Annotated in this window: 81 protein-coding genes, 1 other RNA gene and 1 pseudogene; 37 read left to right on the top strand and 46 right to left on the bottom strand. The window is 60.2% G+C overall.

Features of this window, described 5'->3' with window-relative positions; translation table 11 throughout:
* A pseudogene (locus FFS64_RS20725) lies at window positions 1-1379 on the bottom strand (type IV secretion protein Rhs); the annotation flags it as partial.
* 245 nt (window positions 1380-1624) lie between these two features.
* Between FFS64_RS20725 and FFS64_RS20720 the strand changes: the two are divergent.
* Window positions 1625-2320, top strand: a complete 696-nt coding sequence (locus FFS64_RS20720) for an HAD-IA family hydrolase (RefSeq protein WP_095197267.1) — start codon at window positions 1625-1627, stop codon at window positions 2318-2320.
* Between the two features lie 65 nt (window positions 2321-2385).
* Here the strand turns inward: FFS64_RS20720 and FFS64_RS20715 are convergent, their stop codons facing one another.
* Window positions 2386-3132, bottom strand: a complete 747-nt coding sequence (locus tag FFS64_RS20715; protein WP_137806946.1) for a 3-oxoacyl-ACP reductase family protein — start codon at window positions 3130-3132, stop codon at window positions 2386-2388.
* A 125-nt stretch (window positions 3133-3257) separates the two neighbouring features.
* On the opposite strand from FFS64_RS20715, the gene FFS64_RS20710 reads away from it, so the two are divergent.
* Entirely contained in the window at window positions 3258-4181 is a 924-nt protein-coding gene (locus FFS64_RS20710) for a LysR family transcriptional regulator (protein WP_137806945.1), read from the top strand.
* Between the two features lie 132 nt (window positions 4182-4313).
* On the opposite strand, the gene FFS64_RS20705 is transcribed toward FFS64_RS20710, so the two are convergent.
* The 3 genes from FFS64_RS20705 to FFS64_RS20695 all read right to left on the bottom strand — a co-directional run bounded on the left by FFS64_RS20705 (window position 4314) and on the right by FFS64_RS20695 (window position 7953).
* A complete protein-coding gene (locus tag FFS64_RS20705; RefSeq protein ID WP_095197270.1) occupies window positions 4314-5042 on the bottom strand; it encodes an aspartate/glutamate racemase family protein in 729 nt (242 codons plus the stop codon).
* A 57-nt stretch (window positions 5043-5099) separates the two neighbouring features.
* Window positions 5100-6641: an NCS1 family nucleobase:cation symporter-1 gene (locus FFS64_RS20700; RefSeq protein WP_137806944.1), complete on the bottom strand. Its 1542-nt coding sequence runs from the start codon at window positions 6639-6641 to the stop codon at window positions 5100-5102.
* Window positions 6642-7212: 571 nt separating this feature from the next.
* On the bottom strand, window positions 7213-7953 hold the full coding sequence (locus tag FFS64_RS20695; protein ID WP_137806943.1) for a phosphoadenylyl-sulfate reductase: 741 nt from the start codon (window positions 7951-7953) through the stop codon (window positions 7213-7215).
* 163 nt (window positions 7954-8116) lie between these two features.
* Between FFS64_RS20695 and thrH the strand changes: the two genes are divergently transcribed.
* The gene (gene thrH, locus FFS64_RS20690; RefSeq protein ID WP_137806942.1) at window positions 8117-8734 is read left to right on the top strand and encodes a bifunctional phosphoserine phosphatase/homoserine phosphotransferase ThrH; all 618 of its coding nucleotides are present in this window, start codon (window positions 8117-8119) and stop codon (window positions 8732-8734) included.
* 85 nt (window positions 8735-8819) lie between these two features.
* Here thrH and pabB read toward each other — a convergent pair whose 3' ends face one another.
* The 4 genes from pabB to FFS64_RS20670 all read right to left on the bottom strand — a co-directional run bounded on the left by pabB (window position 8820) and on the right by FFS64_RS20670 (window position 13414).
* A complete protein-coding gene (gene pabB, locus FFS64_RS20685; protein ID WP_137806941.1) occupies window positions 8820-10163 on the bottom strand; it encodes an aminodeoxychorismate synthase component I in 1344 nt (447 codons plus the stop codon).
* A gap of 187 nt (window positions 10164-10350) precedes the next feature.
* Window positions 10351-11337, bottom strand: coding sequence for an alpha-L-glutamate ligase-like protein (locus tag FFS64_RS20680; protein WP_095197275.1), 987 nt, complete (start codon window positions 11335-11337; stop codon window positions 10351-10353).
* Window positions 11337-12872 (bottom strand): inactive transglutaminase family protein, encoded by a 1536-nt coding sequence (locus FFS64_RS20675; RefSeq protein WP_137806940.1) that lies wholly within the window; start codon window positions 12870-12872, stop codon window positions 11337-11339. Before FFS64_RS20675 ends, FFS64_RS20680 begins: the two co-directional genes overlap by 1 nt.
* Window positions 12873-12877: 5 nt before the next feature.
* Window positions 12878-13414 carry an ATP-dependent zinc protease gene (locus tag FFS64_RS20670; RefSeq protein ID WP_095197277.1) on the bottom strand — a complete coding sequence of 179 codons (537 nt, stop codon included), beginning with the start codon at window positions 13412-13414 and terminating at the stop codon, window positions 12878-12880.
* Between the two features lie 301 nt (window positions 13415-13715).
* On the opposite strand from FFS64_RS20670, the gene FFS64_RS20665 reads away from it, so the two are divergent.
* From FFS64_RS20665 to prpD, 6 genes are all read left to right on the top strand, one after another.
* Window positions 13716-14432 (top strand): GntR family transcriptional regulator, encoded by a 717-nt coding sequence (locus FFS64_RS20665; RefSeq protein WP_171017110.1) that lies wholly within the window; start codon window positions 13716-13718, stop codon window positions 14430-14432.
* Window positions 14429-15319, top strand: a complete 891-nt coding sequence (gene prpB, locus FFS64_RS20660) for a methylisocitrate lyase (protein WP_095197279.1) — start codon at window positions 14429-14431, stop codon at window positions 15317-15319. Before FFS64_RS20665 ends, prpB begins: the two co-directional genes overlap by 4 nt.
* A 40-nt stretch (window positions 15320-15359) precedes the next feature.
* The gene (gene prpC, locus FFS64_RS20655; protein ID WP_137806938.1) at window positions 15360-16487 is read left to right on the top strand and encodes a 2-methylcitrate synthase; all 1128 of its coding nucleotides are present in this window, start codon (window positions 15360-15362) and stop codon (window positions 16485-16487) included.
* Window positions 16488-16694: 207 nt separating this feature from the next.
* The gene (gene acnD / locus FFS64_RS20650) at window positions 16695-19289 is read left to right on the top strand and encodes a Fe/S-dependent 2-methylisocitrate dehydratase AcnD (RefSeq protein WP_137806937.1); all 2595 of its coding nucleotides are present in this window, start codon (window positions 16695-16697) and stop codon (window positions 19287-19289) included.
* A 56-nt stretch (window positions 19290-19345) separates the two neighbouring features.
* Window positions 19346-20536 (top strand): 2-methylaconitate cis-trans isomerase PrpF, encoded by a 1191-nt coding sequence (gene prpF / locus FFS64_RS20645; RefSeq protein WP_137806936.1) that lies wholly within the window; start codon window positions 19346-19348, stop codon window positions 20534-20536.
* Between the two features lie 125 nt (window positions 20537-20661).
* Entirely contained in the window at window positions 20662-22146 is a 1485-nt protein-coding gene (gene prpD, locus FFS64_RS20640; protein ID WP_137806935.1) for a 2-methylcitrate dehydratase, read from the top strand.
* A gap of 118 nt (window positions 22147-22264) precedes the next feature.
* Here the strand turns inward: prpD and FFS64_RS20635 are convergent, their stop codons facing one another.
* A complete protein-coding gene (locus tag FFS64_RS20635; RefSeq protein WP_095197284.1) occupies window positions 22265-23083 on the bottom strand; it encodes a pyruvate, water dikinase regulatory protein in 819 nt (272 codons plus the stop codon).
* Window positions 23084-23257: 174 nt separating this feature from the next.
* On the opposite strand from FFS64_RS20635, the gene ppsA reads away from it, so the two are divergent.
* From ppsA to FFS64_RS20590, 8 genes are all read left to right on the top strand, one after another.
* Window positions 23258-25633: a phosphoenolpyruvate synthase gene (gene ppsA, locus FFS64_RS20630; protein WP_137806934.1), complete on the top strand. Its 2376-nt coding sequence runs from the start codon at window positions 23258-23260 to the stop codon at window positions 25631-25633.
* A gap of 164 nt (window positions 25634-25797) precedes the next feature.
* The gene (locus FFS64_RS20620; protein ID WP_137806933.1) at window positions 25798-26787 is read left to right on the top strand and encodes an alpha/beta fold hydrolase; all 990 of its coding nucleotides are present in this window, start codon (window positions 25798-25800) and stop codon (window positions 26785-26787) included.
* Window positions 26788-26927: 140 nt separating this feature from the next.
* Window positions 26928-27416 carry a ribonuclease E activity regulator RraA gene (rraA, locus tag FFS64_RS20615; RefSeq protein WP_170948765.1) on the top strand — a complete coding sequence of 163 codons (489 nt, stop codon included), beginning with the start codon at window positions 26928-26930 and terminating at the stop codon, window positions 27414-27416.
* 34 nt (window positions 27417-27450) lie between these two features.
* Window positions 27451-28446, top strand: coding sequence for a zinc transporter ZntB (locus FFS64_RS20610; RefSeq protein ID WP_095197288.1), 996 nt, complete (start codon window positions 27451-27453; stop codon window positions 28444-28446).
* 63 nt (window positions 28447-28509) lie between these two features.
* Window positions 28510-28758, top strand: a complete 249-nt coding sequence (locus FFS64_RS20605) for a hypothetical protein (protein WP_020801096.1) — start codon at window positions 28510-28512, stop codon at window positions 28756-28758.
* Window positions 28759-28760: 2 nt separating this feature from the next.
* Window positions 28761-29585: a mechanosensitive ion channel domain-containing protein gene (locus FFS64_RS20600; RefSeq protein WP_008048604.1), complete on the top strand. Its 825-nt coding sequence runs from the start codon at window positions 28761-28763 to the stop codon at window positions 29583-29585.
* Window positions 29586-29675: 90 nt separating this feature from the next.
* Complete coding sequence (gene sigX / locus FFS64_RS20595) at window positions 29676-30266, top strand: RNA polymerase sigma factor SigX (protein WP_017337463.1); 591 nt, start codon at window positions 29676-29678, stop codon at window positions 30264-30266.
* A gap of 107 nt (window positions 30267-30373) precedes the next feature.
* Window positions 30374-31408, top strand: a complete 1035-nt coding sequence (locus tag FFS64_RS20590) for an OmpA family protein (RefSeq protein ID WP_137806932.1) — start codon at window positions 30374-30376, stop codon at window positions 31406-31408.
* Between the two features lie 85 nt (window positions 31409-31493).
* Here FFS64_RS20590 and cobA read toward each other — a convergent pair whose 3' ends face one another.
* The 5 genes from cobA to FFS64_RS20565 all read right to left on the bottom strand — a co-directional run bounded on the left by cobA (window position 31494) and on the right by FFS64_RS20565 (window position 37475).
* On the bottom strand, window positions 31494-32294 hold the full coding sequence (gene cobA, locus FFS64_RS20585; RefSeq protein ID WP_137806931.1) for a uroporphyrinogen-III C-methyltransferase: 801 nt from the start codon (window positions 32292-32294) through the stop codon (window positions 31494-31496).
* 159 nt (window positions 32295-32453) lie between these two features.
* Window positions 32454-34124, bottom strand: coding sequence for a bifunctional protein-serine/threonine kinase/phosphatase (locus FFS64_RS20580; RefSeq protein ID WP_137806930.1), 1671 nt, complete (start codon window positions 34122-34124; stop codon window positions 32454-32456).
* Window positions 34125-34131: 7 nt separating this feature from the next.
* On the bottom strand, window positions 34132-35343 hold the full coding sequence (locus FFS64_RS20575; RefSeq protein WP_137806929.1) for a NarK/NasA family nitrate transporter: 1212 nt from the start codon (window positions 35341-35343) through the stop codon (window positions 34132-34134).
* 329 nt (window positions 35344-35672) lie between these two features.
* Entirely contained in the window at window positions 35673-36248 is a 576-nt protein-coding gene (locus tag FFS64_RS20570; protein ID WP_137806928.1) for an ANTAR domain-containing response regulator, read from the bottom strand.
* A gap of 15 nt (window positions 36249-36263) precedes the next feature.
* Window positions 36264-37475 carry a CmpA/NrtA family ABC transporter substrate-binding protein gene (locus FFS64_RS20565; RefSeq protein WP_137806927.1) on the bottom strand — a complete coding sequence of 404 codons (1212 nt, stop codon included), beginning with the start codon at window positions 37473-37475 and terminating at the stop codon, window positions 36264-36266.
* 228 nt (window positions 37476-37703) lie between these two features.
* On the opposite strand from FFS64_RS20565, the gene FFS64_RS20560 reads away from it, so the two are divergent.
* On the top strand, window positions 37704-38723 hold the full coding sequence (locus FFS64_RS20560) for a quinone-dependent dihydroorotate dehydrogenase (protein ID WP_137806926.1): 1020 nt from the start codon (window positions 37704-37706) through the stop codon (window positions 38721-38723).
* 257 nt (window positions 38724-38980) lie between these two features.
* Here FFS64_RS20560 and rmf read toward each other — a convergent pair whose 3' ends face one another.
* Window positions 38981-39196, bottom strand: coding sequence for a ribosome modulation factor (rmf, locus tag FFS64_RS20555; RefSeq protein ID WP_003223300.1), 216 nt, complete (start codon window positions 39194-39196; stop codon window positions 38981-38983).
* 530 nt (window positions 39197-39726) lie between these two features.
* Between rmf and rlmKL the strand changes: the two genes are divergently transcribed.
* Together rlmKL and FFS64_RS20545 are read left to right on the top strand one after the other, a co-directional pair.
* Window positions 39727-41997 (top strand): bifunctional 23S rRNA (guanine(2069)-N(7))-methyltransferase RlmK/23S rRNA (guanine(2445)-N(2))-methyltransferase RlmL, encoded by a 2271-nt coding sequence (gene rlmKL / locus FFS64_RS20550; RefSeq protein ID WP_137806925.1) that lies wholly within the window; start codon window positions 39727-39729, stop codon window positions 41995-41997.
* A 197-nt stretch (window positions 41998-42194) separates the two neighbouring features.
* Window positions 42195-44594 carry a GGDEF domain-containing protein gene (locus FFS64_RS20545; RefSeq protein WP_137806924.1) on the top strand — a complete coding sequence of 800 codons (2400 nt, stop codon included), beginning with the start codon at window positions 42195-42197 and terminating at the stop codon, window positions 44592-44594.
* Between the two features lie 67 nt (window positions 44595-44661).
* Here the strand turns inward: FFS64_RS20545 and dacB are convergent, their stop codons facing one another.
* Window positions 44662-46122: a D-alanyl-D-alanine carboxypeptidase/D-alanyl-D-alanine-endopeptidase gene (gene dacB, locus FFS64_RS20540; protein WP_137806923.1), complete on the bottom strand. Its 1461-nt coding sequence runs from the start codon at window positions 46120-46122 to the stop codon at window positions 44662-44664.
* A 233-nt stretch (window positions 46123-46355) separates the two neighbouring features.
* Here dacB and FFS64_RS20535 point away from each other — a divergent pair, with 233 nt between their 5' ends.
* Window positions 46356-46697 carry a YggL family protein gene (locus FFS64_RS20535; RefSeq protein WP_046042876.1) on the top strand — a complete coding sequence of 114 codons (342 nt, stop codon included), beginning with the start codon at window positions 46356-46358 and terminating at the stop codon, window positions 46695-46697.
* Window positions 46698-46783: 86 nt separating this feature from the next.
* On the opposite strand, the gene FFS64_RS20530 is transcribed toward FFS64_RS20535, so the two are convergent.
* A complete protein-coding gene (locus FFS64_RS20530; RefSeq protein WP_137806922.1) occupies window positions 46784-47977 on the bottom strand; it encodes a benzoate/H(+) symporter BenE family transporter in 1194 nt (397 codons plus the stop codon).
* Window positions 47978-48283: 306 nt separating this feature from the next.
* Between FFS64_RS20530 and FFS64_RS20525 the strand changes: the two genes are divergently transcribed.
* Complete coding sequence (locus FFS64_RS20525) at window positions 48284-49048, top strand: GntR family transcriptional regulator (protein ID WP_095197301.1); 765 nt, start codon at window positions 48284-48286, stop codon at window positions 49046-49048.
* A 107-nt stretch (window positions 49049-49155) separates the two neighbouring features.
* Here the strand turns inward: FFS64_RS20525 and guaD are convergent, their stop codons facing one another.
* From guaD to xdhA, 4 genes are all read right to left on the bottom strand, one after another.
* Window positions 49156-50460 carry a guanine deaminase gene (gene guaD, locus FFS64_RS20520; RefSeq protein ID WP_137806921.1) on the bottom strand — a complete coding sequence of 435 codons (1305 nt, stop codon included), beginning with the start codon at window positions 50458-50460 and terminating at the stop codon, window positions 49156-49158.
* Between the two features lie 23 nt (window positions 50461-50483).
* Window positions 50484-51329, bottom strand: a complete 846-nt coding sequence (gene xdhC / locus FFS64_RS20515) for a xanthine dehydrogenase accessory protein XdhC (protein ID WP_137806920.1) — start codon at window positions 51327-51329, stop codon at window positions 50484-50486.
* 72 nt (window positions 51330-51401) lie between these two features.
* Window positions 51402-53801 carry a xanthine dehydrogenase molybdopterin binding subunit gene (xdhB, locus tag FFS64_RS20510; protein WP_137806919.1) on the bottom strand — a complete coding sequence of 800 codons (2400 nt, stop codon included), beginning with the start codon at window positions 53799-53801 and terminating at the stop codon, window positions 51402-51404.
* Window positions 53794-55248, bottom strand: coding sequence for a xanthine dehydrogenase small subunit (gene xdhA, locus FFS64_RS20505; protein ID WP_137806918.1), 1455 nt, complete (start codon window positions 55246-55248; stop codon window positions 53794-53796). Before xdhA ends, xdhB begins: the two co-directional genes overlap by 8 nt.
* A gap of 266 nt (window positions 55249-55514) precedes the next feature.
* On the opposite strand from xdhA, the gene FFS64_RS20500 reads away from it, so the two are divergent.
* The 6 genes from FFS64_RS20500 to ffs all read left to right on the top strand — a co-directional run bounded on the left by FFS64_RS20500 (window position 55515) and on the right by ffs (window position 64774).
* Entirely contained in the window at window positions 55515-56174 is a 660-nt protein-coding gene (locus tag FFS64_RS20500; protein ID WP_137806917.1) for a GntR family transcriptional regulator, read from the top strand.
* Window positions 56175-56176: 2 nt separating this feature from the next.
* Window positions 56177-59665 (top strand): chromosome segregation protein SMC, encoded by a 3489-nt coding sequence (gene smc, locus FFS64_RS20495; protein ID WP_137806916.1) that lies wholly within the window; start codon window positions 56177-56179, stop codon window positions 59663-59665.
* 257 nt (window positions 59666-59922) lie between these two features.
* Window positions 59923-60774, top strand: a complete 852-nt coding sequence (zipA, locus tag FFS64_RS20490) for a cell division protein ZipA (RefSeq protein WP_095197308.1) — start codon at window positions 59923-59925, stop codon at window positions 60772-60774.
* Window positions 60775-60866: 92 nt separating this feature from the next.
* On the top strand, window positions 60867-63224 hold the full coding sequence (gene ligA / locus FFS64_RS20485) for an NAD-dependent DNA ligase LigA (protein ID WP_137806915.1): 2358 nt from the start codon (window positions 60867-60869) through the stop codon (window positions 63222-63224).
* Window positions 63225-63365: 141 nt separating this feature from the next.
* Entirely contained in the window at window positions 63366-64532 is a 1167-nt protein-coding gene (locus FFS64_RS20480) for a putative zinc-binding metallopeptidase (RefSeq protein ID WP_137806914.1), read from the top strand.
* Between the two features lie 145 nt (window positions 64533-64677).
* An RNA gene (gene ffs / locus FFS64_RS20475) (signal recognition particle sRNA small type) lies at window positions 64678-64774 on the top strand.
* 176 nt (window positions 64775-64950) lie between these two features.
* On the opposite strand, the gene FFS64_RS20470 is transcribed toward ffs, so the two are convergent.
* Window positions 64951-65265: a helix-turn-helix domain-containing protein gene (locus FFS64_RS20470; RefSeq protein WP_095197311.1), complete on the bottom strand. Its 315-nt coding sequence runs from the start codon at window positions 65263-65265 to the stop codon at window positions 64951-64953.
* Between the two features lie 289 nt (window positions 65266-65554).
* Here FFS64_RS20470 and FFS64_RS20465 point away from each other — a divergent pair, with 289 nt between their 5' ends.
* Entirely contained in the window at window positions 65555-67243 is a 1689-nt protein-coding gene (locus tag FFS64_RS20465) for a bifunctional diguanylate cyclase/phosphodiesterase (protein ID WP_137806913.1), read from the top strand.
* A gap of 4 nt (window positions 67244-67247) precedes the next feature.
* Here FFS64_RS20465 and FFS64_RS20460 read toward each other — a convergent pair whose 3' ends face one another.
* Window positions 67248-67988 (bottom strand): ABC transporter substrate-binding protein, encoded by a 741-nt coding sequence (locus FFS64_RS20460; protein WP_137806912.1) that lies wholly within the window; start codon window positions 67986-67988, stop codon window positions 67248-67250.
* 136 nt (window positions 67989-68124) lie between these two features.
* On the opposite strand from FFS64_RS20460, the gene dnaX reads away from it, so the two are divergent.
* From dnaX to FFS64_RS20435, 5 genes are all read left to right on the top strand, one after another.
* Window positions 68125-70200, top strand: a complete 2076-nt coding sequence (dnaX, locus tag FFS64_RS20455; protein WP_137806911.1) for a DNA polymerase III subunit gamma/tau — start codon at window positions 68125-68127, stop codon at window positions 70198-70200.
* Window positions 70201-70267: 67 nt separating this feature from the next.
* Window positions 70268-70606: a YbaB/EbfC family nucleoid-associated protein gene (locus FFS64_RS20450; RefSeq protein ID WP_095197315.1), complete on the top strand. Its 339-nt coding sequence runs from the start codon at window positions 70268-70270 to the stop codon at window positions 70604-70606.
* A 204-nt stretch (window positions 70607-70810) separates the two neighbouring features.
* On the top strand, window positions 70811-71845 hold the full coding sequence (locus FFS64_RS20445) for an NADP-dependent oxidoreductase (RefSeq protein WP_137806910.1): 1035 nt from the start codon (window positions 70811-70813) through the stop codon (window positions 71843-71845).
* A gap of 75 nt (window positions 71846-71920) precedes the next feature.
* Entirely contained in the window at window positions 71921-72523 is a 603-nt protein-coding gene (gene recR / locus FFS64_RS20440) for a recombination mediator RecR (RefSeq protein WP_137806909.1), read from the top strand.
* Between the two features lie 139 nt (window positions 72524-72662).
* Window positions 72663-73811, top strand: a complete 1149-nt coding sequence (locus FFS64_RS20435; protein WP_137806908.1) for an acyl-CoA dehydrogenase family protein — start codon at window positions 72663-72665, stop codon at window positions 73809-73811.
* 65 nt (window positions 73812-73876) lie between these two features.
* On the opposite strand, the gene FFS64_RS20430 is transcribed toward FFS64_RS20435, so the two are convergent.
* From FFS64_RS20430 to ccoN (FFS64_RS20345), 18 genes are all read right to left on the bottom strand, one after another.
* Window positions 73877-74425: an adenine phosphoribosyltransferase gene (locus FFS64_RS20430; RefSeq protein ID WP_007985920.1), complete on the bottom strand. Its 549-nt coding sequence runs from the start codon at window positions 74423-74425 to the stop codon at window positions 73877-73879.
* A gap of 80 nt (window positions 74426-74505) precedes the next feature.
* Window positions 74506-75240 carry a fumarate/nitrate reduction transcriptional regulator Fnr gene (gene fnr / locus FFS64_RS20425; protein ID WP_095197320.1) on the bottom strand — a complete coding sequence of 245 codons (735 nt, stop codon included), beginning with the start codon at window positions 75238-75240 and terminating at the stop codon, window positions 74506-74508.
* 89 nt (window positions 75241-75329) lie between these two features.
* Window positions 75330-76712: an oxygen-independent coproporphyrinogen III oxidase gene (hemN, locus tag FFS64_RS20420; protein WP_137806948.1), complete on the bottom strand. Its 1383-nt coding sequence runs from the start codon at window positions 76710-76712 to the stop codon at window positions 75330-75332.
* A gap of 114 nt (window positions 76713-76826) precedes the next feature.
* A complete protein-coding gene (locus tag FFS64_RS20415; RefSeq protein ID WP_137806907.1) occupies window positions 76827-77510 on the bottom strand; it encodes a sulfite exporter TauE/SafE family protein in 684 nt (227 codons plus the stop codon).
* Window positions 77503-77721 carry a cbb3-type cytochrome oxidase assembly protein CcoS gene (ccoS, locus tag FFS64_RS20410; RefSeq protein WP_095197323.1) on the bottom strand — a complete coding sequence of 73 codons (219 nt, stop codon included), beginning with the start codon at window positions 77719-77721 and terminating at the stop codon, window positions 77503-77505. The genes FFS64_RS20415 and ccoS overlap by 8 nt, the downstream gene beginning before the upstream one ends.
* A gap of 22 nt (window positions 77722-77743) precedes the next feature.
* Window positions 77744-80194 carry a heavy metal translocating P-type ATPase gene (locus tag FFS64_RS20405; protein WP_137806906.1) on the bottom strand — a complete coding sequence of 817 codons (2451 nt, stop codon included), beginning with the start codon at window positions 80192-80194 and terminating at the stop codon, window positions 77744-77746.
* 157 nt (window positions 80195-80351) lie between these two features.
* The gene (locus FFS64_RS20400; protein ID WP_095197325.1) at window positions 80352-80891 is read right to left on the bottom strand and encodes a FixH family protein; all 540 of its coding nucleotides are present in this window, start codon (window positions 80889-80891) and stop codon (window positions 80352-80354) included.
* 11 nt (window positions 80892-80902) lie between these two features.
* Entirely contained in the window at window positions 80903-82318 is a 1416-nt protein-coding gene (gene ccoG, locus FFS64_RS20395) for a cytochrome c oxidase accessory protein CcoG (protein ID WP_137806905.1), read from the bottom strand.
* Window positions 82319-82608: 290 nt separating this feature from the next.
* Window positions 82609-82863: a type II toxin-antitoxin system Phd/YefM family antitoxin gene (locus tag FFS64_RS20390; protein WP_137806947.1), complete on the bottom strand. Its 255-nt coding sequence runs from the start codon at window positions 82861-82863 to the stop codon at window positions 82609-82611.
* A gap of 194 nt (window positions 82864-83057) precedes the next feature.
* Window positions 83058-83294 (bottom strand): hypothetical protein, encoded by a 237-nt coding sequence (locus FFS64_RS20385; protein WP_137806904.1) that lies wholly within the window; start codon window positions 83292-83294, stop codon window positions 83058-83060.
* A gap of 228 nt (window positions 83295-83522) precedes the next feature.
* On the bottom strand, window positions 83523-84506 hold the full coding sequence (ccoP, locus tag FFS64_RS20380; RefSeq protein WP_137806903.1) for a cytochrome-c oxidase, cbb3-type subunit III: 984 nt from the start codon (window positions 84504-84506) through the stop codon (window positions 83523-83525).
* A complete protein-coding gene (locus FFS64_RS20375; RefSeq protein ID WP_003175465.1) occupies window positions 84503-84688 on the bottom strand; it encodes a CcoQ/FixQ family Cbb3-type cytochrome c oxidase assembly chaperone in 186 nt (61 codons plus the stop codon). The genes ccoP (FFS64_RS20380) and FFS64_RS20375 overlap by 4 nt, the downstream gene beginning before the upstream one ends.
* A 5-nt stretch (window positions 84689-84693) precedes the next feature.
* Window positions 84694-85302: a cytochrome-c oxidase, cbb3-type subunit II gene (gene ccoO / locus FFS64_RS20370; protein ID WP_095197330.1), complete on the bottom strand. Its 609-nt coding sequence runs from the start codon at window positions 85300-85302 to the stop codon at window positions 84694-84696.
* Complete coding sequence (ccoN, locus tag FFS64_RS20365) at window positions 85302-86744, bottom strand: cytochrome-c oxidase, cbb3-type subunit I (RefSeq protein WP_095197331.1); 1443 nt, start codon at window positions 86742-86744, stop codon at window positions 85302-85304. Before ccoN (FFS64_RS20365) ends, ccoO (FFS64_RS20370) begins: the two co-directional genes overlap by 1 nt.
* 492 nt (window positions 86745-87236) lie before the next feature.
* A complete protein-coding gene (gene ccoP / locus FFS64_RS20360; protein WP_137806902.1) occupies window positions 87237-88193 on the bottom strand; it encodes a cytochrome-c oxidase, cbb3-type subunit III in 957 nt (318 codons plus the stop codon).
* Entirely contained in the window at window positions 88190-88393 is a 204-nt protein-coding gene (locus FFS64_RS20355) for a cbb3-type cytochrome c oxidase subunit 3 (protein ID WP_137806901.1), read from the bottom strand. Before FFS64_RS20355 ends, ccoP (FFS64_RS20360) begins: the two co-directional genes overlap by 4 nt.
* A gap of 3 nt (window positions 88394-88396) precedes the next feature.
* On the bottom strand, window positions 88397-89005 hold the full coding sequence (ccoO, locus tag FFS64_RS20350; protein WP_137806900.1) for a cytochrome-c oxidase, cbb3-type subunit II: 609 nt from the start codon (window positions 89003-89005) through the stop codon (window positions 88397-88399).
* 10 nt (window positions 89006-89015) lie between these two features.
* Complete coding sequence (ccoN, locus tag FFS64_RS20345; protein ID WP_137806899.1) at window positions 89016-90440, bottom strand: cytochrome-c oxidase, cbb3-type subunit I; 1425 nt, start codon at window positions 90438-90440, stop codon at window positions 89016-89018.
* Window positions 90441-90526: 86 nt separating this feature from the next.
* Between ccoN (FFS64_RS20345) and FFS64_RS20340 the strand changes: the two genes are divergently transcribed.
* A complete protein-coding gene (locus FFS64_RS20340) occupies window positions 90527-91210 on the top strand; it encodes an alpha/beta family hydrolase (protein WP_137806898.1) in 684 nt (227 codons plus the stop codon).
* Between the two features lie 204 nt (window positions 91211-91414).
* Here the strand turns inward: FFS64_RS20340 and FFS64_RS20335 are convergent, their stop codons facing one another.
* The 3 genes from FFS64_RS20335 to acnA all read right to left on the bottom strand — a co-directional run bounded on the left by FFS64_RS20335 (window position 91415) and on the right by acnA (window position 96842).
* Window positions 91415-92980: a PAS domain-containing methyl-accepting chemotaxis protein gene (locus tag FFS64_RS20335; RefSeq protein WP_137806897.1), complete on the bottom strand. Its 1566-nt coding sequence runs from the start codon at window positions 92978-92980 to the stop codon at window positions 91415-91417.
* A gap of 104 nt (window positions 92981-93084) precedes the next feature.
* A complete protein-coding gene (locus FFS64_RS20330; protein WP_137806896.1) occupies window positions 93085-93876 on the bottom strand; it encodes a CPBP family intramembrane glutamic endopeptidase in 792 nt (263 codons plus the stop codon).
* Between the two features lie 224 nt (window positions 93877-94100).
* Complete coding sequence (gene acnA / locus FFS64_RS20320; protein WP_137806895.1) at window positions 94101-96842, bottom strand: aconitate hydratase AcnA; 2742 nt, start codon at window positions 96840-96842, stop codon at window positions 94101-94103.
* 222 nt (window positions 96843-97064) lie between these two features.
* Between acnA and rlmM the strand changes: the two genes are divergently transcribed.
* The gene (gene rlmM / locus FFS64_RS20315; protein ID WP_137806894.1) at window positions 97065-98138 is read left to right on the top strand and encodes a 23S rRNA (cytidine(2498)-2'-O)-methyltransferase RlmM; all 1074 of its coding nucleotides are present in this window, start codon (window positions 97065-97067) and stop codon (window positions 98136-98138) included.
* A gap of 90 nt (window positions 98139-98228) precedes the next feature.
* Window positions 98229-98480, top strand: coding sequence for a sulfurtransferase TusA (tusA, locus tag FFS64_RS20310; RefSeq protein ID WP_095197341.1), 252 nt, complete (start codon window positions 98229-98231; stop codon window positions 98478-98480).
* A gap of 47 nt (window positions 98481-98527) precedes the next feature.
* Here tusA and FFS64_RS20305 read toward each other — a convergent pair.
* On the bottom strand, window positions 98528-99104 hold a 577-nt coding region (locus tag FFS64_RS20305; RefSeq protein ID WP_256660498.1), incomplete at its 5' end, for an MATE family efflux transporter.

Below are 99104 nucleotides of genomic sequence, written 5' to 3'. Positions count from 1 at the left end.
AGCAGTTCCTCGCCGCTGACCAGCGACACCGGGCAGCCGTGGGTGGCGGTGTGGGCGGCGGTGTCGGCGCTGTCGCCGTTGGGGTTTTTCGCCTGTTTCGGCGCGTCGTCGTGAGGTTCCTGCCGGCTCAAACGCGTCGTGGCAGCAGATTTGTTACGGGCAATGGCGACCGGATTATTGACCAAAAGATCGGTCGATCCCGCCGTGCTGATCTGCAATGGAATGGCGGGTGCAGGCTTTAACGGTGCCTTCCGGGCATTCACCGACAATGGCTTGAGTACGCCCGCGTGAGCGCTCAGATCGGAGCGACTCGTCAGCTCCGCCAGCCGCAAACCCGCCGCGGCCAGCCAGCGTCTGGCGCGCTCGGACTTCATTTTGTTGAGTACTTTGGCGCTGATGCCGAGCTTCAGGCCTGTAGGACCGGTCAAGCACACCAGCAGGAAACTGATCAGCAACTCTGTACGAACTTCCGCCACGACTTCGGCGATGTACTGCGGCGGCAAAAGCTTCAACCAACTGGTGAAGGCGGCCAGATGGATGAACATCAAGGGCTCGTCGCTCAGCACCAGCAACAGATTGGCGATGGACTCGGACGAAGCCGCCAGCAGCGCCTCAAGTTCCGCCTCGGTCAGGTATTCAAGGAGTTTTGCGCTGTTGGCCTGCAGGTCGGCGACCAGGGCGTAGAGCTGCTTCACGTCGTCCCATAAACCGTGCAACGCGTGCTCGACACCCCGCCAATCGGCCTGTCGCAGCAGGCCGTAGCGTTCAATGAAGTCAGCCTTGGAAAACCCGTCCCACAGCGGTTGAAACTCGCTCGCCCACTCATCGCGCAGCCAGCCTTCCAGCTCACTGACGACGCCTGCGTAAGAGGCATACAGGGCCTTGACGTGATCGGTGGTGACGTTGGGAAAAAAGGTGATGCGATAACGATTGCCACGCCAGCAATCGGAGATTTCGAGGATGCCGCTGGGGCCGATGGTTTCGTGTATCGGTGCGCCAAACACTGGCCCGTCCGGGCCTTCGGAAATCAGCGGTTCGAGCACGACGGGTGTATTGCCGATTGGTATGAAGCGTGCGGCTTCAAACAGATGCACCAGGGTCAGCGGTCCGCTGGCGGGGCACTGGGCGACGGTGGAACTGACGGGGGCGGTGGAATGCTTCGGTGCGCTGAGGCGAACGTCGTTGCCGACCTTGAACACCTGCTCGACATCCAGTGCGCCGCCGGTCCAGAAGCTCTCCGCCCAGGCTTCGTAGTTGTTGAGACAGAGGCGAAAATCACCGAACAGCGCTTCGACGTCCGGCTGCTCCGGGTTCATCGCGGCGACCACCAGCAAGCCGATGGTGTTGTTCAGGGCCAGCAGCTTGTCAGGATCGAACATGCGCAGTGTTTCGCTCGAATGAAGGAGCGCGAAACTCTGCAGCGGATCAATCAGGAAAGAAGTCGGGAAAGGAGGTGTTTCGTGTAGGGCGATTCGTTAAATCATCGGTACCGCATCGAGAGCGCTCGGGTTTTGCCCGTTGCTCTATGCCAACCGCGCTCGCTATGCTGCTGAAACCTTTAATCAGTCACTGAGCCGGCCGCACCCGAGCCGCCTGGGATGTCATTGAAAACGGATCAGATGCGATGAATGCAGCGCTCAATGAGTTCGGCCCGATCAAGGCCGTGATTTTCGATATGGACGGCTTGCTGCTGGACACCGAGGGCATTTACACCGAGGTCACGTCCATCATTGCGGGTCGTTACGGGCGGACATTCGACTGGAGCATCAAGCAGAACATCATCGGTCGTGGCGCCGGGGACCTGGCGCGTTACGTGGTCGAGGCGCTTGATCTGCCGATCAGCGCCGAAGAGTTTCTGGTGATCCGCGAACCGCTGATGCGCGAACGTTTTGCTACCGCACAGGCGATGCCTGGCGCACAGGAGCTGGTGCGGCATCTCAAGGCCAACAACATTCCCATCGCGGTGGGTACCAGTTCGTCGAGCCAGTCGTTTGGTCAGAAAACCACCTTGCATCGGGACTGGTTCGCGCTGTTCGACACCATCGTCACCGCTGACGATCCGGAAGTCGGCGCGGCCAAACCGGCACCGGATATCTTCCTGACGGCGGCGCGACGCCTGGGTGTCGCACCGCAGGATTGCCTGGTGTTCGAGGATTCGCCGTTTGGTGTCACGGCGGCGAAGGCGGCGGGGATGACGGCGATTGCCATTCCGGATGCGGCAATGGCTGATGAAAAGTACGCGCACGCCGATGGGATTCTTCGTACGCTCAAGGCGTTCAGGCCGAGTGCCTGTGGCTTGCCTGCGCTCGATTGGACCTGACATAAGTCCCCCCTGTGGGAGCGAGCAGGTTCGCTCCCACAGGGGTTGTGGTTGGCTGACCTTTATCAGGCGCCGAAGCCACCATCGATAGTCAGGCTCGCACCGGTGATGTAACCAGCCTCGGGACTGACGAGGTAGGCAACGAAACTGGCGATTTCTTCAACTTTGCCGTAACGCCCGACGGCCATCAGCGGGATCAGGCTGTCGGCGAAATCACCTTCGGCCGGGTTCATGTCGGTATCGACCGGACCGGGTTGCACATTGTTGATGGTGATGCCTTTCGGGCCGAGGTCGCGGGCCAGGCCCTTGGTCAGGCCGACCAGCGCCGACTTGCTCATGGCGTAGGGGCCGCCACCGGCGAAGGGCATGCGGTCGGCGTTGGTGCTGCCGATGTTGATGATTCGACCACCCTCGGTCATATGGCGGGCGGCGGCCTGGGTGGCGATGAACACGCTGCGGACGTTGATGGCCAGGGTCTGGTCGAAATCTTCGAGTTTGAAATCTTCCAGTGGGGCGACGGCCAGCACGCCGGCGTTGTTGACCAGGATGTCCAGTCGACCGAAGGTTTCCACCGTCGCGTTCACGGCGTTGCGGATGGCTTCGGCGTCGGCGCTGTCAGCCTTGACGGCCAGGGCTTTGCCGCCGTCGGCGATGATGCTGTTCTGCAGTGCTTCGGCCTTGGCCGTGGAGCTGACGTAGGTAAAGGCAACAGTCGCGCCTTCAGCGGCCAGACGTTTGACGATGGCAGCGCCGATACCGCGGGAGCCGCCTTGAATCAATGCCACTTTGCCGCTGAGGTTCTGAGTAGTCATATCGATCTCCAAAGTCCCGAGGCAGGATGTCCCGGTTGATGGAGCCTAGTATCGATATCCGATTGCATGCTGTGTAGACGGTAATTGCGATAGTCTGTGTAAACCAGAAGTTTATAGTGGCGCCTATGGAAACCTTCAGCAGTATCGAATGCTTTGTTCGCAGCGCCGAGGTCGGCAGCTTCGCCGAAGCCGCCCGGCGCTTGAGCCTGACCCCGGCGGCGGTGGGCAAAAGCGTTGCCAAGCTTGAGGCGCGACTGGGGGTACGGTTGTTCCAGCGCAGCACCCGCAGCCTGACGTTGACGGAGGCCGGCCAGGTGTTTCTCGGCGAAGTCAGTGCCAGTTTGCACACGATCCAGAATGCCGTGGCCAACCTTGCCAGCGCCGAGGGGCGTCCGGCGGGGACGTTGAAAGTCAGCATGGGCACGGTGTTCGGGCGCTTGTACATCGTGCCGCTGCTTGGGGAGTTTTTGCGGCGCTTTCCGGCAATCAACCCGGACTGGCATTTCGATAATCGTCAGGTTGACTTGATCGGCCAGGGCTTCGACGCCGCCATTGGTGGCGGGTTCGAACTGCCCCAAGGCGTGGTGGCGCGCAAACTGACGCCGGCCCATCGTGTGTTGGTGGCTTCTACCGACTATCTTGCGGCGCGTGAGACGATCAATGAGCCGGACGATCTCAAGCAGCACGAAGGCATCCTGATTCGCTCACCGCAGACGGGCCGCGTGCGTTCCTGGCAGTTGACCAGCCGCAGCCAGCAGCACAGTCCCTTGATCCTGAAAGCGCGGATGACCATGAGCGATTCGGAAGCAGCCTGCGCCACGGCGACCCAGGGCCTGGGCATTGCGCTGGTGAGCATGCCGTTCGCCGTGGGTTATCTGCAGGCGGGGACATTGCAGCGGGTGCTGCCGGACTGGTATGTCGATGACGGCAATATCTCGATCTATTATGCCGAGCACAAACTGCTGCCGGGCAAGACCCGGGCGTTTGTCGATTTCATTATTGAGCAGTTTGCAGAGCAGGGGTTGGGGCGGCGGTTCAGTGCCATCTGAACACGTCTTTGAATCGAGGTGCTCCCATCGCGGGCAAGCCACGCTCCCACAGGGTCAGCGTCGTTCACCGCATCGTGGTACGACGCAAATCCTGTGGGAGCGTGGCTTGCCCGCGAAGAACGATAACGCGATCTATCGGGCAAACCGCCCCGGCCAGCCAATGATGTTCTTCGGCCGCGGTGTCGCATACGTCCGCACCTTGGAAGTGGACAACCCCAACCGCACCAGCGATTCGGCAATGGTCACAGCCGCCGTCACGCCATCCACTACCGGCACGCCGGTGCGTCGGCGAATCTGCTCATCCAGCCCGGCCATGCCGCCGCAGCCCAAGCAGATCACCTCGGCCTTGTCCTGGGTCACTGCCAGTTCGGCCTGATGCACGATGGCCTCCAGCGCGCGTTGCGGTTCATGCTCCAGTTCCAGTACCGCCAATCCACTGGCCCGCACTGACGCGCAACGATCCCAAAGCCCGGACAGTTTCAGGCGATCTTCGATCAGCGGCACGGTGCGATCGAGGGTGGTGACCACCGAATAGGCGTGGCCGAGAAACATCGCGGTACTCGCCGCCGCGTCGGTGATGTCCACCACCGGCACGTTGAGCAGTTCCTGCAGGCCTTCGCGGCCGTGTTCGCCATAACCGGCCTGGATCACCGCATCGAAGGGTTGGTCGTAGGACATCACTCGGTCCATGACGGCAATGGCGGCCAGGTAGCTTTCGAAGTTGCCTTCGACGGAGTCGGCACCGAAGTGCGGCGTCAGGCCGACGATTTCCGTGCCGGGGGAAGCAACGGCCTGCGCCGAACGGGCGATGGCCTGGGTGATGGATTCGGTGGTGTTGACGTTAACCACGAGAATTCGCATGGGAAGTCCTTATAACGGGGTAGTTCTGCGGCCCGACGCTGCCGGGCCGCGTCGGGATCAGTGGCTGACGTTGTCGACGGCGATGGATTCACCACTGACGTCGGCGTAGTGAGGTTGGCGTTTGGCAATGATCAGATAGAGCATTCCGGCAATGCCGGCACCGATCAGCCAGGAAAACGGCGACACGCTGTCGAAACCAGGTACCAGCGCCAGGACGATGGCGATCAAGGCGGCGGGAATGAACGCCGCCACGGCGCGCAAATTGACTCCGCGGCTGTAGTAATAAGCACCGTTCGGGTCTTCGCTGTACAACTGCGGCACGTTGATCCGGCCTTTTCGTACAAGCCAGTAGTCGACCATGATCACGCCATACAACGGGCCGAGCAGGGCGCCGAGACCGGAGAGGAAGTACACGATCACCAGCGGGCTGTTGTAGAGGTTCCACGGCAGGATCAGTACGGCAATGGCAGCACTGATCAGGCCGGCGCGGCGGAACGTCAGGTACTTGGGCGCCAGGTTGCTGAGTACGAAGGCCGGGGCAACGAAGTTGGCCATGATGTTGACCGCCACGGTGACGATCAGGAATGCCAGGCAACCGAGGACCAGAAAGAAGGTGTTGGGGATCGAGGCGATGATTTCGGTAGGGCTTTCAATAATGTGGCCATTGATCTGAAATTGCGCACCACACAGCAGGACGGTAATGGCGGCAAACACCAGAATGTTCACCGGCAGGCCCCAGAAATTTCCGATCTTGATGGTCTTGCGGCACGGCGAAGAGCGGGCAAAGTCGCAGAAGTTGAGGATCAGGGTGCCGTAGATCGCCAGCCACAGTGCGCCGCCGGCAAAGATATTGCGCCACATCTCAGCGCCGGTCAGCGGTTCGCGGATCGACCAGGCGATGGTCGCGTTGGCCTGGAAGTACATCCACCCGGCGAGGGCGGCGACGGTCAGCAGAATCACCGGCCCGGCAAACGCCTCGTAACGTCGCACCATTTCCATCCCATAGGCGAGGATCGCCAGTTGCACGAACCAGATCGCGACAAAACACACCCAGCCCAGGGTCGACAAACCGAGGATCGAGTCATGGTCATAGTCGGCGAATCCGGGATGGATGGCGGTCAGCAAGACACGAAAGACCACCGAGGCCAGGTACGTCTGAATGCCGAACCAGGCGATGGCGATAACGGCGCGGATCAATGCAGGAATTTGCGCACCGTGGATGCCGAAACTGATCCGGCTGATGACTGGAAACGGCACACCGGTCTTTTGTCCCATGTACCCGGACAGATTCATGAAGCAATACACCAGCGCCGCGCCGATCCCCAGCGACAGCAGAATCTGCCAGCCGCCCAGGCCCAGGGCATAGAGGCCGATGGCGAACGAGTAATTGGCAATGTTGTGAACGTCGTTGGTCCACAGGGCGAAGATGCTGTATTTGCCCCAGCGTCGACCTTCAGCCTTGGTCGGCGCCAGGTCCTTGTTATGCAAGCGTGGGCTGAGTAACACGGGGCATTGCAGGGTGTGATCACCGGTGGTTTGAGTGGAAGGGGAGGAGGGCAGATCCAGCGCAATATTGTTGTTGGAGAGGCTTGTACGCATTCCGGCAGGCTCCTGATGCTCGACCCGCGATGACTGTGCATGAGCGTTGGCTCGACAAATCTTCGTCGCGGGTGGCGAATATCATTGGTTACGGGGCATCTGCAGCCTGTACGGGATAGGGCGCTTCAGGCTTGCGGATCTAAAGTGTTTTTATGTTTTGAGGTTATTGTATACAAAACATGTATGCACTTAAGCCAGATCTGTGCCAGTCCTGAATCTATGGATTTCGTTGCTCATTTCGTTTGGTTATCAAAAGGCGCTAAGGCGCTGAAAAACGGGCGATATAAGCTGACCGATTGCGCAGGTATTTATTTTTGCGGATGGATTTTCAGGCGCGCGAAGCAACGCAAGTCAGGCGGGGAAATGTAACTTTTGGGTGCGCAGAAACAAAAAGTGCACACATAAATGGCACCGACGGTGACATTCGTGTGTACACATTTTAAGGCGAATCAATCAAATCTGTGGGAGCGGGCTTGCCCGCGATAGCGTCGGTACATTCAACATCAATGTGACTGAGAGATCGTCATCGCGGGCAAGCCCGCTCCCACATTGGATATCACTAGGTTTCGGATCAGGCCTTGGACTTGCTGATGATATTCCCCGCATGCAGTCCGCATTCTTTCTGCGTCGCTTCCTCCCACCACCAACGCCCTTCACGCTCGTGCTGGTTCGGCAGCACCGGGCGGGTGCAGGGTTCGCAACCGATGCTGATGAAACCGCGCTCATGCAGGCTGTTGTACGGCAGCTCCAGCATGCGGATGTAACCCCAGATCTCTTCGCTGGTCATTTGCGCCAGGGGGTTGAATTTGTACAGGGTGCGCTCCGGGGTGGAGAACGCGGTGTCGATTTCCATCACCGCGACGGCACTGCGGGTGCCCGGGCTCTGGTCACGGCGTTGGCCGGTGGCCCAGGCTTTCACGCCGGACAGCTTGCGGCGCAGCGGCTCGATCTTGCGGATGCCGCAGCATTCGCCATGGCCGTCCTTATAAAAACTGAACAGGCCCTTCTCCTTCACGAACGGTTCAAGTTTGGTGTAGTCCGGCGACACCAGTTCGATGTCGATCTTGTAGTACTCGCGCACCTGATCGATGAAACGGTAGGTCTCGGGGTGCAAGCGACCGGTGTCGAGGCTGAACACCTTGACGTTCTTGTTCAGCTTCCAGGCCATGTCCACCAGCACCACGTCTTCGGCGCCGCTGAAAGATATCCACAGGTCATCGCCGAACTCGGCGAACGCGAGTTTCAGGATGTCCTGGGCAGATTTGTTGGCATAGGTCGTGGCGAGTTCCACGACGTCGAACGTTGGGCTCATCAGGGCGGCTTCCTACAGGTCGGTGGCGCTGGGCGCTCTATATGGGGTCGATGGTAACAAAAAGCTGCGCCGGCCGGGGCGTCCTCTGCGTTGCGCGGTGGGGGTGGAGCCGCTAGAGTTCGGGCTCGCTCGACTCAATAAACAATACAAATGGGAGTGTCTTGTGGAAATTGCCTGTCTGGATCTTGAAGGTGTGCTGGTCCCGGAAATCTGGATCGCGTTTGCCGAAAAAACCGGGATCGAATCCCTCCGGGCCACTACCCGGGACATTCCCGACTACGACGTGTTGATGAAGCAGCGCCTGCGGATTCTCGACGAACACGGTCTGAAACTCGCCGATATCCAGGAAGTGATCGCTACGCTCAAGCCGCTGGATGGCGCGGCCGAGTTCGTCGGTTGGCTGCGCGAGCGTTTCCAGGTGGTGATTCTGTCGGACACCTTCTACGAGTTTTCCCAGCCGCTAATGCGTCAACTGGGCTTCCCGACTTTGCTCTGCCATCGCCTGATTACCGACGATACCGGGCGGGTCACTGGCTATCAGTTGCGTCAGAAAGATCCCAAGCGTCAGTCAGTATTGGCATTCAAGAGCCTGTACTACCGAGTGATTGCGGCGGGGGATTCCTATAACGACACCACGATGCTGGGTGAGGCGGATGCGGGGATTCTGTTCCACGCGCCGGAAAATGTGATTCGCGAGTTCCCGCAGTTTCCGGCGGTGCATACGTTTGAAGCGTTGAAGCAGGAGTTCATCAAGGCGTCGAACCGTACCTTGAGTCTGTAGTCGTCCAGGAGGACGCTTTCGCGGGCAAGCCCGCTCCCACAGGTATTACGTTTGCCCTGTGGAAGCGGGCTTGCCCGCGATGCTGTTAAAGGCTCTGTAATGTATCGAGCAGTACCTTCACCTTGGTGATCGACTCCTGATACTCCGCCTGCCACTCGGAATCGGCGACGATCCCGCCACCACCCCAGCAACACACCTGCCCATCCTTGACCAGCAAGCTGCGAATGGCGATGGAGCTGTCCATCTCGCCGCGTACGTCCAGGTACAGCAGTGAGCCGCAATACAACCCGCGTCGGGTCGGCTCCAGTTCGTCGATGATCTGCATCGCGCGAATCTTCGGTGCACCGGTAATCGAGCCGCCGGGGAAGCTGCCGGCGATCAGGTCCAATGCGTCCCGTTCATCTGCCAGTTCACCGGTCACGCTGCTCACCAGATGATGCACATTGGGGTAGCTTTCCAGGCTGAACAGTTCCGGGACCCGGACCGAGCCGGTGCGGCAGGTGCGACCGAGGTCGTTGCGCAGCAGGTCGACGATCATCAGGTTTTCCGCACGATCCTTGGGGCTGGCCAGCAGTTCGGCGGCATTGGCCGCATCTTCGGCCGGGGTCAGGCCGCGAGGGCGCGTGCCTTTGATCGGACGGGTTTCCACATGACCTTCGCTGACTTTGACAAAACGCTCAGGTGACAGGCTCAGCACCGCGCCACCGTCGGGCAAGCGCTGGAAGCCGGAAAACGGCGTCGGGCACGCCAGCCGCAGCGCGCAATACGCCGCCCATGGGTCACCCTGGCAGGGGGCGCGGAAACGCTGGGCGAAGTTGACCTGATAGCAGTCACCGGCCTGGATATATTGCTGAATGCGCTCGATGGCCTGCCGATACTGATCAACGCTCAGGTCGGGCTTCATGGGCGCTTGCAGTGTGAACGACTCGACCGCCTCAGCGGCGGGCTGGCTGAACAGCTGGATCAGGCGTTGACGCTCGCTGTCGGCCAGCGTCGGGTGAAACACCAGCTGACTGGTGGCCTGGTGGTGATCGCTGATCAGCGCCCAGTCGTACAGACCGAAACGTGCATCCGGCAGTTGCAGGTCGTCCTGCGCCTGGTGTGGCAGATTTTCCAGGTGGCGGCCGAAGTCGTAGCTCAGGTAGCCGATCAAGCCGCCCGCGAACGGCAACTCATAGGGTGCCGGCAACGATGCTTCACCCAGTCGAGTCAGGTTATCCCGCAGGCGTTGCAGGAAACTGCCGCCACGTTCGTCAGGCGCTACCGTCAGTTGTTCCAGCGGCCAGGCGCTGAGCAGGTCAAACCGGCCACGCTCGGCGCTGGGGCGGCCACTGTCGAGCAGTACGGCACCGGGGGCATGACGGATGGCCGCGAAATAGTCGGCGGGGTTGGCGCGATAGGGCAGGGGGTGTACGGAACAGGTCAGCATGGGCGGGTTGGATCGGCCATCGAGGCGGGGTGGCGATTGTAGTCCCCTCGGGGAATTGCTCCTAGAGGGGATTGATGACCTGTAGGAGCGAGCATGCTCGCGAAAAACGCCGGAACAACGTGGGCATTCAGAAACCCGCGTAATCATTGACGACCATCGCGAGCAAGCTCGCTCCTACAGGAAGGGATCAACCTTCAACCGGCGGAATATGCCCGAACATCTCCTGCACAAACGCCATGCGTTCTTCGACGGTTTCGGTCACGCCGCGAGCTTTCAGCTCTTCCAGCCGCGCCTCGACCGCATGGGTGCGCAAGGTCAGGCCGCAATCATTGGCAATCTGGATGTTCAAGCCCGGTCGGGCGTTGAGCTCGAGGATCAGCGGGCCTTTTTCCTGGTCGAGCACCATGTCGACACCGATGTAACCCAGGCCGCATAACTCATAGCAACCGGCGGCGAGTTTCATGAAACCGTCCCAGTAGGGCAGTTGCACGCCATCCACTGCGTTGGTGGTGTCCGGGTGCTTGGTGATGATGTTGTTCAGCCAGGTGCCGCGCAGGGTCAGGCCGGTGGCAAGGTCGACACCGACGCCGATGGCGCCCTGGTGCAGGTTGGCCTTGCCACCGGACTGGCGGGTCGGCAGGCGCAGCATGGCCATGACCGGGTAACCCATCAGCACGATGATGCGGATATCGGGCACGCCTTCGTAGCTGATGCTTTTGAAGATCTGGTCCGGAATTACCCGGTACTCGATCAGCGCCCGGTCGCGGTGCCCGCCGAGGGAATACAGCCCGGTGAGGATGCTGGAAATCTGATGCTCGATTTCCTCGTGACTGATGATCTTGCCGGACACCGTGCGATAGCGCCCCTCGAAGCGGTCGGCGATCACCAGGATGCCGTCGCCGCCCGCGCCCTGGGCCGGTTTGATCACGAAATCGCTGCGTTCGCCGATGATCTCGTCGAGCTTGTCGATTTCCTTTTCGGTAGAGATCACTCCATACAACTCCGGCACATGGATGCCGGCGGCGATGGCGCGTTCCTTGGTGATGATCTTGTCATCGACGATCGGGTACAGGCTGCGCTTGTTGTACTTGAGCACATAGTCTGCGTTGCGCCGATTGATCCCCATGATGCCCCGGGCTTCCAGGGCCTTCCAGGTCTTCCAGAAACCGAACATCAGGCATCAGCCTTTTTCAGGAAGGCCTTGAAACGCACCAGCTCGGTCAGGCGGTAGCCGCGATAGCGCCCCATCGCCAGCATGAAGGCCACCAGGATCAGCAGGATCGCCGGGAAGGTGAACACGAAATACACCAGTTCCGGCACGCTCATGATCAGGTGTGACAGGGTGGCGGCGAACAGGGTGCCGATCGCCACTTTCATGGCATGGCTGGCGCCACGTTCTTCCCAGGTGATCGACAGGCGTTCGATGGTCATTGTCAGAATCACCATCGGGAACAGCGCCACCGACAACCCGCGCTCAAGACCGAGTTTGTGGCTGAGCAGGCTGATGGCCGCGATCAACACCACCACGAAGGTCAGCACCACCGACAGCCGCGGCAGCATTTGCAGTTTCAGGTGTTCCAGATAGGAGCGCAGCGACAGCCCCAGGGCCGTGATGATTGTGAACAGCACGATGCCGAAACCGAGCTGGGTTTCGCGGAAGGCCAGGGCGATCAGCACCGGGGTGAACGTGCCGAGGGTCTGCAGGCCGATCAGGTTGCGCAGGATCAGGATCACCAGCACACCGATCGGGATCATCACCATGATCATGAACGTTTGCTGGGTTTGCAGCGGCAAGCCGTACAGCGAGTATTCGAGGAAGTTGGCGTCGGTGTTTTCGTCGGTCAGCTTGGCCAGGCGAATGGCGTTCATTTCGCTGTTATTCATGCTGAAGGTGACGGTGGCTTTCTTGCCGCCATCGACGGTGATCAGGTTTTCATCGCCGGTCCACCACAGCAGGCGGTCGGTCGGCAGGCCCTGTTCGCCGGTTTCCGGATTGAAGTACAGCCAGTCGGTGCCGTTGAAGCTGCGCAACCAGAGTTCCGGGGTTTGCGGTTGATCGGCCACCAGGCGAATGGTGTGGACCTTTTCCACCGGCACATGGGCGATGGACAGCACCAGTTCAACGATCCTGGCCTTTTGCGCGGTGGACGGATCGCCTGCCAGCAGCAGCTTCACGTTGTCGTCGTTGACATTGTTGACACGCTTGATCGCTTCGCCGACGAAGGTTTCGACGTCGGCCGAGTGTTGGCGAATCGGCGCGAGCAGGGCTTCGGCGGCGATTTTTTCCGGGCCTTCGATGGCGATGCTGTCGCGGAAAGTCGGCCCTTTGATCTTGGTTTTTTCGGCGCTGTAGCGCTTGGTCAGCACCAGGCGGTAATAAAGGGTCTGGTTGCCTTTGGCCCGACGTGCCGACCAGGTGACCTTGCGGTTGCCATCGACGCGGTTGACCGCCACCCCATAGTTATTGGAGATGAAGCTTTCGTTGAGGCTGACGTAGTCGCGGCTCAACGGCGGCACGAACATCTGGATCTTGACCGGGTCCTTGGCACTGGCGACGAACTCGACCTTGGCGTCGATGTTCCACAAGTCGTCGGTGGCGTCTTCGGTCACGGGAATGCCCAGCACGAAGATCTGATAGGCCGTGACTGAAATGCCCAGCACCACCAGGATGGCGATCAGCATTTTCAGATGAAGGGTAAGAGAGCGCATTGGAATTACTCTGCGGTATGAGCGTCGGTGGCGCAGGCGGGTTTGCCGGCAGCGTATTTAAGACTGGGGTCGACCAGTGCATCGAAGCGTTTGAGCGCTTCGGAGCCGATCAAAAGCGGGTATTGGAACGCGCTACGGTCGGTCAGGTTCACTTCGATGCTGCGTAAGGCCGAGCCCATGCAGATATCCAGTTCGATCACCGGACGGGCGGTGTACTTCTTGCCTTCTTCCGGATCGTAGTCACCGGCGCGGCGCTTGATCTTGCTGACGCGGGCCAGCGGTCGTTCGATCGGGTGCGAATGGGCGGCGTCGATGGCCAGATAGAAGCGTACCCAGGATTCGCCATTGCGTTTGAAACGCTTGATGTCGCGGGCACTCAGGGAAGCGGTTTTCGCCCCGGTATCGAGTTTGGCGGCTACTTCGAGGTCGATGCCGCCCAGCGACGCGTACTCATTGAGGCCATACACAGTCTTTTCCCCCGCCACTGCAAAACCGGGCAGGCAAAGAAAATAAAGGAATGTGGAGAAGGGCTTGAGTCTCATAAATCCTGGTGCGCAGCGGTCCGTATTTCGATTCAAGACCCTGGCATTGCTGCGCAAGCTCCTCGTATGCCTATCAGCTATTTATGACAGACAGTGCAGATGTGACAAACAAATGCGGGCGGCATTCTAGCACGGTGGTTTGATGGCGCCAGCGCTGGCGGGCGGCTATAACCAGAGCTGCTGCATCGTGTTGGTGCAAGCGGTTATTAGACGATTGTCGACAATATCGATTTATCCTTTGACTGTGGTTGCTGAATTCGCTAGTTTTTGCGGCATTGGTTTTCAAGGTGTCGACAATATGCTGGATCAACTCGATCCGCCGCTTACCGTCCAGGACGATTCGGAAACACTGTCCGAGAACGTCTTCCGGCGCATTCAGGCGGCTATCGTCAAGGGCGAGATCGCTCCTGGCAGCAAAATTTCGGAGCCGGAGCTGGCTCGTACCTATGGCATCAGCCGCGGTCCGCTGCGCGAGGCTATCCACCGGCTGGAGGGTCAGCGCCTGCTGGTGCGCGTACCGCACGTCGGGGCGCGGGTAGTGTCGCTCAATCACGCGGAGCTGCTGGAGCTCTACGAAATCCGCGAATCCCTCGAAGGCATGGCCTGTCGTCTGGCGGCCGAGCGAATGAGTGTCGAAGAAATCGACGAACTGCGGCGCGTCCTCGAAACCCACGAGCGCGATGAAGCGTTCCAGGCTGGCCGAGGCTATTACCAGCAGGAAGGCGATTTCGACTTCCACTACCGAATCATCCAGGGCAGCGGTAACCGCACCCTGACGCAAATGCTCTGTGGCGAGCTCTATCAATTGGTGCGCATGTATCGCATCCAGTTTTCCACCACGCCCAATCGTCCGCACCAGGCCTTTGCCGAGCACCACCGAATTCTCGATGCCATCGCCGACCGTGACGGTGAACTGGCCGAGTTGTTGATGCGCCGTCACATCGGCGCTTCCAAACGCAACATCGCCCGTCACTACCAGGACGGCGCCAATCCGACAGCCAAACGAGGTGAGTCATGAGTTCCAACAAGAGCACTCCAGGCCAGCGTTTCCGCGATGCGGTCGCCAGCGAGCATCCATTGCAAGTGGTCGGCGCGATCAATGCCAACCACGCGCTGCTGGCCAAGCGTGCCGGTTTCAAGGCGATTTACCTGTCCGGCGGCGGCGTCGCTGCCGGCTCCCTCGGTGTGCCGGACCTGGGCATTACCGGTCTGGATGACGTGTTGACCGATGTGCGCCGCATCACCGACGTTTGCGATTTGCCACTGCTGGTAGACGTGGACACCGGTTTCGGTTCCTCGGCGTTCAACGTCGCCCGTACCGTCAAGTCGATGATCAAGTTCGGCGCGGCAGCGATTCACATCGAAGACCAGGTCGGCGCCAAGCGCTGCGGTCACCGTCCTAATAAAGAAATCGTTTCGCAGCAGGAAATGGTCGACCGCATCAAAGCGGCCGTCGATGCCCGTACCGATGACAGCTTCGTGATCATGGCTCGCACCGACGCCTTGGCCGTGGAAGGCCTGGAGTCCGCTCTGGATCGCGCGGCGGCGTGCATCGAGGCTGGCGCCGACATGGTATTCCCGGAAGCCATCACCGAACTGGAGATGTACAAACTGTTCGCCAGCCGCGTGAAAGCACCGATCCTGGCCAACATCACTGAATTTGGCGCCACACCGCTGTACACCACCGAGCAACTCGCCGCTGCCGACGTGTCGCTGGTGCTGTACCCGCTGTCGGCCTTTCGTGCCATGAACAAGGCGGCGGAAAACGTCTACACCGCGATCCGCCGCGACGGCACGCAGCAAAACGTCATCGACACCATGCAGACGCGCATGGAGCTTTACGATCGCATCGACTACCACACCTTCGAGCAGAAGCTCGATGCGTTGTTTGCGGCGAAGAAGTAAGTCGAATAACTCCCTAATAAATTCAAGATTGGAGGCAGCAATGGCCGAAGCAAAAGTACTCAGTGGCGCCGGGCTCCGTGGCCAGGTTGCCGGGCAAACCGCACTGTCCACCGTGGGCCAGTCGGGCGCAGGGCTGACCTATCGCGGCTACGACGTTCGCGAACTGGCGGCTGACGCTCAATTCGAAGAAGTCGCTTACCTGCTGCTGTACGGCGAACTGCCGAGCAAAACCCAACTGGCAGCCTACATCAGCAAGCTGAGCAAGCTGCGCGACCTGCCGCAAGCCTTGAAAGAAGTGCTGGAACGCATCCCTGCCGACGCCCATCCGATGGACGTGATGCGCACCGGTTGCTCGTTCCTGGGCAACCTGGAGCCAGAGAAAGACTTCTCCGAGCAGCACGACAAGACTGATCGCCTGCTGGCCGCGTTCCCGGCGATCATGACCTACTGGTATCGCTTCAGCCACGAAGGCAAGCGCATCGATTGCGTGAGCGACGAGCCGTCCATCGGCGGTCACTTCCTGCACTTGCTGCACGGCAAAAAGCCGAGCGAGCTGCATGTCAAAGTGATGAACGTGTCGTTGATCCTCTACGCAGAGCACGAGTTCAACGCTTCGACCTTCACCGCACGGGTTTGCGCATCGACCCTGTCGGACCTGTACTCCTGCATCACCGCGGCCATCGGTTCGCTGCGCGGTCCGCTGCACGGCGGCGCCAACGAAGCAGCGATGGAAATGATCGAGCGTTTCTCGTCGCCAGAGGAGGCGGTCGAGGGCACCCTCGGCATGCTGGCGCGCAAGGACAAGATCATGGGCTTCGGCCACGCGATCTATAAGGACAACGATCCGCGTAACGAAGTGATCAAGGGCTGGTCGAAAAAACTCGCCGCTGAAGTGGGCGACAAGGTGTTGTTCCCGGTTTCCGAAGCGATCGACGCCACAATGTGGGAACAGAAGAAGTTGTTCCCGAACGCCGACTTCTACCATGCCTCGGCGTACCACTTCATGGGCATCCCGACCAAGTTGTTCACACCGATTTTCGTCTGCTCGCGCCTGACCGGCTGGGCTGCCCACGTGTACGAACAACGCGCCAACAACCGCATCATCCGCCCCAGCGCCGAGTACGTCGGCGTCGAACAGCGCAAGTTCGTGCCAATCGAACAACGCTGAATGGTGGGGGCTCTGACGCAGGGATTTGGATGTAGCGCAAATCCCTGTGGGAGCGGGCTTGCCCGCGATGACGGAGTTACATACGACACAAATGTCGGCTGACCCACCGCAATCGCGGGCAAGCCCGCTCCCACAGTGGATTGTGTTGATTTCGAATCCGGCGCCAGGCCCCACCCTTTTGTATTTACCGTGACCGAGTCCTGACCGATGAACACAGAATTCCGTAAACCGCTGCCCGGCAGCCATCTGGATTACTACGACGTCCGCGCGGCGGTCGAGGCCATCCAGCCCGGCGCCTACGACACCCTGCCGTACACCTCCCGCGTGCTGGCGGAAAACCTTGTGCGTCGCTGCGACCCGGCCACGCTCACCGAATCCCTGAAGCAATTCATCGAACGCAAGCGCGACCTCGATTTCCCATGGTTCCCGGCCCGCGTGGTGTGCCACGACATCCTCGGCCAGACCGCACTGGTGGACCTCGCCGGCCTGCGTGACGCCATCGCCTTGCAAGGCGGTGACCCGGCGCAGGTCAACCCGGTGGTGCCGACGCAACTGATTGTCGACCACTCCCTGGCCGTCGAGCGTGGCGGCTTCGATCCCGAGGCGTTCGAGAAGAACCGCGCCATCGAAGACCGTCGCAACGAAGACCGTTTCCACTTCATCAACTGGACCAAGAAGGCGTTCAAGAACGTCGACGTGATCCCGCCGGGCAACGGCATCATGCACCAGATCAACCTGGAGAAAATGTCTCCGGTGATTCAAGTGCGCGACGGCGTTGCATTCCCCGACACCTGCGTCGGCACCGACAGCCACACACCGCACGTCGATGCGTTGGGCGTGATCGCCATTGGCGTCGGTGGCCTGGAAGCCGAGAGCGTGATGCTGGGCCGCGCGTCGTGGATGCGCCTGCCGGAAAGCGTCGGTGTCGAACTGACCGGCAAGCTGCAGCCGGGCATCACCGCCACTGACATGGTGCTGGCGCTGACCGAATTCCTGCGCAAGCAAAAAGTGGTCGGTGCATGGCTGGAATTCTTCGGAGAAGGCGCCTCCGCACTGACGCTTGGCGACCGTGCCACCATTTCCAACATGGCCCCGGAGTACGGCGCCACGGCGGCGATGTTCTACATCGATCAGCAGACCATCGACTACCTCAAGCTCACCGGCCGTGAAGACGACCAGGTGCAGTTGGTCGAGAACTACGCCAAGCAGGTCGGCCTGTGGGCGGACAGCCTCAAGGGCGCGCAATACGAGCGCGGCCTGACCTTCGACCTGTCTTCGGTGGTGCGCAACATGGCCGGCCCGAGCAACCCGCACGCCCGTGTGGCGGTTTCGGATCTGGCGGCCAAAGGCATCTCCGGCCAGTGGGAAGACGTACCGGGTCAAATGCCGGACGGCGCGGTGATCATCGCGGCCATCACCAGCTGCACCAACACCAGCAACCCGCGCAACGTGATCGCTGCCGGCCTGCTGGCGCGCAACGCCAACAAGCTCGGCCTGACCCGCAAGCCGTGGGTCAAATCGTCTTTGGCGCCGGGTTCGAAAACCGTGGCCCTGTACCTGGACGAAGCCGGCCTGACCGATGAACTGGAGCAGCTCGGCTTCGGCGTCGTGGCCTTTGCCTGCACCACCTGCAACGGCATGTCCGGTGCGCTGGATCCGGTGATCCAGCAAGAGATCATCGACCGCGATCTGTACGCCACTGCCGTACTGTCCGGCAACCGCAATTTCGACGGCCGGATTCACCCGTACGCCAAGCAAGCGTTCCTCGCCTCGCCACCGCTGGTGGTCGCTTATGCCATCGCCGGCACCATCCGTTTCGACATCGAAAAAGACGTGCTGGGCGTAGTCGATGGCAAGGAAATCCGCCTGAAAGACATCTGGCCAAGCGACGAAGAAATCGACGCTGTGGTGAAAGCTTCGGTCAAGCCGGAACAGTTCCGTCAGGTCTACATCCCGATGTTTGCCATCCACGAAGACACCGGCCCGAAAGTGGCGCCGCTGTACGACTGGCGCGAGATGAGCACCTACATCCGCCGTCCGCCATACTGGGAAGGTGCGCTGGCCGGGGCTCGTCCGCTCAAGGGCATGCGTCCGCTGGCGGTGCTGCCGGACAACATCACCACCGATCACCTGTCGCCATCCAACGCCATCATGCTGGACAGCGCCGCCGGCGAATACCTGGCGAAAATGGGCCTGCCGGAAGAGGACTTCAACTCCTACGCGACTCATAGGGGCGATCACCTCACTGCGCAGCGCGCGACCTTCGCCAACCCGAAACTGTTTAACGAAATGGTCCAGGAAAACGGCAAGGTCAAGCAGGGCTCGCTGGCGCGGGTCGAGCCGGAAGGCCAGGTCATGCGCATGTGGGAAGCCATCGAAACCTACATGGACCGCAAGCAGCCGCTGATCATCATCGCCGGTGCCGACTACGGTCAGGGTTCGTCCCGCGACTGGGCGGCCAAGGGCGTGCGACTGGCGGGTGTGGAAGCGATTGCCGCTGAAGGTTTCGAGCGCATTCACCGTACCAACCTGGTAGGCATGGGCGTGTTGCCGCTGGAGTTCAAGCCGGGTACCAACCGTCACACCCTGGCCATCGACGGCAGCGAAACCTACGACGTGATCGGCGATCGCACACCGCGCGCCGAGCTGACGCTGGTGATCCATCGCAAGAACGGCGAGCGCGTCGAGGTGCCAGTGACTTGCCGCCTCGACACCGCCGAAGAAGTGTCGATCTACGAGGCGGGCGGCGTGTTGCAACGCTTCGCCCAGGACTTCCTCGAAGAGTCGGCGGTTGCCGTCTAATACAGGCTGTACGGGCACGGGACTTTGGGTCCCGTGCCCGTTATGAAGGAGCAATCATGTCTCACGCACCGCAGATCAAGATTCCCGCCACCTATATGCGTGGCGGCACCAGTAAAGGCGTGTTCTTCAGCCTCAAGGACCTGCCCGAAGCGGCACAGGTTCCGGGCCCGGCCCGCGACGCGCTGCTGCTGCGGGTGATCGGCAGTCCCGACCCTTACGACAAGCAAATCGACGGCATGGGCGGCGCGACCTCAAGCACCAGCAAAACCGTGATCCTGTCGAAAAGCACCAAGGCCGATCACGACGTCGATTACCTGTTCGGTCAGGTGTCCATCGACAAGCCTTTCGTCGACTGGAGCGGCAACTGCGGCAACCTCTCGGCGGCGGTCGGTTCGTTCGCCGTCAGCAATGGCCTGGTGGATGCCAGTCGCATTCCGCAAAACGGCGTTGCCGTGGTCCGTGTATGGCAGGCCAATATCGGCAAGACCATCATCGCTCACGTGCCGATCACCAACGGTGAAGTGCAGGAAACCGGCGACTTCGAGCTCGACGGTGTGACCTTTCCGGCTGCCGAAGTACAACTCGAATTCCTCGACCCGGCAGCGGAAGAAGAGGGTGGCGGTGGTTCGATGTTCCCCACCGGCAACCTGATCGATGATCTGGAAGTGCCGGGCGTCGGCACGCTCAAGGTCACCATGATCAACGCCGGCATCCCGACCATTTTCGTCAATGCCCAAGACATCGGTTACACCGGCACCGAATTGCAGGGCGCGATCAACGGCGACCCGAAAGCGTTGTTGATGTTCGAAACCATCCGCGCTTACGGCGCACTGCGTATGGGCCTGATTTCGAACATTGACGAAGCGGCCAAGCGGCAGCACACGCCGAAGGTGGCGTTTGTCGCCAAGCCTGCGGACTACGTGGCGTCCAGCGGCAAGGCGATTGCCGCCGGTGATGTCGACCTGCTGGTACGCGCGTTGTCCATGGGCAAGCTGCACCACGCGATGATGGGCACCGCAGCGGTGGCGATCGGCACGGCGGCAGCGATTTCCGGCACTTTGGTCAACCTCGCGGCGGGCGGTGTCGAACGCAATGCCGTGCGCTTCGGTCACCCGTCGGGCACCTTGCGCGTCGGCGCCGAAGCCAGCCAGGTCGACGGCGAATGGACCGTGAACAAAGCCATCATGAGCCGCAGTGCGCGGGTGTTGATGGAAGGTTACGTCCGCGTGCCGGGTGATTCGTTCTGACCCATACCTTATGTAGGAGCGAGCCTGCTCGCGATGGACCTGAGAGTACACGGGGTGTCAGGCACCCAGCGTTATCGTTGACAACCATCGCGAGCAAAGCTCGCTCCTACAAGAGTGAATCGAACATGAGCGCCAACGTTGACCTGAACAATCGTCCGGACTATGACCAGGTCCTGCAGAACATTGCCGATTACGTCCTCAACTTCAAGATCGAATCCACAGAAGCCCTGGACACCGCCCGCAACTGCCTGATGGACACCCTGGGCTGTGGCCTGCTGGCGCTGCGCTTTCCCGAATGCACCAAGCACCTGGGGCCTGTGGTCGAAGGCACTGTCGTGCCGTTCGGCGCGCGGGTTCCCGGCACCAGTTATCGTCTGGATCCGGTTAAAGCCGCGTGGGACATCGGCTGCATCGTGCGCTGGCTCGACTACAACGACACCTGGCTCGCCGCCGAGTGGGGGCACCCCTCGGATAACCTGGGCGGCATTCTCGCGGTGGCCGACCACCTGTCACAAAAACGCCTGGCCAATGGCGATGCACCGCTGACCGTGCGCGTTGTACTCGAAGCCATGATCATGGCCCATGAAATTCAAGGCGTGATCGCTCTGGAAAACTCGTTCAATCGTGTCGGCCTCGATCACGTCATTTTGGTGAAAGTCGCCTCCACCGCGGTCACCGCCAAACTGATGGGGGCCAACCGCGAGCAACTGCTGTCGGCGTTGTCCCACGCTTTTGCCGATGGTCAGGCGTTGCGCACCTATCGTCATGCGCCGAATGCCGGCTCGCGGAAATCCTGGGCGGCCGGCGACGCCTCCAGCCGTGGGGTGCGTCTGGCAGACATCGCGATGCGGGGTGAGATGGGTATTCCCGGTGTCTTGAGCGCTAAACAATGGGGCTTCTACGACGTGTTGTTCAGCCACACCAATAACGATCTGGCGCTCAAGGCCGAAGACAAGCGTGCCTTCAGTTTCTCCCGCCCGTACGGCAGCTATGTGATGGAAAACGTGCTGTTCAAGATCAGCTTTCCCGCCGAGTTCCACGCGCAAACCGCCTGCGAAGCAGCGGTGACCCTGCACCCGCAGGTGCGCAATCGATTGCACGAGATCGACAAAATCGTCATCACCACCCACGAATCGGCGATCCGCATCATTTCCAAGGTCGGCCCGCTGGCCAATGCCGCCGACCGCGATCACTGCATCCAGTACATGACCGCAGTGCCGCTGGCCTTCGGCAATCTGGTGGCCGAACACTACGAGGATGACTTCCACAGGGCACATCCGATCATCGATGTGCTGCGCGACAAAATGGTCATCGTCGAGGACCCGCGTTACACCCGCGAGTACCTGGAAGCGGACAAACGCTCCATTGCCAATGCGGTGCAGGTGTTTTTCAAGGACGGTTCCAGCACCGAGAACGTGGTGGTGGAGTACCCGATTGGTCACCGTCGGCGCCGTGCCGAGGGCATTCCGTTGTTGGAGGAGAAATTCAGGGCGAACCTGCTGACACGATTTACCGGGCAGCGTAGCGAGGAGATTTTTGCGTTGTGCAAGGACCAGGCAGCGCTTGAAGCGACGTCTGTTAATCGGTTTGTGGATTTGTTTGTGATCTAGGAGGCCGAGTCATCGTTCAATCGCCAGCAGGCTGGCTCCCACAGGGGATATGCGGTGAACACAAATCAACTGTGGGAGCCAGCCTGCTGGCGATGAGGCCGGAACAGGCAATAGAGATTTATTTGAACCGCCGCTCCACACCTTTCTCCACCAAAATCTTCGCGGAGATTTCTTCAACGGAAAAATGCGTGGAGTTGATGTTCGGAATGTTCTCGCGGCGGAACAGGTTTTCCACCTCGCGCACTTCGAACTCGCACTGGGCGTAGCTCGAATAGCGGCTGTTGGGCTTGCGCTCGTTGCGGATCGCGGTGAGTCGGTCCGGGTCGATGGTCAGGCCGAACAGCTTGTGCTGGTGGGCACGCAGGGCGCTTGGCAGTTGCAGGCGCTCCATGTCGTCCTCGGTCAGCGGGTAGTTGGCCGCGCGGATACCAAATTGCATGGCCATGTACAGACACGTCGGCGTCTTACCACAACGCGACACGCCCACTAGTATCAGGTCGGCCTTATCGTAATAGTGCGTGCGGGCGCCGTCGTCGTTGTCGAGGGCGAAGTTAACCGCCTCGATGCGCTCCATGTAGTTGGTGTTGGCACCAATGGAGTGGGACTTGCCGACGGTATAGGAAGAATGCTCGGTCAGTTCCTGTTCAAGAGGTGCCAGGAAGGTCGAGAAAATGTCGATCATGAAACCATTGGAAGTTGCGAGGATCTCACGAATATCCTGATTGACGATGGTATCGAAGATAATCGGGCGAAATCCGTCGTTTTCGGCGGCTTTGTTGATTTGTTGTACCATGGCCCGCGCTTTGTCCACGTTGTCGATGTACGGCCGCGTGACTTTGCTGAAGGTAATGTTTTCGAACTGCGCCAGGAGGCTTTGACCCAGGGTTTCGGCAGTAATGCCGGTGCCATCGGAGATAAAGAAAGCAGATCGTTTCATTTGCACCTTGGGCCTTAAGCTAATGATCATTCTTGGATATGATAGGCGCGATTTGCCGGCCGCCAATGGCCCGCATTCTCACTTATTTTCCAGGTCCAGGCCATACAGCCGGCAAACGCTCCCCCGAGCAACCGGCTTCTGAGCTTTTCCAACACAGTTAGTGGAGAGATCACCTTGGTAGAGTACGTAGTTTCCCTCGATAAGCTCGGCAAACACGATGTTGAGCATGTGGGGGGCAAGAACGCATCCCTGGGCGAGATGATCAGCAACCTGGCAGGTGCCGGTGTTTCGGTGCCCGGTGGCTTCGCCACGACCGCTCAGGCTTATCGTGATTTCCTGGAACTGAGCGGCTTGAATCAGCAGATTCACGATGCCCTCGATGCCCTGGACGTCGACGACGTGAATGCACTGGCCAAGACCGGTGCCCAGATCCGTCAATGGATCATGGAAGCCGAGTTCCCTGAAAAACTGAACACCGAAATCCGCACCGCATTCGCCGCGCTGTCCGCCGGCAACCCTGACGTGGCCGTGGCCGTGCGTTCTTCCGCGACTGCCGAAGACTTGCCGGACGCCTCTTTCGCCGGTCAGCAGGAAACCTTCCTGAACATCCGTGGTGTCGAAAACGTCATTCGCGCCGCCAAAGAGGTGTTCGCCTCCCTTTTCAACGATCGCGCGATTTCCTACCGCGTGCACCAGGGCTTCGACCACAAGTTGGTAGCCCTGTCGGCCGGCGTACAGCGCATGGTCCGTTCCGAAACCGGCACCGCCGGCGTGATGTTCACCCTCGATACCGAATCGGGCTTCCGTGACGTGGTGTTCATCACCGGCGCCTACGGCCTGGGTGAAACCGTCGTACAAGGCGCGGTCAACCCGGATGAGTTCTACGTCCATAAAGGCACGCTGGCCGCCGGTCGCCCGGCGATCCTGCGCCGCAATCTGGGCAGCAAGGCCATCAAGATGATCTACGGCGACGAGGCCAAGGCCGGTCGTTCGGTCAAGACCGTCGATGTCGACAAGGCCGATCGCGCGCGTTTCTGCCTGACCGACGCCGAAGTCAGCGAGCTGGCCAAGCAGGCGATGATCATCGAGAAGCACTACCAGTGCCCGATGGACATCGAATGGGCCAAGGACGGTGACGACGGCAAGCTGTACATCGTGCAGGCCCGTCCGGAAACCGTGAAGAGCCGCACCCAGGCCAACGTCATGGAACGTTACCTGTTGAAGGAAACCGGCACCGTGCTGGTGGAAGGCCGTGCCATCGGCCAGCGCATTGGCGCCGGCAAGGTCCGCATCATCAAGGACGTGTCCGAGATGGACAAGGTCCAGCCAGGCGACGTGTTGGTGTCCGACATGACCGACCCGGACTGGGAACCGGTCATGAAGCGCGCCAGCGCCATCGTCACCAACCGTGGCGGCCGTACCTGCCACGCAGCGATCATCGCCCGTGAGCTGGGTATCCCGGCCGTGGTCGGTTGCGGCAACGCTACCCAGCTGTTGAAAGACGGCCAGGGCGTGACCGTTTCCTGCGCTGAAGGCGACACCGGCTTCATCTTCGAAGGCGAACTGGGCTTCGACATCAAGAAGAACTCCGTGGACGCCATGCCGGAGCTGCCGTTCAAGATCATGATGAACGTCGGCAACCCGGACCGCGCCTTTGACTTCGCGCAGTTGCCGAACGCCGGTGTGGGCCTGGCCCGCCTGGAGTTCATCATCAACCGCATGATCGGCGTGCACCCCAAGGCGCTGCTGAACTACGACGGCCTGCCGCAGGACATCAAGGAAAGCGTCGACAAGCGCATCGCCGGCTACAACGATCCGGTCGGCTTCTATGTCGATAAACTGGTCGAAGGCATCAGCACCCTGGCCGCCGCGTTCTGGCCGAAAAAGGTCATCGTGCGTCTGTCGGACTTCAAGTCCAACGAATACGCCAACCTGATCGGCGGCAAGCTCTACGAACCGGAAGAAGAGAACCCGATGCTGGGCTTCCGTGGCGCTTCGCGTTACATCAGCGAATCGTTCCGCGACTGTTTCGAGCTCGAATGCCGCGCCCTCAAGCGCGTGCGCAACGAGATGGGCCTGACCAACGTTGAAATCATGGTGCCGTTCGTCCGCACCCTGGGCGAAGCGAGCCAAGTGGTGGATCTGCTGGCCGAAAACGGCCTGGCCCGTGGCGACAACGGTCTGCGCGTCATCATGATGTGCGAACTGCCGTCCAACGCGATCCTGGCTGAAGAATTCCTTGAATTCTTCGACGGTTTCTCCATCGGCTCCAACGACCTGACCCAGCTGACCCTGGGCCTGGACCGTGACTCCGGGATCATCGCGCACCTGTTCGATGAGCGTAACCCGGCGGTCAAGAAGCTGTTGGCCAACGCCATTGCCGCGTGCAACAAGGCCGGCAAGTACATCGGCATTTGCGGTCAGGGCCCTTCGGACCACCCGGACCTGGCCAAGTGGCTGATGGAACAAGGCATCGAAAGCGTTTCGTTGAACCCCGATTCCGTACTGGAAACCTGGTTCTTCCTGGCGGAAGGTCAAGCATCAGCTTGATGGTGTTGTTGTAGGAGCGAGCTTGCTCGCGATGGTTGCTAACGATGACGCGTTTGTCCTGGATAAACGCGGTGTTCTGAAGTGCATCGCGAGCAAGCTCGCTCCTACAGTTGATTACGTAGGGCGGGCTCCTCTGGATGCCGCCCTTTTTTGTGCAAGAGACTATGCAAAGCAGCAGCAACCTATTTCCTGTCGCCCTGATCAGCGCCGAGCGGCGCGGTGATCTGAGCGAAGATGTCTATCGATTGAAGCCCGCCAACAGCCCTGACGGTACCGTCGAACTGGCTGTGACGCGCCTCGGCATGGCCGACGAGCCGGCGGTGCGTGGCGTGCCGGTGGTCCTGTTGCATGGCAGCTTTTCCAATCGACGCTTCTGGTTTTCCCCCAAAGGTCTTGGGCTGGGGGCTTATCTGACGCGCCTGGGATTCGATGTCTGGATTCCGGAAATGCGCGGTCACGGCTTGTCCCAGCGCAACCAGAACTACCGCAAGAACCGCGTCGCCGACTATGCGCGTTACGATCTGCCGGCCATTGGCGCATTCGTGCGTGAGCAAAGCGGCCAGGTCCCGCACTGGATAGGCCATTCGCTGGGCGGCATTACCCTGGCGGCAGCGCTGGGTGGTGAATACATCGGCGAGCCGGTGGTGGCGTCCGCAGCGTTTTTCGGCACGCAAGTCAGCCGCACCTACTGGCCGTTGAAAATTCCGCCGGTCGAGTGGAGCGGGCGTTTCATTCTCAAGCGTTTTGCCCAGTTGTCCGGTTCACGACTCAAGCGCGGCCCGGAAGACGAGCCGATCGGTCTGGCCTTGGAAAGCATGCGCTGGTACGGCTTGTTCGGGCGCTTTGGCGATGCCGACAAGGACTGGTGGGCAGGGCTGGCCGAGGTTAGGTTGCCGGTGCTGGCAGTGAGCGCCGCGGGCGATCATCAGGATCCGGCCTGGGCTTGTCGCAAGTTGTTCGATCAGGTGGGTTCCGAGCACAAGCAATTTATCAACCTGGGCCGCGATCAGGGCTTCGGCGACAATTTCGGTCACGTGGAAATGCTGGTCAGCAAAGCCGCCCAGGCTGAGGTCTGGCCGTTGGTGGCACGCTGGTTGGCGGATCAACAAACACCGCTGCTGGGCAATCAAGCGGATTTGACCATGACGATCTAAGCTGGACGCTCTATCAGGGGCATTTCGCTCTGATCGCCTTGCGGCTAAGATATGACGGATTGAGCTGTTCCAGTCATTTTTGATGATTGAATCATCAGTGATGTTCGTACCGTCTTCCTTTTTACAGGAGTTTCTCGATGATCCATTACCTCACGCCTGACCTGTGCGACGCCTACCCGGAGCTGGTGCAGGTGCTGGAACCGATGTTCAGCAATTTCGGCGGCCGTGATTCCTTCGGCGGCGAAATCGTGACCATCAAGTGCTTCGAAGACAACTCGCTGGTCAAGGACCAGGTCGAACTCAACGGTAAGGGCAAGGTACTGGTGGTCGATGGCGGTGGCTCCCTGCGTCGCGCACTGCTGGGCGACATGCTGGCCGAGAAGGCAGCGAATAACGGCTGGGAAGGGCTGGTGATCTACGGTTGCATCCGTGACGTCGACGTTATCGCGCAAACCGACCTGGGGGTGCAGGCGCTGGCCAGTCACCCGATGAAGACCGACAAGCGCGGCATCGGCGACCTCAACGTTGCCGTGACCTTCGCCGGCGTGACCTTCCATCCAGGCCAGTACATTTATGCGGACAACAATGGCGTGATCATTTCGCCAAGTCCGCTGAAAATGCCTGAGTAAGATTTATCCGACTTTTTTGAAGAATGGAATGCGGATGTTCGAGGAAGAAAACGCGCAGTGGGGGCTGGTACATGCTCTGGTGCTGGACGGTAAAGGCGGTGCGCGTTCGATAGCCCGGACAGAACTCGATGACTTGCAGCTGCAGGCCCATGAAAGCCTGTGGCTGCACTGGGATCGCAGTCACCCGCAAACCCAGACCTGGCTGCGCAAAACCAGCGGTCTGAGCGAGTTCAGCTGCGACCTCTTGCTGGAAGAAAATACCCGACCGCGTCTTTTACAGCTTTCGGACAGCGAACTGCTGCTATTTTTGCGTGGGGTAAACCTCAATCCGGGCGCCGAGCCTGAAGACATGGTGTCGGTACGGATTTTCGGCTCAGCCCAGCGGGTGATTTCCCTGCGTTTGCGTCCATTGCGCGCCACCGAAGAGCTGCTGGTGCAACTGGCGGACGGCAAGGGACCGAAAACCGCCTCTGAACTCATCCTTTATATGGCGCAGTACCTCACCAACAAGGTGCAGGATCTGGTCAGCTGCCTCTCGGAAGTGGTCGATGAGGAAGAAGAAAAGCTGGATGCCGACGAACGGTATACACCCGAGCATGGAGAGGTTTTACAGATCCGTCGCCGGGCTGCTGCGTTGAAGCGGTTTCTCGCTCCGCAGCGGGATATTTTTGGTCAGCTGACGCGGATCAAATTACCGTGGTTCGTCGAAGACGATGGCGACTACTGGAACGAATTGAACAACAGCCTGACACGCTATCTCGAGGAGCTGGAATTGACCAGAGAGCGGGTGGGGCTGGTCCTGGAGGCTGAGGACCGACGATTGAGCGTGCGCATGAACCGCACGATGTATCGCTTCGGGATCATCACCGGGATCTTTCTGCCAATGAGTTTTCTGACCGGTCTTTTGGGGATCAACGTCGGGGGGATTCCGTTTTCCGAAAGCCCCTATGGCTTCCTCGTCGCCTGCCTGCTGATGATTTCGGTGGCGCTTGGGCAGTGGTGGTTATTCCGACGTTTGCGCTGGGTTTGAAAGTGACCCATGTGACCCGACCAAATTTGACCGCGTCTTTCACAGACATCACGAGAGGTGCGTATGCACGATCCGTTTGAACAGTCTTTGCGTGACATGCTCAAGGCATCACCGTCCACCCGGGACGACGATGCGTGCCTTGGCCGCGTCCTGAAAACCGCCAACCGCCAGGTCGGCGCCGGCGATCTGTTCAGCCTGTTGGGCCGCTGGCTGCCCGCGCTGATGATCGCCCTGAATAATGGATCGGCCCATGTGGCGCCGGTGTCCCGTCTTCGTAAACCTACCGCTCGCACTGCTGATAAGGCTGATTGAATATGGAACTTGATCTCTGGACACAGAGCCTCGTCACTGCAATGACTGCGTTATGGACCAAGGTTGCGAACTTCATTCCGAACCTGTTTGGCGCGCTGGTTGTGCTGCTTTTGGGTTTCGTCGTGGCCAAGCTGCTGGACACGCTGCTGTCCAAATTGCTCGCCAAACTGGGCCTCGATCGCCTGATGGGCGGTACCGGCTTGACCAAGCTGCTGTCACGCGCCGGCCTGCAGGTTCCGATCTCTACGCTGATCGGTAAAATCGTTTATTGGTTCGTTCTGCTGATTTTTCTGGTTTCTGCCGCAGAATCCCTTGGACTTGAGCGAGTTTCAGCTACGCTGGATATGCTTGCGTTGTATTTGCCGAAGGTATTCGGCGCAGCGCTGGTGCTGCTGGTGGGTGTCCTGCTGGCGCAACTGGCCAATGGCCTGGTGCGCGGCGCCGCGGAAGGCGTAGGCCTGGACTATGCTTCCGGCTTGGGGCGAATTGCCCAGGGCCTGGTGATCATCATCAGCATCTCGGTAGCGATCAGCCAGTTGGAGGTCAAGACTGACCTGCTCAACCATGTGATCGTCATCGTTTTGATTACCGTTGGTCTGGCGGTTGCGCTGGCCATGGGGCTGGGAAGCCGGGAAATTGCCGGTCAGATTCTTGCGGGAATCTATGTGCGTGAGTTGTACCAGGTTGGGCAACAAGTGCGTGTTGGCGAGGTCGAAGGGCAGATCGAAGAGATCGGCACGGTTAAAACCACATTGCTGACCGATGAGGGTGAGCTAGTCTCTCTTTCCAATCGGATCCTCCTTGAGCAGCATGTGAGTAGCCGCTAACCCGGCAAACCCTGCTAATGTATGCCGCCGCAAAATGCCTGCAGACGCAGGCTGCGGTGGACATTGACCTGACTGTCGGCCCGACTTGTTTTGAATAAAGCCCAATCGCTATCCACGCGCTACGACCCCCGCGAGCTCTCTGATGAGGAGTTGGTCGCGCGCTCGCATACCGAGCTGTTTCATGTTACGCGCGCCTATGAAGAACTGATGCGGCGTTACCAGCGAACATTATTTAACGTCTGTGCACGATATCTCGGGAACGATCGCGATGCAGATGATGTCTGTCAGGAAGTGATGTTGAAGGTGTTGTATGGCTTGAAGAACTTCGAGGGCAAATCGAAGTTCAAGACATGGCTATATAGCATCACGTACAACGAGTGCATCACACAGTATCGGAAGGAACGGCGAAAGCGTCGCTTGATGGACGCATTGAGTCTGGACCCCCTCGAAGAAGCGTCCGAAGAAAAGGCGCCGAAACCCGAGGAGAAGGGCGGACTTGATCGCTGGCTGGTGTATGTGAACCCGATCGACCGCGAAATTTTGGTGCTACGATTTGTCGCAGAGCTGGAATTTCAGGAGATCGCAGACATCATGCACATGGGTTTGAGTGCAACAAAAATGCGGTACAAGCGCGCTCTAGATAAATTGCGTGAGAAATTTGCAGGCATTGCCGAAACTTAGTTCGGCGCAAATATCTCTTACGTGTAGGCAAGTTCTGATAGACTTGCCGCCGAGTTGTCCCCCGGTTTGCGGGACTGCTTCACAATCACCAGATGGGGATTTAACGGATGAAACTGAAAAACACCTTGGGCTTGGCCATTGGTTCTCTTATTGCCGCCACTTCGTTCGGCGCTCTGGCACAGGGCCAAGGCGCAGTTGAAATCGAAGGCTTCGCCAAGAAAGAGTACTTTGACAGCACCCGTAACTTCAAAAACGACGGCAACCTGTTCGGTGGCTCGGTTGGTTACTTCCTGACCGACGACGTTGAACTGCGTCTGGCCTACGACGAAGTTCACAACGTCCGTGCTGACGACGGTAAGAACGTAAAAGGCGCTAACACCGCTCTGGACGCTCTGTACCACTTCAACAACCCAGGCGACATGCTGCGTCCTTACGTCTCGGCCGGTTTCTCCGACCAGAGCATCGACCAGAACGGTTCGAACGGCCGTGACCGTTCCACCTTCGCCAACGTTGGTGGCGGCGCCAAGCTGTACTTCACCGACAACTTCTACGCCCGTGCCGGCGTTGAAGCTCAGTACAACATCGACCAGGGCAACACTGAGTGGGCTCCTAGCGTCGGTATCGGTGTGAACTTCGGTGGCGGCTCCAAGCCAGCAGCTGCTCCAGTTCCAGCACCAGCTGAAGTTTGCTCCGACAGCGACAACGATGGCGTGTGCGACAACGTTGACAAGTGCCCGGACACCCCAGCCAACGTAACCGTTGACGCTGATGGCTGCCCAGCAGTTGCTGAAGTTGTTCGTGTAGAGCTGGACGTGAAATTCGACTTCGACAAGTCGGTAGTCAAGCCTAACAGCTACGGCGACATCAAAAACCTGGCTGACTTCATGAAGCAGTACCCATCCACCAGCACCACTGTTGAAGGTCACACTGACTCCGTCGGTCCTGACGCTTACAACCAGAAACTGTCCGAGCGTCGTGCAAACGCCGTTAAGCAAGTTCTGACCAACCAGTACGGTGTTGAATCGTCCCGCGTTCAGTCTGTTGGCTACGGCGAATCCCGCCCAGTTGCCGACAACGCCACTGACGCTGGCCGCGCTGTAAACCGTCGCGTAGAAGCGCAGGTTGAAGCTCAAGCTAAGTAATTAGCTCGCAGCTCTGAGAAAAGCCCGGCTTAGGCCGGGCTTTTCTTTGTCTGCGATTTGGTGGGTAGAGGATGGGACTGGGAATTCAGGCGCGTTGACATTCGACATTGATGTCGACAGATATGGCCTCTTCGTCGGAAACGCCGCCCGGAGCCGGCTCGCTCCCACAGGAGAGAGTTTTACTGGCCGCAACCGCGCCGATGACCAATATGGCCGGGCTTTTCAGCTCGAAGGCGTGGGCAGCTTCTTCCATGCTCGTCAGATCACTCCGACATTCCCGCTGTTGCGGCAGTGAAGCGTTTTCGATCATCGCCACCGGCGTGTCGGCCCTCATTCCGCCTGCCAGCAGTTGTTCACGTATTTCGCTGAGCTTGGCCACGCCCATGTAGATCACCAGGGTCGTACCGCTTTGGGCCAGTGCCTGCCAGTTCAGGCTGCTGCCGTCCTGGGTATGGGCCGTCACCAGTGTCACGCCGCGCGCTACACCGCGCAGGGTCAGCGAAATATCGCATTGTGTGGCACCAGCAAGCCCGGCGGTGATGCCATTGACCAGTTCGACCTCAACCCCGCGTTCGCGCAACCACTGTGCCTCTTCACCGCCGCGCCCGAAAATGCACGGATCGCCACCCTTGAGCCGCACCACGCACTTGCCCTGACGCGCGTAGCGCAGCATCAGGCGATGAATGAACGCTTGTGGCGTCGAGCGGCAGCCGCCGCGTTTACCCACGGGAATGATTCGCGCGTTGCTGCAGTGTTCAAGGACTGCGTCATTCACCAGATCATCGATCAGCACGACATCCGCTTCTCTCAACGCCCGCACGGCCTTGAGCGTCAACAATTCCGGATCACCAGGGCCTGCACCGACCAGCCAGACTTTTGCGTTCATCGTGTTTTCCTCATTGTGAAACGGTAATGGAGCAGGTCGAAAGAATTGCAGCGACGTTCAGTTCGTCTTCGCGAGCAGGCTCGCTCCCACAGTGGGTCTGGATGTGTTCAAACAATCCCTTGTGGGAGCGAGCCTGCTCGCGAAGGGCACACCTGGGTCTTAGCCATGAAATACCGCAAACAGCAGCGCCAGATTCATCAGTAGCGACACCAGCGCCAACGTTCTCCACACTTTCAGCGGCTCACGCTCCAGCAGAGGTCGCGGGCGCACGCTCAAGCTGCGGCGCTCACCCTGTTCTATCTGCAGCAACCATTCTTCCGCTGTTTCAAAGCGCTGAGCCGGATCCGCCGCTACCGCGCGATCCAGGCTGAGCGCCAGCCATTCCGGCAGGTCCGGGCGATAGCGGCTGGCGCTGACGGGCACGCCGAACCGTGGACGCTGGAAAGCTTCGATTTCGCCGTAGGGAAAATGCCCGGTGAGCAGGTAATAAAGGGTCACACCGACCGCATACAGATCCTGTTGCGCTGTCGGCGCTTCACCGCGAAACGCTTCCGGCGCGATGTAGCTGGGTGTTCCGGGCAGGGCAGAGGGCTGGTCTTCGGACAGGCCGGGGCAGTAAGCGAGCCCGAAATCCAGCAGGCGCAACTCGCCATCGTCCCCCAGCAGCAAGTTTTCCGGTTTGATGTCTCGATGCAGGATCTGGCGTCGATGCAGTAGACCGACCGCTTTGAGCAGTCGCTCGGCCAGGTCCTGCCACTGGGGCAGCGGCAACGTTCCGATCCGTGCCTGCAGTTGCGCCAGGGTCGAGCCGGAATATTCGCGCATCACGTAGTACAAATGCTGACGCTGACTGGCGGCATGGACCTCGGGAAAATGTCGCCCGGCCACACGCTTGAGAAACCATTCCTCCGACAACAAGGCTTGCCCGGCCAAGTGATCATCACGCAGAGCAACGGGCAGGGTTTTCAGCAGCCAGGGTTGTTGCTGGCTGTCACGCACTCGATAAAGCAGCGACTGCTGACTCTGGCCGAGAATAGCTTCGACCTGCCAACCCTCGAAGTCCTGGCCCGGTTTCAGCGTCGGCGGCAGCGGCCATTGCTGCAACTGAATCAGCGCGTCGCCAATGCTGGTTTCACCGAGGGCATCGACCCGCACCAGCAAGGCGCTGGCATTATCCTGGCTGCCGGCCAGGTGCGCGGCCCTCACCAGCGTCTGCGCGGCGTGGTCCAGATCCGGTTGATCACGCAGTATGGCGGCAATCGCGGTATCGCCCAGAACCGCCCAGATACCATCGCTGAGCAGCACGAAGCTCTCATCCTGACGCAATTCTCCGTCGAGAAAATCCAGCACCAGGTGCTGATCGAGCCCCAGCGCCCGCTTGAGCACATGCTGCATGCCCGGTTGGTCCCAAACGTGATCTTCGCTGACCCGCTGCAATTGATCGGCATGCCAGCGATACACCCGGCAATCACCGACGTGGGCCAGGGTAAAACGCCGGCCACGCAAGACCAGGGCACTGACGGTAGTCAGCAGCGGTTGCCCACTGCCGTTGGCCTGCAACCAGCGATTCTGCGCGATCAGCAGGCGATCCAGTGCCTGGGCGACGCCCCAGGTTTCCGGGGTGGCGTAGTAATCCAGCGCCAGGGCCTGCAGCGTCGAGCGGGCGGCCAGGCCGCCATCGGCACACTGGCTGACGCCGTCGGCGATGGCAAACAGGTAACCCTTGCTGGCGGCCAGCGCCGGGGCCGGCGTCACCAGGCGCAGGGCGTCCTGATTTTCGTCGCGCGGACCGATGGCGCTGGCTTCGGCAAAACTCAGTTGCAGGCTCATGGAAGCCTCAGACCCGTGCAGCGGTTACAGCGGCCGAGCCCCAGGTGGTTCTCCAGCGACGCTTCACGCCGTGCAAGCCGAACCAGGCGAGGATAGCGAGACTGGCGAACAGCCACAGCGCCATTTGGTAGCTGCCAGTGCTTTGTTTGATCGCACCCATGCCGGCGGCGAGGGCAAAACCGCCAATGCCGCCAGCCATGCCGATCAGGCCGGTCATCACGCCGATTTCCCGACGGAAGCGCTGTGGAACCAACTGGAACACCGCACCGTTGCCTGCCCCAAGACCGAGCATGGTGCAGACGAAAAGTGCCAGAGCCGCATAAGAGCTTGGCAGATTGAAACCCACGGCCGCGATGCAGATCGCCGCTACGGTGTACATCGCCAGCAAGGTGCGGATGCCGCCGAAGCGATCGGCCAGGGCGCCGCCCAAAGGACGCATCAGGCTGCCGCCGAACACGCAGGCCGCGGTGTAGTAACCGGCGGTCACCGGGCTGAGGCCATACTGGTCGTTGAAGTAACCGGGCAGGGCACTGGCCAGGCCAATGAAGCCGCCGAAGGTCACGCAGTAGAAAAACATGAACCACCAGCTGTCGCGGTCGCCCAGCGCCTTGAAGTAGTCGGCCATCGACTTGGCTTTCGGCCGCTCGGGGGCGTTTTTGGCCAGCCAAGCGAAGACGATCAGGGTCAGGATCAGCGGGATCAAGGCGAAGCCGAATACATTGCTCCAGCCAAAAGCCGCTGCCAGCACTGGCGCAATCAGCGCGGCCAGCACGGTGCCCGAGTTACCGGCCCCGGCGATGCCCATGGCTTTGCCTTGATGCTGCGGCGGATACCATTGCGATGCCAGGGGCAGGGCGACGGCGAAAGAGGCGCCAGCCATGCCCAGGAACAGCCCCAGCAGCAGCGCTTGCTCGTAGCTGTGGATCCCGAGTTTCCAGGCACCGAACAACGCACAAATGACGATCACTTGACCGATGATGCCGGCGGTTTTCGGTGACAGGCGATCAGCCAGCATACCCATCACAAAGCGCAACACCGCGCCGGCCAGAATCGGCGTGGCCACCACGAGCCCGCGCTGTTGGGTGGTCAGGTGCAAGTCACCGGCGATTTGCACCGCCAGGGGGCCGAGCAGGTACCAGACCATGAAGCTCAAATCGAAATAGAGGAAGGCCGCGAACAGGGTCGGGGTATGGCCGGATTTCCAGAAGCTTGAATTCATCGCGCACCTCAGCTGATAGGAGTCTCGAACGGGATTCATGCAGGTGGGGCGCCGCAGGGCCGCACCACCGGCCCCGAGCTATGGGGCCAAAACAAAAAAACGCCGCTACCCGATTCGCCAGGGGCAAATGGGGTGAGCGACGTCTTTGTCGTAGGTGGGGCAACCGCCGTTGGTTACCTGTGGTGATTACCTAGCGAGATTTGTGCCAACAGTTTGAGACCGTGTTGCGGTCATTCGCGAGCAGGCTCGCTCCCACAGGGGGAATTGTGTCGTACACAACGGTGGGAGCGAGCCTGCTCGCGAAGGCGATAGAACATTCACTCCAGGTTTCAGCCAAGCAACTCACTCATGGCAATGATTTGCTCCGCCACCTGGATCAGCTTCTGCTGGCGGCTCATGGCCTGGCGGCGCATCAGGGTGTAGGCCTCTTCTTCGTTGCAGTCCTTCATTTTCATCAACAGCCCCTTGGCCAACTCGATACGCTTGCGCTCGGCCAGTTGCTGGTCGCGGGCGTGCAGTTGCGCGCGCAGGGCCTGGTCGCTTTCGAAACGGGCCATGGCCACGTCGAGAATCGGCTGCAAGCGTTGTGCGTGAATGCCTTCGACGATGTAGGCACTGACCCCGGACTTGATCGCCTGGCGCATCACATCGGGGTCGTGTTCGTCGGTAAACATCACGATCGGCCGTGGCTGGTCGCGGCTCACCAGCACCACTTGCTCCATCACATCGCGGCCGGGTGACTCGGTATCGATCAGAATCACGTCCGGACGCACCATTTCGACGCGTTCGGGCAGGTCGATGGTCAGCCCGGACTCGTCGATCACCTCGAAGCCGGCTTCGATCAGGGCCGCTTTCAGGCGCCCGACTTTTTTCGCGGTGTCGTTGATCAGCAGGATACGCAACATATTCGCAGTCTCCTGTCAGCGGCTGGCGATAAGGGGCGAGCTGTCGCTCATGGCATGCAGTTTGAAGCTGCGGGCGTAGACGGCCGGATCAGACCCGTCCCAGACCCTGCCGTCGATCAGCTGGCTGCTGCGCATTGTTTCGCCCGCAGAAGCGACTCCGACGGCACTGGCAGCCTCTCGATACAAGTCTAGTTGCTGGACCTGACGGGCCACCGCGAGGTAATCCGGATCGTCGCGCAACAACCCCCAGCGACGGAACTGGGTCATGAACCACATGCCATCGGACAGGTACGGCAAATTGACCTCGCCATCAGCATGGAAACGCAAGGCGTGCGGGTCTTGCCAGCGATTGCCGAGACCGTCGGCGTAGTCACCCAGCAGACGCGGTTCGATGCAGTCGAGCGGGGCGTCGAGGTACTGCGGTGCGCTGAGCAATTGCGCGGTGCTGCGGCGGTTTTCGGCGCTGTCTTCGATGAAACGGCTGGCTTGCAGGATTGCCATCACCAGCGCCCGGGCGGTATTGGGGTATTGCTCGACGAAGGCGCGGGTGCAGCCCAGGACTTTTTCCGGGTGATCGGGCCAGATGGTCTGGGTCGTCGCCAGGGTAAAACCGAGATCCTGTTGCACCGCGCTGGCGGACCAGGGCTCGCCGACACAAAAGCCGTCGATGCGGCCCGCTTGCAGGTGCGCGACCATTTGCGGCGGTGGCACCACCACGCTGTCGACGTCCTGCAACGGATGAATGCCCTGACTGGCGAGCCAGTAATACAGCCACATGGCGTGGGTGCCGGTGGGAAAGGTCTGAGCAAAGGTTAGTTTTGGGCGAGTTTGGTGCACGTGTCGGTGCAGTGCCTCAGGACCGGTCACGCCCAGGCTCTGTAAACCGTGGGAGAGGTTGATGCTCTGGCCGTTCTGGTTCAGACCCATGAGCACGGCCATGTCGGTCGCGGCCACGCCACCGATGCCCAGGTGCACGGCATAGATCAAGCCGTAGAGGCTGTGGGCGGCGTCGAGTTCTCCGCTGACCAGTTTGTCCCGCAAATTGGCCCAGGACGGCTGGCGCTTCAGGTTCAGGGTCAGGCCGTAGGGCTGGGCGAACCCCTGGGTGGCGGCAACCACCACCGAGGCGCAGTCGCTCAGGGCCATGAAGCCCAGATTGATTTCGGTCTTTTCCGGGGCATCGCTGCCATTGACCCAGGCCAGAGGGCCGGCTGACGGTTCGTTCATCGCGTGTTCACCTTGCAAAAAAAAGCGTCGTCCCGGGTCCTTGCACACGCAAGTCCGGGTGACGACGCCATTGTCCTGGCACTCATCCCGTCGTTGGCATGGGTGCTGATGACTGAGCGGGTGCAAGGCATATGCCATCGCCGGCTGTTTTTCTCTTGCGCCTCGCCTGTGGACCTGTGCCCGGCTATAATCGCCGCCACTTTTCGCCGCCCTGAGTCCAACCCGCCCATGTACACCCTGGCCCGTCAGCTGTTGTTCAAACTTTCCCCGGAAACTTCCCACGATCTGTCCCTGGACCTGATCGGCGCGGGCGGGCGCCTGGGGCTCAACGGCTTGCTGTGCAAGGCACCGGCGAAGATGCCGGTGAATGTCATGGGCCTGGACTTCCCGAATCCGGTGGGGCTGGCGGCCGGTCTGGACAAGAACGGCGCGGCTATCGACGGCTTTGCCCAGTTGGGTTTCGGCTTTGTCGAAATCGGCACCATCACCCCGCGCCCGCAACCGGGCAACCCAAAGCCGCGGCTGTTCCGTCTGCCGGAAGCCGAGGCGATCATCAACCGCATGGGTTTCAACAACCTCGGCGTCGATCACCTGCTGGCCCGCGTGGCGGCCGCCAAGTACAAGGGCGTGTTGGGCATCAACATCGGCAAGAACTTCGATACGCCGGTCGAGCGTGCGGTCGACGATTACCTGATTTGCCTGGACAAGGTCTACGCCCACGCCAGCTACGTGACGGTCAACGTCAGCTCGCCGAATACTCCGGGCCTGCGCAGTCTGCAATTCGGCGACTCGCTCAAGCAGTTGCTGGCCGACCTGGCTGCACGTCGCGCGGAACTGGCGCTGCGTCACGGTAAACACGTGCCGCTGGCCATCAAGATTGCCCCGGACATGACCGACGAAGAAACCGCCCAGGTCGCCCAGGCATTGATTGAAACCGGTATGGACGCGGTCATCGCGACCAATACCACCCTGAGCCGCGTGGGCGTCGAAGGCATGGAGCATGGCGACGAGGCGGGCGGTCTGTCGGGCGCACCGGTTCGCGACAAGAGCACCCACACTGTGAAGGTGCTGGCGGCCGAGCTGGGCGGTCGCTTGCCGATCATCGCGGCGGGCGGCATCACCGAAGGCAAACACGCGGCCGAGAAAATCACCGCGGGCGCAAGCCTGGTGCAGATCTATTCGGGTTTTATCTACAAAGGCCCGGCATTGATTCGCGAGTCGGTCGACGCTATCGCCGCCCTGCGCTGATCCCTGTGGGAGCGAGCCGGCTCCGGGCGGCGTTCCGACGAAGTCTACCTGTCAGGCGGCATCAATGTCGGATCTGATGGCCTCTTCGCGAGCAGGCTCGCTCCCACAGGTGCGTTTGTTGCTTCAGGTTGAGGATTCAGTAGGCATAAAAAAGGGCTCCTCGAAGGAGCCCCTGGGCCGTAGCCCGCCGTCCGGATGGGACGTGCGTGGTTAATTCGTAGCGTAATCAGATTGTGTGTCGGAGTGTGTGCCCTGTGTTAGCCGACGGCGTGAAGTTCGTTGAGTCTGTGGATTCCCGCAGTGCCGGTCATACCGTCCCAATTGTCGCCGCGTCCTTCTCGCCAGCCGTTAATCCAGGCTTGGCGTACCGACGGTAGAGTAAATGGGCAAAGCTCACGGGATTTGCCACCAACGCCATATTGATATCCGCGCAAAAATGCTCTTTCCAACGGATCACGCTTAAGTCTTCTCATAGGGTGTAGCCCTCACTTGTTGACTGTTTTTATCGCGTCGACCTCAATCGAGGTCAGGCAGAAAAACTCTGCCGTTGGGGGCTCGCTGCCGGCGTGGCGAGCCAAGGTGTTGACGTCATTGCGGCGCCAACCTGTATTGAGTTCTAACCAATGCGTCACATCGAGGGAATGATCGTTTTGTCATAAGCACGTAACCGTTAATGTGGTATGGCCATAAGTAACACGATGTTCGCCGCGTATTTATTGATCAAAGCCCTGTATGATCGGCCCCCCCGCAGGATGAAGGGGTTAATCCTTTGGTGAGAATGTCTCGCGTTGCAGTGGGGATTATTCGACGAAGGGTCGACTTATGACATTTTGTTGCACCAACTTTTTTATCTGTCCTTGCATCTAAGCTCTTTTAACCCGAGCAGCAAGGGTGGGACGGCACACCTTCGTGCCACGCGGGCGCTCTTCGAGAAAAGCGCCTGATTGAAAACCGGGCCGGCAATGCGTTGCCAGCTCACTCAGCCAAAGGCACAGAAATCCTCATGTCCGATCGTTTCGAACTCTTCCTCACTTGCCCAAAAGGCCTTGAAGGCCTGCTCATCGAGGAAGCCGTCGGGCTTGGCCTTGAGGAAGCACGTGAGCACACCTCTGCCGTACGCGGCATGGCCACCATGGAAACCGCTTATCGCCTGTGCCTGTGGTCGCGCCTGGCCAACCGGGTGCTGCTGGTACTCAAGCGTTTCCCGATGAAAGACGCCGAAGATCTCTATCACGGCGTACTCGACATCGACTGGCAAGACCATATGCTCAATGACGGTACCCTGGCAGTCGAGTTCAGCGGTCATGGCTCGGGTATCGACAACACTCACTTCGGTGCGCTGAAGGTCAAGGACGCCATCGTCGACAAACTGCGCACGCCGCAGGGCGACCGTCCGTCCATCGACAAACTCAACCCCGACCTGCGCATCCATCTGCGTCTGGACCGTGGCGAAGCCATTCTGTCCCTCGACCTGTCCGGCCACAGCCTGCACCAGCGCGGTTATCGCTTGCAGCAAGGCGCGGCGCCGCTGAAGGAAAACCTCGCGGCAGCGATCCTGATCCGTTCCGGCTGGCCACGTATCGCGGCCGAAGGCGGCGCGCTGGCGGACCCGATGTGTGGTGTGGGTACCTTCCTGGTTGAAGCGGCGATGATCGCCGCCGATATCGCGCCGAACCTGCGCCGCGAGCAATGGGGTTTCACCGCCTGGCTCGGCCACGTGCCGGCGCTGTGGAAAAAACTCCATGAAGAAGCCGCCGAGCGCGCCGCCGCCGGCCTGGCCAAGCCACCGCTGTGGATTCGCGGTTACGAAGCCGACCCGCGCCTGATTCAACCGGGTCGCAATAACGTCGAGCGTGCCGGCCTGAGCGAGTGGATCAAAATCTACCAGGGCGAAGTCGCGACGTTCGAGCCGCGTCCGGACCAGAACCAGAAAGGCCTGGTGATCTGCAACCCTCCCTACGGCGAACGTCTGGGTGACGAGGCGAGCCTGCTCTACCTCTACCAGAACCTCGGCGAGCGTCTGCGTCAGGCCTGCCTGAACTGGGAAGCCGCGGTGTTCACCGGCGCGCCAGACCTGGGCAAGCGCATGGGCATCCGCAGCCACAAGCAGTATTCGTTCTGGAACGGCGCCTTGCCGTGCAAACTGCTGTTGATCAAAGTGCTGCCGGATCAATTCGTCACCGGCGAGCGTCGCACCCCGGAACAGCGTCAGGCCGAGCGTGAGCAGGCTGAATATGATCAGGCGCCGAGCGAGCCGCAAGAGCGCAAATACAACAAGAACGGCAATCCGATCAAGCCAACTCCGGCCCCCGCGCCGGTGGTCGAGCAGCCTCGCCTGAGCGAAGGCGGGCAGATGTTTGCCAACCGCCTGCAAAAGAATCTCAAGGGCCTGGGCAAGTGGGTCAAGCGTGAAGGTATCGACTGCTACCGCGTCTACGATGCCGACATGCCGGAATACTCCATGGCTATTGACCTGTATCAGGATTGGGTCCACGTCCAGGAATACGCCGCCCCCAAATCCATCGATCCGGAAAAAGCCTCGGCGCGCATGTTCGATGCCCTGGCCGCGATTCCGCAGGCGTTGAACATCGACAAGAGCCGCGTGGTGGTCAAGCGCCGCGAGCGCCAGAGCGGTACCAAGCAGTACGAGCGCCAGGCGGCGCAGGGCAAGTTTGTCGAAGTGAACGAAGGCGGCGTGAAGCTGCTGGTGAACCTCACCGATTACCTCGACACCGGCCTGTTCCTCGACCACCGGCCGATGCGCCTGCGCATTCAGAAAGAGGCGGCCGGCAAGCGCTTCCTCAATCTGTTCTGCTACACCGCTACCGCCAGTGTTCATGCGGCCAAGGGCGGCGCGCGCAGCACCACCAGCGTCGACCTGTCGAAGACCTATCTGGACTGGGCACGGCGCAATCTGTCGCTGAACGGTTTCTCCGACAAGAACCGTCTGGAGCAGGGCGATGTGATGGCCTGGCTGGAGGCGAGCCGTGACGAGTACGACCTGATCTTCATCGACCCGCCGACCTTCTCCAACTCCAAGCGCATGGAAGGCATTTTCGACGTGCAGCGTGACCAGGTGCAATTGATCGACCTGGCCATGGCACGGCTGGCAACCGGTGGTGTTTTGTACTTCTCCAACAACTTCCGCAAGTTCGAGCTGGAGGCCAATCTTTCCGAGCGTTATGCGATCGAAGAGATCACCGCCCAGACCATCGATCCGGATTTTGCGCGCAATGCCAAGATCCACCGCGCGTGGAAAATCACGGCCCGTTGATGTTGGCCCCCTGTAGAAGCGAGCCCTGCTCGCGATGGATTCGAGAGCACCGCGTACATCCAGGAAGTACGCGTTATCGTTATCGATCATCGCGAGCAGGGCTCGCTCCTACAGCGCTGGTCAAATTAGTGGCTAATAGCTATAACTCAACTCAAGGCCAAAGGGCTTTCCCGCACCTGGCGTTCTGAGTTGTATTTATGTCGTTGCACGCCGTGCGCCCAAAAATCCTGGGTTTTATCCGCGAAGATGTCTCGGCCTGGCTGGTCGCGCTTCTGGTATTGCTTGTCGGCGGGATTCTCACGGGATTACTGGCCTGGTCGACACTCAACCTGTTTCACCATCAATTGCGGCAACGTTTCCAACTGCTGGCCAGTGAACGTTACAGCCGTATCGAAGAACGTTTTGAAGATCAGGAGCAGCGCCTCGATGGCCTGCGCCGGTTTTTCGCCAATTCCGATTCGGTTTCCCGAGAAGAATTCAACGGCTACACCCTACCTCTGTTGCACCGCACCCAGGCGTATTCATTCGCCGAACGGGTCAGTGGCGATCAACGGGCGGCGTTCGAGCGCCGTGTAAGGGGTGAGGGGCTGAGCGGTTTTACCCTGCGCGAACTCAATGCCGACGGCCAACTGCAATTGGCCGCCGAGCGGGATGAGTATGTGGTGGTGCTGTACAGCCAGACACAAAGCAAACTCGGCGCGCCGCTGGGCTACGACTTGCTGGCCCAGCCGATGCGGCGCGCCACCCTCGAACGGGCCGACCGGCATGGGCGCATGGCGGTGTCGCAACCGATGCACCTGGTCAGCATCGAACCGGCCTATGCGCGAGGCGTGCTGCTGGTCGCGCCGGTCATGCTGCGCAATCAGGCGGATGGCGCCTCCGGCAAACCGTTCGGTTATGTGATGGCAGTGATCAGCATGCGTCAGTTGCTGGCCGATGGCTTGCCGGAGTCGGGCCGTGATTATCTTTCGGTGCGCATCCTCGATTTATCCACCGATGAACAACACGAAGTACTGTTCGAGTCGCCGAACGCCCCCGCCGTCAGTGAGTTGTCCGCGACCCGGCTGTTGCGACTGGCCGATCACGATTATCAAGTCGATATCCAGCCCAGCGAAACGTTCTTGCAGGCCAACCATTCATCGGTGACCACCCTGGTGGTACTCGGAAGTTTGCTCAGCGTGCTGCTCAGTGCCTTGCTTTACGTATTGGTCAGTCAGCGTCAGCGAGCGCTGAAAATGGTCGAGCAGCGGACCGAGGAACTGCGCGCCCGCGAACAGGAACTGCGCGGCACCCACGGTCAGTTGCGCGGGGTGTTGAATGCCGCCACTCAGGTGGCGATCATCGTCACGGACCTGCGCGGTGTGATCAGCACCTTCAATGCCGGCGCCGAGCAAATGCTCGGCTACGCCGCCGCCGAAGTGGTGGGGCACATGACCCTGGAAAACCTGCACTTGCCCCGGGAGCTCGCCGCACGTTCGGCCGAGTTGAGCGCGCGATTCGGCAAGCCGGTGCCGACCTGCCACGCGATGTTGGTCGAGAACAGCATCGAGGGCGGGCACGAAGCGCGGGAGTGGACGCTGGTGCGTGGCGATGGCAGCCATTTGATGGTGAACATGCTGGCCACTCCGGTACTCGACGAGCAAGGCCTGTGGGTTGGACACCTGGCGGTATGCATCGACATTACCGAACGCAAGCGGGTGCATGAGGCGTTGGCTGCTCGGGACCTGCTGTTGAAGAAACTCAGTGCCCATGTGCCCGGCGGGATTTACCAGTTCAAGATGGAGTTCGACGGTCGCTTCAGCGTCATTTATGCCAGCGACGGTATTCGCGAGATCTACGAGCTCGAACCGGATGTGTTGCTGCTCAATGCCGAAGCGATCTTCACGCGCATTCATCCTCAGGACACGACTCGTGTCCGTGCGTCGATCCGGGCTTCGGCGGATACCCTCAGCCCCTGGCGCGAGGAATACCGCGTGCAACTGCCCCAGCGCGGCCTGCGCTGGGTCCGCGGCGAGGCGACGCCGGAGGAACTCCCCGGTGGCGGCGTACTGTGGCATGGCTACATCTCGGACATTTCCGACATGAAGCGGGTGGAAGAAGAGCTGCGCGCGCTGTCGGTCACCGACGCCCTGACCGGTATCCACAACCGCCGCTATTTCCAGGAGCGCCTGACCGGCGAGATGGCCCGGGTGGAGCGTGGTGGCGGCGAGCTGTCGGTGATCATGCTCGACATCGACCACTTCAAACGCATCAATGACCAGCACGGCCATGCCGTGGGCGATCGGGTGTTGCAGGCGGTGTGTGAGCGCATTGGTCAACGGCTGCGCCGCACGGATGTGTTCTGCCGTCTGGGCGGCGAAGAGTTCATGGTGCTGTGCCCGGACATCGGCGGCGAACAGGCCCATCTGCTGGCGATGGAATTGTGGCAAAGCCTGCGCAATGCACCGATCGACGAAGTGGGGGTCGTCACGGCCAGTTTCGGGATTGCCAGCTGGCGGGTCGGCGAGGGCGCGGATGCGCTATTGCTGCGCGCGGATTCCGGGGTTTATGCGGCGAAGCAGGCGGGAAGGGATCGGGTGCAGGGGGAGATGAATTAAGTCTGTCTATACACACAAGACCTGTGGGAGCCGGGCAAGCCCGGCTCCCACAGGGGGCTGTGGTGTCTTATGGAACCGAAGCCGTCTGCGGCGTTTTCGGCTGACGATACAGGTCCAGCAGCACCTGATCGAGTACCGACGATGCGCCGAACGGGGCCTTGTCGTTGAGGATCGCCACCACGGCCCAGGTATTGCCGTTGACGTCGCGGCTGTAACCGGCAATCGCCCGCACGGTGTTCAGGGTCCCGGTCTTGACGTGGGCTTCACCCCGCATCGCGGTGGTCTTCAGGCGTTTGCGCATGGTGCCGTCGGTACCGGCAATCGGCATCGAGCTGATGTACTCGGCGGCGTAAGGGCTGCGCCACGCGGCTTGCAACATCGAAGCCATTTCCCGGGCACTGACGCGCTCGAAGCGGGACAGGCCGGAGCCGTTCTCCATTACCAGATGCGGCGCAGTGATGCCTTTCTTGGCCAGCCACTGACGCACCACGCGCTGGGCAGACTTGGCGTCGTCGCCGTCCGCATCGGTGCGGAACTTCTGGCCGAGGCTCAGGAACAGCTGCTGGGCCATGGTGTTGTTACTGTATTTGTTGATGTCGCGGATGATTTCCGCCAGGTCCGGCGAGAATGCCCGAGCCAGTACCTTGGCGTCTTTCGGCGTTGGCGCCAGAACGTCCCGGCCTTGAATGCTGCCGCCCAGTTCTTTCCAGATCGCGCGCACGGCACCGGCGGTGTAGGTCGCATGGTCGAGCAGCGACAGGTAGGTCTGCGAGCTGCAGCCTTCGCCCAATTGACCGCCGACCGTGACGGTCACGCTGCCATCGGCCTGGGTTACCGGGTTGTAACGCACACCGCCGGTGCACTGTTTGGAATTGAGTGCTTTGACCTGATTTTCGATGCGGATGCTGGCAATCGGCGGTTCCACGGAAATCAGCACCCGACCGCCATCGTTGCGGGCAACGAAGCGCAGGGCCTTGAGGTTGACCAGCAACGCATCGGGCTTGACCAGGAACGGCTTGTTCTCATCGTTGCCGTCGTCGTTGAACTCGGGCAGTTGCGGTTGCACGAAGAAGTTTTTATCCAGCACCAGGTCGCCGGTGACCTGAGTCACGCCATTGGCGCGCAGATCGCGCATCAACAGCCAGAGTTTTTCCATGTTCAGCTTCGGATCACCGCCACCCTTGAGGTAGAGGTTGCCGTTGAGGATGCCGCCGCTGAGGGTGCCGTCGGTGTAGAACTCGGTTTTCCACTGGTGGTTCGGGCCGAGCATTTCCAGGGCCGCGTAGGTGGTGACCAGTTTCATGGTCGAGGCCGGGTTGACCGATACGTCGGCGTTGAAAATGGTCGGGGTGCCCGGGCCGTTGAGTGGAATCATCACCAGCGACAGGGCGTTGTCCTGCAACTTGCTGGCTTTGAGGGCTTTTTCAACGTTGGGCGACAGCGCGGTGTTGATCGGTTCAGCGGAAACGGGGAGGGCCAGCGGGAAAAGGAGGCCAGCCAGCAGCAGTGGACGCAACGATTTGATCATGTGAAATAAAACCCTACAGCCGAGGGGGAAAAGACGAGGGCATGAAAATGAAAGCCCTCAGCGGTCATGAAAGTGTCGGCATTATGCCCCAAGGTGTCGTGGCTTGTGCCGTGCCTTGGTCTTGTTATCGGCTATTTTTTTACCGGCGGTAGGGTGCGCGCCGTTCAGAGGCAGGCAATCGGCGGCTTAAACTGCTAAAGTGCCGGCCGTTATTACTTAAGAGGATTGTTCCAATGGCGACTAACCGTTCCCAGCGTCTGCGCAAAAAACTGTGCGTCGATGAATTTCAAGAGCTGGGTTTCGAACTGAACCTGGATTTCAAAGAAGATTTGGCTGATGAAGCCATTGATGCTTTCCTCGATGCGTTCCTTAAAGAAGCCATGGAAGCCAACGGCCTGGGTTATGTTGGCGGCGACGACTACGGTCTGGTTTGCCTGCAGAAGCGTGGCTCGGTCAGCGCTGAACAGCGCGCTGCCGTTGAAGCCTGGCTCAAGGGCCGCACCGAGCTGACCAGCGTTGAAGTCAGCCCGCTGCTGGACGTTTGGTACCCGGAAAAGCCGATCAATCAGGCTTAAAAGCAGTTGCAAGCTTCAAGCTGCAAGCGGCAAGTTAAATGCGCTTGAAGCTTGAAGCTTGAAGCTTGAAGCTTGAAGCTTGAAGCTTATAGCTGCTTTCTCCAATTCAGAATCACCAACGTCACCACCCCCGCCACAATTCCCCAGAACGCAGAACCGATCGAAAACAGTGTCAGCCCCGATGCCGTGACCATGAAGGTGATCAGCGCCGCCTCACGTTCCTTTACATCGCTCATGGCGATGCTCAAGCCATTGATGATCGAGCCGAACAACGCCAGAGCGGCAATCGACAGCACCAGTTCCTTGGGCAGTGCGGCAAACAAGGCCGCCAGCGTCGCGCCGAACACCCCTGCGATCCCATAGAAAACTCCGCACCAGACCGCTGCCGTATAGCGTTTGTTGCGATCTTCATGGGCATGCGGTCCGGTGCAGATCGCCGCGCTGATGGCCGCGAGGTTGATCCCGTGGGAGCCGAACGGCGCCAGCAGCAACGAAGCGATACCGGTGGTGGTGATCAGCGGTGAAGCCGGCACGCTGTAGCCGTCGGCACGCAACACGGCGATGCCCGGCATGTTTTGCGAGGTCATTGCCACCACGAACAACGGGATGCCGATGCTGATCGTTGCGGCGAAGGAGAAGTGCGGCGTGGTCCAGACCGGCGTGGCCACTTCCAGCCGAAAACCGCTGAAGTCCAGCAGTCCCATGAACCCCGACAACGCGGTGCCGATCAGCAACGCGGCCAATACCGCGTAGCGCGGTGACAGGCGCTTTACTACCAGATAGGTGAAAAACATCCCAAGTACCAGCGCGGTCCGATGCTGGGCGGCGACGAAAATTTCGCTGCCGATCTTGAACAGGATCCCCGCCAGCAGCGCCGCCGCCAGTGACGCGGGAATTTTTTTCATCAGCCGCTCGAAGCTGCCGGTCAAACCGCAGATCGTCACCAGCACCGCGCATGTAATATAGGCCCCGATGGCTTCGCCATAGCTCACACCGCCCAGGCTGGTGATCAGCAATGCCGCGCCCGGGGTCGACCAGGCGATGGTGATCGGCGTGCGATAGCGCAACGACAGGCCGATCGAGCACACCGCCATGCCGATGGAAATCGCCCAGATCCACGAGGAAATCTGCCCGCTGGTCAGGCCCGCCGCTTGCCCGGCCTGGAACATCAGGACCAGGGAACTGGTGTAGCCGGTCATCATGGCGATGAAGCCGGCGACGATGGCCGAAGGGGAGGTATCGGCCAATGGGCGCAGTTGGGTGTGCGTGGCGTCGTTCATGACAGCGGTGTTCCTTATACGTATGAAGATGTCCGCGGTTTAAAACGTAAAGGATGTCCCCGGTTTCTACCCTGGCAAGCCAGCTCCCACAGGGGGCGGTGTTAAGCCACGGATTCTGCGATCAAGCCTAAACTCAAATGTAAGCAGGCGTTGCTATACAGCAGAAGCGACAAACAGCCGTACAGTCGTGTTGCCACCATCCATTGTGTACAATTGCAGTGTTTTTTACGCGATACTTGCCAGCGACCCACTGTGCCGTATTACAGTCACGGTCAATTCGCCGCAGTTCTCCCGACTCGAGTGCCCATGAACGAACAGTTGCAACCCCTCAAGAAACAACCGCGAGCAGGCAAAGCCGGCCGCAGCGGTACCCAGGACGATATTGTCTACGCGCATATCTTCGAGGCCATCCTCGAACAGCGTCTGGCGCCCGGCACCAAGTTGAGCGAAGAAGCGCTGGGGGAAATTTTCGGGGTCAGCCGCACCATCATTCGCCGCGCGCTGTCGCGCCTGGCCCATGAAGGCGTGGTGCTGTTGCGTCCGAATCGCGGCGCCGTGGTAGCCAGCCCGAGCGTCGAAGAGGCGCGTCAGGTGTTCATGGCCCGACGTCTGGTAGAGCGTGCGATCACTGAGCTGGCGGTACAACACGCCACCGCCGAGCAAATTGCCGAGTTGCGCCAGATGGTCAACGACGAGCGCGACAGCTTCTCCCGCGGCGATCGGGGTGCCGGCATCCGCCTGTCGGGCGAGTTCCACCTGAAACTGGCCGAGGCGGCGAAAAACGCGCCGTTGATCAGTTTCCAGCGCAGCCTGGTGTCCCAGACGTCGCTGATCATTGCCCAGTACGAAACCGGTAACCGTTCCCACTGCTCCTACGACGAGCACACCCAGTTGATCGATGCGATCGAAGCGCGCAACGGCGAGCTGGCGGTGGACTTGATGATGCACCACATGGATCACATCGACAGCAAACTCAACCTCGACGAAGAAAGTGCGTCGGATGATTTGCATGCGGTGTTTTCGCATCTGTTGCAGACCAAGAAGCCGGGGCGGTCGCCGGCGAAAATCTGACAGACCGCGGCGCCGCCATCGCTGGCTTGCCAGCGATGGCGGCAGGACAGGCAAAAAAAATCCCCCGGGCTGTACAGCGACGGGGGATTTTTTATGGGCGCAAACTTTTACCGCTGATGCACCAGATTCCCCGCTGCATAGGTTTGCAGCACCGTCCGGTCATCCCCCAGGGTCATCAATACAAACAACGTTTCGGCAATGTTATTGGCCTGCTTCAAGCGATACCCGAGCAACGGCGTAGCGTTGTAATCCAGCACCAGGAAGTCGGCGTCGGTGCCCGGTTGCAGGTTGCCGATCTTGTCTTCCAGACGCAAAGCACGAGCGCCGCCGAGGGTTGCCAGGTACAGCGACTTGAACGGGCTCAGGCGCGCACCTTGCAGTTGCATGACCTTGTACGCCTCGTTCAGCGTTTGCAGCAGAGAGAAACTGGTGCCGCCACCGACGTCGGTGCCCAGGCCGACATTGAGTTTGTGCTTCTCGGCCATCGGCAGGTTGAACAGACCGCTGCCCAGGAAGAAGTTCGATGTCGGGCAGAAGGCAATGGCAGAGCCCGTCTCGGCCAATCGTGCGCACTCGTCGTCGCACAGATGCACGCCGTGGGCGAACACCGAGCGCTCGCCGAGCAACTGATAGTAATCGTAGACGTCCAGGTAGCCTTTGCGCTCCGGGAACAGCGCCTTGACCCACTCGACTTCCTTGAGGTTTTCGCTGATGTGGGTCTGCATGTACAGATCCGGGTATTCACTGAGCAACTGCCCCGCCAGGGTAAGCTGTTCCGGGGTGCTGGTCGGTGCGAAGCGTGGGGTGACCGCGTAGTGCAGGCGACCCTTGCCGTGCCAGCGCTCGATCAGCGCCTTGCTTTCGACGTAGCTGGATTCGGCGGTGTCGGTCAGGTAGTCCGGGGCGTTGCGATCCATCATCACCTTGCCGGCGATCATTCGCAGGTCCAACTGCTCGGCGGCTTCGAAGAACGAGTTCACCGACTGCGGATGCACGCTGCCAAACACCAGTGCGGTGGTGGTGCCGTTGCGCAGCAATTCCTTGATGAAAATGTCCGCGACTTCATCGGCATGGGCCTTGTCGGCGAACTGGCTTTCGCACGGGAAGGTATAAGTGTTGAGCCAGTCCAGCAGTTGCTCGCCGTAGGCACCGACCATGCCGGTTTGCGGCAGATGGATGTGGGTGTCGATGAAGCCGGGGGTGATCAGCGCGTCCTGATAATGGGTGATTTCGATCTCGGCGGGCAGGGTCGGCAACAGCTCGCTGGCGTGACCAAGGGCGCTGATTTTACCGTTGTCGACCACCAGCAAGCCGTCTTCGAAATACTCGTAGGAGGCTTCGATACCCACTTCAGCGGGGTCGGCAATGCTGTGCAGGATGGCGGCGCGGTAGGCTTTGCGAGTCAGAGGCATGGGATTCCCGGTTTTCAGGCTTATCAATTGGAGGCTTGGCTGCGGCGAGAAGCGGGCAGCAGTTTGGCAATCGACGATCCGGCGCTGGCGCTGTGCTGGCCGAAATTCGCGTTATAGGTGGCGATGATCTCGCCGGCGATGGAGATGGCGATTTCCACGGGCAACTTGCCTTTGACTTCGCCGATGCCCATCGGGCAGCGCATGCGTTGCAGCACCGTGCTGTCAAAACCACGGTCGCGCAGACGATGTTCGAACTTCACCCGTTTGGTCTTCGAACCGATCAGGCCGAAGTAGGCGAAGTCGTTGCGCTTGAGAATCGCGGCAGTGAGTTCGAGGTCGAGCTGGTGGTTGTGGGTCATGACGATGCAGTAGCTGCCGGCGGGCAAATCGTCGATTTCGTCTACCGGTTCTTCGCTGACGATCTTGCGCACACCGTGGGGGATCTGCTCGGGGAACTCGGCGTCCCGCGAGTCGATCCAGCGCACGCGGCAGGGCAGGCTGGCGAGCAATGGCACCAGCGCCCGGCCGACATGGCCGGCACCGAACACGGCGATCTGCGCCTGGACCTGGCCCATTGGTTCGAACAGCAACACCGTCACGCCACCGCAGCACTGGCCCAGGCTGGCGCCGAGGCTGAAGCGCTCCAGGTGAGTATCCTGTTTGCCGCTGGCAAGCATCTCGCGGGCGATCTGCATGGCTTTGTATTCCAGGTGCCCGCCACCGATGGTGTCGAACGACTGGCTGGCGCTGATGACCATCTTCGAGCCGGCATTGCGCGGTGTCGAGCCGAGCTCTTCGATGATGGTCACCAAGACGCAGGGCTCACCCTGGTTTTGCAGGTCGGCGAGGGCGTCGATCCAGTTGTACATGTTTTCACCCCTACAACATCGTTGTCTGTTCGGGTCTCATCGCTGGCTTGCCAGCGATTGGCGCGCCTCGGTTTAGAGCGAAGCCAACTCGGCTTCGGCTTCAACGGCTTTCGCCATCTTCAACTTGCGCATCTGCTCACAGCCCCACAACACCCGCTCCGGCGTCGCCGGTGCGTCGATTTTCGGTTGATGCCGGTAGTCGCCCAGGCTCGCTACCGCGTCCTTGATCGCGCACCACGCGGCGATGCCAAGCATGAACGGCGGCTCGCCCACGGCCTTGGAGTGGAACACCGTGTCTTCCGGGTTCTTGCGGTTTTCCACCAGCTTCACCCGCAGGTCCAGCGGCATGTCCGCCACGGCCGGGATCTTGTAGCTGGCCGGGCCGTTGGTCATCAGCTTGCCCTTGTTGTTCCACACCAGTTCTTCCATGGTCAGCCACCCCATGCCCTGGATGAAACCGCCCTCGACCTGGCCGATGTCGATGGCCGGGTTCAGCGAGGCGCCGACGTCGTGGAGGATGTCGGTGCGCAGCATCTTGTATTCGCCGGTCAGGGTGTCGACCAGCACTTCACAGCACGCCGCGCCGAACGCGAAGTAGTAGAACGGACGACCACGGGCCTGGCTGCGGTCGTAGTAGATTTTCGGGGTCTTGTAGAACCCGGTGCTCGACAGCGACACCTGGGCGAAGTACGCCTGCTGGATCAGCGCTTCGAAGGTCAGGATGTGATCGCGAACCCGTACGTGGCCGTTATGGAATTCCACGTCTTCTTCGCTGACTTTGTATTGCCGCGCGGCGAATTCGATCAGGCGTTTCTTGATGGTCTCTGCAGCGTTCTGTGCAGCTTTACCATTTAAATCCGCACCGCTGGACGCTGCGGTCGGCGAGGTGTTCGGTACTTTGTCGGTGTTGGTCGCGGTGATCTGCACGCGGTCCATTTCCACCTGGAACACTTCGGCCACCACCTGCGCAACCTTGGTGTTCAGGCCCTGGCCCATTTCCGTGCCGCCATGGTTCAGATGGATGCTGCCGTCGGTGTAGACATGTACCAAGGCGCCTGCCTGGTTGAGGAAGCTGGCGGTGAAGGAAATGCCGAATTTCACCGGGGTCAGCGCCAGGCCTTTTTTCAGGATCGGGCTGTTGGCGTTGTAGCGACGGATCGCTTCGCGGCGCTCGGCGTACTGGCTGCTTTCTTCCAGTTCGGCGGTCATTTCCTCGAGCATGTTGTGCTCGACGGTCTGGTAGTAATGGGTGACGTTGCGCTCGGTCTTGCCGTAATAGTTGGCCTTGCGTACCGCCAGCGGATCGAGGGCCAGATGACGGGCGATGGCGTCCATCACTTCTTCGATGGCGACCATGCCTTGCGGACCGCCGAAACCACGGTAAGCGGTGTTCGAGGCGGTGTTGGTCTTGCAGCGATGACCGTTGATGGTCGCATCGCCCAAGTAATACGAGTTGTCCGAGTGGAACATCGCCCGGTCGACGATCGAGTTCGACAGGTCCGGCGAGCAGCCGCAGTTGCCCGCCAGTTCCAGCTGGATGCCGTGCAGGCGCCCGCTGTCGTCAAAACCCACGTCATATTCGACATAGAAGGGATGGCGTTTGCCGGTCATCAGCATGTCTTCGACCCGTGGCAGACGCATCTTGGTCGGTTGGCCGGTCAGGTGCGCGATCACCGCACACAGGCAGGCCGGGCTCGCCGCCTGGGTTTCCTTGCCGCCGAAACCACCGCCCATGCGGCGCATGTCGACGACGATCTTGTTCATCGACACGTCCAGGACTTCAGCCACCAGCTTCTGCACTTCGGTGGGGTTTTGCGTGGAGCAGTAAACGATCATTCCACCGTCTTCGGTAGGCATTACCGAAGAGATCTGGGTTTCCAGGTAAAAGTGCTCCTGGCCGCCGATGTGCAATGTGCCCTGGATGCGATTTTTTGCCGTCGCCAGCGCGCCTGCCGAATCACCGCGTTCATGGGTATGGCTGTCCAGCACGAAATGCTTTTTGCGGAAGGCCTCGACCACGTCCAGCACCGGTTCCAGATCTTCGTATTCGATCACTGCGGCCATGGCGGCTTTGCGTGCGGTCTCCAGGTCACGGGCGGCCACGGCCAGCACCACCTGGCCGACGAACTGCACCGTGTCGATGGCCAGCAATGGGTCACCGGGCATCAGCGGACCGATGTCTTTCAGCCCCGGAACGTCTTCGTGGGTGATGGCGATGCGCACACCCTCGAAGGCGTAGCAGGGCGTGGTGTCGATGCTGATGATCTTCGCGTGGGCGCGGTCCGACAGGCGCGCATAGACGTGCAGCTGATTGGGGAATTCCAGCCGATCGTCGATGTACTGCGCTTCACCGGACACATGCTTGGCGGCGCTGTCGTGCTTGACGCTGCGGCCGACACCGGTGGTCAGGTCCTTGGCGAACAGTTCAGCCAGTTCGGCTTGGGTCTTCTCTACGGCGTGATGGTTAGACATAAGCGGTCACCCGAGTCTCGATGTGCGGTGTTTGCAGTTCGATGAAGTATTTGCGCAGCAGGTTCTGCGCGCTGAGCAGGCGATATTCCTTGCTGGCGCGGAAGTCCGAGAGCGGGGTGAAATCTTCGGCCAGGGCGGCGCAGGCGCGTTCGACGGTGGCACTGTTGAACGGCGCATTGCGCAGGACGGTTTCGCAGGCGCTGGCCCGTTTCGGAATCGCCGCCATGCCGCCGAAAGCCACGCGGGCATCGGCAATCACGCCGTTTTCGAGGCGGATATTGAAAGCCGCGCAAACCGCCGAGATATCATCGTCCAGACGCTTGGACACCTTGTAGGCGCGGAACAATTGTTCAGCGCTGGCGCGCGGCACGATGATCTTCTCGATGAACTCGCTTTCCTGGCGCGCCGTGACGCGGTAATCGATGAAGTAATCTTCCAGGGCCATGGTGCGGCGGGTTTCGCCCTTGCACAGCACGATCTGTGCGCCGAGGGCAATCAGCAGCGGTGGCGAATCACCGATGGGTGAAGCGTTGCCGATGTTGCCGCCCAGGGTGCCCTGGTTGCGGATCTGCAGGGAAGCGAAACGCTGCAGCAATTCGCCGAAATCCGGGTACTCGGCCTTAAGGGCGTCGTAGCAGTCGGAGAGGGCGGTGGCGGCGCCGATTTCCAGGCGGTCTTCGAAGCGTTCGATGTGCTTCATTTCGGCGACGTTGCCGACGTAGATCATCACCGGCAGGGTGCGGTGGAACTGCGTCACTTCCAGTGCCAGGTCCGTGCCGCCGGCCAGCAGGCGTGCCTGTGGATAAGCGTCGTAGAGGTCGGCCAGATCGGCCACGGTCAGCGGCACCAGGCAGCGTTTGTCGCCACTGTTGAGTTCGCCGATATCGGTGGGGGCGATGGCTTTCAGGCGGGCAATGGTCTCGGCTTCACGGGCGTCGAACTGGTCCGGTTTTTTGCCGCAGCAGGATTGCTGGGCCGCTTCCAGAATCGGCCGATAGCCGGTGCAGCGGCACAGATTGCCTGCAAGGGCTTCGTGGGCCTTGTGCGAGTCAGGTTCATCGCTGTTCTTTTGCAGGGCGAACAGTGACATCACGAAACCGGGGGTGCAGAAGCCGCATTGCGAGCCGTGGCACTCGACCATGGCTTTCTGCACGCTGTGCAGCTCGCCTTGGTGTTTGAGGTCTTCGACACTGATCAGTTGTTTGCCGTGCAGGGACGAAACGAACGTCAGGCACGAGTTGAGGCTGCGATAGCGAATGTGTTCGCGGCCCGCATCATCCGTCTGCAACTCGCCGACCACCACGGTGCACGCGCCACAGTCACCGCTGGCGCAGCCTTCTTTGGTGCCGGGTTTGCCCACATGGTCGCGCAGATAATTGAGCACGGTCAGGTTCGGGTCCAGGGCGTGCTCGCTACGGAGTTCCTGGTTTAGTAAAAACTGGATCACGGAAGGCCTCGCAGACTCATTATTGTTGTTAACCGACTTGAACCGAATTTAGCAGGTCTGACTTTCCGGTCAATGATTTTCTGACTTAAAGGTCAGGAAAATGCATTTCGTCGATCAACAACGGGTTCCTACAGTATTGACCCTCGCGGGATAGCCTGCTTTTTGCTTGAATCGTGCCAAATTCCGCCGGTTGGGCACTCCGCCATGACGTATCAATTGCGCTACACTGCGCCGCTTGTGCAAATCGAAGAGTTTGAAGGACAACCATGACGTTCAAGGCGCCGGACAGCCTCGCCGAGCAAATCGCTCACCACCTCGCCGAACGCATCATTCGCGGCGAAATGAAGCCCGGGGAGCGCATCCAGGAGCAGAAGGTCACGCAGGCGCTCGACGTCAGCCGTGGTTCTGTCCGCGAGGCCTTGCTGATTCTCGAGCGTCGCCACCTGATCGCGATCCTGCCGCGACGTGGCGCCCATGTGACCGAACTCACCGCGCACAAAGTGCGAAGCCTGTGCACGCTGATGAGCGAGATGTACATCCTGCTGGCCAACGCCGTGGCCAATGGCTGGAAAGTCCAGGCTGACCTGGCGCCGTTCGTGCAAATTCAGCAGCGCCTGACCGCCAGTTACGAACGTCAGGACATCCATACCTTCGTCGACGACAGTTTCAATGTGATGCGCGCTACGTATCCGTTCGCCGACAATCCTTATCTGCAGGAAACCGTCGAGAATCTGCAGCCGGCCATGAGCCGTGCCTACTTCCTGGCGCTGGATCAGCGCAAGGCCTCGATGAGCGAGTACCTGGAGCTGTTCGAGCGCCTGCTCGCCGCGGTGATCGCCCGTGACTTTCCACAGATTCGCCAAGTGCTGACGGCTTATGGCCAGCGCAGTTGCGATCTGGTGATCTCAGCCCTGACGGACGCCTGAGCGTGCGGCTAAAGTGCATCAAGCTGGCGGGGTTCAAATCCTTTGTCGACCCGACCACGGTGAACTTCCCCAGTAACATGGCGGCGGTGGTCGGGCCCAATGGTTGCGGCAAATCGAACATCATCGATGCCGTGCGCTGGGTGATGGGCGAGAGCTCGGCCAAGAACTTGCGCGGCGAGTCGATGACCGACGTCATCTTCAATGGCTCCACCAGCCGCAAACCCGTGAGTCAGGCGAGCATCGAACTGGTGTTCGATAACTCTGACGGCACACTGCTCGGTGAATATGCGGCCTATGCGGAGATTTCCATCCGCCGCAAAGTGACCCGTGATAGCCAGACCACCTACTACCTCAACGGCACCAAATGCCGGCGCCGTGACATCACCGACATCTTCCTCGGCACCGGCCTGGGTCCGCGCAGTTACTCGATCATCGAGCAGGGGATGATCTCCAAGCTGATCGAGTCCAAACCCGAAGACTTGCGCAACTTTATCGAGGAAGCGGCGGGCATCTCCAAGTACAAGGAGCGTCGGCGCGAGACCGAAAACCGCATTCGTCGAACCCATGAAAACCTGGAGCGCTTGACCGACCTGCGCGAAGAGCTGGAGCGTCAGCTTGAACGCTTGCACCGCCAGGCCGAGGCCGCCAAGAAGTACCAGGAATACAAGGGCGAGGAGCGTCAACTCAAGGCGCAACTGTCGGCCCTGCGCTGGCAGGATCTGAACGATCAGGTCGGCCAGCGTGAGGGGATCATCGGCACCCAGGAAATCAGTTTCGAAGCCTTGGTGGCCGAGCAGCGCAATGCCGATGCCAGCATCGAACGCTTGCGGGACGGGCACCATGACCTGTCAGAACGCTTCAATCTGGTGCAGGGACGTTTCTATTCGGTCGGTGGCGATATCGCCCGGGTCGAACAGAGCATTCAGCACGGTCAGCAGCGTTTGCGCCAGCTGCAGGACGATTTGAAAGAAGCCGAGCGCGCGCGCCTGGAAACCGAGTCGCACCTGGGCCATGACCGCACTTTGCTGCTGACCCTTGGTGAGGAGCTGGACATGCTCACCCCCGAGCAGGAAGTCACCAGCGCCGCCGCCGAAGAGGCCGCCGCCGCGCTGGAGGAATCCGAAACCACCATGCATGGCTGGCAGGAGCAGTGGGACACGTTCAATCTGACCGCCGCCGAGCCGCGGCGTCAGGCCGAAGTTCAGCAATCGCGAATCCAGCAGCTGGAAACCAGCCTTGAGCGTCTGGCCGATCGCCAGAAGCGTCTGGGCGAAGAGCGTGCCTTGCTTGCGGCGGACCCGGAAGACCAGGCGATCATGGAGCTCAACGAGCAACTCGCTGAATCCGAAGCGACCCTGGAAGATTTGCAGACCAGTGAAGAAGCTCAGGTTGAAAAGCTCGAGCAACTGCGCCAGCAATTGCAGCAAACCCTGTCGGCGCAGCAACAGGCCCAGGGCGATTTGCAGCGGCTCAATGGGCGTCTGGCGTCGCTGGAAGCCTTGCAGCAAGCGGCCCTCGATCCAGGCACCGGTACTGCCGAGTGGCTGCGCGATCAACATCTGGCGGATCGCCCGCGTCTGGCCGAAGGCCTGAAAGTTGAAGCAGGTTGGGAGCTGGCGGTGGAAACCGTGCTGGGTGCCGATCTGCAAGCGGTGCTGGTGGACGATTTCAACGCTTTCGATCTGTCCGGATTTGCCCAGGGTGATCTGCGTTTGCTCAGTCCGGCCAGCGATGGCGTGCGTGTGCCGGGCAGCTTGCTCGACAAGGTCGAGGCGCAGATCGATCTGTCGCCGTGGTTGGGTCAGGTCAAACCGGTCGAGAGCCTTGAGCAGGCCCTGGCTTTACGCGGGCAATTGGCCGTCGGGCAGAGCCTGATCAGCCGCGACGGTTTTTGGGTCGGCCGGCATTTCCTGCGGGTGCGGCGTGCCAGCGAAGCGGAAAGCGGTGTTCTGGCCCGGGGGCAGGAAATCCAGCAGTTGGGCCTTGAGCGTGAAGAGCGTGAAGCCGCCGTCGAAACCCTGGAAACCCAGCTTCAAAACCTGCGCGCGCAACAGCGCCAGCAGGAAAACGGTCGCGAACATTTGCGTCGATTGCTGCAAGACGAAGCCCGTCAGCAAGGTGAATTGAAGGCCCAGTTATCGGCCGGCAAAGCCAAGGCCGAACAGTTGACCCTGCGCCGCACCCGACTCGATGAAGAACTCGCCGAGTTGAATGAACAGCGTGCGCTGGAGCACGAGCACATCGGCGAAGCGCGCCTGCAATTGCAGGAAGCCCTCGACAGCATGGCGCTGGACACCGAGCAGCGCGAGTTACTGCTGGCCCAACGCGACAGCTTGCGCGAGCGGCTGGACCGGGTGCGTCAGGAAGCGCGGCAACACAAGGATCACGCCCATCAACTGGCGGTGCGCCTCGGTTCCCTGCGGGCGCAGCACGATTCGACGCGCCAGGCGCTGGAGCGACTGGAGATGCAGTCCGAACGCCTGACCGAAAAGCGTGAGCAGTTGAGCCTCAATCTGGAGGAGGGCGAGGCACCGCTGGAAGAGTTGCGCCTGAAACTTGAAGAGTTGCTCGACAAGCGCATGACCGTCGACGAAGAACTCAAGACCGCGCAGATCGCTCTCGAAGACGCCGACCGCGAACTGCGCGACGCCGAGAAGCGCCGCAGCCAGGCCGAGCAGCAATCGCAGTTGATCCGCAGTCAGCTCGAACATCAGCGCATGGAATGGCAAGCCCTGACCGTGCGACGCAAAGCCTTGCAAGACCAGTTGCTCGAAGACGGTTACGACCTGCATGGCGTGCTTGCCACACTGACCGCCGAGGCCAGCGAAAAGGCCGCCGAAGAAGAGCTCGAACGCATCGCCGCGCGGATTGCGCGCCTCGGTGCGATCAACCTCGCGGCCATTGACGAATACCAGCAACAATCCGAGCGTAAACGTTATCTGGATGCGCAAAACGACGATCTGGTGGAAGCGCTTGAGACACTGGAAAACGTGATTCGCAAGATCGACAAGGAAACCCGCAACCGCTTCAAGGATACCTTTGATCAGATCAATGGCGGTTTACAGGCGCTTTTCCCAAAAGTTTTCGGTGGAGGTCGCGCGTATTTGGAACTGACGGGCGAAGATCTACTCGATACAGGGGTGACGATCATGGCGCAGCCGCCCGGAAAGAAGAACAGCACCATCCATTTGCTCTCCGGTGGCGAAAAGGCCCTGACGGCATTGGCCCTGGTTTTTGCGATCTTCAAGTTGAACCCGGCGCCGTTCTGCATGCTCGACGAGGTTGACGCGCCATTGGATGACGCTAACGTGGGACGCTACGCACGGCTGGTCAAAGAGATGTCGCAGACGGTGCAGTTCATCTATATCACCCACAACAAGATCGCCATGGAAATGGCCGAACAATTGATGGGGGTGACGATGCACGAGCCTGGTTGTTCGCGACTGGTGGCAGTGGATGTCGAGGAGGCGATGGCGATGGTGGATGCCTGATTTGTATCTGTAGGATGGATACTACGGGCTTATAGGACTTTTTTACTTGTCCTGACTTGCTGGCCAATCGACATATTCGCTGAAGCCATAGTGACAGACGGTGTAAAGTTGCCTTTGGTCGTGCTAGTTTAATGTCAATTTTTCGTATACGTGGGCAAAACGCCTGTCAGAACATAGAGTTGGCGCCACGTTTTAAAGCGGTTTACAGGTTGTAAACCCCTTATTTTTCAGCATTTTTTATAGAGGCACGGGATTACATGGAAATCGGTCTGCGCGAGTGGCTGATCGTCATCGGCATTATTGTCATTGCCGGTATTCTTTTTGATGGCTGGCGCCGTATGCGTGGCGGCAAGGGAAAACTGAAGTTCCGTCTTGACCGAAGCCTGTCCAACCTGCCGGACGAGGACACCAGCGCCGAGCTGTTGGGCCCGTCCCGCGTGCTGGACAACCACAAGGAACCGCAACTGGACGAGCAGGATCTGCCGTCGGTGAGCATGCCGGCACGCGAGCCTCGTGAGTCGGGTTCCAAGCGCGGCAAGCGTGGTGGCGAGCCGTCCCAGGGCGATATGAATCTGAGTCTCGATCTGGATGGCGGCCCAAGCTTCAGCAGCCGCGACGATGATTTCGTCGAAGACACCAAGGCTTCGCCTTCGGTCAGCGACAAAGAACAGCCACAAGCTGAAGAAGTGTTGGTCATCAGCGTGATTTGCCGCGATGCGGCCGGTTTCAAAGGCCCGGCGCTGTTGCAGAACATTCTGGAAAGCGGTTTGCGCTTTGGCGAAATGGATATCTTCCATCGTCACGAAAGCATGGCGGGTAATGGCGAAGTGCTGTTCTCCATGGCCAACGCGGTCAAGCCAGGGGTTTTCGATCTGGATGACATCGACCACTTCAGCACACCGGCGGTGAGCTTCTTCCTGGGGCTGCCAGGCCCGCGTCATCCGAAGCAGGCCTTCGACGTGATGGTGGCGGCGGCTCGCAAGCTGTCGCAAGAGCTGAACGGCGAACTGAAAGACGATCAGCGCAGCGTGCTGACCGCCCAGACGATCGAGCACTATCGTCAGCGCATCGTTGAATTCGAGCGTCGCGCACTGACCCAGAAGCGTTGATTCAAAGGGTTGTTCCCGTGCCCGGGCGCGGGACGATCGGCAAAATAGATTGAGCAGCCTCGGCTGCTCTTTTGCTTTATGAGAGAACACCCATGACTGCCGCCAAAGAACGCATTCTAGAGCTGCGTGCCGAGCTGGATCTGCACAACTATCGCTACCACGTGCTGGACGAGCCGAGTATCCCGGACGTTGAGTACGATCGGTTATTCAATGAGCTCAAGGCGCTTGAAGCCGCCAATCCAGAATTGATCACCAGTGACTCGCCGACCCAGCGGGTGGGCAGTGCGGCGTTGTCGGCATTCACCCAGGTGCGTCACGAAGTACCGATGCTCAGCCTCGGCAACGCCTTCGAAGAAACCGACATGCGCGAATTCGATCGCCGGGTAACGGAGGGGCTGGACCTGCCGGCCGGCGACCTGTTTGGTGGTGGTGCGGCGGTTGAATACAGCTGCGAACCAAAACTCGATGGCCTGGCAGTCAGCCTGTTGTATCAGGAGGGTGTGCTGGTGCGTGGTGCCACGCGCGGCGACGGCACCACCGGTGAAGACATCAGTGTCAACGTGCGTACCGTGCGTAACATCCCGCTCAAGCTGCACGGCACGGGCTGGCCGGCAACCCTGGAAGTACGCGGCGAAGTATTCATGTCCAAGGCTGGATTCGAGCGGCTCAACGCCACACAGCTGGAAGTCGGCGGCAAGACGTTCGCGAACCCGCGCAATGCGGCGGCGGGCAGTTTGCGGCAACTGGACTCGAAGATCACCGCCAATCGGCCACTGGAATTCTGCTGCTACGGGATCGGCCAGGTGTCTGCGGATATCGCCGACACGCACATTGGCAATCTGCAGCAGCTCAAAGCCTGGGGCATGCCGATCAGCCATGAGCTGAAACTGGCGAACGGCATCGATGCGTGCCTGGATTACTACCGCGACATCGGCGAACGCCGCAACGCGTTGCCCTATGAAATCGACGGCGTGGTGTTCAAGGTCAACAGCATCGCCTCCCAGCGTGAGCTGGGTTTCCGCGCCCGCGAACCGCGCTGGGCCATCGCTCATAAATTCCCGGCCATGGAAGAGCTCACCGAATTGCTCGACGTGGAATTCCAGGTCGGCCGCACCGGTGCGGTCACGCCAGTGGCACGCCTGAAACCGGTCAAGGTCGCGGGTGTCACCGTGGCCAACGCGACGCTGCACAATATGGATGAGGTGGCGCGTCTGGGGCTGATGATCGGCGACACGGTGATCATTCGTCGCGCCGGTGACGTGATTCCGCAAGTGGTGCAAGTGGTCACCGAGCGGCGTCCGGAAAACGCGCGGCCGGTGCAGATTCCGGAGCAATGCCCGGTCTGCGGGTCCCATGTCGAACGCACGCAACTGGTCAAGCGCAGCAAGGGGCGCGAGACGGTCAGCGAAGGCGCGGTGTATCGCTGTGTCGGTCGACTGGCCTGCGGTGCACAACTCAAGCAGGCGATCATTCACTTCGTTTCCCGTCGGGCGATGGACATCGAAGGCCTGGGCGACAAGAGCGTCGAGCAACTGGTGGATGAGGGGCTGGTGAGTTCGCCTGCTGATCTCTATGCCTTGAAGTTCGAGGATATTGTCGATCTGGAAGGCTTTGCCGAACTGTCGAGCCGGAAGTTGCTCGGTGCCATCGAAGACAGCAAGAAACCGGGCCTGGCGCGCTTCATCTACGCCCTCGGGATTCCCGATGTCGGCGAAGAGACGGCCAAGGTGCTAGCACGTTCCCTGGGCTCACTGGAGCGAGTGCAGCAAGCGCTGCCGCAAGTGCTGACTTACTTGCCGGATGTCGGCCTGGAAGTGGCCCATGAGATTCACAGTTTCTTTGAGGATGCTCATAACCAGCAGGTGATCGCCGATCTGTTCAAGCACGGCTTGCAGATTCAGGATCAGGGCGAACTGGGTGCGGAATTTGCCGCCAGCACTACCCTCGGTGGTTTCCTCGACAAGTTGCACATTCCTTCGGTCGGACCGGGCGGGGCGCAGAAGCTGGCCGACAGGTTCGGTTCGTTGCAAGGGGTGATCGACGCTGACTGGCTGGACATGCGCCAGGCGCTGCCGGAGAAGCAGGCTAATTCGGTTCGGGAGTTTTTCTCGGTCGAAGACAATCGCCAACGCTCCCTGACGGCAGAAGCGCAATTGGCCGATTTCGGTATGCACTGGCACAGCGAAAAGAAAGTCGTGGAAGGTTTGCCGCTGGCCGGTCAGACCTGGGTGCTGACCGGTTCGCTGGAGTTGATGAGCCGCGATGTAGCCAAGGACAAGCTCGAAAGCCTCGGCGCCAAGGTCGCCGGTTCGGTATCGGCCAAGACCCATTGCGTGGTGGCAGGCCCGGGGGCGGGGTCGAAGTTGACCAAGGCCAATGAGCTGGGGCTCAAGGTGCTGGATGAAGAGGCGTTTGTCGGCTTCCTGAAGGATCACGGCATTCCGATCTGACATCTTTCGCAAGCCCGTTCCCACAGTTACTTTGTGGGAGCGAGCCTGCTCGCGAAGGTGATTTCAACAGCCCCGCAAAAAACGGGAACGATCACCTCTCGGGAATGATCTAGTCTTGGCAAGCCCCAGGGAGAGATCGCCATGTACCGATTCTTCGAACAGCTCAGCACGCGTATCGCCGCGCCTTTCATGGGTGAGAGTTCGCGCAACAGCAAGGTTTGGCCCTGTCGTTGCGGGCAGTCGCTGTTCTTTCGCAACAGTCAATGCCTGGCCTGTTCGGCAGCCTTGGGCTATCAGTCGGAGCAGAGTCGCTTGTCGTCGCTGCAGCCGGGCGTGCAATCGGATACCTGGACCCTTGATGTCGATCCCGACGCCGGCCTGTTTCGCCGTTGCGCCAACCTCGATTCCCCGGCCGCCTGCAATTGGCTGCTGCGCGCCAATGATCAGGATGCCTTGTGCATCGCCTGTGGCCTGAATCGCACCATTCCCGATCTATCGATCACCGAGAACCACGAACGCTGGCGCAAGGTGGAAACCGCCAAGCGACGTCTGGTGGCGCAGTTGATCAGCCTGGGCCTGCAGGTAATCCCTAGGACGGTCGACGAAGAGACGGGTCTGGCCTTCGATTTCATTGGCGTGGACCTCGAAGGCAAGTCACCGACCACAGGCCACGCCAATGGCCTGATCACCCTTGATATCAAAGAAGCCGATGACGCCCATCGCGAACAGGTAAGGGTGCAGATGCACGAACCCTATCGCACTTTGCTCGGGCACTTTCGGCACGAAGTCGGGCACTACTACTGGGATCGGTTGATTGCCAACACCGATTGGCTGGAACCGTTTCGCGGGCTGTTCGGCGATGAGCGCGCCAGCTATGCCGACGCCCTGGAGCGGCATTATCAGCAAGGCGCTCCGCTTGACTGGCAGCAGCACTCCGTCAGCGCCTACGCCACCATGCACCCTTGGGAAGACTGGGCGGAAACCTGGGCGCACTACCTGCACATGATGGACGCGGTAGATACGGCATTGGGGTTTGGCATGAGTGCCCGGGAAATGGACTTCGACTACCAGCCATTTCCGCTGGATACCCTCTACGATTCGCAGCATCCCGGCGGCGCGGCGTTTCTCTCCTTTGTCAACGCCTGGATCGAGCTGGCCGGCATGCTCAATGAACTGTCGCGCAGCATGGGGCAGCCGGATTTTTATCCCTTTGTGCTGCCACCGGCGGTGATCGCCAAGCTGCACTTCATTCATCTGGTCATCCAGCGCGAGGGCGGCAGGGCGGATGAGGTCGTACAGGACCTGTGAAGGCGGGCGGAGGCCGTGATCTTTCAGGCGTTCTGCATGTCCTTGAAGCAGCTATATTTTTTAATCCGCCCGAACGGTTGTAACTTCGTCTCAGATAGGTACAATGGCGCGGCTCGCCGACAGGTGAGCGTCGTTATGGTGACCCCATCGGTCCCCCCGCAACGATCAGCCGTGAACCCGGTCAGGCCTGGAAGGGAGCAGCCGCAGCGGTGACATTGTGTGCCGGGGTGTGGCTGGTGGGGTCGCCACCTTAACGCCAGGCGAGTCCTCTCTCGCGTTATCCGAATGAATACTTTTAATTGCACTGCCATGGAGTTTGTCCATTGCGGTTTTCTGTCGTTTCCAGTTTGTGTCGCGACATAAAAAGGAGGCCGACCTGTCAGTGCGACAAGTCGGCCTCCTTTTTTCTTTTCTGGCACTAAGGCTTGGACAAGGCCTGGTCAACCGCTGCAATCAGCTTTCCCAGATCCTTCGGGGTGGCTTTGTGTATGACACCGAACAGATACGCCCGCTGTTCATCTTCATCGCCCGGATCGACGAAAAAGGCTTTCAGCTTCACGCCCAGCACATTGGCAAGCAAGAACAGTACATCGACGCTGGGGGTATAGGTGCCGGTTTCGAAGCGGCTGATGGTTTTGGGGTCAAAACCGGTTCTTTCGCCAAGTTCAGCCTGAGTAAGCCCCGCGACCTTGCGGTAGCGCCGAATGGCCGGACCCAAACTTGAAATTTGCATCGCTCAATTCCCATTCAGAATCAAGAACTTAACGATAGATTTTTGCATTAGACAACTGCATGATCCATCACCTTGCTTTGCAAAATGTGATGTGTTTCGTAGAATCGCCAACCAAAAGGGTGGTTTAGTGACCTGTTCCAGCAAGTTCGATCAATGTGAGTGAGCCATTATCGCGCCCCTCGCAGAGTTGCGAGAGCCTGGGCCCGACACTGAAACCTTGCAAAATATTACCAGTATTGGTGCTGCTGCCTTAAACGGGTCCCACCGCCAGCGACAGCGAGTCTGACTCATGGATGAGAAGTACCGCAGGGCCGTGGATGCCGCCGCGATTTTTTCCGAAACCGATCCGACCGGTCGGATTACCCACGTCAACGATCAATTCTGCGCGATCTCCGGCTACAGCCGTGAGGAGCTGCTCGGGCAAAACCATCGCCTGCTTAATTCCGGCATGCACTCGGCCGAGTTCTTCGCCGGAATGTGGCGCACCATCGCCTTGGGCAATGTCTGGAAGGGCGAAATCTGCAACCGCGCGAAAGATGGCAGCCTGTATTGGGTCGAAAGCACCATGGTGCCGGTACTCGATAAAACCACCGGACGCATCGAGCGTTATTTATCGATACGTTTCGATATCAGCGAAAAGCGTCAAATGCTGCATTCCCTGCAATGGCGGGTCGGACATGACGTGCTGACCGGGCTGCCCAATCGCGCGTTTCTCTCGGACTTGCTGGACCAGGCGCTGGAATTCTCGCGGCAGGAAAGCATCCCGCTGGCCGTGTGCATGCTCGATCTCGATGGTTTCAAGGCCGTCAACGATGGCTACGGACATGCCAGCGGCGATCTTTTATTGGTGGAAGTTGCCAAACGATTGCGCGGCATCCTGCGTGGCGAAGATGTGGTGGCGCGACTGGCCGGTGACGAGTTTGTGCTGGTGTTGCGTTATGTGCGCGACTTGCCGGAATTGCACGCGGCGCTGAACCGGGTGCTGGAAGCGATCTGCGCGCCTTACTCGCTCAGTGGCAAGGACATCAATGTGTTTGCCAGCATCGGCGTCACGCTGTTCCCCTATGATAATGAAGATGCCGAAACGCTGTTGCGCCATGCCGATCAGGCGATGTACGTGGCCAAGCAGAGTGGTCGCAAGCGCTTTCATTTATTTGATGTGTCCCGGGATCGAGAGGTCAAGGCCACCCACCAGACGGTCGAGCAGGTGCGTCAGGCGCTGGCTTGCGATGAGTTGCGCCTGCATTTCCAGCCCAAGGTCGACATGCGTCGTGGCAAAGTCGTCGGTTTCGAGGCGTTGCTGCGCTGGCAGCATCCGCAAAATGGCATCGTACCTGCCCGTGAGTTTTTGCCGGTGGTCGAAGAGACCGACCTGATCATCGATATCGGTGAGTGGGTGATGGATCAGGTGCTGGCGCAGATGGAGCAATGGCGGCACGCCGGGCATGACTGGCCGGTGAGCGTCAACATCGCGGCGCGGCATTTTCAGCGGGCGGATTTTGTCGAACGGCTCAAGGGTGTGCTGGCAAGGCATGTCGGGGTTGCGCCGCAACGGCTGGACCTGGAAATTGTCGAGTCGGTCGCCATCGAGAACATCCAGCATGTGAGCGACTGCTTGCAAGCCTGCCAGGCGCTGGGAGTGCAATTTTCATTGGGGGATTTTGGCACGGGTTATTCGTCCCTGAGCTATCTCAAACGTCTGCGCACCCAAACCATCAAGATCGATAAATCTTTTGTGCGCGATATTCTGCATGACCGTGACGACCTTGCCCTGACCACCGCGATCATCGGGCTGGCGCGGGCATTTGGGCGGCAGGTGATAGCCGAAGGGCTGGAAAGCGTCGAGCACGGGGAGTTGCTGCTGCAGTTGGGCTGCGAAGTGGCTCAGGGATACTTCATTGCGCGGCCGATGCCGCCCGTGGAAGTGCCGGGCTGGGTGGCAGGGTTTGTTGCGCCGCCGCAGTGGTGCTCTGTTTAGATGGTTATGATTTGCTGCCGATATAAAGCCGAATGATGTCATCGATCTCCCCGGACATTTTCATGCGCACCAACGTACGCAGAATCCGTTGTACTGGCACCTTCGGATCATTGCGTACGTAGCAACCGACGCTTTGCTTCTGCAGTACCGCCACACCTTGCAGTTGTCGGCCCGGCAACAGCCGCTGATTGAACCAGTCCAGCGTCCATTGATTGCTGACGGCATAGCGATTGCGCCCGGCGTGAAGCTTTTCCAGCACCTGCTCCTGGTTGCGGGCGTCGTCGCGTTGCAGCTGATTGGCATCGAACAGCGGTTGAAGGGTTGGGTAGCTGTAGCCGAGCACGGTGCCGATGGACTGTCGCGACAGGTTCGCCGGTATCACCGAGGTTTGCGGGTCAGGGCGGCTGATCAGTAAATCAGGTTGAGTAAAGAGCGGGATGCTCCAGAGGTAGTCGCCGGACTGGTTCGGCAACCAGGATTGCGCGGCATAACAGCGGACATCGACCTCGCCATGCTCCATGGCACTTTGCACGCGCCCTCTGGGCAAAACGTGGAACTGCGCCGGGACGCCAACCTGGGTCGCGAGGCTGAGCATCACGTCATACAAAATGCCCTGGGTCGGCCGGCCATGTTCAAGCTGCACCATCGGCATCGCCCAACTGTCAGGCACCACAAAGCGCAACGGCGCTTGCGCGGCGACGCCATTCAGACTGATCGACAGCAGTGCCCCCAAGGCCATCCGCATAAACGCTCCGCTATCTTCGAAACAAAAAAGCCTGCAAAACGTAGCTTACCCAGATTAGACGAGCGCACCGGATGCAATTTTGGCCTTGCTCCGCTAGCATTAGCCGCTTCTGCTTCTTTCGTTGCGATGGTTTTCGATGAGTTATCAGGTTCTTGCACGTAAATGGCGTCCGCGCTCGTTCCGCGAAATGGTCGGCCAGACCCATGTGCTCAAGGCTCTGATCAATGCCTTGGACAGCCAGCGGCTGCACCACGCCTACCTGTTCACCGGTACCCGCGGGGTCGGCAAGACCACCATCGCGCGGATTATCGCCAAATGCCTGAACTGTGAAACAGGTATCACTTCCACGCCCTGTGGCGAGTGTTCGGTATGCCGCGAGATCGATGAAGGCCGCTTCGTCGACCTGATCGAGATCGACGCCGCCAGCCGCACCAAGGTCGAGGATACCCGCGAGCTGCTCGACAATGTGCAGTACGCGCCGAGCCGCGGGCGCTTCAAGGTCTACCTGATCGACGAAGTGCACATGCTTTCCAGCCATTCCTTCAATGCGCTGCTCAAAACCCTTGAAGAGCCGCCACCCTACGTCAAGTTCATCCTGGCCACCACCGACCCGCAGAAACTTCCTGCAACGATTCTCTCGCGGTGCCTGCAGTTCTCCCTGAAGAACATGACGCCGGAGCGGGTGGTCGAGCATTTGACCCACGTGCTGGGTGTCGAGAACGTGCCGTTTGAAGACGATGCCCTGTGGTTGCTGGGCCGCGCCGCCGACGGTTCGATGCGCGATGCCATGAGTCTCACCGACCAGGCGATTGCCTTTGGTGAAGGCAAGGTCATGGCCGCCGATGTGCGGGCGATGCTCGGGACCCTCGATCACGGTCAGGTCTATGACGTCCTGCATGCGTTGATCGAAGGCGACGCCAAGGCCTTGCTCGAAGCCGTCCGTCATCTGGCCGAACAAGGCCCGGACTGGAATGGCGTGCTCTCGGAAATTCTCAACGTGTTGCACCGTGTCGCCATCGCCCAGGCCTTGCCTGAGGGTGTCGACAACGGTCATGGCGACCGTGACCGGGTATTGGCGCTGGCCCAGGCCTTGCCGGCCGAAGACGTGCAGTTCTATTACCAGATGGGGCTGATCGGTCGTCGCGACTTGCCGCTGGCGCCGGACCCGCGAGGCGGCTTCGAAATGGTGCTGTTGCGCATGCTCGCGTTCCGGCCCGCCGACACCGCAGACGCCCCGAGGCAACCGCTAAAGCCAGTGGGGATCAGCCAGGCCACAGTTGATTCCGCCAAATCCGTGGCTGCCGCGCCCGTTGTTGCGCCGGTAGTCGCTGCGGCAGTTGCACCCGTCGTACCTGCGCCAGTCGTCACACCTGAGCCCGCGTCCGTGCCTGAACCGGTTGTGCCGCAGGTGATCGCGCAGGCGGTGGTCGAGCCAGTGGTGGTCGAAGAAGTCGTCGACCTGCCGTGGAACGACCCGGTCGAGCCGGCCCCGGTCCAGCAGCCAGCGGTCGAGCCCGTGCTGGAAACCGCCGCTGAACAACCCGAATTACCGCCGATGCCGTTGCCGACGCCGGACAGCGCAGTACCGGACGCTCCAGAGTGGGCCGCGGCGCCGATCCCGGAACCGACCGTGGCCCAAGTCGATGCCGCCACACCGGGCATGGACCTGGACGACGAGCCGCCGCTGGATGAGGACTACATCGAGCCGGACATGGACTCGGCTTACAGCTATCTGGATGATCTGGCCAGCGAACATGCCGCCGAGCCGACACCGGAACCCGAGCCTGAGCCTGCTGCCGCGCCGGCTACGGGATTGGCCCTGCAATGGCTGGAACTGTTCCCGAAACTGTCGATCTCCGGCATGACCGGCAGCATCGCCGCCAACTGCACCTTGATCGCCGTGGATGGCGACCATTGGCTGCTGCACCTGGACCCGGCCCACAGCGCCTTGTTCAATGCCACGCAACAGCGTCGCCTCAACGATGCGTTGAACCAGTATCACGGGCGTACCCTGACCCTGACCATGGAGCTGATCAAGCCCGAGCAGGAGACCCCGGCCCAGGCGGCGTCACGCCGTCGTGCCGACCGTCAGCGCGAGGCCGAGGAGTCGATCCACGGCGATCCGTTCATCCAGCAAATGATGCAGCAGTTCGGTGCGGTGATCCGTAACGATACTATTGAACCTGTCGAAGCCCTGGTCAGTCAGGGCTAATAACTGAAGGCGTTCGGCCACAAACACCGGGCGCCGCTTTAATCCAAGTACTTTTGAGGTAATTACCATGATGAAAGGTGGCATGGCCGGCCTGATGAAGCAGGCGCAGCAGATGCAGGAAAAAATGGCCAAGATGCAGGAAGAGCTGGCCAACGCCGAAGTCACCGGTAAAGCCGGTGGCGATATGGTCACCGTGGTGATGACCGGTCGTCATGACGTCAAGAGCGTGAGCATCGACCCAAGCCTGGTCGAAGGCATGAGCGAAGACGACAAGGAAATGCTGGAAGCCGTTGTCGCTGCCGCCGTCAACGACGCGGTGCGCAAGATCGAAGCCAACAGCCAGGAAAAAATGGGCAGCATGACTGCTGGCATGCAACTGCCACCGGGCATGAAGCTGCCGTTCTGATTCGCCAAAGCGCTTCGGATGGGCTACATGAAAATGCCAGGCATTGCGCCTGGCATTTTTGTTTCCGGCTGCTGGAAATGCGTAGTCTGTAAAGTCGCCTTCGCGAGCAGGCAACCCGGTCTTAAAGTAGAAGCATCGAACGCACTACTGCCCCAAAGGTCTGCTCCCTATACCCCGAACTCTTCGACCAAAGGAGACGCTGACATGTCCGATCCATTGACCCTCAACCAACGCATCGTCCTGGCCTCGCGTCCGGTCGGCGCGCCGACGCCGGAGAATTTTCGCCTGGAACGGGTCGCGCTACCCGATCTGGCGGACGGTCAGGTGTTGCTCAAAACCCTTTATTTGTCGCTGGACCCGTACATGCGCGGACGAATGAGTGATGCACCGTCCTACGCAGCCCCGGTGGAAATCGGCGAGGTGATGACCGGTGGCGCGGTCAGTCGGGTCGAGCGCTCGCTCAATCCCAAGTTTCAGGAAGGCGATCTGGTGGTCGGTGCCACGGGTTGGCAAAGCCACAGCATCAATGACGGTCGCAGTATCATGCCGATTCCCTCAACGCTGCCGAGTCCGTCCATGGCTCTGGGTGTATTGGGCATGCCGGGCATGACCGCTTACATGGGGCTGATGGACATTGGTCAGCCCAAGGAGGGTGAAACACTGGTAGTGGCGGCTGCATCCGGCGCGGTGGGCTCGGTGGTCGGCCAAGTGGCGAAGATCAAGGGGTTGCGGGTGGTCGGTGTGGCGGGGGGCACGGACAAGTGCCGCTATGTGGTTCAGGAGCTGGGTTTCGATGCCTGCATCGACCACAAGGGCCCGGACTTTGCCGATGAATTGGCCAAAGCGTGCCCCAAGGGAATCGACATCTATTACGAAAACGTCGGCGGCAAGGTGTTCGACGCGGTCGTACCGTTACTCAACCCCAAGGCGCGGATTCCGCTGTGTGGCCTGATTGCTTCCTACAACGCCAGCGAAGCGCCGAGCGGGCCGGATCGCCTGCCGCAATTGCAGCGCACGCTGCTGACCAAGCGCGTGCGGATCCAGGGCTTCATCGTGTTCGACGATTACGGCGACCGTCAGCCTGAATTCGCTAGCGCCATGGCGCCGTGGGTGCGTGACGGTAAGGTGAAATTCCGCGAAGATGTGGTTGATGGCCTGGAAAATGCGCCCCAGGCATTCATCGGTCTGCTGGAAGGACGCAACTTCGGCAAACTGGTGGTACGGGTCGCCCAGAACTAATTGACGCTGCAATTTGACGCTAAACAGAGGCGCGGGTATAAACCGCGTCTCGTTGTTTTGTCGGATTTGTCCCCCATGAGCTTCAGCCCTTTGATTCGCCAACTGATCGATGCCCTGCGCGTTTTGCCGGGTGTGGGTCAGAAAACCGCCCAGCGCATGGCGTTGCAGTTGCTCGAGCGTGATCGCAGCGGCGGCTCACGACTGGCGCAGGCCCTGAGCCAGGCCATGGAAGGGGTCGGCCATTGCCGTTTGTGCCGCACGCTGACCGAAGATGACCTCTGCCCGCAGTGCGCCGATGCCCGGCGCGACGATACGTTGCTCTGTGTGGTGGAAGGACCGATGGATGTCTACGCCGTGGAGCAGACCGGTTTTCGCGGTCGCTATTTCGTACTCAAGGGGCACCTGTCGCCCCTCGATGGCCTGGGCCCGGAAGCCATCGGCATTCCTCAGTTGATGGCGCGGATCGAGGAAGCGGGTACGTTCACCGAGGTGATCCTCGCCACCAACCCGACGGTGGAAGGGGAAGCCACGGCGCACTACATCGCCCAGTTGCTCAGCAGCAAAGGCCTGATCGCTTCGCGCATTGCCCATGGCGTGCCGCTCGGGGGCGAGCTGGAGCTGGTGGATGGCGGGACACTGGCGCATTCGTTTGCCGGGCGTAAGCCGATTTCTCTCTGAAGTCGTGCGTTGTCTGAGCTGACGCCATCGCGGGCTTGCCCGCGATGCAGGTGCCTCGATTCATCTGTGCCGCACATATCTGTTGAAAACCAAGCAAGCGCTCGGTTAACTTCGCTGAACCCTTCAGTGGAGTTCGCCGATGCCTGCCTTTCAGGAATACTTCGATCCCAGCCACCAATTGGTCCGCGACAGCGTCAGACGATTCGTCGAGCGCGAGATTCTTCCTGACATCGATCGGTGGGAAGAAGCCGAAAGCTTTCCCCGTGAGCTTTACCTCAAGGCTGGTGCGGCGGGCATTCTCGGGATCGGCTACCCGGAAGCGCTCGGCGGGAGCCATGAAGGTGATTTGTTCGCCAAGGTCGCCGCCAGCGAAGAGCTGATGCGCTGTGGCTCAGGTGGCCTGGTGGCGGGGCTGGGGTCGTTGGACATCGGTCTGCCGCCGATTCTCAAATGGGCCGGGCCACAAGTCCGTGACCGGGTCGTGCCGCAGGTATTGTCCGGCGAGAAGATCAGCGCCCTGGCCGTCACCGAGCCCGGCGGCGGTTCCGACGTCGCCAACCTGCAAACCCGCGCCGTGCGTGACGGCGATTTTTACCGGGTCAGTGGCAGCAAAACCTTTATCACCAGTGGCGTACGTGCGGATTACTACACGGTTGCGGTGCGCACCGGTGAGCCGGGTTTCGCTGGCATCAGCCTGTTGTTGATCGAGAAGGGCGCCCCCGGTTTCACGGTGGGGCGGCAGTTGAAGAAAATGGGCTGGTGGGCATCGGACACCGCCGAGTTGTACTTCGATGATTGCCGCGTGCCGGTGGGCAATCTGATCGGCAGTGAGAACATGGGCTTTGCCTGCATCATGGGCAATTTCCAGAGCGAACGCCTGGCGCTGGCCTTGATGGCCAACATGACGGCGCAGCTCGCCCTGGAGGAAAGCCTGAAATGGGCACGGGAGCGTGAGGCCTTCGGCAAGCCCATCGGCAAGTTCCAGGTGATCAAGCACCGCCTCGCCGAAATGGCTACAGAACTGGAAGTCTCAAGGGAGTTCACCTACCGCCAGGCGGCGAAAATGGCCGCTGGGCAGAGTGTGATCAAGGAGATTTCCATGGCCAAGAATTTCGCCACCGACACGGCGGACAGGATTACCCACGACGCGGTGCAGATTCTGGGTGGAATGGGCTACATGCGCGAGAGCCTGGTGGAGCGGCTGTACCGGGATAACCGGATACTTTCGATCGGGGGCGGGACGCGGGAAGTGATGAACGAAATCATCAGCAAGCAGATGGGGCTTTGAGTTTTTTGCTGTAGCTGCTGACGTCATCGCTGGCTTGCCAGCGATGACGTCAGTACAGACGCTACTTACTTGTCGGTAAGGGCAAACTGAGTCAGGCAGAACGTCGGAATCCCCATATCTTCGAGACGCTGCGATCCACCCAGCTCCGGCAAATCAATAATCGCCGCCGCTTCATGAACCCGGGCGCCCATGCGCCGAATCAGGTTCGCTGCCGCAATCAGGGTGCCGCCCGTGGCTATCAGGTCATCGAACATCACCACCGAATCGCCTTCGCACAGGCTGTCGGCGTGCACTTCGAGGAAGGCTTCGCCGTACTCGGTCGCATAGCCTTCGGCCAGGACATCGGCCGGTAGTTTGCCTTGCTTGCGGAACAGCACCAGCGGTTTGTTCAGCTGATAGGCCAATACCGAACCGATCAGAAAGCCACGGGCGTCCATGGCGCCGATGTGCGTGAAATCGGCTTCGACATAACGATGGGCGAAGCTGTCCATCACCAGGCGCAAGGCCGTGGGCGATTGGAACAGCGGAGTGATGTCGCGAAAAATCACGCCCGGCTTGGGAAAGTCGATCACGGGGCGGATAAGGGATTTGATGTCGAAGGAGTCGAAGGCCATCGTTGGGGTGTCCTGGCAGGGCTGCAAACGACGCATTATAACGGCGGCTGACCCCTTATGCTCAGCCGCAACATCTTGAATCAGCCCTCGATCGAACCACCCGCCAAAGCGCACAGCTGGATCGGGTCGAGGATGCGGATCTCCTTGCCTTCGGCGGCGATAAGCTCGTTCTGCTGGAAGCGCGTAAATACCCGCGACACGGTTTCCACCGCCAGTCCCAGATAGTTGCCGATTTCGTTGCGCGACATGCTCAGGCGGAACTGATTGGCCGAGAAGCCCCGGGCGCGGAAACGTGCCGACAGGTTGACCAGGAAGGTGGCGATGCGTTCGTCGGCGGTTTTTTTCGACAGCAGCAGCATCATCTGTTGGTCATCACGAATCTCGCGACTCATCACCCGCATCAACTGACGGCGCAACTGCGGTAATTGCAGGGCCAGTTCGTCGAGGCGTTCGAAGGGAATTTCACAGACCGAAGTGGTTTCCAGTGCCTGCGCCGAGACAGGGTGCTTTTCGGTGTCCATGCCCGACAGGCCGACCAGTTCGCTCGGCAGGTGGAAACCGGTGAGCTGTTCTTCACCGGCATCGCTCAGGTTGAAGGTCTTGAGGGCGCCGGAGCGTACCGCGTAAACGGAGTCGAAAGTGTCGCCCTGGCGGAACAGAAACTCACCCTTTTTCAGCGGGCGGCCACGTTTGACGATTTCGTCCAGCGCGTCCATGTCTTCCAGATTCAGCGAAAGCGGCAAACACAGCGGGGCCAGGCTGCAATCCTTGCAATGGGCCTGGTTATGAGCGCGCAGTTTTACTGGCTCGGACATTTCTTCAATCCTTGTGGGAAACACACATAAGACGTAAGGGTAACTCAGCAGAGGACACTGGGCCAGTGCATGGCGCTTTTGTCGCACCTCTAGATCACTCGTGAAAACCGCTGGCGGCCGTGGTGTTCCAGGTACGCATCGAACACCATGCACACCGAGCGCACCAGCAAGCGTCCGGCCGGCAACACAGTGATTTTTTCGCGATCCAGCTCAATCAGGCCGTCCTTGGCCATGCTCTGCAATTGCGGCCAAAGTTCGCCGAAATAGCCTTGAAAATCGATGTTGAACGCCTGTTCGATCTGAGCGAATTCCAGGCTGAAATTGCAGATCAACTGTTGTATCACTGCACGCCGAAGGCGGTCATCGGCGTTGCACAACAAGCCGCGGCTGGTGGCCAGTTGCGCAGAGTCCAAAGCGTTCTGGTACTGGTTCAGGTCGCTGCTGTTTTGGCAGTACAAGTCTCCGATCTGGCTGATGGCCGACACGCCCAAGCCGATCAGATCGCAATGCCCGTGGGTGGTGTAACCCTGAAAGTTGCGTTGCAGGGTCGATTCTTCCTGGGCAACCGCCAGTTCATCGTCAGGCAGGGCGAAGTGATCCATGCCGATGTAGCGGTAACCGGCGCTGGTCAGTTGTTCGATGGTGCGCTGCAGCATTTCCAGCTTCTGCGCTGGCGTCGGCAACTCATCGCTGTTGATCCGCCGTTGCGGCATGAAACGTTCCGGCAGATGCGCGTAGTTGAAGACCGAGAGCCGGTCCGGTTGCAGGCGGATGACTTCTTCGACGGTGTGGGCGAAGTTCTCCGGGGTCTGTCTCGGTAGACCGTAGATCAGGTCGATGTTGATCGAGCGAAACTGCAGGGTGCGGGCGGCATCGATCACCGCGCGGGTTTCCTCCAGGCTTTGCAGGCGATTGACTGCGCGCTGAACGGCCGGGTCGAGGTCTTGCAGGCCGATACTGACCCGATTGAAGCCCAGTTCGCGCAACAGGCCCATGGTTGACCAGTCGGCTTCACGAGGGTCGATTTCGATGCCGTAGTCGCCGGAGTCGTCATCGAGCAGATTGAAATGTTTGCGCAGGTGCGCCATCAACTGACGCAGTTCGTCGTGGCTGAGAAACGTCGGCGTGCCGCCACCAAAGTGCAGTTGCTCGACCTTTTGCGCGTGATCGAGATGGCAGGCGATCAGCTGGATTTCCTGTTCCAGGCGCTGCAGGTAGGGCAGGGCGCGGCCACGATCCTTGGTGATGACTTTGTTGCAGGCGCAGTAATAGCAAATGTTCGCGCAGAACGGCACGTGGACATACAGCGACAACGGGCGCTGGGCCTTGCGGCTGTCACGCAGGGCGTGGAACAGGTCGAAGGTGCCGACCTGGCCATGGAACTGTACTGCGGTCGGATAAGAGGTGTAGCGCGGTCCCGCCAGGTCATAACGGCGGATCAGATCGGTATCCCAACGAATGGCGTCGAGCATCATGCGGGCATCCCCCGGAATAGGCTGGCAGTGGCGGCCAGTCTAGGGGGGGTGAGGTGTGGGGATCTTGATTTGCATCAAGGTCGGGATCTGTGGCGTTGGCGCGCCGCGGAACTAATGTCCCATGAGCCAATGTTGATGCGGCCCCGGCAAGGTCCAGATACCGAACAGCATCACCAGTAATCCACCGGTCATGCGCACGCTGCGTTTGCGCAACAATGCCGTCATCCGTTCCGCCGCCAGCCCGGTGGCAAGCAGGACCGGCCAGGTGCCGAGGCCGAACGCCAGCATCAGCAATGCGCTGTCCAGCGCATTGCCCTGGCTGGCCGACCACAGCAAAGTGCTATAAACCAGACCGCAAGGCAGCCAGCCCCAGAGCGTTCCCAGTAGCAGTGCGCGGGGGACGTTCGACACCGGCAGCAGTTTGCTGGCCACCGGCTGGATATGCCGCCACAGCCCGCGACCTACGCTTTCGATGCGCGTCAGCCCGCTCCACCAGCCGGCGAGGTACAGGCCCATGGCGATCAGTAATAGCCCAGCGAACACGCGCATGAACAGCGCCGCCGGGCTGTTGGCCACCGCCCAGCCGGCCAGGCCGATCAGCAGGCCGGCGGCGGCATAGCTGAGAATTCGCCCGAGGTTGTACGCCAGCAGCAGGCGAAAGCGGCGGCTGCGTTGCTCCTTGGGAATCGCCAGGGTCAGCGCGCCCATCAAGCCGCCGCACATGCCCAGGCAATGACCGCCACCGAGCAGACCGAGAATCACCGCAGACACCAGCAATGGCGCCAATTCAAGCATGGGGCGGGGCCTTGTCGTCGGGTTGGGCCGGATGGCCGCTGGCCTCGTCGACGGCTGCGGTGTGCTTCGGGTCCTGATCATCGAACAGGATGCTGTGGGCCGGGCCGTCGAGGTCGTCGTACTGACCGCTGTCGACCGCCCAGAAGAAGATGTAGATAGCGATGGCCACGATCAGCAGCGCGGCCGGGATCATCACGTAGAGAGCTGGCATCTGGACTCCATGCCCGCGCGGCTCAGACCGGCAACGGACGGGTTTCTGGCGTGGTACCGACAGCCGGCGCGCTCGGCAGGCGAGTCAGGCGCAGGGCATTGAGCACCACGGTCAACGAACTGATGGACATGCCGACCGCAGCCCACACCGGCGTGATCCAGCCGAGGGCGGCGAACGGCAGCATGAGGCCATTGTACAGCGTCGCCCACAGCAGGTTCTCGATGATTACCCGACGGGTGCGCCGGGCCAGGCTGAAGGCTTGTACCAGTGCATCGAGGCGATTGGACAGCAACACAGCGTCAGCGCTGGTTTTTGCCAGATCGGTGGCCGAGCCCATGGCGACACTGATGTCGGCGGCGGCCAATACCGGCACATCGTTGACCCCGTCTCCAAGCATCAATACCTTGCGACCTTCCTGGTGCAGTTGCTGCAAAATTTGCAATTTGTCGTCCGGACGCAATCCACCTCGGGCTTGGTCGATGCCGAGTTCGGCGGCGACACTGGCGACCATCGGCGAGCTGTCGCCCGACAACAGCAATGTGTGCCAGCCGCGGGCCTTGCAAGCGGCCAGCAGGGCCGGGGCATCAGCGCGCAAGCGGTCATCGAGTACGAACCAGGCCAGTGGTCTCTGTTGGTCGCCGAGCAGCAGCCATTGGCCAGGCTCATCCGGCATCGATGGCACGATGGCACCGCTGAGTTCACAAACAAACCCGGCTTGGCCGATGCGCAGACGCTTCTCGCCAACCCGCCCTTCAAGACCGAGGCCTGGCGTGCTGTGCACGTCTTCGGCGGCCAGTGGTGCGCGACCGAAGGCGCGGGCGATCGGGTGCTCGGAACGATTTTCCAAAGCGGCGGCCAGACTCAGGCATTGATCGCTGTCGAGGGCGCCGAGGGGACGGATAGAGCGCAGCGCCAGACGCCCTTCGGTGAGGGTGCCGGTTTTGTCGAAAATCACCGTGTCGATCTGATTCAGGCCTTCGAGTACATGGCCGCGCGTCAGCAGCAAGCCGAGTTTGTGCAGGGTGCCGGTGGCGGCGGTGAGCGCGGTGGGCGTCGCCAGGGAGAGGGCACAGGGACAGGTCGCAACGAGCATCGCCAGCACAATCCAGAAGGCTCGCGACGAGTCCAGCTCCCACCACAGCAGGCCAATACAGGCGGACGCAATCAGCGTCAGCAGCAGGAACCATTGCGCGGCGCGGTCGGCGATTTCCGCCAGTCGTGGTTTTTCCGCCTGGGCACGATCCAGCAAACGGACTATGGCGGAGAGGCGCGTGTCCTGGCCGAGCGCCTGGACTTGCACGGTCAGCGCGCCTTCGACGTTCAGGGTGCCTGCAGTGACGGCGTCGCCTGGCGTGCGGGGTTGCGGCAGGTATTCGCCAGTCAGCAGCGACTCGTCGATGCTCGACTGGCCGTCGAGGATCTTGCCATCAGCCGGGAGGATTGCGCCCGGGTGCACCAGCACCTGGTCGCCAACCCGCAGTTCGCTGAGCAGGATCCGCTCGCTCTGGCCGTCGCCGCTCAGGCGCAAGCAGGAGGCCGGTAGCAGGTTGACCAGCTGTGCGGTGGCGGCGGCGGTGCGTTCCCGGGCGCGGCGTTCCAGATAGCGCCCGGCCAGCAGGAACAGCGCAAACATGCCGACCGCATCGAAATACAGTTCGCCGACGCCGGTGATCGAGGTCCAGATCCCGGCGATGTAGGCACTGCCAATGGCCAGCGACACCGAAACGTCCATCGTCAGGTGACGGGTGCGCAGGTCGCGCATGGCGCCCTTGAAGAACGGCGCGCAGCTGTAGAACACTATTGGCGTGGTGAGGAACAGCGCGACCCAGCGCAGGATCGCGTGCAGTTCAGGGCTGAGGTCGATGTTGAATTCCGGCCAGGTGGCCATGGTTGCCATCATCGCCTGGAACCACAACAGACCGGCCACGCCGAGCTGGCGCAATGCCAGGCGGTTTTCGCTGGCCAGTTGTTCGCTGGCGCGGTCGGCTTGATAAGGGTGGGCGGCGTAGCCGATCTGGCGCAGTTCACTGAGGACTTGGCTCAGCGGTAACTGCGCATCCGCCCAGCGCACGTGCAAGCGATGGTTGGACAGGTTCAGGCGTGCTTCGGCCACCGCCGGCAGGGCGCGCAGGTGTTTCTCGATCAACCAGCCGCAGGCGGCGCAACTGATGCCTTCCATCAGCAGCGTGGTTTCGGCCAGTTCGCCTTCATGGCGGACAAAGGGTTGCTGCACATCGGCGCGATCGTACAGCGCCAGTTCATCCACTAATTGCACCGGCAGCGCTTCGGGGTTGGCCGACGCTTCGCTGCGATGCTGGTAATAGCTTTGCAGCCCGCCCGCGACTATCGCCTCGGCCACAGCCTGGCAACCCGGGCAGCAGAACTCGCGGGTTTGCCCCAGGACCGCCGCGGTGAAACGGCTGCCGGCCGGGACGGGCAGGGCGCAGTGGTAGCAGGGGGTTGGGGTGGTCATTGGATATTCACTGGTACCGCTGAATCCGGGTCATCAGAAAGGGCCTCTTCGCGAGCAGGCTCGCTCCCACATGGATCATTGGTGTACTCAAACTTCAAGCACGACAGTGATCAACTGTGGGAGCGAGCCTGCTCGCGAATGCGCGAAGCGCAGCTTTTTACTTCTTCAGGTCTTCCGCACCCTGCAACGGTTCATCACCGAGCAGCAGGTCCTTGTCATGGCTGACCAGTTCTTCCTCGAACATGCGCCATATGTGATCGTCCTGAGTACCCAGCAATTCGACAAAGCGACGGCCTTCGATCTTGTCGCTCAACTGACCGATGTAGCGGCCCTGTTCGGTTTCGCTGCGGGTCAGGACGATCTTGCGGTCCTTTTCCGGCTGGGTCGGCGAGATCAGGTTCAGCTCAAGGGTTTTCGGTTGGCTGTTGCCGTTCAGGCGCAGGTCGACTTCGCCGGTCACGTCATCCAGGTGAACACTGGCGCGCATCAGCAGGGTCTGCGCCAGCAGTTCACGGTCGAGGGAGCGGTTGATGCCTTTGCCGGCCTCGTAGTAGTTGTCGTTGACCAGGTTGTCCGGGTTGTTCACCGCGATGGTCACCATGGACAAGGTCAGGGTCACCGAGCAGGCCAGGATCCCGATGATGATCCATGGCCAAAGGTGCTTGTACCAGGGACTTGCGGCAGTTGCTGCGGGCATGATCACTTCTCTCAACGATTTTGTGGGCCGATGAATCGGCTCTTGGCTTCAACGTGAATACTGGCGTCATCGGCGTCCTTGAGGATGAATTTCACCTCGTTGGTACTCGATGGCAGGTGTTCCGGGGCCACGGACAGTTCGGCCGGCTGGCTGACGATATCGCCGGCCGCGACCTTGATCTCGCGCCTGCCTTGCAGCTTGAGGTCCGGCAGGCCGGTGGCTTCAAGCACATAAGTATGGTCGCGCTGATCCTTGTTCATGATCTTCAGGCTGTAGACGTTTTCGATCCGGCCCTCGGCATTTTCGCGGTACAGCACACGGTCCTTGCTGACGTCGAAGCCCACCAGCGAACGCATGAAGAACGCGGTCACCAGAAGGCTGATCATTGCCAGCAAAACCACGGCATAGCCAATCAGGCGCGGACGCAGTTTATGGGTTTTCTGGCCGGACAGGTTGTGTTCGGTGGTGTAACTGATCAAGCCCCGCGGGTACTCCATCTTGTCCATGATGGCGTCGCAGGCATCGATGCAGGCGGCGCAGCCGATGCATTCGATTTGCAGGCCGTCACGGATGTCAATGCCGGTCGGGCAGACCTGGACACACATGGTGCAGTCGATGCAGTCGCCCAGGCCCAGGGCCTTGTAGTCGATGCCTTTCTTGCGTGGGCCACGGCCTTCGCCTCGACGCGGATCGTACGAAACGATCAAGGTGTCCTTGTCGAACATCACGCTCTGGAAGCGCGCATACGGACACATGTAAATACACACCTGCTCGCGCAGCCAGCCGGCGTTGCCATAGGTGGCGAGAGTGAAGAAGCCGACCCAGAAGTAAGACCAGCCATCGGCTTCGCCGGTGAAAAAATCGATGGTCAGTTCGCGGATCGGCGAGAAGTAGCCGACGAAGGTCATGCCGGTCACGAAACCGATCAGCAGCCACATCGTGTGCTTGCTGAACTTGCGCAGGAATTTGTTGGCGCTCATCGGCTCCTTGTCGAGCTTGATGCGTTGGTTGCGGTCGCCTTCGGTGACCTTTTCACACCACATGTAAATCCAGGTCCAGACGCTCTGCGGACAGGTATAACCACACCAGACCCGGCCCGCATACACCGTGATGAAGAACAGACCGAATGCGGCGATGATCAACATGCCCGACAGCAGGATGAAGTCCTGTGGCCAAAAGGTCGCGCCGAAGATGAAGAATTTACGCTCCGGCAGGTTCCACCAGACAGCCTGGTGACCGCCCCAATTCAGCCAGACCGTGCCGAAATACAACAGGAACAGCACAGCACCACCGGCCATCCGCAGGTTGCGGAAAATACCGGTGAAGGCACGGGTGTAGATCTTTTCTCGAGAGGCGTAGAGGTCGACGCCGTTGTTCCCGTTTTTGGCGGGCGGGGTAACGTCGTGTACCGGAATCTGGTTGCTCATCGGTTGCATCCCACGGCAGTGGAAAAATGCCTCGGTCAGTACGTGCCGACCGCGGTCAAAAGAGGTGTTGCAGTGGCGCAATGATACGCCTGTCGCTCTAGCGCAAGGGTGCGACCTTTGGTCACGTTGGTGGAAATCAACTGACCGTGTAATGACCTGTATCAATTGACTTGTGAATTATGGACGGTTTTGCGGGTGTCGACGGTCAATTGACCCACGGGTTAATCAACTGCACACCAATGGATTGAAAATCGCTGACGTTACGGGTGACGGCGGCCAAGCCATAAACATCAGGACAAATCCACGGGGCGATGAGTGATCACGGCACGCTCGGTTTCGAACTCGATCTCTGCCGCATCTGGCATTACCAGCAGCTCGACGATGTCGGCATTGATGCCGGTCAGTTTTTGGTAATCCTCAATGCTTAGCAGCACATGGGCCGGCTTGCATCGATCGGTGATAAAAACCGGCCCCTGATGCGTGGCTTTTTTGGCACCGCTTGTGTCCTGATTGAATTCGCGACTGGAAATGGTGGTGATGGCCATCATGGGTGACCCTCCTGAACGTTCTAATGTAGAAGCGTTACTACCTGCTTTGGGGGCCCGCAATATTCAAGGGTGAATACTCGACCACCGGTCCTCGTTTGGCGTCTGCTGTTCATTGAAAAAATTTTTGAGGTAGAAGTGCGCTGTAAGCATGAGAACGCAGCGGGTGTCCGCTGCGTTTGAGTCGAAGGAGCTTAAGGCAGGTAACCTTTCCCCAAACTGTCCAGCCCACCGGATGTGCGCTTTTTATCCGTAGCAGGTTCGGGAGCGGCAAACGCGCGTCGGTTCGAATTTTCCGCGGTTTCACTGGTTTTCAGTGGCGAGTCATCAGTATCACCTGGCCGGATATCCGCAGCTGGAGCGACCTCGGCAGTCGTTTCGGGTGCACCGGTGTTACAAACATGGGGATCGATGTTGTTTTGTTCAGGCATTTCATGAATTCCTTGTTTATTGATGGGCTTACTTCCTTGTCCATGAGTGAGCTGCCGGCAGAGGCTGCCGGCCGGTCATCAGGTGGTTCGACATTACCTCTGACCGATCTGCCAGCCTATCGAACATAGGTTTCAGCTTATGAATTCGATGTTTAACCCTGTCCCAAACAAAACGGCCCCGCCAATTCACATTGGCGGGGCCGTTTTTTGTTGCATCAAGCGTTTGTCTTACTGGGCGTCTTCCGCCGAAGCCTTCTCGCCGTGAGACAGGCTGTAGACGTAAGCGGCCAGCAGGTGAACCTTGTCGTTGCCCTGCATTTGCTCTTGAGCAGGCATCTGGCCCTGACGGCCATAACGGATGGTCTGCTGCAGTTGAGCGAAGCTCGAACCGTAGATGAACGCGCCCGGGTGGGTCAGGTCAGGAGCACCCATGGCCGGGGTGCCTTTGCCCTGTGGACCGTGGCAGGCCACGCAGTTGGCAGCGAACAGTTTCTGGCCGGCAACCGGGTCAGCCTTGGCGCCTTCCGGCAGCTTGCGGCCATCGAGGTTGGTCAGGACAAAAGCAGCAACGTCACTGACGCCTTGCTCGCCGATCACTTCAGCCCACGCCGGCATGACCGCGTGACGGCCGCCCATGATGGTGGCCTTGATGGTTTGCGCCTCGCCGCCCCAGCGCCAGTCGGCGTCGGTCAAGTTAGGGAAGCCATAGGCACCCTTGGCGTCGGAACCGTGGCAGACCGAGCAGTTGGAGGCGAACAGGCGGCCACCCATCTTCAGGGCTTGCGGGTCCTTGGCCACTTCTTCGATCGGCATGGACGCGAACTTGGCGAAGATCGGACCGAACTTGGCGTCCGAACGGGCCATTTCCTTTTCCCACTCGTGAACGCCGGTCCAGCCGGTCTGGCCGTTGGCGAACGCGGTCTGCTTCTCGTTGTCCAGGTAGTTGTAACCTGGCAGCAGGCCTTTCCAGTTGCCCAGGCCCGGGTACAACACAAGGTAACCCAGGGCGAAAATGATGGTGCCCACGAACAGCATGAACCACCATTTCGGCAGCGGGTTGTCATACTCCTCGATCCCGTCGAAGGAGTGCCCAACCGTCTCTTCGGTGGACTCGGTGCGCTGGCCCTTGCGGGTCGACAGCAGCAGCCAGGTCAGGGAAAAGATCGTACCGAGACTGAGGACTGTGACGTACAGACTCCAGAATGTAGTCATTCTTTGTTACTCCTAGAAGCTTGCTCGACGTGCTTGATGGCTTCGGGATCATCCGCGAAAGGCAGCAAGGTCGCGTCTTCAAACTCCGACTTGCGCTTGGGGCTGAACACCCACAAGGCCAGACCGATAAAGGCAACCATCACGACAACGGTGCCCAGGCCACGAATCATCCCGATATCCATTTAGATCACCGTTTGCTTTTGATGATGGTGCCCAGGCCTTGCAGATAGGCCACCAGCGCGTCCATTTCGGTTTTGCCCTTCACGGCATCCTTGGCACCGGCGATGTCTTCGTCGGTGTAAGGGACGCCGAGCGCGCGCAAGACTTCCATTTTCTTCGCGGTGTCTTTGCCATCGAGCTTGTTTTCCACGAGGAACGGGTAGGCCGGCATTTTCGATTCGGGCACCACGTTGCGCGGGTTGTACAAGTGCGCACGCTGCCAGTCATCGGAGTAGCGACCGCCGACACGGGCCAGGTCCGGACCGGTACGCTTGGAACCCCACAGGAACGGGTGGTCCCAGACGCTTTCACCGGCGACCGAGTAGTGGCCGTAACGTTCGGTTTCCGCACGGAACGGGCGGATCATCTGCGAGTGGCAGCTGACGCAACCGTTGGCGATGTAGATATCGCGGCCTTCCAGTTCAAGGGCCGAGCGAGGCTTCATGCCTTCGACCGGCTTGTTGGTGACGTCCTGGAAAAACAGCGGAACGATCTGGGTCAGGCCGCCGACGCTGACGGCGATGACCATGAAGAAGGCCAGCAGGCCAATGTTCTTCTCGACTGCTTCATGCTTCATCAGTGAGCTCCAACTACAGCGATCTGTTCGGCGGCTTCGGCTTCAGCCGGGTTCGAGGCGCGTACGGTACGGTACACGTTGTAGGCCATGAACAGCATGCCGGCGGCGAAGAACGCACCGCCGAGGGCGCGGACGATGAAACCAGGGTGGCTGGCTTGCAGCGCTTCGACGAACGAGTAGGTGAGGGTGCCGTCATCGTTGATTGCACGCCACATCAGGCCTTGGGTGATGCCGTTTACCCACATCGAAGCGATGTACAGAACGGTACCGATGGTGGCCAGCCAGAAGTGCGTGTTGATCAGGCCAACGCTGTGCATCTGCGCGCGACCGAACAGTTTCGGGATCATGTGGTAGATCGCGCCGATCGAAATCATCGCTACCCAGCCCAGGGCGCCGGCGTGTACGTGGCCGATGGTCCAGTCGGTGTAGTGCGACAGCGAGTTCACGGTCTTGATCGCCATCATCGGGCCTTCGAAGGTCGACATGCCGTAGAAAGCCAGGGAGACGACCAGGAAGCGCAGGATCGGGTCGGTGCGCAGCTTATGCCAGGCGCCCGACAGGGTCATCATGCCGTTGATCATGCCGCCCCAGCTCGGAGCCAGCAGGATGATCGACATCGCCATGCCCAGGGACTGGGCCCAGTCCGGCAGAGCGGTGTAGTGCAGGTGGTGCGGACCTGCCCAGATGTACAGGGTGATCAGTGCCCAGAAGTGCACGATCGACAGGCGATAGGAATAGATCGGACGCTCGGCCTGTTTCGGCACGAAGTAGTACATCATCCCCAGGAAGCCGGTGGTCAGGAAGAAGCCTACGGCGTTGTGACCGTACCACCACTGGATCATCGCGTCGGTCGCACCCGAGTAGGCCGAGTACGACTTGAAGAAGCTGACGGGCAGGGAAGCGTGGTTGACGATGTGCAGCATCGCCGTCACGACGATGAAGGCACCGTAGAACCAGTTACCCACATAGATGTGCTTGGTCTTGCGCTTGACGATGGTGCCGAAGAACACCAGACCGTAGGTGACCCAGACGATGGCCAGCAGAATAGCCAGGGGCCATTCCAGCTCTGCGTATTCCTTGGTGGTGGTGTAACCCAGCGGCAAGGTAACGATGGCGCCGACGATTACCGCTTGCCAACCCCAGAAGGTGAAGGCGGCGAGGCTGTCGGAAATCAGTCGCGTTTGGCAGGTTCGCTGCACGACGTAATAGGAAGTGGCAAACAGTGCACATCCACCGAAGGCGAAAATCACCAGGTTTGTGTGCAACGGGCGCAGGCGTCCAAAGCTCGTCCAGGGCAGACCGAAGTTCAATTCCGGCCAGACCAGTTGAGAGGCGATGAAGACACCGAGCCCCATGCCAAGGATCCCCCAGACCACCGTCATGATGGCGAACTGGCGGACTACCTTATAGTTATAAGCAGTCGGACTGATTGCTGTGCTCATTCTAAGGTTCCACGGTTTGGGTGTTTTATTAGGATTAAAAATCGGCCGCAAGTATGTAGAAAGCGTAGGGTCATTGCAACGCGCCATGACCTGGGTCAATGCGTTCAAATGCTGATTCTGCGGCCTTTCCATGCGCCGCGTAAGGACAAAATCGGCCGCGGACAAAACGTCCCGGAAAACTGATCAGGCGAGGGGGTCAGGTCGGATGTAACGGGGTGTGTTCAAACACAACGATCGGGTGACCGGAGGCAATTGGCGCGACAGCCGGTATCTACCAGCCTTTGCGGCCTGTCATCGGGCAGATTCGTCGAACACATCGTTCAGGGTCGACCTGGAACCGGCACTGGCCAGTTCGCATCGGGGGAAGCTTAGACCCGAATCCTGGGAACCGAAAGGCAGACTCATGGAGGGTGCGACAAAAAGAAGCAGCTGCAAGCCGCAAGCTACAAGCTCCAAGTTAGAGCTTGTAGCTTGCGGTTTTTGCTTTTGCTCTTACTTGACGCTTGTAGCTTGAAGCTTGCCGCTCAACTGCTCATCACCTTTTGAAAGGCTGAACACGTAAGCCGCGAGCAATTGCACTTTATCGTTGCCGAGCAGTTCGCTCTGTGCCGGCATATGGCCCTGGCGGCCATGGCGGATGGTCTGTTCAAGCTGCGTCAGGCTGGTGCCGTAGATGAAACCGGCCGGGTGCGTCAGGTTCGGCGCGCCCATGGCTTCAGTACCCTGGCCGTTCGCCCCGTGACAGGCGACGCAGGTGGTGCTGAACGCTTGCTGCCCCGCTTGCAGGTCGGCCCCGCTGTCCGCAGACAGAGGCAGGCCAGCCAGTTGGTGGCGCACATAAGCCGCGACGTTTTTCACGCCGGCCTCGCCGAGGACTTCCCCCCAGGCCGGCATCGCCGCCATGCGTCCGCCCATGATGGTGGTCTTGATGGTTTCGGCGTTGCCGCCCCAGCGCCAGTCACTGTCCGCCAGGTTGGGGAAGCCGAACGCTCCCTTGGCGTCCGAGCCATGGCATACCGAGCAGTTGGAGGCGAACAGACGACCGCCCATTTTCAGTGCTTGCGGGTCCTTGGCCACTTCCTCCACTGGCATGGCGGCGAATTTGGCAAAGATCGGTCCGAACTTCGCGTCCGCCTTGTCCATCTCCTTTTCCCATTCGTGCACGCCGGTCCAGCCGTTGTCGTAACCGGGCAGGATGCCTTTCCAGTTGCCCAGGCCTGGATAGAGAATCAAATAGCCGACGGAGAACACCAGGGTGCCGGCGAACAGCATGAACCACCATTGCGGCAACGGATTGTCATACTCCTCGATGCCGTCAAAGCTGTGGCCCATGGTCTGGTCGACGCTGCCCTTGGTTTCGCCCCGGCGGGTGCCGATCAGCAACCAGGTCAGGCCGATAAGGCTGCCGATGGTCAGTACGCAGATCCACGTACTCCAGAAGGTGGTCATGGCCGGGTACTCCTTGCGGCGGTTTCTTGTTGAGGGCTGTTTTCCGATTGCGGCTCGTCGGCGAACGGCAGCAGGCGTGCTTCGGCGAATTCCGGGCCGCGCTTGCCGTTGAATACCCACAGGGTCAGGCCGACGAAGGCCACGAACACCACGACCGTGCCCAGGCCGCGGATCATGCCAGTACTGACTTCAAAGACCATGTGTCACCTCTTGCTCTTGATGGCAGTGCCGAGTACTTGCAGGTAGGCGACCAGTGCGTCCATCTCGGTCTTGCCCTTGAGCGACTCGACGCTGCCCGCAATGTCGTCGTCGGTGTAGGGCACGCCCAGCGTGCGCATGGCCTTGAGCTTGGTTTCGGTGTGGCTGCTGTCGACCTGATTGGCCACCAGCCACGGGTAGGCGGGCATCTTCGATTCCGGCACCACGTTGCGCGGGTTGTACAAATGCGCGCGGTGCCAGTCATCCGAGTAGCGCGCCCCGACCCGCGCCAGGTCCGGCCCGGTGCGTTTGGAGCCCCAGAGGAACGGGTGATCCCAGACGCTTTCGCCCGCCACCGAGTAGTGACCGTAGCGTTCGGTCTCGGCGCGGAACGGGCGGATCATCTGCGAGTGGCAACCGACACAGCCTTCGCGGATATAGAGATCGCGACCTTCGAGCTGCAACGCGGTGTAGGGCTTCATGCCTTCCACCGGTTTATTGGTCACGTCCTGGAAGAACAGGGGGACGATCTGGGTCAGACCGCCGATGCTCACGGCGAACACCATCAGCAGCATCAGCAGGCCGACGTTTTTCTCGATTGTTTCGTGTTTCATGGCGGACTCCTCAGGCCATCTGCGCGGCAGCGGCGACTTCGGCAGGCTGCGAAGCCCGCACGGTGCGCCAGGTGTTGTAAGCCATCAGGAACATGCCGCTGAGAAAGATCGCCCCGCCCACCAGTCGCACGATGAAACCCGGGTGGCTGGCCACCAGGGTTTCGACGAAGGAGTAAGTCAGCGTGCCGTCTTCGTTCACCGCGCGCCACATCAAGCCCTGGGCGATGCCGTTGACCCACATCGAAGCGATGTAGAGAACGGTGCCGATGGTGGCCAGCCAGAAGTGCGCGTTGATCAGGCCGATGCTGTGCATCTGCTCACGTCCGAAGACTTTCGGGATCATGTGGTACAGCGCGCCGATGGAAATCATCGCCACCCAGCCGAGCGCGCCGGCGTGTACGTGGCCGATGGTCCAGTCGGTGTAGTGGGAGAGGGCGTTGACGGTCTTGATCGCCATCATCGGCCCTTCGAAGGTCGACATGCCGTAGAACGCCAGGGAGACCACGAGGAAACGCAGGATCGGGTCGCTGCGCAATTTATGCCAGGCGCCCGAGAGGGTCATCATGCCGTTGATCATGCCGCCCCAGCTCGGCGCCAGCAGGATCAACGACATCACCATGCCCAGCGACTGCGCCCAGTCCGGCAACGCGGTGTAGTGCAGGTGGTGGGGACCTGCCCAGATGTACAGGGTGATCAGCGCCCAGAAGTGCACGATCGACAGACGATAGGAGTACACCGGGCGTTCGGCCTGCTTGGGCACGAAGTAATACATCATGCCGAGGAACCCGGCGGTGAGGAAAAAGCCCACGGCGTTGTGGCCGTACCACCACTGCACCATGGCATCGGTCGCACCGGCATACAGCGAGTAGGACTTGGTGAAACTCACCGGCAACTCAAGATTGTTGACGATGTGCAGGATGGCGACGGTGATGATGAACCCGCCGAAGAACCAGTTACCGACGTAGATGTGCTTGGTCTTGCGCTGCATCACCGTGCCGAAGAACACGATGGCGTACGCGACCCAGACGATAGTGATCAGTATGTCGATCGGCCACTCCAGTTCGGCGTATTCCTTGGAACTGGTGTAGCCCAGCGGCAGGCTGATGGCCGCCAGCAGGATCACAAGTTGCCAGCCCCAGAAGCAGAACGCGGCGATTTTCGGGGCAAACAACTGGGTCTGGCAGGTGCGTTGCACCGAGTAGAACGAACTGGCGAACAAGGCGCAGCCGCCGAAGGCGAAGATCACCGCGTTGGTGTGCAGCGGGCGCAACCGCCCGAAACTGGTCCAGGGCAAATTGAAGTTGAGTTCGGGCCAGACCAACTGGGCGGCGAGAAAAACCCCGAGCCCCATGCCGACGATGCCCCACACCACCGTCATAATGGCGAATTGGCGGACCACCTTGTAGTTGTAGGCGGTACTGATAGAAGTGTTCATGGTTCCCCATCCACGGTTCAGCCGAAGGAAGCGCCGGCAGCGCACCCTTCGCCTGGAGTTATAGGCAGACTAAAAGCGAGGCAAGCATGGACAAACAGCACAAGGCCGGTATTGACGGGGATCAATGGGCGCAGTGCGTGCAGGATCATGGATGGTTGTGGGATGCCGCCGTGGCGCCGGCGTCGGCGTCGGCGACGCTGATCCTCGCCCATGGCGCCGGCGCGCCGATGGACAGCGACTGGATGAACGACATGGCTGCACGCCTCGCGGTGCTTGGCGTCAACGTGTTGCGCTTTGAGTTTGCGTACATGGCGCAACGGCGTGTCGACGGCGGCAAGCGCCCACCCAATCCAGCACCGAAGCTGCTGGAATGCTGGCGTGAGGTGTATGCCGAGGTGCGACGCCATGTCGCTGGGCCGCTGGCTATCGGCGGCAAGTCCATGGGCGGGCGGATGGCCAGTCTGCTGGCAGATGAATTAGGCGCCGATGCGCTGGTGTGCCTGGGCTATCCGTTCTATGCCGTGGGCAAACCGGAGAAGCCACGGGTCGAACATTTGGCCGGATTGAAAACACGGACGTTGATCCTGCAGGGCGAGCGGGATGCGTTGGGCAATCGCCAGGCAGTGGAAGGGTATGTGTTATCGCCGAGTATCGAGGTGTTCTGGCTGGTGGCGGGGGATCATGATTTGAAGCCGTTGAAGGCTTCGGGGTTTACCCATGAACAGCATCTAGCGGCTGTGGCGCAAAAAGTGGCTGCATTTCTTCAGTGAGACTTTTGGCCGGCTGTGACGATCTCTTCGCTGGCAAGCCAGCTCCCACAGTGATCTTTGGTGTGGCTTGATTTTGAGAACTATGCAGACCCCTGTGGGAGCGGGCTCGCCCGCGATGAGGCCCGAACAGACGACATCACTTTAAGACTGGCAATAAAAAACCCGGAGGTTTTCACCGTCCGGGTTTCTTGTTTCCAGCATCAATCAGCGGTTAAACCGCTCCACCAACGAATACTGGGTATTCGCGGTTTTGGTCAGCTCTTCACTCAACAAAGCCGAGTTCTGCGCCTGTTCCGAAGTCTGGTCAGCCAGTTCGGAAATGTTGCTGATATTGCGGCTGATTTCTTCGGCCACGGCACTTTGCTCTTCGGTCGCGGCAGCGATCTGGGTGGTCATGTCGGTGATGTTGGCCACCGCTTCGCTGATCCCCACCAGTGCCTGATCCGCTTCCAGTACCCGTGCCACACCTTCTTCAGCCTGGCGATGCCCGGCTTCCATGGTTTGCACCGCAGTCCCGGCTGTCTGCTGCAGCTTGGCGATCAGCGCATGAATCTGCCCGGTGGATTCGCTGGTGCGTTGTGCCAGTTGCCGTACTTCATCAGCCACCACCGCAAAGCCGCGCCCCATCTCACCGGCACGGGCCGCTTCGATGGCGGCGTTGAGCGCCAGCAAGTTGGTCTGGTCGGCGATGCCCTTGATCACATCGACCACGCCACCGATTTCATCGCTGTCCTTGGCCAGTTGGGTCACGGTCAGACCGGTTTCTCCAACCACCACCGACAGGCGCTGAATGGCTTCGCGGGTCTCCCCGGCGATGTCACGACCACGCCCGGTCAGGCGATTGGCTTCCTGAGTCGCATCGGCGGTGCGCTGCACATGACTGGCGACTTCCTGCGTGGTGGCGGCCATCTGATTGACGGCGGTGGCCACTTGCTCGGTTTCGACACGCTGGCGTTCCAGGCCGGTGGAGCTGTTGTGCGCCAGGGCATCGGACTGTTTCGCCTGATCGGTGAGGTGTTCGGCGGTGTCCTGCAAGCGGGTCAGGCAGGTTTTCAGGCGTGCTTCCTGACTGAGGATCGACATCTCCAGGCGCGCCTGGGCGCCGCGGCTGTCGGTGTACATCTGCGCGATCAATGGGTCGGACGTGGTCTGCTCGGCCAGACGCAACAAACGCTTGATGCCGCGTTGCTGCCAGCTCAGGCCCATCAGGCCCAGCGGCACCGAAAGGCCGGCGGCCAAAGCAAATCCCCATTGGGAGTTGAGCGAGGCACCGATCATGAAGCTCAACTGGCTGACCAGAATGAACGGCAGCCAGTCCTGCAGGACCGGCAACCATTTATTGGTGGCAGGAACGGCCGACTTGCCCTGGTTGATGCGTTGGTAGAGCGCTTCGGCACGACGGATCTGTTCGGCGGAGGGTTTGACCCGCACCGACTCATAACCGATCACCTGATTGCCTTCGAAGATTGGCGTCACATAGGCGTTGACCCAATAGTGATCACCGGTCTTGCAGCGATTCTTGACGATACCCATCCATGGCAAGCCTTGTTTCAGTGTCGCCCACATGTGCGCGAACACTGCGGCTGGAACGTCGGGGTGACGCACCAGGTTATGCGGCGCACGGATCAGCTCTTCACGAGAAAACCCGCTGATCTCGACGAAGGCGTCGTTGCAGTAGGTGATCATGCCCTTGGCATCGGTGGTGGAAATCAACCGTTGCTGGGCCGGGAAGGTCCGCTCGCGTTGTGTAATTGGCTGGTTGTTACGCATGGCTTTTTAATCCGCAAGGCTTTCAAGTGCTATATCGGCATCCGTTGCGATTTGTTGAGATTATTTTTCGATAATCAGTTATGCGTCGCAAAATGACCCTTGCGTCAGCCGGCAAGCATCGGATAAGTGAACAGGCTGAAGTGCAGCAGATTCAAACCGAAATGCGTGGCGATGGCCGCCGCCAGCCCACCGAAGCGGTAGGCCAGGCCATAACCGATGCCGGCCAGACTCGCCAGTAATACCCATTGCCAACCAGCACCCACATGCGCCAGGCCGAACACCAGCGAAGCGAGCAGCAGGGCAAGGTTTTCGCCGTAAGGCAGGTGGCCCAGGCATCGGCTCAAGCCGCCCTGGATGTAGCCGCGGAACAACGCTTCCTCGACCAGCGTCACCAGCAACAGATTGTTGAGCAGCCACAGCCAGGCCTGCTCCGGCCATTTCGGCGCCCAATCGATGACATTCAGCACCAGCGCACCGCCCAGGGCCAACACGGCGCTCAGGATCAGTGCCAGGGCGGTGGCATACAGGAACAGCCGCAGCGAGCGCCGGCCGACGATCCATGGACAGACCAGCAGCAGCCAGAAACCGATCAGGGGTTTGTCCAGATTCAGGTACATGGAAAATGGCACGGCGTCAGCGGTGAAGCGCTGCGGGTCAATGACGCGGCCGTTGTAGAAACCGGGTAGCCAGTGTGTCGCCAACGCCAGGGCCAACACGATGAACAGGCCGTGGCCGAGGTAGCGGCCCAATGGAAGTGTTTGCTGGCGAACGGAGAAACCGGCGATCAGCAACAGCGCGACGGAGATCGTGGCGAACCAGCCAAGGTGACCGTAAGCCAGCGCCATGCCGTAGCCGAGGGAGAGGAGAGTCAGGTGGGGCCATGGTAGGGCGAGCATTGAAAGTCCTTGTTTGTATTTCTGCAAGACGCCTCGGCCCATTGTCGGAGCGAGCCTGCTCGCGAATGCGGTGTATCAGGCGACATTAATGTTGAATGGGGTGACCCCTTCGCGAGCAGGCTCGCTCCCACAATGACCATGTGTTGGTACGTAATCGGGTGATTGTAAGCCGGGGCACTCAAACAAAAACACCGCCCGAAGGCGGTGTCGTTGTCAGCGTTAAATTACGAGGCAATCAACTGCCTTAACACGTAATGCAAAATTCCTCCCGACTTGAAGTACTCCACTTCATTGAGCGTATCGATGCGGCACAGCACTTCGACTTTCTCCTGGGTGCCGTTTTCATGGGTGATGACCAGGGTCAGGTTCATCCGTGGCGTCAGTTCGACCCCGGTCAACCCGAGGATGGCCAGGGTTTCAGTGCCTCTGAGATTCAGGCTCTTGCGGTTTTGATCGAGTTTGAACTGCAGCGGCAACACGCCCATGCCCACCAGGTTGGAGCGGTGAATGCGCTCGAAGCTCTCGGCAATCACCGCTTTGACGCCCAGCAGATTAGTGCCCTTGGCCGCCCAGTCACGGCTTGATCCGGTGCCGTATTCTTGTCCGGCAATCACCACCAGCGGTGTGCCTGCAGCCTGGTAACGCATGGCCGCGTCGTAGATCGCCAGTTTCTCCCCGGTCGGGATGTAGAGGGTATTGCCGCCTTCTTCGCCGCCGAGCATTTCATTGCGAATGCGGATATTGGCAAAAGTGCCGCGCATCATCACTTCGTGGTTGCCGCGTCGCGAGCCATAGGAGTTGAAGTCCCGAGGCTCGACGCCTTTTTCCCGCAAGTAGTGACCCGCCGGGCTGTCAGCCTTGATGTTGCCGGCCGGGGAGATGTGGTCGGTAGTCACCGAATCGCCCAGCAGGGCAAGGATGCGGGCACCGTTCACGTCCTTGACCACCGGTGGCGGTCCGCCGATGTCATCGAAGAACGGTGGATGCTGGATGTAAGTCGAATCCGCCTGCCAGACGTAGGTGGCCGCTTGCGGCACTTCGATGGCCTGCCACTGTTCGTCGCCGGCAAACACTTCGGCGTACTCCTTGTGGAACATGGCGGTGTTGACCTGTTCCACGGCGTCGGCGATTTCCTTGCTGCTTGGCCAGATGTCGCGCAGGTAAACCAGGTTGCCGTTCTGGTCCTCGCCCAAGGGCTCGCGACTGAGGTCGATGCGCACGGTGCCGGCCAGCGCATAAGCAACCACCAACGGCGGTGATGCCAGCCAGTTGGTTTTTACCAGTGGATGGACCCGGCCTTCGAAATTGCGGTTACCCGACAAGACGGAAGCTACGGTCAAATCGGCTTTCTGGATGGCTTTTTCGATCGGTTCCGGCAAGGGGCCGGAATTGCCGATACAGGTGGTGCAGCCATAACCGACCAGGGCAAAACCCAGTTCATCGAGGTATGGCGTCAGTCCAGCCGCCTTGTAGTAGTCGGTGACCACCTTCGAGCCGGGGGCCAGCGAACTTTTCACCCAGGGTTTGCGGCGCAGGCCTTTTTCCACGGCTTTCTTCGCCACCAGGCCGGCGGCCATCATCACGCTCGGGTTGGACGTGTTGGTGCAGGACGTAATCGCCGCAATCACCACCGCGCCGTTTTTCAGTCGCACCGTTTGCCCTTCAAAGTCGTAGTCCACTTCACCGGCCAGATCGGCGTTGCCCACCGCGACACCGCCGCCGCCCTCGCTTTCCAGGCGACCTTCTTCCTTGCTGGTGGGCTTGACTTGCAGGCCGATGAAGTCGCTGAACGCTTGCGCGACATTCGGCAGCGAAACCCGGTCCTGCGGGCGTTTCGGTCCGGCAAGGCTGGCTTCGACGCTGGCCATGTCCAGCGCCAGGCTGTCAGTGAATATCGGCTCCTTGCCCGGCAAGCGCCACAGGCCTTGCGCCTTGCTGTAGGCCTCGACCAGTTTCACGGTTTCGAGAGGGCGGCCGGACAGGCGCAGGTATTCCAGCGTCACGTCGTCCACCGGGAAGAAGCCGCAGGTGGCGCCGTATTCCGGGGCCATGTTGGCGATGGTCGCGCGATCCGCCAGCGGCAGATCGACGAGGCCGTCACCATAGAACTCGACGAATTTGCCGACCACGCCTTTCTTGCGCAGCATTTGCGTCACGGTCAGCACCAGGTCGGTGGCGGTGATGCCTTCCCTGAGTTTGCCGGTGAGTTTGAAGCCGATCACTTCCGGAATCAGCATCGACACCGGTTGGCCAAGCATCGCCGCTTCCGCCTCGATGCCGCCGACGCCCCAGCCGAGGACGCCAAGGCCATTGATCATGGTGGTGTGGGAGTCGGTGCCCACCAATGTGTCCGGGAAGGCATAGGTGCGGCCGTCCTCGTCCTTGGTCCAGACCGTGCGGCCCAGGTATTCCAGATTCACCTGATGGCAGATGCCGGTGCCCGGCGGCACCACGCTGAAGTTGTCGAAGGCACTTTGGCCCCAGCGCAGGAACGCATAGCGTTCGCCATTGCGCTGCATTTCGATGTCGACGTTCTGTTCGAAGGCGCTGCTGGTGGCGAACTTGTCGACCATCACCGAGTGATCGATCACCAGATCCACTGGCGACAGCGGGTTGATCCGTTGCGGGTTGCCGCCGGCCTTGGCCATCGCCGCACGCATGGCGGCCAGGTCAACCACGGCGGGCACGCCGGTGAAGTCCTGCATCAGCACCCGCGCCGGGCGGTACTGGATTTCGCGGTCGGAGCGGCGCTCCTTGAGCCAGGCGGCAATCGCCCTGAGGTCGGCGCCGGTGACGGTTTTTTCGTCCTCCCAGCGCAGCAGGTTTTCCAGCAGCACTTTCAACGACATCGGCAGCAGGTCCAGGTCGCCCAGGCTCTTGGCGGCATCCGGCAGGCTGAAATAGTGGTAGGTCTTGTTATCGACTTGCAGGGTTTTAAGGGTGTTCAAGCTATCGAGAGACGGCATTACGATCACTCCTTTGCGTCCGCACGGCTACGGACTGAGGGGAACGGGCAGAGCATTAAACCTAGCCCTGTTTTAGGTAGCTGGCTAATAACTGGATTCTATGGGTAAGTCCGAGGTTCCGAAGTCGGCTATCATGCGCCGGTTTTCGTGACAGGCTTTGCTCCAGCGCAAGTCTGGGCATCGCGCAGTGGTGAATGTCTCGCCATCTGCCCAGGAGTAAGAATGAACACCCTCTTTATGCATTGCCGGCCGGGCTTCGAAGGCGAAGTCTGTTCCGAGATTTCCGACCTCGCCGCACGGCTGAACGTGGCCGGTTATGCCAAGGCCAAGACGGCCAGCGCCTGCGCCGAGTTTGTCTGCACCGAAGAAGACGGCGCCGAACGCCTGATGCGCGGCCAGCGTTTCGATCAGTTGATCTTCCCGCGCCAATGGGCTCGGGGGATCTTCATCGACCTGCCGGAAACCGACCGCATCAGCGTGATCCTCGCTCACTTGGCGGACTTCCCGACCTGCGGCAGCCTGTGGCTGGAAATGGTCGACACCAACGATGGCAAGGAACTGTCGAACTTCTGCAAAAAATTCGAAGTGCACCTGCGTAAGGCGCTGATAGCCGCCGGCAAACTGGTGGAAGACGCCCATAAACCGCGCCTGTTGCTGACTTTCAAGAGTGGTCGCGAAGTGTTCATGGGCCTGGCGGAGTCGAACAACTCGGCGATGTGGCCGATGGGCATTCCGCGTTTGAAGTTTCCGCGCGAGGCGCCCAGCCGTTCGACCCTTAAGCTGGAGGAGGCCTGGCACCACTTCATCCCGCGTGACCAGTGGGACGAGCGCCTGCACAGCGACATGACGGGTGTCGATCTTGGTGCCGCGCCCGGTGGTTGGACCTGGCAACTGGTCAATCGCGGCATGCTGGTGACGGCCATCGACAATGGCCCGATGGCCGAAAGCCTGATGGACACCGGTCTGGTACAGCATCTGATGGCCGACGGTTTTACCTTCAAGCCCAAGCAGCCGGTGGACTGGATGGTCTGCGATATCGTCGAAAAACCGGCGCGCAACGCCGCGATGCTGGAAGAGTGGATCGGCGAAGGCCATTGCCGTGAAGCCGTGGTCAACCTCAAGTTGCCGATGAAACAGCGTTATGCCGAAGTGAAGCGTCTGCTGGAACGCATCGCCGACGGTTTCAAGGCGCGGGGCATTCGCGTGGAGATTGGCTGTAAGCAGCTGTACCACGATCGTGAAGAAGTGACTTGCCACCTTCGCCGGCTCGACGTAAAGAAGCCCAAGTCCCGCTGAGTACACATAACCTGTGGGGGTGGCGTAATGCCACAGATGACCGAACACCCGGCAATGCGCGACAATGCCGGCAAGTTTCAGGAGTGATTCATGAGCGAAATGACTGACACGCCGGTTGACGGCACCCTCGACGCCACCGGCCTCAACTGCCCGGAACCCGTGATGATGCTGCACCAGCACATCCGCGATCTGGTGCCCGGCGGCCTGCTCAAGGTGATCGCCACCGATCCGTCGACCCGTCGCGACATCCCCAAGTTCTGCGTGTTTCTCGACCACGAACTGGTGGCGCAGCACGAAGATGCCGGTACCTACCTGTACTGGATTCGCAAGAAGTCCGGTTAACGAAGTCGAAAAAAAGGCCTGCATATGCAGGCCCTTTTTTTGCGCGGTCAACCCATCGAACGGCTGATACGAATCCGTTTGCGCGCACTGCGCGTCAGGCGGATCGACAGCATCAGTGCCGCGCAACTCAGGCCTGCGATCAGACCTTCCCACAACCCGCTCGGGCCGCTGGCCGGACCGAACCAATCAGTCAGACCCAGCACATAACCCACCGGCAGGCCGATGCCCCAGTAGGCGAACAGCGTCAGAATCATCGTCACCCGGGTGTCCTGGTAGCCCCGCAGCGCGCCGGCGCAGATCACCTGGATGGCATCGGAGAACTGATACAGCGCGGCATAGACAATCAACATCGACGCAATCTGGATCACGGTCTTGTCAGGCGTGTAGATCGAAGCGATAGGCTCGCGCAGCAGCATGATCAGGCTTGCCGAGAACGCGGCAAACACCAGTGCGGCGCCCAGCCCGACCTTCGCCGCGAAGCGCGCCTGATAAGGATTGCCGGCGCCCAGCGCCTGGCCGACCCTTACCGTCACCGCCATGCCCAAGGAATAAGGAATCATGAACAGCAGCGAGCTGATGTTCAGGGCTATCTGGTGCCCGGCGACCACGGTAGAGCCGAGGCTG

Origin of the sequence: Pseudomonas sp. G(2018) (assembly GCF_005502415.1) — a bacterium.
GTDB lineage: Bacteria > Pseudomonadota > Gammaproteobacteria > Pseudomonadales > Pseudomonadaceae > Aquipseudomonas.
The sequence above is the reverse complement of the archived record's forward strand: the minus strand, read 5'-3'. Positions and strand labels throughout refer to the sequence as shown.

Bases quoted from the DNA above. Each gene is read 5' to 3' on its own strand.
- FFS64_RS20720 (WP_095197267.1), top strand. From the start codon at position 1,625: ATGAATGCAGCGCTCAATGAGTTCGGCCCGATCAAGGCCGTGATTTTC.
- FFS64_RS20715 (WP_137806946.1), bottom strand. From the start codon at position 3,132: ATGACTACTCAGAACCTCAGCGGCAAAGTGGCATTGATTCAAGGCGGC.
- FFS64_RS20710 (WP_137806945.1), top strand. From the start codon at position 3,258: ATGGAAACCTTCAGCAGTATCGAATGCTTTGTTCGCAGCGCCGAGGTC.
- FFS64_RS20705 (WP_095197270.1), bottom strand. From the start codon at position 5,042: ATGCGAATTCTCGTGGTTAACGTCAACACCACCGAATCCATCACCCAG.
- FFS64_RS20700 (WP_137806944.1), bottom strand. From the start codon at position 6,641: ATGCGTACAAGCCTCTCCAACAACAATATTGCGCTGGATCTGCCCTCC.
- FFS64_RS20695 (WP_137806943.1), bottom strand. From the start codon at position 7,953: ATGAGCCCAACGTTCGACGTCGTGGAACTCGCCACGACCTATGCCAAC.
- pabB (WP_137806941.1), bottom strand. From the start codon at position 10,163: ATGCTGACCTGTTCCGTACACCCCCTGCCCTATCGCGCCAACCCCGCC.
- FFS64_RS20680 (WP_095197275.1), bottom strand. From the start codon at position 11,337: ATGTTCGGTTTCTGGAAGACCTGGAAGGCCCTGGAAGCCCGGGGCATC.
- FFS64_RS20675 (WP_137806940.1), bottom strand. From the start codon at position 12,872: ATGCGCTCTCTTACCCTTCATCTGAAAATGCTGATCGCCATCCTGGTG.
- FFS64_RS20670 (WP_095197277.1), bottom strand. From the start codon at position 13,414: ATGAGACTCAAGCCCTTCTCCACATTCCTTTATTTTCTTTGCCTGCCC.
- prpB (WP_095197279.1), top strand. From the start codon at position 14,429: ATGAGTTCCAACAAGAGCACTCCAGGCCAGCGTTTCCGCGATGCGGTC.
- prpC (WP_137806938.1), top strand. From the start codon at position 15,360: ATGGCCGAAGCAAAAGTACTCAGTGGCGCCGGGCTCCGTGGCCAGGTT.
- acnD (WP_137806937.1), top strand. From the start codon at position 16,695: ATGAACACAGAATTCCGTAAACCGCTGCCCGGCAGCCATCTGGATTAC.
- prpF (WP_137806936.1), top strand. From the start codon at position 19,346: ATGTCTCACGCACCGCAGATCAAGATTCCCGCCACCTATATGCGTGGC.
- prpD (WP_137806935.1), top strand. From the start codon at position 20,662: ATGAGCGCCAACGTTGACCTGAACAATCGTCCGGACTATGACCAGGTC.
- FFS64_RS20635 (WP_095197284.1), bottom strand. From the start codon at position 23,083: ATGAAACGATCTGCTTTCTTTATCTCCGATGGCACCGGCATTACTGCC.
- FFS64_RS20620 (WP_137806933.1), top strand. From the start codon at position 25,798: ATGCAAAGCAGCAGCAACCTATTTCCTGTCGCCCTGATCAGCGCCGAG.
- FFS64_RS20610 (WP_095197288.1), top strand. From the start codon at position 27,451: ATGTTCGAGGAAGAAAACGCGCAGTGGGGGCTGGTACATGCTCTGGTG.
- FFS64_RS20605 (WP_020801096.1), top strand. From the start codon at position 28,510: ATGCACGATCCGTTTGAACAGTCTTTGCGTGACATGCTCAAGGCATCA.
- FFS64_RS20600 (WP_008048604.1), top strand. From the start codon at position 28,761: ATGGAACTTGATCTCTGGACACAGAGCCTCGTCACTGCAATGACTGCG.
- FFS64_RS20590 (WP_137806932.1), top strand. From the start codon at position 30,374: ATGAAACTGAAAAACACCTTGGGCTTGGCCATTGGTTCTCTTATTGCC.
- cobA (WP_137806931.1), bottom strand. From the start codon at position 32,294: ATGAACGCAAAAGTCTGGCTGGTCGGTGCAGGCCCTGGTGATCCGGAA.
- FFS64_RS20580 (WP_137806930.1), bottom strand. From the start codon at position 34,124: ATGAGCCTGCAACTGAGTTTTGCCGAAGCCAGCGCCATCGGTCCGCGC.
- FFS64_RS20575 (WP_137806929.1), bottom strand. From the start codon at position 35,343: ATGAATTCAAGCTTCTGGAAATCCGGCCATACCCCGACCCTGTTCGCG.
- FFS64_RS20570 (WP_137806928.1), bottom strand. From the start codon at position 36,248: ATGTTGCGTATCCTGCTGATCAACGACACCGCGAAAAAAGTCGGGCGC.
- FFS64_RS20565 (WP_137806927.1), bottom strand. From the start codon at position 37,475: ATGAACGAACCGTCAGCCGGCCCTCTGGCCTGGGTCAATGGCAGCGAT.
- FFS64_RS20560 (WP_137806926.1), top strand. From the start codon at position 37,704: ATGTACACCCTGGCCCGTCAGCTGTTGTTCAAACTTTCCCCGGAAACT.
- rmf (WP_003223300.1), bottom strand. From the start codon at position 39,196: ATGAGAAGACTTAAGCGTGATCCGTTGGAAAGAGCATTTTTGCGCGGA.
- rlmKL (WP_137806925.1), top strand. From the start codon at position 39,727: ATGTCCGATCGTTTCGAACTCTTCCTCACTTGCCCAAAAGGCCTTGAA.
- FFS64_RS20545 (WP_137806924.1), top strand. From the start codon at position 42,195: ATGTCGTTGCACGCCGTGCGCCCAAAAATCCTGGGTTTTATCCGCGAA.
- dacB (WP_137806923.1), bottom strand. From the start codon at position 46,122: ATGATCAAATCGTTGCGTCCACTGCTGCTGGCTGGCCTCCTTTTCCCG.
- FFS64_RS20535 (WP_046042876.1), top strand. From the start codon at position 46,356: ATGGCGACTAACCGTTCCCAGCGTCTGCGCAAAAAACTGTGCGTCGAT.
- FFS64_RS20530 (WP_137806922.1), bottom strand. From the start codon at position 47,977: ATGAACGACGCCACGCACACCCAACTGCGCCCATTGGCCGATACCTCC.
- FFS64_RS20525 (WP_095197301.1), top strand. From the start codon at position 48,284: ATGAACGAACAGTTGCAACCCCTCAAGAAACAACCGCGAGCAGGCAAA.
- guaD (WP_137806921.1), bottom strand. From the start codon at position 50,460: ATGCCTCTGACTCGCAAAGCCTACCGCGCCGCCATCCTGCACAGCATT.
- xdhC (WP_137806920.1), bottom strand. From the start codon at position 51,329: ATGTACAACTGGATCGACGCCCTCGCCGACCTGCAAAACCAGGGTGAG.
- xdhB (WP_137806919.1), bottom strand. From the start codon at position 53,801: ATGTCTAACCATCACGCCGTAGAGAAGACCCAAGCCGAACTGGCTGAA.
- FFS64_RS20500 (WP_137806917.1), top strand. From the start codon at position 55,515: ATGACGTTCAAGGCGCCGGACAGCCTCGCCGAGCAAATCGCTCACCAC.
- zipA (WP_095197308.1), top strand. From the start codon at position 59,923: ATGGAAATCGGTCTGCGCGAGTGGCTGATCGTCATCGGCATTATTGTC.
- ligA (WP_137806915.1), top strand. From the start codon at position 60,867: ATGACTGCCGCCAAAGAACGCATTCTAGAGCTGCGTGCCGAGCTGGAT.
- FFS64_RS20480 (WP_137806914.1), top strand. From the start codon at position 63,366: ATGTACCGATTCTTCGAACAGCTCAGCACGCGTATCGCCGCGCCTTTC.
- FFS64_RS20470 (WP_095197311.1), bottom strand. From the start codon at position 65,265: ATGCAAATTTCAAGTTTGGGTCCGGCCATTCGGCGCTACCGCAAGGTC.
- FFS64_RS20465 (WP_137806913.1), top strand. From the start codon at position 65,555: ATGGATGAGAAGTACCGCAGGGCCGTGGATGCCGCCGCGATTTTTTCC.
- FFS64_RS20460 (WP_137806912.1), bottom strand. From the start codon at position 67,988: ATGCGGATGGCCTTGGGGGCACTGCTGTCGATCAGTCTGAATGGCGTC.
- dnaX (WP_137806911.1), top strand. From the start codon at position 68,125: ATGAGTTATCAGGTTCTTGCACGTAAATGGCGTCCGCGCTCGTTCCGC.
- FFS64_RS20450 (WP_095197315.1), top strand. From the start codon at position 70,268: ATGATGAAAGGTGGCATGGCCGGCCTGATGAAGCAGGCGCAGCAGATG.
- FFS64_RS20445 (WP_137806910.1), top strand. From the start codon at position 70,811: ATGTCCGATCCATTGACCCTCAACCAACGCATCGTCCTGGCCTCGCGT.
- recR (WP_137806909.1), top strand. From the start codon at position 71,921: ATGAGCTTCAGCCCTTTGATTCGCCAACTGATCGATGCCCTGCGCGTT.
- FFS64_RS20435 (WP_137806908.1), top strand. From the start codon at position 72,663: ATGCCTGCCTTTCAGGAATACTTCGATCCCAGCCACCAATTGGTCCGC.
- FFS64_RS20430 (WP_007985920.1), bottom strand. From the start codon at position 74,425: ATGGCCTTCGACTCCTTCGACATCAAATCCCTTATCCGCCCCGTGATC.
- fnr (WP_095197320.1), bottom strand. From the start codon at position 75,240: ATGTCCGAGCCAGTAAAACTGCGCGCTCATAACCAGGCCCATTGCAAG.
- hemN (WP_137806948.1), bottom strand. From the start codon at position 76,712: ATGCTCGACGCCATTCGTTGGGATACCGATCTGATCCGCCGTTATGAC.
- FFS64_RS20415 (WP_137806907.1), bottom strand. From the start codon at position 77,510: ATGCTTGAATTGGCGCCATTGCTGGTGTCTGCGGTGATTCTCGGTCTG.
- ccoS (WP_095197323.1), bottom strand. From the start codon at position 77,721: ATGCCAGCTCTCTACGTGATGATCCCGGCCGCGCTGCTGATCGTGGCC.
- FFS64_RS20405 (WP_137806906.1), bottom strand. From the start codon at position 80,194: ATGACCACCCCAACCCCCTGCTACCACTGCGCCCTGCCCGTCCCGGCC.
- FFS64_RS20400 (WP_095197325.1), bottom strand. From the start codon at position 80,891: ATGCCCGCAGCAACTGCCGCAAGTCCCTGGTACAAGCACCTTTGGCCA.
- ccoG (WP_137806905.1), bottom strand. From the start codon at position 82,318: ATGAGCAACCAGATTCCGGTACACGACGTTACCCCGCCCGCCAAAAAC.
- FFS64_RS20390 (WP_137806947.1), bottom strand. From the start codon at position 82,863: ATGGCCATCACCACCATTTCCAGTCGCGAATTCAATCAGGACACAAGC.
- FFS64_RS20385 (WP_137806904.1), bottom strand. From the start codon at position 83,294: ATGCCTGAACAAAACAACATCGATCCCCATGTTTGTAACACCGGTGCA.
- ccoP (WP_137806903.1), bottom strand. From the start codon at position 84,506: ATGACTACATTCTGGAGTCTGTACGTCACAGTCCTCAGTCTCGGTACG.
- FFS64_RS20375 (WP_003175465.1), bottom strand. From the start codon at position 84,688: ATGGATATCGGGATGATTCGTGGCCTGGGCACCGTTGTCGTGATGGTT.
- ccoO (WP_095197330.1), bottom strand. From the start codon at position 85,302: ATGAAGCATGAAGCAGTCGAGAAGAACATTGGCCTGCTGGCCTTCTTC.
- ccoN (WP_095197331.1), bottom strand. From the start codon at position 86,744: ATGAGCACAGCAATCAGTCCGACTGCTTATAACTATAAGGTAGTCCGC.
- ccoP (WP_137806902.1), bottom strand. From the start codon at position 88,193: ATGACCACCTTCTGGAGTACGTGGATCTGCGTACTGACCATCGGCAGC.
- FFS64_RS20355 (WP_137806901.1), bottom strand. From the start codon at position 88,393: ATGGTCTTTGAAGTCAGTACTGGCATGATCCGCGGCCTGGGCACGGTC.
- ccoO (WP_137806900.1), bottom strand. From the start codon at position 89,005: ATGAAACACGAAACAATCGAGAAAAACGTCGGCCTGCTGATGCTGCTG.
- ccoN (WP_137806899.1), bottom strand. From the start codon at position 90,440: ATGAACACTTCTATCAGTACCGCCTACAACTACAAGGTGGTCCGCCAA.
- FFS64_RS20340 (WP_137806898.1), top strand. From the start codon at position 90,527: ATGGACAAACAGCACAAGGCCGGTATTGACGGGGATCAATGGGCGCAG.
- FFS64_RS20335 (WP_137806897.1), bottom strand. From the start codon at position 92,980: ATGCGTAACAACCAGCCAATTACACAACGCGAGCGGACCTTCCCGGCC.
- FFS64_RS20330 (WP_137806896.1), bottom strand. From the start codon at position 93,876: ATGCTCGCCCTACCATGGCCCCACCTGACTCTCCTCTCCCTCGGCTAC.
- acnA (WP_137806895.1), bottom strand. From the start codon at position 96,842: ATGCCGTCTCTCGATAGCTTGAACACCCTTAAAACCCTGCAAGTCGAT.
- rlmM (WP_137806894.1), top strand. From the start codon at position 97,065: ATGAACACCCTCTTTATGCATTGCCGGCCGGGCTTCGAAGGCGAAGTC.
- tusA (WP_095197341.1), top strand. From the start codon at position 98,229: ATGAGCGAAATGACTGACACGCCGGTTGACGGCACCCTCGACGCCACC.